At 39.4% G+C, this 115343-nt stretch carries 89 protein-coding genes, 2 tRNA genes and 3 rRNA genes (2 of these 94 only partly in view); 60 read left to right on the forward strand and 34 right to left on the reverse strand.

All coding sequences use genetic code 11. The features are described 5' to 3' along the window. Positions 1-649 carry the 3' portion of a methionyl-tRNA formyltransferase gene (locus tag CA265_14405; protein ARS42999.1) on the forward strand. The gene continues 260 nt to the left of window position 1, outside the view, so the window shows 649 of its 909 coding nt (coding positions 261-909); the start codon falls outside the window, past its left edge; the stop codon is at positions 647-649. 826 nt (positions 650-1475) lie between these two features. On the opposite strand, the gene CA265_14410 is transcribed toward CA265_14405, so the two are convergent. Continuing rightward, the gene (locus CA265_14410; GenBank protein ID ARS40784.1) at positions 1476-2315 is read right to left on the reverse strand and encodes a 4-amino-4-deoxychorismate lyase; all 840 of its coding nucleotides are present in this window, start codon (positions 2313-2315) and stop codon (positions 1476-1478) included. 3 nt (positions 2316-2318) lie between these two features. After that, complete coding sequence (locus CA265_14415; GenBank protein ARS43000.1) at positions 2319-3347, reverse strand: RNA pseudouridine synthase; 1029 nt, start codon at positions 3345-3347, stop codon at positions 2319-2321. Between the two features lie 103 nt (positions 3348-3450). On the opposite strand from CA265_14415, the gene CA265_14420 reads away from it, so the two are divergent. Together CA265_14420 and CA265_14425 are read left to right on the forward strand one after the other, a co-directional pair. Then, positions 3451-4479, forward strand: coding sequence for a hypothetical protein (locus CA265_14420; GenBank protein ID ARS40785.1), 1029 nt, complete (start codon positions 3451-3453; stop codon positions 4477-4479). A 142-nt stretch (positions 4480-4621) separates the two neighbouring features. After that, on the forward strand, positions 4622-5491 hold the full coding sequence (locus CA265_14425; protein ARS40786.1) for a 1-aminocyclopropane-1-carboxylate deaminase: 870 nt from the start codon (positions 4622-4624) through the stop codon (positions 5489-5491). Between the two features lie 242 nt (positions 5492-5733). On the opposite strand, the gene CA265_14430 is transcribed toward CA265_14425, so the two are convergent. The 3 genes from CA265_14430 to CA265_14440 form a co-directional block, all read right to left on the reverse strand. Beyond that, entirely contained in the window at positions 5734-7149 is a 1416-nt protein-coding gene (locus tag CA265_14430) for a carbohydrate-binding protein (protein ARS40787.1), read from the reverse strand. 190 nt (positions 7150-7339) lie between these two features. Next, complete coding sequence (locus CA265_14435; protein ARS40788.1) at positions 7340-7645, reverse strand: GNAT family N-acetyltransferase; 306 nt, start codon at positions 7643-7645, stop codon at positions 7340-7342. 125 nt (positions 7646-7770) lie between these two features. After that, entirely contained in the window at positions 7771-8136 is a 366-nt protein-coding gene (locus CA265_14440) for a transcriptional regulator (protein ARS40789.1), read from the reverse strand. A 98-nt stretch (positions 8137-8234) separates the two neighbouring features. On the opposite strand from CA265_14440, the gene CA265_14445 reads away from it, so the two are divergent. Beyond that, positions 8235-8987: a 3-oxoacyl-ACP reductase gene (locus tag CA265_14445; GenBank protein ARS40790.1), complete on the forward strand. Its 753-nt coding sequence runs from the start codon at positions 8235-8237 to the stop codon at positions 8985-8987. A 126-nt stretch (positions 8988-9113) separates the two neighbouring features. Here the strand turns inward: CA265_14445 and CA265_14450 are convergent, their stop codons facing one another. Then, entirely contained in the window at positions 9114-12515 is a 3402-nt protein-coding gene (locus CA265_14450) for a hypothetical protein (protein ID ARS40791.1), read from the reverse strand. 293 nt (positions 12516-12808) lie between these two features. Here CA265_14450 and CA265_14455 point away from each other — a divergent pair, with 293 nt between their 5' ends. Next, a complete protein-coding gene (locus tag CA265_14455) occupies positions 12809-14140 on the forward strand; it encodes an L-lysine 6-transaminase (GenBank protein ARS40792.1) in 1332 nt (443 codons plus the stop codon). A gap of 2 nt (positions 14141-14142) precedes the next feature. Beyond that, positions 14143-14544: a hypothetical protein gene (locus tag CA265_14460; GenBank protein ARS40793.1), complete on the forward strand. Its 402-nt coding sequence runs from the start codon at positions 14143-14145 to the stop codon at positions 14542-14544. Between the two features lie 407 nt (positions 14545-14951). Here CA265_14460 and CA265_14465 read toward each other — a convergent pair whose 3' ends face one another. The 4 genes from CA265_14465 to CA265_14480 all read right to left on the reverse strand — a co-directional run bounded on the left by CA265_14465 (position 14952) and on the right by CA265_14480 (position 18315). Continuing rightward, positions 14952-16313 (reverse strand): acyl-CoA dehydrogenase, encoded by a 1362-nt coding sequence (locus tag CA265_14465; protein ID ARS40794.1) that lies wholly within the window; start codon positions 16311-16313, stop codon positions 14952-14954. A 144-nt stretch (positions 16314-16457) separates the two neighbouring features. Beyond that, positions 16458-17174: a bacillithiol biosynthesis deacetylase BshB1 gene (locus CA265_14470; protein ID ARS43001.1), complete on the reverse strand. Its 717-nt coding sequence runs from the start codon at positions 17172-17174 to the stop codon at positions 16458-16460. Positions 17175-17181: 7 nt separating this feature from the next. Further along, positions 17182-17694, reverse strand: coding sequence for a glutathione peroxidase (locus CA265_14475; GenBank protein ARS40795.1), 513 nt, complete (start codon positions 17692-17694; stop codon positions 17182-17184). A gap of 6 nt (positions 17695-17700) precedes the next feature. Further along, positions 17701-18315, reverse strand: coding sequence for a hypothetical protein (locus CA265_14480; GenBank protein ID ARS40796.1), 615 nt, complete (start codon positions 18313-18315; stop codon positions 17701-17703). A gap of 109 nt (positions 18316-18424) precedes the next feature. Here CA265_14480 and CA265_14485 point away from each other — a divergent pair, with 109 nt between their 5' ends. The 5 genes from CA265_14485 (at position 18425) to CA265_14505 (ending at position 23395) form a co-directional block, all read left to right on the forward strand. Next, the gene (locus CA265_14485; GenBank protein ARS40797.1) at positions 18425-20632 is read left to right on the forward strand and encodes a RelA/SpoT family protein; all 2208 of its coding nucleotides are present in this window, start codon (positions 18425-18427) and stop codon (positions 20630-20632) included. A gap of 173 nt (positions 20633-20805) precedes the next feature. Beyond that, a complete protein-coding gene (locus CA265_14490) occupies positions 20806-21303 on the forward strand; it encodes a transcriptional repressor (protein ARS40798.1) in 498 nt (165 codons plus the stop codon). Positions 21304-21341: 38 nt separating this feature from the next. Then, a complete protein-coding gene (locus CA265_14495; protein ARS40799.1) occupies positions 21342-22622 on the forward strand; it encodes an adenylosuccinate synthase in 1281 nt (426 codons plus the stop codon). Positions 22623-22877: 255 nt separating this feature from the next. After that, positions 22878-23105 (forward strand): hypothetical protein, encoded by a 228-nt coding sequence (locus tag CA265_14500; protein ARS40800.1) that lies wholly within the window; start codon positions 22878-22880, stop codon positions 23103-23105. Continuing rightward, positions 23099-23395, forward strand: a complete 297-nt coding sequence (locus CA265_14505) for a hypothetical protein (protein ID ARS40801.1) — start codon at positions 23099-23101, stop codon at positions 23393-23395. The genes CA265_14500 and CA265_14505 overlap by 7 nt, the downstream gene beginning before the upstream one ends. 78 nt (positions 23396-23473) lie before the next feature. Here CA265_14505 and CA265_14510 read toward each other — a convergent pair whose 3' ends face one another. After that, positions 23474-23917, reverse strand: coding sequence for a hypothetical protein (locus CA265_14510; protein ID ARS40802.1), 444 nt, complete (start codon positions 23915-23917; stop codon positions 23474-23476). Between the two features lie 140 nt (positions 23918-24057). On the opposite strand from CA265_14510, the gene CA265_14515 reads away from it, so the two are divergent. Beyond that, the gene (locus tag CA265_14515; GenBank protein ARS40803.1) at positions 24058-25314 is read left to right on the forward strand and encodes an aminodeoxychorismate synthase component I; all 1257 of its coding nucleotides are present in this window, start codon (positions 24058-24060) and stop codon (positions 25312-25314) included. Between the two features lie 615 nt (positions 25315-25929). Here CA265_14515 and CA265_14520 read toward each other — a convergent pair. The 4 genes from CA265_14520 to CA265_14535 all read right to left on the reverse strand — a co-directional run bounded on the left by CA265_14520 (position 25930) and on the right by CA265_14535 (position 28912). Beyond that, the gene (locus CA265_14520) at positions 25930-26736 is read right to left on the reverse strand and encodes a peptidase M48 (protein ID ARS40804.1); all 807 of its coding nucleotides are present in this window, start codon (positions 26734-26736) and stop codon (positions 25930-25932) included. Positions 26737-26835: 99 nt separating this feature from the next. Further along, positions 26836-27483: an acyl-phosphate glycerol 3-phosphate acyltransferase gene (locus CA265_14525; GenBank protein ID ARS40805.1), complete on the reverse strand. Its 648-nt coding sequence runs from the start codon at positions 27481-27483 to the stop codon at positions 26836-26838. Positions 27484-27532: 49 nt separating this feature from the next. After that, entirely contained in the window at positions 27533-28375 is an 843-nt protein-coding gene (locus tag CA265_14530; GenBank protein ID ARS40806.1) for a nicotinate-nucleotide diphosphorylase (carboxylating), read from the reverse strand. Positions 28376-28513: 138 nt separating this feature from the next. Next, positions 28514-28912, reverse strand: coding sequence for a DUF4783 domain-containing protein (locus CA265_14535; GenBank protein ARS40807.1), 399 nt, complete (start codon positions 28910-28912; stop codon positions 28514-28516). 173 nt (positions 28913-29085) lie between these two features. Here CA265_14535 and CA265_14540 point away from each other — a divergent pair, with 173 nt between their 5' ends. Both CA265_14540 and CA265_14545 read left to right on the forward strand, forming a co-directional pair. After that, on the forward strand, positions 29086-30609 hold the full coding sequence (locus tag CA265_14540) for a phosphoglycerate mutase (2,3-diphosphoglycerate-independent) (protein ARS40808.1): 1524 nt from the start codon (positions 29086-29088) through the stop codon (positions 30607-30609). Continuing rightward, a complete protein-coding gene (locus CA265_14545) occupies positions 30609-31139 on the forward strand; it encodes a hypothetical protein (GenBank protein ARS40809.1) in 531 nt (176 codons plus the stop codon). Before CA265_14540 ends, CA265_14545 begins: the two co-directional genes overlap by 1 nt. Positions 31140-31192: 53 nt before the next feature. Here the strand turns inward: CA265_14545 and CA265_14550 are convergent, their stop codons facing one another. After that, positions 31193-31813 (reverse strand): hypothetical protein, encoded by a 621-nt coding sequence (locus CA265_14550; protein ARS40810.1) that lies wholly within the window; start codon positions 31811-31813, stop codon positions 31193-31195. A 317-nt stretch (positions 31814-32130) separates the two neighbouring features. Between CA265_14550 and CA265_14555 the strand changes: the two genes are divergently transcribed. Both CA265_14555 and CA265_14560 read left to right on the forward strand, forming a co-directional pair. Next, complete coding sequence (locus CA265_14555) at positions 32131-34602, forward strand: endopeptidase La (GenBank protein ID ARS40811.1); 2472 nt, start codon at positions 32131-32133, stop codon at positions 34600-34602. Between the two features lie 83 nt (positions 34603-34685). After that, a complete protein-coding gene (locus CA265_14560) occupies positions 34686-35636 on the forward strand; it encodes a hypothetical protein (protein ID ARS40812.1) in 951 nt (316 codons plus the stop codon). A gap of 118 nt (positions 35637-35754) precedes the next feature. On the opposite strand, the gene CA265_14565 is transcribed toward CA265_14560, so the two are convergent. The 3 genes from CA265_14565 to CA265_14575 all read right to left on the reverse strand — a co-directional run bounded on the left by CA265_14565 (position 35755) and on the right by CA265_14575 (position 37899). Beyond that, complete coding sequence (locus tag CA265_14565; protein ARS40813.1) at positions 35755-36789, reverse strand: hypothetical protein; 1035 nt, start codon at positions 36787-36789, stop codon at positions 35755-35757. A 138-nt stretch (positions 36790-36927) separates the two neighbouring features. Next, a complete protein-coding gene (locus CA265_14570) occupies positions 36928-37335 on the reverse strand; it encodes an aminoacyl-tRNA hydrolase (protein ID ARS40814.1) in 408 nt (135 codons plus the stop codon). Between the two features lie 39 nt (positions 37336-37374). Next, complete coding sequence (locus CA265_14575; GenBank protein ARS40815.1) at positions 37375-37899, reverse strand: ferritin; 525 nt, start codon at positions 37897-37899, stop codon at positions 37375-37377. A 130-nt stretch (positions 37900-38029) separates the two neighbouring features. On the opposite strand from CA265_14575, the gene CA265_14580 reads away from it, so the two are divergent. The 10 genes from CA265_14580 to CA265_14625 all read left to right on the forward strand — a co-directional run bounded on the left by CA265_14580 (position 38030) and on the right by CA265_14625 (position 48798). Then, a complete protein-coding gene (locus CA265_14580) occupies positions 38030-38710 on the forward strand; it encodes a cytidylate kinase (protein ID ARS40816.1) in 681 nt (226 codons plus the stop codon). A gap of 180 nt (positions 38711-38890) precedes the next feature. After that, positions 38891-39721 carry a hypothetical protein gene (locus CA265_14585; protein ARS40817.1) on the forward strand — a complete coding sequence of 277 codons (831 nt, stop codon included), beginning with the start codon at positions 38891-38893 and terminating at the stop codon, positions 39719-39721. A 60-nt stretch (positions 39722-39781) separates the two neighbouring features. Then, positions 39782-41284 (forward strand): hypothetical protein, encoded by a 1503-nt coding sequence (locus tag CA265_14590; protein ARS40818.1) that lies wholly within the window; start codon positions 39782-39784, stop codon positions 41282-41284. A gap of 19 nt (positions 41285-41303) precedes the next feature. Beyond that, complete coding sequence (locus tag CA265_14595; GenBank protein ARS40819.1) at positions 41304-41960, forward strand: signal peptidase I; 657 nt, start codon at positions 41304-41306, stop codon at positions 41958-41960. A gap of 133 nt (positions 41961-42093) precedes the next feature. Next, positions 42094-43074, forward strand: coding sequence for a hypothetical protein (locus CA265_14600; protein ARS40820.1), 981 nt, complete (start codon positions 42094-42096; stop codon positions 43072-43074). Between the two features lie 474 nt (positions 43075-43548). After that, a complete protein-coding gene (locus CA265_14605; GenBank protein ARS40821.1) occupies positions 43549-45483 on the forward strand; it encodes a 30S ribosomal protein S1 in 1935 nt (644 codons plus the stop codon). 309 nt (positions 45484-45792) lie between these two features. Next, a complete protein-coding gene (locus CA265_14610) occupies positions 45793-47466 on the forward strand; it encodes a beta-N-acetylhexosaminidase (protein ID ARS40822.1) in 1674 nt (557 codons plus the stop codon). Between the two features lie 64 nt (positions 47467-47530). Beyond that, positions 47531-47710 carry a hypothetical protein gene (locus CA265_14615; protein ID ARS40823.1) on the forward strand — a complete coding sequence of 60 codons (180 nt, stop codon included), beginning with the start codon at positions 47531-47533 and terminating at the stop codon, positions 47708-47710. Between the two features lie 10 nt (positions 47711-47720). Further along, positions 47721-48197, forward strand: coding sequence for a hypothetical protein (locus tag CA265_14620; GenBank protein ARS40824.1), 477 nt, complete (start codon positions 47721-47723; stop codon positions 48195-48197). A 1-nt stretch (position 48198) separates the two neighbouring features. Next, positions 48199-48798, forward strand: a complete 600-nt coding sequence (locus CA265_14625) for a hypothetical protein (GenBank protein ARS40825.1) — start codon at positions 48199-48201, stop codon at positions 48796-48798. Here CA265_14625 and CA265_14630 read toward each other — a convergent pair. Continuing rightward, positions 48787-49713 carry an AraC family transcriptional regulator gene (locus CA265_14630; GenBank protein ARS40826.1) on the reverse strand — a complete coding sequence of 309 codons (927 nt, stop codon included), beginning with the start codon at positions 49711-49713 and terminating at the stop codon, positions 48787-48789. The two genes, CA265_14625 and CA265_14630, sit on opposite strands and share 12 nt — an antisense overlap. 334 nt (positions 49714-50047) lie before the next feature. Here CA265_14630 and CA265_14635 point away from each other — a divergent pair, with 334 nt between their 5' ends. The 3 genes from CA265_14635 (at position 50048) to CA265_14645 (ending at position 52492) form a co-directional block, all read left to right on the forward strand. Further along, positions 50048-51553, forward strand: a complete 1506-nt coding sequence (locus CA265_14635; GenBank protein ID ARS40827.1) for an aldehyde dehydrogenase — start codon at positions 50048-50050, stop codon at positions 51551-51553. Positions 51554-51662: 109 nt separating this feature from the next. Continuing rightward, on the forward strand, positions 51663-52037 hold the full coding sequence (locus CA265_14640; GenBank protein ARS43002.1) for a UDP-glucose 4-epimerase: 375 nt from the start codon (positions 51663-51665) through the stop codon (positions 52035-52037). 248 nt (positions 52038-52285) lie between these two features. Further along, a complete protein-coding gene (locus tag CA265_14645; GenBank protein ID ARS40828.1) occupies positions 52286-52492 on the forward strand; it encodes a hypothetical protein in 207 nt (68 codons plus the stop codon). Here the strand turns inward: CA265_14645 and CA265_14650 are convergent. Further along, a complete protein-coding gene (locus CA265_14650) occupies positions 52489-52890 on the reverse strand; it encodes a thiol-disulfide oxidoreductase (GenBank protein ARS40829.1) in 402 nt (133 codons plus the stop codon). The genes CA265_14645 and CA265_14650 overlap by 4 nt on opposite strands. Positions 52891-53404: 514 nt before the next feature. Here CA265_14650 and CA265_14655 point away from each other — a divergent pair. The 8 genes from CA265_14655 to CA265_14690 all read left to right on the forward strand — a co-directional run bounded on the left by CA265_14655 (position 53405) and on the right by CA265_14690 (position 63684). Continuing rightward, a complete protein-coding gene (locus tag CA265_14655; GenBank protein ID ARS40830.1) occupies positions 53405-53959 on the forward strand; it encodes a bifunctional pyr operon transcriptional regulator/uracil phosphoribosyltransferase in 555 nt (184 codons plus the stop codon). Positions 53960-54051: 92 nt separating this feature from the next. Then, the gene (locus tag CA265_14660; GenBank protein ID ARS40831.1) at positions 54052-54981 is read left to right on the forward strand and encodes an aspartate carbamoyltransferase; all 930 of its coding nucleotides are present in this window, start codon (positions 54052-54054) and stop codon (positions 54979-54981) included. 397 nt (positions 54982-55378) lie between these two features. Further along, complete coding sequence (locus tag CA265_14665) at positions 55379-58402, forward strand: hypothetical protein (protein ARS40832.1); 3024 nt, start codon at positions 55379-55381, stop codon at positions 58400-58402. Positions 58403-58406: 4 nt separating this feature from the next. Next, complete coding sequence (locus CA265_14670) at positions 58407-60104, forward strand: hypothetical protein (protein ID ARS40833.1); 1698 nt, start codon at positions 58407-58409, stop codon at positions 60102-60104. A gap of 105 nt (positions 60105-60209) precedes the next feature. Further along, positions 60210-60767 carry a hypothetical protein gene (locus tag CA265_14675; protein ID ARS40834.1) on the forward strand — a complete coding sequence of 186 codons (558 nt, stop codon included), beginning with the start codon at positions 60210-60212 and terminating at the stop codon, positions 60765-60767. 222 nt (positions 60768-60989) lie between these two features. After that, entirely contained in the window at positions 60990-61700 is a 711-nt protein-coding gene (locus CA265_14680) for a hypothetical protein (GenBank protein ARS40835.1), read from the forward strand. Positions 61701-61845: 145 nt separating this feature from the next. After that, positions 61846-63111 carry a hypothetical protein gene (locus CA265_14685; protein ARS40836.1) on the forward strand — a complete coding sequence of 422 codons (1266 nt, stop codon included), beginning with the start codon at positions 61846-61848 and terminating at the stop codon, positions 63109-63111. Between the two features lie 72 nt (positions 63112-63183). After that, complete coding sequence (locus CA265_14690; protein ID ARS40837.1) at positions 63184-63684, forward strand: hypothetical protein; 501 nt, start codon at positions 63184-63186, stop codon at positions 63682-63684. Between the two features lie 243 nt (positions 63685-63927). On the opposite strand, the gene CA265_14695 is transcribed toward CA265_14690, so the two are convergent. The 4 genes from CA265_14695 to CA265_14710 are packed head-to-tail and all read right to left on the reverse strand — an operon-like array spanning position 63928 to position 70391. Next, positions 63928-65529, reverse strand: a complete 1602-nt coding sequence (locus tag CA265_14695) for a SusD/RagB family nutrient-binding outer membrane lipoprotein (protein ID ARS40838.1) — start codon at positions 65527-65529, stop codon at positions 63928-63930. Positions 65530-65532: 3 nt separating this feature from the next. Further along, positions 65533-68634, reverse strand: coding sequence for a hypothetical protein (locus CA265_14700; protein ARS40839.1), 3102 nt, complete (start codon positions 68632-68634; stop codon positions 65533-65535). A gap of 32 nt (positions 68635-68666) precedes the next feature. Continuing rightward, entirely contained in the window at positions 68667-69680 is a 1014-nt protein-coding gene (locus tag CA265_14705; GenBank protein ARS40840.1) for a hypothetical protein, read from the reverse strand. 45 nt (positions 69681-69725) lie between these two features. Then, positions 69726-70391 carry a hypothetical protein gene (locus tag CA265_14710; protein ARS40841.1) on the reverse strand — a complete coding sequence of 222 codons (666 nt, stop codon included), beginning with the start codon at positions 70389-70391 and terminating at the stop codon, positions 69726-69728. Between the two features lie 118 nt (positions 70392-70509). Here CA265_14710 and CA265_14715 point away from each other — a divergent pair, with 118 nt between their 5' ends. The 9 genes from CA265_14715 to CA265_14755 all read left to right on the forward strand — a co-directional run bounded on the left by CA265_14715 (position 70510) and on the right by CA265_14755 (position 84039). Further along, a complete protein-coding gene (locus CA265_14715; protein ID ARS40842.1) occupies positions 70510-71418 on the forward strand; it encodes a hypothetical protein in 909 nt (302 codons plus the stop codon). A gap of 278 nt (positions 71419-71696) precedes the next feature. Next, entirely contained in the window at positions 71697-74810 is a 3114-nt protein-coding gene (locus CA265_14720) for a SusC/RagA family TonB-linked outer membrane protein (GenBank protein ARS40843.1), read from the forward strand. A gap of 17 nt (positions 74811-74827) precedes the next feature. Next, positions 74828-76465 carry a SusD/RagB family nutrient-binding outer membrane lipoprotein gene (locus CA265_14725; protein ID ARS40844.1) on the forward strand — a complete coding sequence of 546 codons (1638 nt, stop codon included), beginning with the start codon at positions 74828-74830 and terminating at the stop codon, positions 76463-76465. Between the two features lie 85 nt (positions 76466-76550). Further along, positions 76551-78176 carry a hypothetical protein gene (locus tag CA265_14730; protein ID ARS40845.1) on the forward strand — a complete coding sequence of 542 codons (1626 nt, stop codon included), beginning with the start codon at positions 76551-76553 and terminating at the stop codon, positions 78174-78176. A gap of 564 nt (positions 78177-78740) precedes the next feature. Continuing rightward, complete coding sequence (locus CA265_14735; GenBank protein ID ARS40846.1) at positions 78741-80429, forward strand: hypothetical protein; 1689 nt, start codon at positions 78741-78743, stop codon at positions 80427-80429. Beyond that, a complete protein-coding gene (locus CA265_14740) occupies positions 80429-81133 on the forward strand; it encodes a biopolymer transporter ExbB (GenBank protein ARS40847.1) in 705 nt (234 codons plus the stop codon). The genes CA265_14735 and CA265_14740 overlap by 1 nt, the downstream gene beginning before the upstream one ends. Beyond that, entirely contained in the window at positions 81133-81534 is a 402-nt protein-coding gene (locus CA265_14745) for a biopolymer transporter ExbD (protein ARS40848.1), read from the forward strand. Before CA265_14740 ends, CA265_14745 begins: the two co-directional genes overlap by 1 nt. Beyond that, the gene (locus CA265_14750; protein ARS40849.1) at positions 81534-82373 is read left to right on the forward strand and encodes an energy transducer TonB; all 840 of its coding nucleotides are present in this window, start codon (positions 81534-81536) and stop codon (positions 82371-82373) included. The genes CA265_14745 and CA265_14750 overlap by 1 nt, the downstream gene beginning before the upstream one ends. 376 nt (positions 82374-82749) lie before the next feature. Next, on the forward strand, positions 82750-84039 hold the full coding sequence (locus tag CA265_14755; protein ARS40850.1) for a dihydrofolate synthase: 1290 nt from the start codon (positions 82750-82752) through the stop codon (positions 84037-84039). A 43-nt stretch (positions 84040-84082) separates the two neighbouring features. Here CA265_14755 and CA265_14760 read toward each other — a convergent pair whose 3' ends face one another. Further along, positions 84083-85741: a hypothetical protein gene (locus CA265_14760; GenBank protein ID ARS40851.1), complete on the reverse strand. Its 1659-nt coding sequence runs from the start codon at positions 85739-85741 to the stop codon at positions 84083-84085. 356 nt (positions 85742-86097) lie between these two features. Between CA265_14760 and CA265_14765 the strand changes: the two genes are divergently transcribed. Continuing rightward, a complete protein-coding gene (locus CA265_14765) occupies positions 86098-87756 on the forward strand; it encodes an alkaline phosphatase family protein (protein ARS40852.1) in 1659 nt (552 codons plus the stop codon). A 57-nt stretch (positions 87757-87813) separates the two neighbouring features. Here CA265_14765 and CA265_14770 read toward each other — a convergent pair whose 3' ends face one another. Next, positions 87814-88005 (reverse strand): hypothetical protein, encoded by a 192-nt coding sequence (locus CA265_14770; protein ID ARS40853.1) that lies wholly within the window; start codon positions 88003-88005, stop codon positions 87814-87816. Positions 88006-88056: 51 nt separating this feature from the next. Here CA265_14770 and CA265_14775 point away from each other — a divergent pair, with 51 nt between their 5' ends. From CA265_14775 to CA265_14785, 3 genes are all read left to right on the forward strand, one after another. After that, the gene (locus CA265_14775; GenBank protein ARS40854.1) at positions 88057-88425 is read left to right on the forward strand and encodes a hypothetical protein; all 369 of its coding nucleotides are present in this window, start codon (positions 88057-88059) and stop codon (positions 88423-88425) included. Between the two features lie 130 nt (positions 88426-88555). After that, positions 88556-91945: a methylmalonyl-CoA mutase gene (locus CA265_14780; protein ID ARS43003.1), complete on the forward strand. Its 3390-nt coding sequence runs from the start codon at positions 88556-88558 to the stop codon at positions 91943-91945. Further along, positions 91946-92866 (forward strand): pyrroloquinoline quinone biosynthesis protein PqqB, encoded by a 921-nt coding sequence (locus tag CA265_14785; GenBank protein ARS40855.1) that lies wholly within the window; start codon positions 91946-91948, stop codon positions 92864-92866. 204 nt (positions 92867-93070) lie between these two features. Here CA265_14785 and CA265_14790 read toward each other — a convergent pair whose 3' ends face one another. From CA265_14790 to CA265_14820, 7 genes are all read right to left on the reverse strand, one after another. Continuing rightward, positions 93071-94051 (reverse strand): acyl-ACP desaturase, encoded by a 981-nt coding sequence (locus CA265_14790; GenBank protein ARS40856.1) that lies wholly within the window; start codon positions 94049-94051, stop codon positions 93071-93073. An 893-nt stretch (positions 94052-94944) separates the two neighbouring features. Continuing rightward, positions 94945-95056: ribosomal RNA gene (gene rrf / locus CA265_14795) — 5S ribosomal RNA — on the reverse strand. Positions 95057-95187: 131 nt separating this feature from the next. Beyond that, positions 95188-98067 (reverse strand): 23S ribosomal RNA (locus CA265_14800). 421 nt (positions 98068-98488) lie between these two features. Further along, positions 98489-98565 (reverse strand) — tRNA-Ala (locus CA265_14805). Positions 98566-98582: 17 nt separating this feature from the next. After that, positions 98583-98657, reverse strand: a tRNA-Ile gene (locus tag CA265_14810). Between the two features lie 255 nt (positions 98658-98912). Continuing rightward, positions 98913-100433: ribosomal RNA gene (locus tag CA265_14815) — 16S ribosomal RNA — on the reverse strand. The 16S, 23S and 5S rRNA genes sit together here with 2 tRNA genes alongside, the layout of an rRNA operon. An 839-nt stretch (positions 100434-101272) precedes the next feature. Further along, a complete protein-coding gene (locus CA265_14820; protein ARS40857.1) occupies positions 101273-102271 on the reverse strand; it encodes a hypothetical protein in 999 nt (332 codons plus the stop codon). A 534-nt stretch (positions 102272-102805) separates the two neighbouring features. Here CA265_14820 and CA265_14825 point away from each other — a divergent pair. The 10 genes from CA265_14825 to CA265_14870 form a co-directional block, all read left to right on the forward strand. Beyond that, a complete protein-coding gene (locus tag CA265_14825) occupies positions 102806-103741 on the forward strand; it encodes an outer membrane protein assembly factor BamD (GenBank protein ID ARS40858.1) in 936 nt (311 codons plus the stop codon). Positions 103742-103744: 3 nt separating this feature from the next. Beyond that, positions 103745-104071 (forward strand): RNA polymerase Rpb6, encoded by a 327-nt coding sequence (locus CA265_14830; GenBank protein ID ARS40859.1) that lies wholly within the window; start codon positions 103745-103747, stop codon positions 104069-104071. 75 nt (positions 104072-104146) lie between these two features. Then, complete coding sequence (locus tag CA265_14835; protein ID ARS43004.1) at positions 104147-105346, forward strand: phosphopantothenoylcysteine decarboxylase; 1200 nt, start codon at positions 104147-104149, stop codon at positions 105344-105346. Beyond that, entirely contained in the window at positions 105343-106236 is an 894-nt protein-coding gene (locus CA265_14840) for a DUF4835 domain-containing protein (protein ID ARS40860.1), read from the forward strand. Before CA265_14835 ends, CA265_14840 begins: the two co-directional genes overlap by 4 nt. Before the next feature lie 601 nt (positions 106237-106837). Beyond that, positions 106838-107209 (forward strand): transcriptional regulator, encoded by a 372-nt coding sequence (locus tag CA265_14845; protein ID ARS40861.1) that lies wholly within the window; start codon positions 106838-106840, stop codon positions 107207-107209. 95 nt (positions 107210-107304) lie between these two features. Further along, the gene (locus tag CA265_14850) at positions 107305-109401 is read left to right on the forward strand and encodes a hypothetical protein (GenBank protein ID ARS40862.1); all 2097 of its coding nucleotides are present in this window, start codon (positions 107305-107307) and stop codon (positions 109399-109401) included. Between the two features lie 101 nt (positions 109402-109502). Beyond that, positions 109503-111155, forward strand: a complete 1653-nt coding sequence (locus tag CA265_14855; GenBank protein ID ARS40863.1) for a DNA repair protein RecN — start codon at positions 109503-109505, stop codon at positions 111153-111155. A 313-nt stretch (positions 111156-111468) separates the two neighbouring features. Next, positions 111469-112713, forward strand: a complete 1245-nt coding sequence (locus CA265_14860; GenBank protein ARS40864.1) for a hypothetical protein — start codon at positions 111469-111471, stop codon at positions 112711-112713. A 373-nt stretch (positions 112714-113086) separates the two neighbouring features. Then, positions 113087-114085 (forward strand): hypothetical protein, encoded by a 999-nt coding sequence (locus CA265_14865; protein ARS40865.1) that lies wholly within the window; start codon positions 113087-113089, stop codon positions 114083-114085. 785 nt (positions 114086-114870) lie between these two features. After that, positions 114871-115343: the 5' portion of a hypothetical protein gene (locus tag CA265_14870; protein ARS40866.1), read on the forward strand. Its footprint extends 766 nt past the window's final position; the window shows 473 of its 1239 coding nt (coding positions 1-473); the start codon lies at positions 114871-114873; its stop codon lies off the right edge, out of view.

Raw genomic sequence — 115343 nt, forward strand, 5'->3', positions numbered from 1 at the left:
TAGGATGTTACCGGAAATAGTTTGGAATATGCCAGCTAAAGGAACCATCAATTTACATGGTTCGCTGTTGCCGCAATACCGCGGTGCTGCCCCGATTAATCATGCCATTATAAACGGCGAAAAAGAAAGTGGTGTTACTACATTTTTCCTTAAACAGGAAATTGATACAGGCGATATTATCCTCAGCGACAGTGTTCCCATCGCCGACGATGAAACTGCGGGTGACTTGCACGATAAACTGATGGTTGTTGGTGCAAATCTTTTGGTAAAAACACTTCATGCTGTTGAAGCCAATAATATAACCGAACAGCCCCAGCCACAAAATGATGATTTAAAACATGCACCAAAGATTTTTAAAGAAGATTGCAAAATCGACTGGAACAATCCAGCGCAAACCATTCATAATTTAATCCGCGGTTTAAGCCCTTATCCAACAGCTTTTACCATACTTAATGACAAAAACTTAAAGGTATTTAAGGCCGAAATAGAAGATAAAGAACCAGGTATTGTTGCCGGAGGCTTTTTAACTGATGGTAAAACTTATTTAAAATTTGCCGCAAAAGATGGCTTTATCAAACTTTTAGATATCCAGTACGAAGGCAAAAAGCGAATGCTGATTGAAGATTTTTTAAGGGGAATGCGATTGTAATTAAGAATTTGAGTTGTCAACTTTAATAGCCGTTTTGCTAAAAAGTTGACAACTCTTCTAATAGATTTTACAACAGCATGAAAGATGCTGAAATAAATTTAGCATGACGATAGAGATATTAGCGGAACCGAAGCACCACAGGTTTTGCTTTCCAAACAAATAATTAATTTAGGTTAAAGATCTCAGCATTCTATTGGCGATTTGAAAGAATCTCTACGTAGCATGAAAGATGCTGAAATAAATTCAGCATGACGGCAGAGGTACTAGCTGAACCGAAGCACCGCAGGTATTGCTTTCCAAAAAATAATGAATTTAGGTTATCTGTTGGCGACTTGAAAGGATCTCTACGTAGCATGAAAGATGCTGAAATAAATTCAGCATGACGGCAGAGATATTAGCGGAATCGAAGCACCACAGGTATTGCTTTCCAAAAAAATAATTAATTTAGGTTATCTGTTGGCGATTTGAAAGGATCTATTTAGCAAGAAAGATGCTGAAATAAATTCAGCATGACGACAGAGGTGCTAGCGGAACCGAAGCACCACAGGTATTGCTTTCCAAAAAAATAATGAAATTAGTTTATCTGTTGGCGATTTGAAAGGATCTCTACGTAGCATGAAAGATGCTGAAATAATTCAGCATGACGAAAGAGATACTAGCGGAATCGAAGCACCACAGGTATTGCTTTCCAAAAAAATAATGAATTTAGGCTAAAGATCTCAGCATTCTGTTGTCAATTTGAAAGGATCTATACAGCATGAAAGATGCTGAAATAAATTCAGCATGACGGCAGCGGTAGTCTTTACGCCAAGACCATGGAATAGCATTATAAATGATTCAATTTCTCAATCAAAAATTTCGATATCTCGTTAAAATAACGTTTCCTGCCATACCCCATCACCCATTGAATACCCTGGGTGGCATTGGTGATAAAAACTTCTTCGGCTTCCTTTAATATTTCGGGGTTAATCTGTGCTTCGATTAACGGCATGTCGTGCATTTTACACAACTGCATAATGGCGGTACGCATTACACCACTAATGCAACCCTCAGCAAGTGAAGGGGTATAAATCTGTTTGTTATACACCACAAAAACATTGGCACTGATGCTTTCGCAAAGAAAACCATATTGGTTCAGAATCATGGCCTCATCTAAACGGTTCTGACTTTTAAAAAGTCCGGCCATTACATAAAGCAGTGCATTGGCTGTTTTAAAATTCGAGAGTTTATTAACGGGTTTCGTCATTTCGTCAAAAACATCAATGATTAAACCTTTGCTGTTCAACTCATATGTAGATGCTTTTAAAGGAATGCCTTCCAAAATGTAACCTGCTTTATTTATTTCGGGGGTGTAAACGCCTGCTCCTCCCCTGTAAACCGAAAGGCGGAAACGAACATTACCATTCCATTTATTGCGTTTGGCCAAATCGGCGGTTTTCTGACGCAGAAAATAATCATCCATCAAAGCGTGACCGTCAATTTTAAGCGCTTTCATGCCAGCCGTTAATCTATCGGCATGTAAGTCGGCAAATTGCAGCTTATTATTGATCATCCGCATACTTTCGAACAATCCATCGCCAAATTTGAAACTTCTGTTTGAAGCTGTTAAAATCGGGGCATCTACCGCCTGGAATTCATCATTAAATAAAAGGTACTCCTGAAGCATATTTTATGATGTAGCGATATAATTTTCCCACTTGGTTAAGCCAGCTTTAAAATCGGGCGGCAACGGCGATTCAAAATACATATACTCTTTAGTGCTGGGGTGAATAAAACCCAAACTCTGTGCATGTAAAGCCTGACGGGGCAACAATTCAAAACAATTATCTACAAACTGTTTGTACTTGTTAAACGTAGTTCCTTTTAAAATCTTATCACCACCATACATGGCATCATTAAAAAGCGGATGCCCGATGTGCTGCATGTGCGCCCTGATCTGGTGCGTACGACCAGTTTCAAGCTCACAGCTGATCAAGGTAACATAACCCAAACGTTTTAATACCTTATAGTGCGTTACAGACCATTTCCCTTTTTCTTCATCATCGTAAATATCCATCACACGGCGGTCTTTCGCACTTCTGCCAATGTAACCGGTTACGGTTCCATCGTTTTCGATATCGCCCCAAACCAGTGCAATATATTTACGGGTAATGCTGTGATCGAAAAACTGGCGGGCCAAATGTGTAATCGATTTTTCATTTTTACTGATCAGCAATAAACCCGAGGTATCCTTATCAATGCGGTGAACCAACCCTGGCCTGCCATCATTACCCGGCAGCTGAGGGAGTTGCTCAAAATGGAATGCCAAAGCATTAACCAAAGTTCCGGTATAATTATTAAAACCAGGGTGTACAACCATTCCGGCAGCTTTATTTACGACCAAAAGATCGCTATCCTCGTAAATGATATCAAGTGGTAAATCTTCAGGATAAACTTCGGTGTCGCGTGGTGGATGCGGTAAAACAATCGATATTTCATCATAAGGCTTAACCTTATAACTCGCTTTTATCTGTTTTTGATTAACCAGCACATTCCCCGCATCAATTGCATTTTGAATACGGTTTCGGGAGGCATTTTCTACGCGAACCATCAAAAATTTATCAATGCGCAGCAAAGACTGCCCCTTATCGACAATTATTTTTAAATGTTCATATAATTCCTGCTCTTCTGATTCCTGCAATTCGACCACATTTTCCATGGCGCAAAAATAAACTTTTAACTTCAAGAATTTTTCAATGATTGCAGTTTTCGGAAAAACAGCCCTATCTTTACTGTCAATCAAAACATTCTAAATTTTTTATATGAAAAAATGCTACTCTTTAAAGGCGTTATGCGCCTTATTTTTATTGGTAACGGCTCAAAAAGCAAGTGCCCAACAAGATGTTGGAGACCTGTTTGTGGGCGGACCGGCTGATGCAACTAAATTGGTAAATGCCTATTTTGACCCTTTGTACAAAGGTTTGGGTTTGGGATTGACTGATGGATGGTCGAACACGGCGAAATCGAAAGGATTTTTAAAGTTTGATGTAAGGGTTTCCGGATCGGCAGCTTTTGTCCCTCAATCGGGCAGAAGTTATGATGTAAATGCATTAGGACTAAGCAACATTAAACCCGCACCCGGTGCATCTTCCATAGGCCCGACGGCATTTGGTGATGACCATGAAGGTGGCAAAATGCAAATTTACACAAGCAGTGGTATCCCTACAGGTAAGTTTTTTAACCTTCCTCAAGGTGTAGGTTTCCATGTGGTTCCATCATTGCAGATACAGGCTACTTTGGGCTTACCTAAAAACATTGATGTTACTTTAAGAGCGATGCCAAAAATTAAATTAGGCAGCGACTTAGGCAGCTTATCAATGATCGGCTTCGGTGCTAAAGTTGAACTTTTACCGCTTTTTATGGGTTCAACTACAGAGAAATTAGTTCCTGTTGATATTGCAATAGCAGGAGGTTTTACCCAGTACAAATATAATTTGCCTTTGAATATCAATAATACGACAAATTCAGATCAGCATATTGATGCCAAATTCAATGGTGTAAATTTTGACGCCATCGTTTCTAAAAAGATCCTGTTCTTCACCCCTTTTGCCAGCATCGGTTACCAAACCTCGAACACCAATTTAAAGGCACTTGGTACTTATAAATTTGAAGATGGTGGTAGCAATGCCACTTATGTTGATCCCATTTCGGTGAAACAAACGGATATTGACGGCGTAAGGGGAAGTTTAGGCTTCCAGTTGAAATTCGGTTTCTTTAAATTTTATGGTTCATATACTGCTGCAAAATACAGTATGGTTAATGCTGGTTTCGGTTTCGGTATTGGCAAGTAATTAATATAACGTGGTATTATTAAGGTAGTATGGTCATTCTGAGCTTGTCGAAGGAGGTTTTATATATTTAAACCGTTTCGACAGGCTCAACCTGACATATTCTAATTCAAATTAATGATACCGCTTTTATTTATTTTTACACGTGTTCGAAGAAATATATAGTCCTGTACAAAAAATAACATTTGCACCTTTCAACAACCTGTTTGTTAAAAGGGATGATCTTATTGACCCTTATATTTCAGGCAATAAATGGCGGAAGCTAAAATATATTTTAGCCAGGGCCAAAGCAGCACACAAATCGCATCTGGTTACCTTCGGGGGCGCCTATTCTAATCACCTTGTAGCCACCGCAGCCGCAGCATCTAGATCAGGCTTAACCGCTACCGCTTTTGTACGTGGCGAAGAGGTAAAGAATGAGCTATTATTGCTGTGCCGTTTATTTGGAATGAAACTCATTTTCACCGACCGCGAAAGTTACCGGGATAAGCAAAAACTGTTTCAACAGCATTTTGGAAATGACCAGCAGGCTTATTTTATTGATGAAGGCGGGGCCTCGGCTGAAGCCACTACAGGCTGCGCAGAGGTAATCAGCGAATTGACAGAAACATACGACCACATTTTTTGTGCTGCCGGAACAGGAACCACTGCTGCAGGCTTATTGAACGGTATCCAGCAACAGGGTTTAAGCACAAAACTCCATATCATACCCGTACTAAAAGGGGGCTTGTTTATTAAAGATGAAATAGCTAAATATACTCCCCTATCCAATCATCTTGAGCTTCACCTCGATTATCATTTTGGCGGATATGCAAAAACCACTCCTGAATTGATCAGTTTTATCAAAACCTTTACTTCAAAAACCGGACTGCTTTTAGATCCGGTTTATACGGGGAAAATGTTTTATGCCATCCAGGACCTGGTAAAACAAGGCATTATTGGTAAAGATGAAAAAGTACTGGCCATTCATACGGGCGGGCTAATGGGGATATTTGGCATGAAGGATAAGTTTTAACAAACAGCCTTCATTATTTATAGACTCCAAAAACAAACTGAATAAAAAAAGGGTCCTCATTGCTGAGGAACCCCAATAAGATCTCTAAAATCGTCCCGTGATTTGATTCTTGTTATAAAAGTATCGCTCCTTTCTTTGGAATGAAATAAAAATAGAGCAAGGCTACAATATAATAGATGAAGATGCACTATCTATATACATTGAATAATAAATCAGCTCACATCATCGGCATTTAGTTCTTTTTATGATCTTCTTTCATTAAAAACCTGAAATTCGGCAATGGATGGTGTCTCTTTGGCATGTGTAATACGGATGCGAACTTTACTGGTCCAAATGCGATCGAAGCGGTGAATTTTAATGCGGTCTTCATTTTTTCCCTCAAAAGCTTTTTTCCATTCCGCACCGTTCCAATATTCAAGTACATAAGTATCTATATTTTCTTTTTGCTCTGCTACAACAATCATATTTATAGCTTTTTCATTCTTAAAATCAACTTCGTACCAAGGATTTGTGACCGCACTATTCGATTCCCATGATGACCTGTAGCTATCGTCATTTGCAAAGTCCATAATATTCATATCGTTGCTCCAGCTCGAGTTGCTTGCCTGACTTTTGGCGAGGTTACTGGATATGATCGGCAAAGCCAATGGCGGGAGTGTTTTGGTTGGCCCTTCATTCTTCCATAATTGGCCAACTTCTTTTAAGGCAGCCAGTGCATTATCATCAATTAAACCATCTTTGTTTGGCGCTACATTGAGAATAAAGTTACAGCTTGCAGCATTTAAAGGTTTAATTAACCCATCTACAATTTCCTGAGGTTTTCTTACCGGAACCGTTGGAAAATCGGTTTTCCAAAACCATGAAGTATTAATAGGTAAACAAGCTAAAGTTGGCATCACTTTGCTTTCTTTGGGCATCCGCTGACCTGCGCCCATTTCGTAAGTTTTAATGTCAGTATAATAAAGTCCTTCAGATGGATATTTTGCGCCGTTTAAATCCATCACTAAGCAATCAGGCTGCAGCGTTTTAATCAAAGTATAAATATCTTCGAAAGGCACATCATCATAAGAGATTCTCGACCAGGGTGCATCCCAACCATCAATAATTAAAGCTTCAATTTTGCCGTATTTGGTTAACAGCTCGGTTAATTGTTGTTTAATCATATCGATATGTTTTGGCGTAATCTGATTGGGTCTCAATTTATGGTGTGTATCCAAAATGGAATAGTACAGCATCACTTTTAATCCATTTGCCCGGAAAGCGTCGGTAAACTGCTTTACCACATCTTTTCCATAAGGACTGTTCATTACATTATAATCGGTGCTTTTGGTGTCCCAGATACAAAATCCGCTGTGGTGTTTGGTGGTTAAACAGCCATAACTCATGTTAGCCGATTTAGCCGCTTTGGCCCACTGGTTTGCATCGAGCTTTTTAGGATTGAACAATTTTGGAGAAGCTTCAGGATCAGGCCAATCTGCATTTGCATAAGTTGGAATGTTATAATGGATGAACATGCCAAAACGCAGGTCAACAAATTGCTGCTGAAGTGTATTTAATTTCTTCGAGGCATCAGTAGGAGTCTCTTGCGCTGAGGCGCCGAAGGAAAGCAGCATGAAAACAATTACTAAAACGTTTTTCTGAATGGTTACGAGTTTCATTTTTGTGCGTAGTATAGTTTAAGAATGTGGAATGGTTTTTCGGTAAAGTTAATTTTCTTAAACGATATTGCACAATATATCTGGTGTTATGTTCAACATAAAAAGGGGCATATCACCTCCTGCAAATTGCGCAGAAAAGCGCTGATTTGTAATTTTATGCTGCATAATCTGTGTGGTTATTGTTTACCGATCAATCGTTTTCACGCACTTTGTTCCAGATATCAGCGTAAAGTTCTTCGTTGCGTTTAAATTGCAGGTGTACATAAGGGCAGAGTGGAATTACCTTCAGCTTATTTGTACGCACATAATTGACCATTGCATCAAGCAATAGCTTTGCGTAACCTTTGCCTTCTTTTTCGGGATCAATTTCGGTATGATAAACGGTTAGGTCTCCTCCCTGAATATCAAAAACCATTTCTCCATATTTTTCACCTTCATCATAAAGTTCGAAGGCGCTCGGCTCTTCCTTTTGGATATTTAATTTAACTTCTGCCATAATTTACTTAATATAATTTTTAAAATTTGATGCTCCACTGATGCAGTATTAAATAGCTGCCAAATCGATTAAAGGTAACCAATATCTGTTGATTTATGTATATCGATCATCATACCTTAACTGTTTTATGACCTGGCATTCTTTAGCGCCTTATTCTTCTTACCCCAGGCACTTAATTGACAAAAAATGGGGAGAAAATCCAAGGCTATCGGCGTTAGCTCATATTCTACCCTAGGCGGAACCTCTGCATAAACGGTTCTTTTAACCAGCTCGTCCTGCTCTAATGCACGCAATTGCAAGGTCAACATCCGTTCTGTTATATATGGGAATTCTCTTTTCAGTTCGCTAAACCTCAATTTTCGGTTTCCAAGTTTATCCAATATTACAATTTTCCATCTCCCGCCTATTTTGTTGGCGGCGTAAGTCAAATCGCAATCTGTTATAAATTTTTCGTTGAGGGTATAGGTCGAATTTTCTTTTCTTGCCGTCATTACTTACAAATTTGTTTGTACCATACAAATGGTGGTGTATCCTATAAAAATACGTGGTATGGCTTATTATTGCAAGGTCATTTTAATCACAAGAAAATTTGGACTTATATTTAACCGGAAAAACGGCATTGGTAACCGGAGCCTCTAAAGGAATTGGCCGAGCAATAGCAAAAGAACTGGCAAAAGAAGGGGTAAAAGTTTTTGCCACAGGCCGCAACCAACAATCATTAGATAACCTTTTCACTGAGATTGTTGCCGAAGGCAGCCCCGCTCCCATTGTTTTTGCACAAGACCTATTGGCGTCTGACGCACCTTACAAAATTGCCACCGCAGCCTTAGCTTCACTTGGCCATATCGACATCCTCATCAATAATGCAGGGCAAAGTCAGCCTGTAGATGTTGCAGGTCCGGAAGAACCCTGGACCAGATCGATGGCTTTAGATTTTGAGCGGCCCAGGCTACTCACGCAAGCGTTATTACCACATTTCATAGACCGGAAACAAGGCACAATACTTAATCTGACCAGTACTTACGAATTACGCTCCCTAAATGTTTCTGCGGTGGCCAAGGCGGCAGTGGCCATGTGGTCGAAACAACTTGCCGGTGAGTTGGGCAAATATGGAATCAGGGTAAACTGTTTGAAACCGGGACTTATCGACACTGAAAACATCAAGCCTTATTTCCCTGGCGATGAACGCCGGAAATATGCAGAAAGTGAAATCCCTTTGCAAGATTTTGGTGAAGTGCAGGATATGGCAAATATGGCTGTTTTCCTGGTTTCGCCACGGGCTAAATATGTAACAGGAACGGTTTCGGTGGTGGATGGCGGAGCAAGGCGTTCGGCATTCTGATACTTACTATTAAACAGGAAATAAGAGAATCAATCAGTTTATCGAATTTACGATGAAGCAGTTTATAAACGATCAAAGCCCATAGAAAAAATGAGTCTATATAACTTTCGCTGTTTTAAAACATAATTACAGTAGAACTGTAAGACTACCACTAAATTGCTTACAGTCTGGAGCTAAATTGATTACATAAAAATAAACACCTGCAGGTAGTGCTGTACCATTCATCTTTCCATCAAAAGATTTTTGATAACCTTCAGAGGTAAAAACCACATTGCCATTTCTGTTAAAAACTTTCACACTTGCCTTAGGATATTGATTAATATTTTTGATTTGCCATATATCATTAATCCCGTCATCGTTAGGACTAATTGAACTGGGAATCTCTATTGTCTTTTCAGAAAATATAACAGGTACAGCAGCCCTTTCACTTTCACATGTTCCATTTGCCAAACTAATGAAGAAAGTAGAAGACCTTGATATTTTCAATTTAAAAATACCCGTTTCATTACTGGCCAATAAATTTCCATTTGTAGCTTTATCATACAGATTAAAGACTCCTGAAGTGGCGGCACTAGCCCTGATCATACCATCACCTTCTGCGCAAAGCAAAGATGGGCTTACAATAGGCGGACTGATGACTTCTCCTAAATTGGAAATTGTAAAACTGAGGCTTTGTTCAGAACAAACGGAGTTACTATTATCTGTTATGGTTAAAGTGTAAATACCTTTCTTAACATTGTTTAATTCAGCTTTTGTAGATATAATTTCATGATCAGCATTTCTCCAAACATATTGATAGGGAACAATACCACCCTGAATAGAAATATTTGTAATAGACCCTACCCCCATTCCACAACGATCATCCATAATATTTGCACTTTCAGCATCAATTAAAAGCGGAATAATCTTTTTAATTACATAGGAATTATAAAAACTCTCGCATCCGTTTTCATCTTGTAGATAAAGCTGATAATTTCCTTCACTTAAATTTAAAATTTCATTATTATCACCTATTTGTGCTCCTGCCTCATTTAACCACTTAAATCTGACCGCCCCCTGGTAACTTGAGACATTTACTTTAATTGCACCATTGTTCAAATTACAGGTTGCAGGCGTAACCGCAAATGGAAAATCGGGATAAGCTTCGGGACTTTGTCGGATGATGTTAAAAGTACGATTAGCTGTACAGTACCCATTACTAACGATTAAGGTATATTTTCCCGCAGCCAAATTTTCGAGTTCAGGCTTATCCCCTACCAATGCACCAGATCCGTTAATCCATTTAAAGTTAAAATTGGCATCTGAAGATGTAATAACAAGTTTTTTAATATAACCGTCATCTGCCATACAGCTCGCATTTTGTATGTCTGCTGTTTGATCGCTTATGGTTATTGCATTTAATATCGGAATATCAAAATCGTAGAACGCCGCTCCACAAGTACCTTCATCACTTACCTCAAGATAATACTTTCCCCCAGGTACATTAGTTAGTTCACTATCTCGGCTGATTATTTTTCCTTCTCCATCCTTCCAAACCAGTTTAATTTTACCCACACCTGAAACAATAATATTTGTAATGCTGCCATTTGCGCTGCCACAGCCAGCTTTAGTAACATTAACCTTATCATTGTCTATTGAAGGCACACCCTTAGCCAGAATTTCGAAAGGACCAAAAATTGCGGAGCAGTCATCAGAAGTCAGTACCTGTAATGTGTATTTCCCACTTTTCACGTTGCTCAGGGTCAAACTGTTTCCTTTTACTTCTCCCTTTTCATTTATCCATTTCAATGATTTTGTGGTAAAATCACTTTGGTTAGATATAAAAAGATTTTTAATTCCGCCATCTGATTGATTACAGTTTTCAGGACTAATAGACATAATGCCCGTAAAAAGCTGAGGCTGCCCGTCTTTTACCTGATAGGATAAAGTTTGTGTTTTACAGGTGGTACCTAAAAATGCCTGAAAGGTGTATATATCAGGTTTAACATTTATTAGTTCTTCTGTATTTCCTACAAAATTACCCTTACTATCTTTCCACTGTATGCGTGTTGCCCCCTGAACTTTTAAACCTTTAATGGATCCATTGGCCAGGCCGCAACTGGTATTTTTAACAATAACATTTCCAGCCAGAAAGCTGAGGCCAAGGAATTTAGATGTCCGGTTATTTATGCTAGCTGATGCGGTAAAACCGATATCAGAAGGAATAGTGATACTCCAGTTACCTGATGCATCGGCCGTAGTAGTTGCGGCATAAGCTTTAGCTTCACATTGCATACATTCGCCATCGGTATATACTTCAATTTCAGCATTAGGAGTAGCTGTACCAATCAGCGTTCCATTACTATAACTTGTAATGCTTATCACCGGAAGCTCTACCTTGCTATTTTCAGGTTTATAAACAATGCTCTGTGCAGTACAATAAATCGAATTTCTCTGCAAAAGGATATCACCACAATTATTTGCATAAACACCTGGTCCAAATCCTCCATATTTGTTGTTGGCCAATGTATTTGCCTGTGCTCCATCCTTTCCACCGATCAATACGTTATTGCAAGCATCGAAATTAAGCAAAGAATGCGCATAAGAACCTTGGGCATTTAGCGCACCTACACCGAAGCTATTCCCCTGTATAAGCATTGTAACCGATATATCCTTAAAACTGAAACCGGCACTCATCGAAGTAAAATTATTAAGTAGTTCTACTCTTTTGAAATTTTGAATGTTATGCGGTTCTGATAAACCACCTTTAAGCAGCTCATCGCCAAAAACATTATTTTTAATCACGCAGATTTCACCTCTTTGCTGCGCACTTTGTGTAGATGGATCAATACCGGTAATCAGCATGCCATTGTAAATATATCCACACTGATTGCCTTCTGCCTTGGTATCACCCCCGATTACAATATTATCACATTGATAAAACCTTAACATAGAACCAAATGCAGTTCCCAATAATTCGGTACGTTCCGGATTGAAGGCAAACCAATTGTTTGAAACTTTGATTTTATTGCACTTGAACATATTAATATTCACATCGATGTTACCATATACATTTCCTTTATTTGGCGCCCCTATAATAATATTTTCGCAATTATTGAGAGAGATTGGAGTAGACGATCTTGAGGCTCCATTGGCAAAAAAAGAAAAGTAAAAGCCGTAGATTTCCAGATTCTTTAAATTCGTGCCTGAAAAACCAATCGGAGTTATATTAGAAATGTAGGATATACTGGTTTTCATGGTTACTTTTGCGCTAGATAAGCCTAGTCCAGGTCCAGATAAAGTTGTGGCATCGATTATTAAGTTTGACGAAAGTATTAATGGGCTCTCTATACTAATCAGAGCCGGCAGATTGGTGATATTGAAATAAATATAGTCTGTTTCGGCAATACCATTAGCTGCCGCCATTTGCAGCGCTTCCCTTAATGAACCTATCCCATTGTCTGCATTACTGCTAACAGTGAAAACAGCAGCTCTTAAAGCATACGAACACAAAACAAAAAGTAACAGAAGAGCGATAATCTTTCGCATGTTTAATAAGAAAATTTAGACGTGCAAATATATAAAACCTGTAGAGTTTAATATAACTGTCTATGCAATGAGTTTGCAAAGCATTCAATAAGGTAATTATTTGAACAACGAGCTCTTAAATGGAACTTTCCTGTAAAAAAGTTTTCCACATCTGTGAAGTCCAAAATCCGATTTTGTCTATAATCATACTTTAAACAGTTTAAACCTATTTTTTATGCTACGGGTACAAAAAGTGCTTAAATTTTGATTTTAGGCACATTTAACTAAATTTGGAATATACCAAATCCAAGTTTATGTATCAATTAACAGTACCTGCAGATCGCGTTAACGAATCGTTAAGTAAGCACATTTTGGCCGATGGTTTCGACCTGACTTATGATATGGAAAAGAGTCATGGTGCTTACATTTACGATGCTAAACACAACAGAACTTTACTCGATTTTTTTACCTGTTTCGCATCAGTTCCTTTGGGTTATAACCACCCTAAAATGATCAATGATGAAGCGTTTAAAAAGAATCTTTTCCTCGCGGCTTTGGCCAATCCATCTAACTCCGATGTGTACACGCAGCAATATGCACAGTTTGTTGAAACATTCTCTAAAGTTGGTATTCCTGATTATCTGCCCCATGCTTTTTTTATTGCAGGCGGCGGTTTGGCCGTAGAAAATGCAATTAAGGTAGCCATGGACTGGAAAGTTCAGAAAAACTTTGCAAAAGGATACACAGAAGAAAAAGGTTTTAAAGTTTTACACTTCGAAAGGGCTTTTCATGGCAGAACGGGTTATACTTTAAGCTTAACTAATACGCTACCCGATAAAACCAAATGGTTTGCGAAGTTCGATTGGCCAAGGGTTGCTGTTCCGGAAGTGAAATTTCCGCTTTCCGGAAATAATTTAAGTCATGCCATTCAAACCGAAGAAACATCTTTAGCTCAGATCAAAAAAGCAATCGCCGATAATAAAGATGATATCTGCGCCATCATTGTAGAACCCATACAATCTGAAGGTGGCGATAACCACCTGCGGGAAGAGTTTTTAATTCAAATCAAGGCTCTGGCGGATGAAAATGATGCTTTCCTGATTTATGATGAAGTGCAAACCGGCGTTGGTTTAACCGGTAAATTTTGGTGCCACCAGCATTTTAGCGAAAAAGCGAGGCCCGATATTTTGGCTTTTGGTAAAAAAATGCAGGTTTGCGGCATCCTCGTTGGCCATAAAGTAGATCAAGTTGAAACCAATGTATTTAAAGTGCCGAGCCGGATTAACTCTACCTGGGGCGGTAATCTGGTGGATATGGTGCGCTCGACACAGATTTTACAAATTGTAGAGGAAGATCAGCTTTGTGAGAATGCTACAAAAGTAGGTTTGTATTTAAAAGATCAACTCGAAAATCTATCGCACAGGTTCGATCAAATGACCAATGTGCGCGGAAGAGGTTTGTTGTGTTCTTTTGATTTCCCTACCAAAGAAATGCGCAATACATTTATTGCTAAAGGATTGGAAAACAATGTGATGTTTTTGGGCTGTGGAGAGAAAACCATTCGCTTTCGCCCGGCACTTTGCATTGAGCAAAAACATATTGACGAAGGCTTGACGGTTATGGATAAAATATTGCCTTTATTGTAGGCATGAATAGAAAATTGTTAGTTTATTTTGTAGTTGCAGGGGTTTTAATACTGATCTTTTTCATGGTTAAAGATGTTTTTGATCAGCCTGGAATTGAAGATATGAAAGCTGGTTTTAAAGAAATTGCAAAGTATAGAAACGCAAATAACACTGGTCCTGTACAACGGATTTACATTGTAACGGTTAAAGATTCGGTATGGAAAGAAATGGAAGATTATGGCAATTTAATGCCCCATACCAAATACGGTAATACAAAAGTTTACTTCTTCATGCAAAGCGAAAATGTTCCAAAAACATTGCAACCCGGAGAAGTAAATTTTGATCCACAATTTAACAAGGCCTGCATTGCCTTATATGAAAAAAGTGCAATGAGTCAGGTAGCATTTAATAAACATCCTTATTAAACAGAATGTAAAATCTGGAAAGTTAATTACCTAGAGGTTAATGCTTATTGATTTGGAAATGAAGGGTATGGTACATTTGGCATCTTCAGTCCCGCTTTTGTTTCTGCCGATGCTAAGCTAGTGCCGATTTATCGGTAAAGAATCGTCATTCACGACAATCGGGTTTATAAACAAAGTTAGTTCCCGGAGAACCAGCCCTTCTTCAATAAACCTGACAGCAGCGAAATCCTTTTTGCTTGCAGCAACCCTTAGTATGTTAGCACTACAAAACCGCAAAAGGATTGTAGCGAATGGCAGGACTACAGTACCTATGAAATACTGACAATCATTTCCAAATCCTAAAATTTCATTATTAATTGCACAGCATGGGTCTTCGACTATGCTTAGACGGACAAACTATTTTAAAATTAAACAAAAGCAGAAAAACCTGTTATGGCCCGACCTACAATCAGCGTATTAATTTCTTTTGTGCCCTCATACGAATAAATTGCTTCCGCATCCGCCACGAACCGCGCTACGTTATATTCGAGCAAAATACCATTCCCACCCATCACTTCTCTTGCCCTGCTTACCACATCGCGTGTTCTTAACGAACAGAATACTTTAGCTAAAGAGGCATGTTCATCTTTCAACAAACCCTGATCCTGTAATTGCGACAAGCGAAAACAGAGCGTTTGCATCGCCGTTAAGTTCGACAGCATTTCGACCAGGTGGTTTTGGATTAATTGAAAAGAAGCTATAGGTTTACCAAACTGTTTTCGCGTACGGGTATAATCCAAAGCATTTTCGTAGGCTCCACGGGCACAGCCAACCGCCTGCCAGGCCACACCTGCCCTTGTCATTTGTAATACCTTAGCCGTATCTTTAAATGAATTTGCATTTTGCAGGCGATCAGCTTCTTCAACTTCGCAATTGGTTAATGTAATAATGCCATTCTGCACAATCCGCAAGGCCATTTTATCCTGCATTTTTTCTACGGCAAAACCAGGATTATCTTTTTTTACAATAAAGCCTTTCACTTCGCCACTTTCTTCGTCTCGTGCCCAAATAATTAAAATATCGGCGAAAGTAGCGTTACCGATCCATTTTTTCTGTCCGTTCAATACCCATTTGCCATCAACTTTTTTACAGGTGGTGGTTAAGCCTCCAGCTGCTGCCGAACCCACTTCAGGTTCAGTTAGGCCAAACGCCCCGATAATTTTAAATTGCTGCATTAGCGGCAGCCATTGCTGTTTTTGTTCCTCTGAGCCGCATAAATAGATTGATCCCATGGCGAGGCCACTCTGTACGCCAAAAAAAGTAGAAATGGAGGTATCAATCCGCGCCATTTCCATTGCTAAAATCCCTTCCATTAAATTCGATTTCCCCGGACAGCCATAACCTTTGTAGGTTAAACCACAGATATTGAGTTCGGCAAGTTTTGGAATGATTTCGAAGGGGAATTCTGCCTTGTTCCAGTAATGGTTAACAATGGGTTTTACTTCCTTCTCTAAAAAGGCACGTACCTTTAACTGAAGCTCACGATCTTCATCTTTTAACGCCTCATCGCCCAAATGGTAAAAATCGCCTTCAATTGGCGGTAATTCTTTCTTTTTACCCGATCCACCCATCATTTTCATCATCCCCTGGATTTGTTTATCATCCAGGTTGGATATGGTTTCGACCATTTTGGGCAAGTCGACTTTTTTCGATAAAGCCTCTAATTTATCGAAGTCAATATGTTTGAAAAGATTGTACGCGTTTTTGAGAGAAGAGAATATATTCGCCATTATTATTCGTTTTGAGAATAACAAACGAAGTGTAGTTTTGTTGGGCTGTTTTTTCCCCACCACCTAAAGCACCTGAGATCATCTGAGCAATTTAAAATAGTGCACCGCCTAAGGTGTTCTCAGGTGTCTTAGGTGGTTAATCCTTTACCTCAAATCAAATAAATTATCAACGCCTAATAGCTTCCGCGAAGTAAAGCCTTCGCCAAAAGTGGCACCAATGCTTTTACCGAATTCCCTGGCACGGCCAATCACACTTTCGAAAAACTCCGGCGACGAAATATAAGTTTGCAATCCATCCACCTCAGGGTTATAAAACTGTGTTTTAAAAGCCTTAATAGATTCAATTTTCTTATCTATATGATCAGATATATCCACAATAATATCAGGTTTTAAGTATCTATCCTGAATGTATTGCAATAATAATCGTGGGCGATGTGCTTCCTGCTGAACACCATCAATTGAAGTTTCTATTTTTGGTAAGCCTGATAAAAAAACAGAATCGTAAACCAGATCGCCTGCTCTTCCATGATCAGGGTGACGGTCTTCTAAAGCATTGCTTAAAATAATTTCGGGTTGATATTTCCTGATGGCTTTAATCACTTCCAAACGGTGAAACTCATCATTCTGAAAAAAGCCATCCCTCAATCTTAAATTTTCACGGGCATGTAAACCTAAAATTTCCGCCGAGGCTGCTGCTTCTTCATCTCTTGTTTCTGCTGTACCTCGTGTACCCAGTTCGCCTCTGGTTAAATCTACAATTCCAACTTTTTTACCAAGGGCAATATGTTTTAAAATAGTACCTGAACAGCAAAGTTCTGCGTCATCAGGATGCACGGCTATAACTAAAATATCTAACTTCATGATGTAATTATTGGGCATTTTGGTTCAGCAGTTGCTGAATTTTCTTTTTAATTTTCGAACTTAATGGCTTGGTGAAGGGTAAAAAATAATCTTCCAGCTCGCCATTTCTGTTCACGATATATTTATGAAAGTTCCAACGGGGTTTCGAACTTAATTTTGTGTTTTGCTTTTTCTCACTCAGGAATTGATAAAGCGGATGGGCATGTGCGCCCCGAACCATAATCTTATCAAAAACAGGAAATTTTACACCATGGTTAACCTCGCAAAAAGAGGAGATATCAGCACCGTTTAGTGGTTCCTGTTTTCCAAAATCGTTCGTAGGGAAACCCAGGATTTCAAAATCAGGACTATTAATTTCGTCTTTAAGCTGCTGTAATTCCTTTAATTGCGGCGTAAAACCACATTCTGATGCGGTATTTACAATTAAAATAACCTTGTTCCGGTAGGCTGATAACGGCTGTTCTTCGCCATTAATTTTCTTAACCTTAAATGAATAAATATTCGGAATGCGTTCCTGCATTATATGTTATTGATAAAATCCTGAAGTGCGGATAATGGATTCGATATCCCTATCCTCATTCGGATCGTAAGTGCTTTTTAAATTATGTCCTACCACGCGGGCCACAATCTGATACGAAAATGCAGCAAAACCACCTTTGGTTTGCTTCACAATATCGTATGTTGTTCTACCCACTTCTCTGTCGATCAGTTTCGTTAAAATCTGACCTTGTGTAATCGTTAATTCTTTGATTTCGCGGTTAAACATGTCTTTAATTTCTTTATCACATTGCTTAACCAGTTGTTTTTGTTCCTTTTTCTCTGGGGTCCGGGCTAAATCCTGCTCCAGTTGCTCGTACCTGCGCTTAGCAAACAATGCATATGGCATTACTTTTAATACGTTATACCTTAGGCGATTATATGCAGCTTGTTCTGCCGGCGATTTCCAGATTCTGGCGGCATAAATAGATACATCGTTAAGCTGCATCCACGGAATCATTACACCATTATCGTTTGTTGAGGCTACTCTTATTGTATCGCTTTTACCCAATTTAGGAAATATTGGTGCCGCAGGATCCTGAGCTCGTAGCGAAATGCTACAAATCATTACAATACAAAGAAAAAAGAGCCCTTTAATTTTCATAAATTTATACTTTTACAAAGTTAGGTGTTATTTCATATATTAGTTGTTTCACAAAACTAATATAAGTTTTATTCATAAATAAGACGCAATTTTTACGCAAAAAATACAAATGAAAACAGAGTTAGTGATTGATTTAGAGGCGGAAAAGCAAGAAATTCTAAAAAGATATAGGGCATTATTACGGGCAAGCAAATCTACTTTACAGAAGGGCGATAAAAAAGAAATCAGGAAAGCTTTTGATATGGCATTGGAAAGCCATAAAGATATGCGCCGAAAATCTGGCGAACCCTATATTTACCATCCTATTGCGGTGGCGCAGATTGCTGCTGAAGAAATCGGACTTGGAACAACTTCTATTGTATGTGCCTTATTGCACGATGTGGTAGAAGACACCGATATCACTTTAGAAGATATTGAACGTGAATTTGGCAAAAAAACCGCCAAAATTATCGACGGGTTGACCAAGATTTCTGGCGTTTTCGACACCAATAGCTCTTTGCAGGCCGAGAATTTCCGTAAAATGCTGCTTACCCTGGCTGATGATGTAAGGGTTATCCTCATCAAACTTGCCGATCGTTTGCATAATATGCGTACCATGGATTTTATGCCCCGCCACAAGCAGCTTAAAATCGCTTCAGAAACCATTTACCTGTATGCACCACTGGCCCATCGCCTGGGCTTATATGCCATAAAATCAGAGCTGGAAGATCTTTCGATGAAATATCTCGACCCGGACACTTACAAATTCATCGCAAAAAAATTAAATGAGAAAAAAGCAGAACGTGCGCTTTTCATCAAAAAATTCGTAGAACCAATTGATGAAATTGTTCACGAACAGGGTTTAGTGGCTGATGTTTATGGCAGACCAAAATCAATCCACTCCATCTGGAATAAGATGAAAAAGAAAAATATTCCTTTCGAAGAGGTTTATGATCTTTTTGCCATCCGGATTATTTTGGATTCGGCACCAGAAAATGAAAAGGCTGATTGCTGGAAAGCATATTCCATTGTAACCGATTTATACCGCCCAAATCCAGATCGTTTACGCGATTGGGTTTCCTCACCAAAAGGAAATGGTTACGAAAGTTTACATACCACGGTAATGGGACCCCGCGGGCAATGGGTTGAGGTACAGATCCGTACACAACGTATGAACGAAATTGCAGAGAAAGGTTTTGCGGCACACTGGAAATATAAAGAATCGAGTAACGATAATGGATTAGATCAATGGATCCAGAAAGTTCGTGAAATGCTGAGTAATCCTGAAGCCAATGCTTTAGATTTCCTGGATGATTTCAAAATGAACCTTTTCTCGGATGAGATTTTTATTTTCACGCCAAAAGGTGCTTTAATCCAATTGCCTTTAGGTGCTACCGCATTAGATTTTGCTTTCGAAATCCATACCGATGTAGGTGCCACCTGTATCGGCGCAAAAGTGAACCACAAGCTGGTTCCTATTTCGTACAAGCTTCAAAATGGTGATCAGGTAGAAATTATCACCTCGAGCAAACAAACCCCTAAAGAAGACTGGCTGAATGTAGTGGTTACTGCTAAAGCTAAATCAAAAATTAAGTCATCTTTAAAGGAAGAAAAGCGGAAAATTGCCGAAAATGGCAAGGAAATCTTAGAAAGGAAGCTGAAATCATTAAAAATCACCTATAATACCGATAATTTACAAAAGCTTAGTTATTTCTTTAAACTGCCTTCTACCCAAGAACTTTTTGTCAATGTTGCTTTAGGAAAAATCGAGCTAAAAGATATAAAAGAGTATCTATCGAGTGAGAAAGAAGTTGAAAACCGCGGACCAGAACGTCCTGAAAACCTTTCAGTTGACGGAATCAAGAGTAAAATTAAAGGTGGAGAATCTGATATTTTACTGATCGGCGAAGACATGCAGCGCATTGATTATACCTTGGCCGCCTGTTGCAACCCCATACCAGGCGATGATGTTTTTGGATTTATCACTGTGAGTGAAGGCATAAAGATACACCGCACCAATTGCCCGAATGCGGCGCAGTTAATGGCCAATTATGGTTATCGCGTAGTCAAAGCAAAATGGAACAAACAACAGGAATTAACTTTCTTAACTGGTTTACGCATTGTAGGTATTGACGATGTTGGCTTAATCAACAACATTACCCGGGTAATTTCTACCGACTTTAAAGTAAATATGAGATCGATTACGGTTGATACCAATGAAGGGATTTTTGATGGTTCGATTATGATTTTTGTAAACGATACCGAACACCTGGAAAACCTGATTAAAAATTTATTAAAAGTGAGAGGTGTTACAGGCGTAACGCGGTTTGATGCATAGTTAGTCCGAAAGTCAGAAGTCCGGAGTCAGAAGTCTAGATGCTAAGTTACACGCTATTTGCAAATTGAACTTCGGACAGCCGTCTTCCGACCTCCGACTTATTACAACATTTCAACAATCAAACGCTATAACAATCAAACAATTTACCTACCTTTGAATGGAGTTTAAAAACTATGTCAGAACAAAAAACAAATGAGCTCGTTCGCAAGATTTTTGAGGCTTATTTAGAAAACAAAAATCTACGTAAAACACCAGAGCGTTTCGCTATACTGGAAGAGATCTATTCAAGAAACGATCACTTTGATGTAGAAACCCTTTATATCCACATGAAAAACCAAAAGTACCGCGTAAGTCGTGCTACGGTTTACAACACATTGGAGTTATTGGTTTCATGCGATTTAGTTACCAAGCACCAGTTTGGTAAAAACATGGCACAATTCGAAAAATCCTATGGTTACCGCCAGCACGATCACGTAATTTGTATCGAATGTGGTAAAGTAGTAGAATTCTGCGATCCCCGAATCCACCAGATCCAAACCATGGTTGGTGATCTTTTAAAATTTGATGTTAAACACCATTCGTTAAACCTTTATGGCTTCTGCTCTGATTGCAGTATGGCCAGAAAAGTAAGCGAAAGTGCAGTAACAGCCGAAAAAATTGAACAAAATTAAATCATAATACAAATAAAACCAGCTTAATTTATTAAATAATGACGCAAGTAGATGTACTTCTCGGCCTGCAATGGGGTGATGAAGGAAAGGGAAAAATCGTTGATGTACTAAGTCCAAAATATGATCTTATTGCCCGTTTTCAGGGTGGCCCAAATGCCGGACATACTTTAGAGTTCGATGGCAAAAAATTCGTTTTAAACACTATCCCTTCAGGAATTTTTAACGAAAAAACCATGAACCTGATTGGTAATGGTGTAGTAATCGACCCTATTATCCTAAAAAGAGAGTTAGATAATTTAAAAAAAGCTGGTCATGATCCTGTTGCCGATGGCAAACTGGTAATTGCCCGTAAAGCACACTTAATTTTACCAACCCACCAATTATTGGATGCTGCTAACGAAGCACGCATGGGTAAAAATAAAATTGGATCAACTTTAAAAGGTATTGGTCCAACTTATATGGATAAAACCGGCCGTAACGGTTTACGTGTTGGCGATACTACCCTACCTGATTTCAAAGAGCGTTATGCTAAATTGGTAGAAAAACACACTGAAATTCTTTCGCATTACGAAGGTTTCGAATATGAACTGGCTGAGAAAGAAGCATCATTCTTCGAAGCAATCGAATTCTTAAAAACCATTCCCCACGTAGATAGCGAACATTATGTAAACGGCTTCTTAAAAGAAGGAAAAGCGGTTTTAGCAGAAGGTGCACAGGGAACATTACTGGATGTTGATTTCGGTTCATATCCTTTCGTAACCTCAAGTAACACGACCACTGCTGGTGCCTGTACTGGTTTAGGTATTGCACCTAATAAAGTTGGTGCTGTTTATGGTATCTTCAAAGCCTATTGCACACGCGTTGGTGGTGGTCCTTTCCCTACCGAATTAGATAATGAAGTTGGCGAAAATTTACGCGCTTTAGGTCACGAGTTTGGTGCAACTACAGGTCGCGCACGTCGTTGTGGCTGGATTGATCTTCCTGCTTTAAAATATGCCATCATGTTAAACGGTGTAACCGAGTTAATTATGATGAAAGCTGATGTGCTGGATACTTTCGATACCATTTATGCTTGTACCCACTATGAATATAATGGCGAAACGATTGATTATATGCCGTATGACATCATTTCTATCGAACCAAAACCAGTATTAAAAGCCATTGATGGTTGGGCTACCGATGTAACTAAAATAACTTCTGTGGATGAAATTCCAGCTAAATTGACTGATTATATTGCCTTCTTAGAAAAAGAATTAGAAGTGCCAATCAAATTCCTTTCTGTAGGACCAGATAGGGCACAAACTTTAGAGTTACGTTAATAATACTCAGTTCGTCATGCTGAATTTATTTCAGCATCTATATTGTTCGTTAACTAATAGTCCCTGAAATAAATTCAGGGTGAAGACCAAAAAAAAAGCAACCTGCAAGGGTTGCTTTTTTTTGTTTTCAGCGTGGTCAACTTTAATGGTAAAAGCGGAAAAGCTGACAACTCTTTACCATCAATAGAGCAAATTCACTTAACAACTTGTTTATCAGCATTGATTTAGTTATTTTTAAGTATAAACATTTTTATTATGGCAACTATCATAGAAAGCGAAATGCTTAATTATTTTACTCAGCTAGACGATGCCGAAAAAACTTCTGTAGTAAAAATGCTTAAAGCGTTTATAAAAGGAAAAAAAGAAAATCAAAACGTACCTATTGAGGAATATAACAATGAGCTTTTAGCCGCTGAAAATGAGTTTAAAAGTGGTAATTATATCTCTCATGATAAGTTATTAAATGAGATTAAAAGTTGGTAACCAATAATATTGAAATCGTCTGGACCAAACCTGCACAAAACCAACTAAGAGAAATATATAAGTATATTAGTAAAGAGTCTATTCAAAACGCAACCAGGGTTATTAATGATTTAACTCATGCTGTAGCCAATATTGCTAACCATCCGGAAAAACATAAAATTGATCAATATAAAACAGACAATGATGGTACATACCGTGCTTCTGAAAAGCATCATTTTAGAGTTTCATACCGGAACGAAAACCAAATTATAAGGATATTAAGGATTAGACACACCAAAATGAATCCTTAAAAAACATTAATTGCTCCTTCATTTTTCTATTACAATTGTTCCTCGCTTTAACAAGAACGATTAGGGTTGTTAAATGATTTAATCTACTAGCCAAAATAAATTGGAGAAAACATATTTAGCTCCTTTCGGAATTACAAGATCACGAAGTATAGAAACAACAACCTCTTTTGGAATGTTAGTTTTAATATCGCTTTTCATAATACAAACATTATAGTCAAAAGGAATACTTTTCTCGGAATCACAATCAGCGAAGACATAAAGCGTATCTCCTGTCGATTGTTGCCTGCATAAATACAAGTTTGCTAATTGTTTATTTGTCCCACATTTTTCTCTATTTGGAAAGTATGTTATAATATCGACTATAGCACAAGAATCATCCGTCATGTCCATATCCATTTTTACTTTTGCCTTTTGGAGTTGGTACAAGTCAATTTTTCTTTGCTCAATCCTTGAACATCCTAATATTAATAAACCGATACAGAGATAAAACAGATGCTTTACTTTCATAAACATAATTATCATTCAAGATAAAAATTAATTTTCAACTTACACTCGTTCCAACGAGCGTATCAAATCGCTTCTAAACGATTTTAAACTATATTCAAATATTCTATCGTAAGTACCTTTCCACTTATGCCGGGTTTAGTTACCTTTGCCGCAGCTTGAAAACCACACAAAACATATCCCATTTTAAACAAAAAGCTTTGCATTGGGCCAACCAGTTCGAGGTTTGCTGCTTTTTAGATTCAAATAACTACAAAGATGCTTACTCAGCTTACGATTTCATTATTGCTGTCGACGCAGATCATGAACTGAAATGCGCCACCGGGAATGCATTTGATCAACTAAAAAGTTTTTACGCATTGCATAAACAGTGGATTTTTGGCTTTTTCGGCTACGATTTAAAAAACGAAATAGAAGATCTGCATTCTAATAATTCAGATCATTTAAATTTTCCAGATTTATACTTTTTTGTCCCAAAATACCTGATTGCCTTTAAAAAAGGCAATGCCGAGGTGCTGATTGGCCCTGAATCGATTTTAGCAGAGATTGATTCCTTTCAGCTTAAAACAGAAATCCAATCTAAAAAAGCAAAAGTAGCACAACGGTTATCGAAAGATCAATATGTTCAAAAAGTAGAAGCCTTAAGAGACCATATTATTCGTGGTGATATCTATGAAGTTAATTTCTGCCAGGAGTTTTTTGCCGAAAATGCAGAAATAGATCCTGTTCAAACTTTCGAAGCGTTAAACAGCGTCTCACCCACTCCATTTGCTGGTTATTTTAAAGTTCAGGGCAACTATATTTTATCTGCAACACCAGAAAGATTTTTGTGCAAACGCGGATCGAAACTCACCTCGCAACCCATTAAAGGAACCGCGAAAAGAAGTTTAGACCCAATGGAAGATGAGGCTATAAAACTGCAGCTCAGGAACGACATTAAAGAACAGGCCGAAAATGTAATGATAGTTGATCTGGTACGCCACGACCTCACCAAATCGGCTGTTAAAGGTTCTGTTACCGTCGACGAATTATTCGGCATCTACAGCTTCCCGCAGGTGCATCAAATGATTTCTACCATTAGTTGCGAATTAAATCCAGCGATCCATTTTATCGACGCCATCAAAAATGCATTCCCAATGGGCTCTATGACGGGCGCTCCAAAGGTTAAAGCCATGAAATTAATCGAAGAATATGAAGTGACTAAAAGAGGCATTTATTCGGGCTCCTTTGGCTGCATCAGTGCAGCTGGTGATTTCGATTTTAATGTAGTCATCCGAAGCATCTTATACAATGCAGCATCCAACTATTTATCTTTTCAGGTTGGAGGAGCCATCACCTACCAAAGCAATGCTGTTTTAGAATACGAAGAGTGTTTACTGAAAGCCAGTGCGATTTTGAAAGTACTTGAAGGTTAATTGGTTCAATAGTCATTAATCATTGGTTCAATGGGGCACTGCTCAAGCGATTCGACTATATAAATCGTCGTCATCTCGACTGGAACGCAGTGGAATGGAGAGATCTATCCAGTATATCTCGCTTGTTAGATTTCTCGACTGCGCTGCACTCCGCTCGAAATGACGGTACTTTAAAGCGGGATCACTAGTCATTAATCATTGGTTCAATGAGGCACTCCCCAAGCGATTCGACTATATAAGTCGTCGCCATCTCGACTGGAACGCTGTGGAATGGAGAGATCTATCCAGTATATCTCGCTTGTTAGATTTCTCGACTGCGTTACACTCCGCTCGAAATGACGGTACTTTAAAGCGGGGTTCACTAGTCATTAATCATTGGTTCAATGAGGCACTTCCCAAGCGATTCGACTATATAAGTCGTCGTCATCTCGACTGGAACGCAGTGGAATGGAGAGATCTATCTATCCAGATTTAGCTTCGCTGAGCACTTCGTGGTTCTCGACTGCATTACACTCCGCTCGAAATGACGGTAATTTAAAACGGGACGAAAACAAAAAAAGGTGGAATTTTCTGCATCATGCGAAACCTTCCACCTTAAACCTTAAGCCCTAAACCTTATTTCTTATAATACTGCTGTGCTTCTGGTAAATATTTTTGGATCTGAGCAATACGGGTAGCATCACTTGGGTGAGTACTTAAAAACTCAGCTGGTTTTTGAGCTCCTGCAGATGCAGCAGACATCCTGTTCCAGAAACTGGTCGCATTTTGAGGATTGTAGCCAGCCATTGCCATAAAAATCAAGCCTAAACGGTCGGCCTCTAATTCCTGATTACGACTGAATTTTAACATTGCCACTTGCCCCCCAACGCCATAACCTGCATTGAAAATAGACTGTGCTTTAGGATTTTTGGATAGTGCTAACCCTGCTGCTGCACCCAAACCCTGTGCAACCATTTCGTTCGACATCCGTTCTGCAGAGTGACCTGCAATGGCATGGGCAATCTCGTGTCCCATTACCGTAGCTAAACCCGCATCATCCTGGGTAACAGGCAAAATACCGGTATAAACCACAATCTTACCTCCTGGCATACACCAGGCATTTTTCTCATTATTCTGTACAACGTTCACTTCCCACTGGTAATCTGCAATGAGGTTACCATAGTTATTGCTGTTCATATACGATTTCACAGCTGTGATTAATCTACTGCCAATGGTTTTAACTTTCAAAGCCTGCGCATTCGAAGCGGGTAAAACCGTCGTTTTATTTTCAGTTAAAAAGGTGCTGTACGCCTGGAATGCCATTGGCAAAACCTGGTCGTTACTCACTAAATCAAATCGGCTACGACCTGTTAAAGGAACAGTGGAACAGGAGTTAAATAATAAAATCCCAGCAACACTTGCTGTTAAAAATAACTTTTTCATAAATTCGATTTTAAATGATTTGTAAATAAGGTGATAAGCAAAACCGATGATTAAACAGTAAGCCTATCAATAAGTTTTAATGAAATGTGTTTTGTTTAATTAATTAGTTTTCTTTCTAAACAAATACACTTTAGATTCTTTGCCTTTCAGCAATCTTTCGAGATTTTTTTGGTGTGTAACCAGGATTAGAATACAAACCACCATGCCGTAAAGCACTTCAGATTTAATCGAAACCTGAAACAAAAAGACCACGCTCAGTGGAAAAGTAAATCCCGCGCAAATGGAGCTTAATGAAACATATTTGGTTAACAACAATACCACCACAAAAACCAGAACACAAAGCATAGATGCTTCGAAGTTAACTGCCAAAATCATTCCAAAAAGTGTGGCCACACCTTTTCCACCTCTAAAGCCGGCAAAAACAGGAAACAAATGTCCCATTACTGCGGTTACACCGAGTGCAAGTTGATAATTAACAAAAATAACTGAATTTTGTGGCCCGGTAACCGACATGCCAATCAGATAGGCCAGATTGGTTGCGGTATAACCTTTTGCAATATCGATGATCATTACTGCAATTCCGGCTTTTTTACCCAGCACCCTGAAGGTATTGGTTGCGCCAGCATTACCACTTCCGTACTCCCTTACGTCAACGCCATAAAAAGCCTGACCAAGCCATACAGCTGTTGGTATAGATCCAAAAAGGTAGGCAACTAATAACGCGCTGAGAGAATAAACCGTAACCATAGCCTACAATGATACAAAAAATAAGCTTTTAATTTTATAGCAAATCACTTTAGTATGCTTTTAAACTCATATCCAGGCTTTTCACTGAGTGTGTAAGTGCCCCCATAGAAATAAAATCTACTCCACAAGCTGCATATGCTGCAACATTCTCTTCTGTAATGCCGCCGGAAGCCTCTGTGATAAATTTACCATCGATTAATTTAACCGCTGCCCTTAAGTTTTCGAAACTGAAATTATCAAGCATAATACGGTCTACACCACCAATAGCCAAAACCTGAGATAATTCATCTAAATTCCTCACTTCAATTTCGATCTGAAGGACTTTATTTTGATCAATCAGATATTTTTTAGCAGCTGTAATGGCATTTGAAATCCCTCCTGCATAATCTACATGATTGTCTTTAATCAAGATCATATCATACAGGCCAATCCGGTGATTTACACCTCCACCAATCCGAACAGCCCACTTTTCTAAATAGCGAAGCCCTGGGGTAGTTTTACGGGTATCTAAAATTTTGGTTTTGGTTGTTTTTAACAAAGAAACAATCCGATGAGTTTTAGTAGCAATGCCACTCATGCGCTGCATACAGTTTAAAACCAACCGTTCGGCAATTAAAATGGCATGTGTACTTCCGGAAACGGTTAAGGCAATATCGCCCACTTTTACCTCGGCACCATCCTGTAACAATACATCAACTTTCAATTCGGCATCAACCTCCTTAAAAATCTCAATAGCCAGTTCAATCCCGGCCAAAACACCATTTTCTTTGATAATCAGTTTTGCTTTTCCCTGCGTTCCGGCTGGAATTGTTGAAAGTGAGGTATGATCACCATCGCCAACATCTTCGGTAAGGGCATTTTTTATGAATTGATGTATAAGTTGAGTATCCAAAATGTAGATTTTATGCCGCAAAAATAAGAATTATTTGTTAGCAGACAATTTACTGACGGGTTAAAGTGAATTGTAACTTATAAAACGCAGTTGGATATGCAGATGGAAACTTCGAAAGTCGAGCTGATTCTATTTACCTTAATCTTTAGCAGGCTCTATCCTTAATTCGGTAATCGAAAAGCTGGTGTTGAATTTTTTCATCGTGATGGAAACCCTGAAAGTCTCTTTTGCAGTACCTAAAATAATTACGCCAAAACGATAATTTGGATTGGTATTAATTTTATGAAAAATACTTGTTTTTACCGGCGGATGTTTGACAAAAAAATCTCTTAAAATCTGTTCACCCTGTGCTTTTGAGTATACATCTTCCTCGTCAACAATAATAAGTTCGATAGTTGAGGCGAAACTTTTGGCAATTTCTTTCGAGTTACCAGCCTTAAAATACGAGGATAAATCATCAATAATATCTGCCTGAAGAGCTGTAGGGTGATATAATGATGACAAACTAATAATGAGTAAAAATAAGCTCCGGATCATTTCTGTATTTTATACAGAACCCTATAGCTAAAATTATGCCATTAGCGTATCAAAAAAAGGATTTCTTCATTTGTATAAGCTTCAATAAAGTTATATTTGCCATATAAACAAAACACTAAAACATGTTATACATGAAAATGTTTTAATGTGGATCAATAAATTTTACAATAAAAATGGTAAACGATAAAAAACTCGCGCTTATAATTCTAGATGGTTGGGGCTACGGAAAACAAGATAATTCTGATGCTGCATATGCCGCCAACACTCCTTTTTTCGATTCTTTACTTCAGCATTACCCAAATTCTAAACTTGAAGCATCTGGTGAAGCAGTAGGTCTGCCAGCGGGACAAATGGGAAACTCGGAAGTTGGGCACATGAACTTAGGTGCAGGCCGGGTAGTTTACCAGGAGCTTGGCCGGATCAACAAATCAATTACCGATAGAGAATTGCATAGCAATCCGGTTTTAATAAGTGCGTTCGATTATGCGAAACAGCATAACAAAGCAGTTCACTTTATCGGTCTGGTTTCAAACGGTGGTGTGCATGCCCATATCGAACATTTAAAAGCTTTATGCGATGCTGCTAATGAAGCTAATGTGCCAAATACTTTTGTTCATGCTTTTTTAGATGGTCGTGATACCGATCCAAACTCTGGCCTGGGCTTTATTACTGATCTGGAAAACCATATTCAAAACAGCAATGCTAAATTGGCGACCATGGTTGGCCGTTATTACGCAATGGACCGCGATAACCGTTGGGAGCGCGTTAAACAAGCTTACGATGTAATGGTAAATGGCATTGGTGAAAGAACACAAGATGCTTTGGCGGCGATCAAAAAATCCTATGCTGATGGCGTAACTGATGAGTTTTTAAAACCAATTGTATTAACACAGGATAATGGTGCACCAGTAGCTACCATTCAAAACGATGATGTGGTAATCTGTTTTAATTTCCGTACCGATAGAGGTCGTGAAATTACCACTGCGTTAACGCAAAAGGATTTCCCGGAACAGCAAATGCATAAACTGCCGTTGTATTATGTTACCATGACTACTTACGATGAGAGTTTTGAAAAGGTAAACGTAATTTTCACCAAAGATGATTTAACCCAAACCATTGGCGAAGTATTGGCTGATAACAATAAAAATCAGATCCGTATTGCTGAAACCGAAAAATATCCTCACGTAACTTTCTTCTTTTCAGGAGGACGGGAAGCCGAATTTAAAAACGAAAAACGCCTTTTAATTCCTTCTCCAAAAGTAGCTACCTACGATCTTCAGCCTGAAATGAGTGCCGCAGGAATTACCGATGCCATTACCAAAGAAATGGAAACAGGATGGGCCGATTTTATTTGTTTAAACTTTGCCAATCCAGATATGGTTGGCCACACAGGCGTTTTTGAGGCTGTGGTAAAAGCAGTAGAAACTGCAGATAAATGTGCAGAAACTGTGGTAAAAAAAGGTTTGGAAAATGGTTACTCGTTTATTCTTTTGGCCGATCACGGAAACTCTGAATTTATGGTGAATGGTGATGGATCTGCCAATACTGCACATACCACCAACCTGGTTCCTTGTATTTTAATCGATAAGGATTATAAAAGCATTGCAGATGGCAAGTTAGGCGACATTGCCCCTACTATTTTAAAAATATTAGGCGTAGCTATTCCAGCAGAAATGACAGGAAATGTTTTAGTATAATGATTAAAAAACTTGTTATCCTGGTATTTGCTTTGGCAATGTTTTCCTGCAATCAGCGAAAAGAAGCTGAAGCAAATACCGATTTATTGTATTTTGATGTAAAGGGATATTTTGGAAAGGAAATTTCGCGCTTACAAAAGCTAAACCCGGTTGTAAATAAAACCGTTAACGTAAATGGAACAGCCGAAAACAAAACCGCTAAAATTACTGACTGGACGAAAGAATTAGCCATTTTCGTTAACGCTGATATCAATAAAACCTCGTGGAAAGGAAGTTTTAAAGTAACAGCACAAAATGGCGTAGATATTTATACTTCTGATAATAGAAAAATCCCTGTTAAGAAGGTTTCTATCACCTGGAACGGTCAGAAAGCAGGTAAAATAGAGATTATTATCGATAACAAGAATATCTTATACCAATCTCAGGATACCTTAACCTACTGCCCGGATAGCTTGTACGCGATCAGAAAACAGCAGAAAATTAGATTGCTAAAGCAAAAGAAGTATTCAGTAATTGGAAAGCTGAAATAAAAAAAATGGGACCCGAAAATATTCGGGTCCCATTTTTCTTTAAAGGCTATATTTTATTTTAGGCTTGCAATCTGCGCCTTATCGTAGGTTACCCAATCGACAATATCTTTTCTTAATGGCTGCAAGGTTAATACTTTCTGAAAATCGGCGATAGAGTTATTGAACAGCGCTACACAAGCTGCTTTTTCTTCTTTTTTCTTTGCTTTAAAAGACCTGAAAATCGCATAATCTTTGTAAGCTAAACCACGGTTCTGAAACATCTGGGCATCTTCATCTCCATTAATTTCAATGGCTTTTGTAAAATCTTTGAGAGATGCCAAATAAAAGTTTTCACGCATGCTATTTAACGATTCTTTAGGATCGTTAGCGATTTTTAACCTGGCTATACCACGATAATAATAAGCAGAAACCTCAGTAGGTTTAATGGTTAATAACCGGCTGTAAGTGGCAATACATTTCTCGTATTCGCGATTTTGGAAATAAGAATATCCAAGCATCTGGAGCACATTTGCATTATCAGGCGTTTTAGTATCAGCTTTTTCTAATTGTATAGCGGCAGTTTTATAATCACCTTTCATCATCGCCTGCATGCTTCTTTCGTAATTGCCTTGCGCGAAACTACTGGTTGATGTAAAAATAATTAATCCTAAAATCGCCTTTTTAAAATAGTTCATGTATGAGTAATAAGTTTAACAAATCTAACGCCTAACCAAATTTATAGGAGAAATTTTTTGCAATATAATCCTATTCTGATAATTTAAAAGTTTTTAATTTTCTTTCATTCAAAACCAATTGTCCTAAACATTAGCTTAAACGCTAAAATATGCTTTATATGATATTGGCGGAAATATTTATATTACTCTGCCTTTTTAACATAAGATTAATATTATTTTCACTTTGGCACAAGAGTTGAATTTATTAACTTAATACCAAAATTAAACAAAGTGAATACGATTAAACTGCCAGTTTGTCGTTAGCGGAAAATGTGATAATGAGTAAACAAGATATATTTGATTTCCATACAGCAATGCCAATCATAAACGAGGATACCGAATTTTTTCCCTTAATGTCTCAACAAGACGAAGAGGAAATGAACAATGAGGAAACGCCCGAAACGTTGGCCATATTGCCTTTGCGAAACACAGTTTTATTTCCAGGAGTAGTTATCCCTATTACAGTTGGAAGAGATAAATCAATTAAGTTAATTAAGGAAGCTTACAAAGGAAATAAGATTATTGGGGTTGTTTCTCAAAAAGACGTTTCCATTGAAGACCCTACTTTTGAGCAGCTTAACACGGTTGGTACTGTTGCAAACATCATTAAGCTATTGCAGATGCCTGATGGAAATACCACGGTAATTATTCAGGGTAAACAACGTTTCAGCTTAATTGAAGAGGTACAGAACGAGCCTTACATTAAAGCGGTTGTTAAAAAATTCGAAGAACAAAAGCACAAGGCAGATAAAGAGTTTAAAACGTTAATCGCTTCTATACGCGAGATGTCTGCTCAGATTATCCAGCTTTCGCCAAATATTCCAAGTGAAGCCAGTATTGCACTTAAAAACATTGAGAGCAATTCATTTTTGATCAATTTCATTTCATCAAATATGAATGCCGAAATGGCCGATAAGCAAAAAATCCTTGAAATGGATAAACTGCAGGAAAGGGCACAAAAGGTAATGGAACTGCTAATGGTCGAATTGCAGATGCTGGAGCTGAGAAATCAGATCCAATCGAAAGTACGTACCGATTTAGACAAACAACAACGCGATTATTTCTTAAATCAACAGCTAAAAACCATTCAGGAAGAATTGGGTGGTAACTCTGCCGATTTAGAATTTGATGCTTTACAGGAAAAGGCTAAAAAGAAAAAATGGGCCAAAGCAGTTGCCGAACATTTTGATAAGGAGCTAGATAAGCTGGGTAGAATGAATCCTGCTGCTCCCGATTACTCTGTTCAGTTAAACTATTTAGAACTCCTTTTAGATTTACCCTGGAGCGAGTTTACAAAAGATAATTTCGACCTAAAAAGAGCACAACGTATCTTAGATAAAGATCACTTTGGTTTAGAAAAAGTGAAGCAGCGTATTATCGAATACTTAGCCGTTCTAAAACTAAAGCGCAATATGAAAGCGCCAATTTTATGTTTGGTTGGCCCTCCGGGAGTTGGTAAAACATCTTTAGGAAAGTCGATAGCCAAAGCATTAGGGCGTAAGTATGTACGTATGGCTTTAGGCGGTATCCGCGATGAAGCAGAAATCAGAGGTCACCGTAAAACTTATATCGGCGCAATGCCAGGCCGTATTATTTCGTCTATTAAAAAAGCGGGGGCAGATAATCCTGTTTTTGTTTTGGATGAGATTGATAAAGTAGGCACCGACCACCGTGGCGATCCATCATCAGCTTTGCTTGAGGTATTAGATCCCGAGCAAAACAGCGCCTTCTACGATCATTATGTAGAAATGGATTACGATTTATCGAACATCCTGTTTATTGCAACAGCAAACTCATTAAGCACCATACAACCTGCATTATTAGATCGTATGGAGATTATTGAAGTAAACGGATATACGATTGAAGAAAAAATAGAAATCGCTAAAAAATACCTGTTGCCAAAACAGAAAGAAAACCATGGTTTACAAACCAAGGATATTAACCTGAAAACGCCACTGATCGAAAAAGTGATTGAAGATTATACCAGAGAATCGGGTGTGCGTGGTTTGGAGAAAAAAATAGGTTCTTTAGTGCGTGGTGTGGCTACAAAAATTGCGATGGAAGAAACCTACGATTCAAATTTAAATAATGAAGATGTAGAGCGTATTTTAGGTGCACCAATTTATGATAAAGACTTGTACGAAGGCAATGAAGTGGCTGGAGTAGTAACAGGTTTGGCCTGGACAAGTGTTGGAGGAGATATTTTATTTATCGAATCGAGCTTAAGTCCCGGAAAAGGTAAACTTACTTTAACAGGTAATCTGGGTGATGTAATGAAAGAATCGGCAGTTATTGCACTAGCCTATTTACGTGCACACGCAGCCGAATTTGATATAGACTACACTTTATTTGATAACTGGGATGTTCACGTACACGTGCCGGCAGGTGCTACACCAAAAGACGGACCTTCGGCCGGGGTAACGATGCTTACCGCCTTAACGTCGGCATTTACACAACGTAAAGTAAAACAGCATTTAGCCATGACTGGTGAGATTACCCTACGTGGAAAAGTACTTCCAGTTGGTGGAATTAAAGAAAAAATTCTAGCAGCAAAAAGGGCAAACATTAAAGAAATTATCCTTTGCAAAAGCAACCGTAAAGATATTTTAGAAATTAAAGAAAGTTACATTAAGGATTTAAAATTCCATTATGTAACCGAAATGAGCGAAGTAATTGAATTGGCTTTAACTAAGAATAAGGTAAAGAAACCTTTAGATTTAAGCGTTAAAATTGCGCCGATTGTAAACTAATTGACAATTCTTTTGGATTAACAATCAAAAATCCAATTACAATAAATACTTTTATAGCCCAGGTAAATTGCCTGGGCTTTTTTATGAGATCATTTTTATTCACTATAGTTTTTTGTTTGGTTGTTTCAACCAGTTTCGCTCAATCTTTTAAAAACGAATTCGGTTTTAAAACCGAAAACGATGCTTATTTGGCTACATTAAATGACCGGTATTATACCAACGGATTATTTATCTACTTCCGCCACGCCATTAATACCGAAAAACTATCGGATAAAATAGAGAAAAAGACCTATGAAATTTCTGCCGGACAGAAAATGTATACGCCTTATTGGGGGCAGGTACCGAACAAAGAAGATCAGGACAGGCCTTTTGCAGGTTATCTTTATGCTGGTGGGGCTTATTCTGTTTTCTATAAAAATGAAAGTGTTTTAAAAACCAGTGTAGAACTGGGAACCGTAGGTCCTAACTCGCTTGCCCAAACAGCACAACGTTTCCTGCATAAAACCGTAGGATTTTATACGCCTGCAGGCTGGGATTACCAGATTAAAAATGAACTGGCTGTAAACCTTGCTGCAAATTATAGCAAATTGCTGTTCAGACCTGAAGACCCGATTGTGGATATCAGTGCGCAAGGTTATGCCAATTTAGGCACAACTTTTTCGGGTTTGGGTGCATCGGTACTTTTTAGGGCCGGTAAACTGAATCAATTGTTCAACAGTGCTTATCACAACGCAGTGATCGGAAATTCGAAAACAAAAAGCTTAAACAATTCGGAATTTTTCTTTTATGTAAAACCGCAGCTAAACTTTGTTGCTTACGATGCCACCATACAGGGCAGTCTATTTAATGATAACAGCCCGTTAACCTTTGGGGTAAAACCTATTGTTTTTGAACAACAGTTTGGTGTAAATTATAGTTCAAAAAGATTTACAGCCGATTTTAACATCATCTTTAAAACCAAAGAAGTTAAAAGTGTGGCGAAGCCACAGAATTACGGCGGTTTAAGTTTGTATTATCGGTTTGGGAAAAGTTAGGTTAATCGGTTAAATGTTTAAATTGGTTTCTGAGTGATGTCAGATATTTCTATCTGACATTTAATTAGATATAATGAAGAAACAATAAAGGGCGATTAAATCGCCCTTTATTGTTTAACTAATTTGTCAGCTTAACTGTTTTTGCCGAATAATACTGATCGAGGTAAGCTTTTACTTCAGCCTTTTTAGCTGCATCATCAATAAAGTTATATATTGGAGCCAAACCATCGTCTGAAGCGCCTATAAATGTTGCTTTATCTTCTGTAGTGGAAGCAACCCAATTGTTAAGGTTTACAATAACGCTGTTATTTACGGTTTCGCGTTTTAATTTGGTAATATCACCCCCGGTTGAGCTATAATAGATCTGGGCAGAAGTATTATCATTTAAATTGCGCAGGATAGGCTCATCCAGGTAGCCAGTAGGCAAACCAAATGTCCTTTTTAATGTATAACGTAATCCTTCCATAATAATCGCCCCCCTTCTCTCGTTCTGAGGTGCTTCCGCCTGGTAAACAACATCGAATTTAGAACCTATTTTTATGTTTGTTAATACATGTGTGCCATATTTATTAATAAGGTCCTGAGCAGTTAACAAAGTAATATCTCTCTTAAAATCTGCTGTTAAAAATTTATTTACCGACTGGTCGTAATAAAACTTATATAACTTCCAGATCATGTAATAAGAATAATGTCCGTAGACATATTTTTTATCAGTAGCATCCGTTTCTGGAAATGCCTGATTTATAGTGTTACCAAAGAGCTTTAAGCCCTTTGTTGCTTTATATGAATCAGACAATTTTGTTGATAAATCAACCGCACTTTGAGCCTGGGTAGTCCTCCACGAAGATTGTGTGCCTCTAATAAAAACAACATTATATGCTCCATCGGCATCATAAGCAGGAATATCGACTACACTGGCCCTTACAGAAGCTTGATCATTAAACTTATCCGTAACATCATATCCGAACCCTAAAAAATTAAAAGTTTCAGATGATGGATATAATGGTTGAGTATCTTGGGTTGCTCCCTTAACTGTAAAGGCAATATCAGGGGATAATTTTTCTTCAGGAACTGGATTTGGAATTTCTTTAGGATTTTTCTTGCAGGCAGCAAGTGTAGCCATAATGGCCAGCGCTAAAATAGTTTTTTTCATTTGATTTAATTATTTGTGTGTGCTTAGCACTGTCAATTTTAATGCCATTTACGTCCACAAAAATTAAAAATGGATGCCGCTTTCACAACAGATGAACGAAACCAACTAAATAATTAGTAAAGATAAAAACTTAAGCACCTAGAAATCAATTATTTTCCTGTTTTTCTTCTTTTCGGCATTCACAGCCTTATTCTTCAATCTTTTTTGAACAACTGCTTTAGGGATTTTGGTTGCTTTTCTTTTCTTCTGAACCTGAAGCGATCGTTTTAACAATTCAATCAACTTGGCTACAGTTTTTTCTTTATTCAGTAACTGGCTCCGGTCTTCCTGAGAAACAATATGTAATAATCCCTCAGTATCCAGGCGGTGCGCCAACCTGGATTTTAGGAGCGCTTTTTCATCTTCGTCGAAATAAGCCGCAGTGTCGAGGTCGAAAATCAATTCTACCTTACTCGAAACTTTATTTACATTTTGCCCACCTTTGCCCCCACTTCTGGAAGTTTTAAAACTAACTGATCGTAAAATTTCTTCTCTTGTAGGCAACATGCCGCAAAAGTAAGAATTTGTAAACAGGAAAAAAACAGGTTATTCACCTTCTTTGGTTTCGCTAACCTTACTGCGTAAACCCACAATATCTTTATCCAACTGATAAATTCCTCCCCGATCACTACCCACTAACTGAAGTTTCTCTAACATCGTTTTCGCCATTTTTTCTTCTTCAAGCTGTTCATCTAAATACCATTGTAAAAATTTAAAGGTGAGATAATCTTTCTCATTCAATGAAAGTTCTACCAAATCGTTTATACTTTTCGACACCAGCAGCTCATTATCCAGAAAATCCTGAAATACCTCTATCACCTGCCCGAAAGAATTTTTGGGCATTTCAAGAGCAGTGATGATCGCATGTCCATCACGATCATTGATATAATGGATCAGTTTAAGCATGTGATGACGTTCTTCGTCACTCTGGCGGTAAAAAAACTCAGTATACCCCTCTAAACCCGGCTGCGTTTCTAGCCATGAGGCAATGCCCAGATAAACTTGTGATGATTCGGCTTCCAATTTAACCTGGTTATTCAGCGCCGTCAACATTTTTTCAGATAGTAACATAAACTTGTATTTATTTTATAGGTAAACACATTACAATAAATCAATGTTTTAGCATGAGCTTGTTTAGAATCTATCTTTATATTTTTAAAAAATTCAGCATTCTGTTTCTATTTTTTACCTTTGCGCTACGATGAAGAAAAACCTGGTAATAGCAATAGATGGCTATTCATCTTGCGGAAAAAGTACATTAGCAAAAGCATTGGCTAAAAAATTAGGTTTCATTTATGTAGATAGCGGAGCGATGTATCGTGCCGTTACGCTCTATTTCTTAAGAAATAACATCGATATTACTGATGATACTAAAGTTGTTGATGCACTACAACATATCGAATTAAATTTCCATTCCCGCGATTACGAATCCCATATCACGCTTAATGGTGAAGAAGTTTCTGACGAAATCCGTTTGATGCCGGTTTCTGAAAATGTAAGTGAGGTTTCTGCCCATAAAATCGTTCGTCATGAAATGGTGAAACAACAGCAACGCATGGGTAAATCGAAAAACATTGTGATGGATGGCCGTGATATCGGTACTACCGTTTTCCCTGATGCCCCAGTGAAATTCTTTATGACAGCCGATCCGAAAATCAGGGCCGAACGCAGATTTAAGGAACTGGAGAGCAAAGGCAATAACGAAACCACTTTGGAAGAGGTTTTTGAAAACCTGGCGCACCGCGACTACGCTGATACGACCAGAAAGGAAAGCCCATTGGTTCGGGCTGATGATGCCATTATTTTAGATAACACCGATCTTACCCAGGAAGAGCAACTGGCTTTTGCAATGGAAAAAGTAGAACCGTTTTTGGTTCATTAGAACATTTGTTCACTGGTCATTAGTTCATTAGTTCCAAGCTATGAGCTACAAGACTATCAACCATGAACTATCCGACTATTATCCATAGACTTCGGACTCCCGACTGAAGATTCCCGACTTCCCTCCGTTTCCTGAGATAGAAAAAATTTCATATTTTTAGCACTTAACCCAAATGTTACTATGAAATTAAAATCAATTTATCTGGCGGTATTATTTTTATCGCTTAGTATTCTGAATGCAAATGCTCAAAAAGGCTGGATCAATCTCTTTAATGGAAAAGATTTAAAAGATTGGAACATCAAAATTGCCAAACACGAATACAAAGAAAATTTTGCCAATACTTTCCGCGTAAAAAATGGTGTAATGAAAGTAAGTTATGATGGATACAATGAATTTGACAAACAATACGGGCATATTTTCTACAAAAAACCGTTTTCGGCCTATCTTTTAAAAGTTACTTATCGTTTTGTTGGCGATCAGGCTAAAGGCGGTGAAGGTTGGGCAACCAGAAATAGCGGTGCCATGTTACATTGCCAGGACCCGGCAACGATGTTAAAAGACCAGGATTTTCCGATTTCAATTGAGGCCCAAATTCTGGGTGGAGACGGTGAACATGAACGTCACACCAGTAACGTTTGCACACCGGGAACATTAATAAATTATAATGGAAAACTATTTACCGGACACTGTTTAGATTCTAAATCGAAAACTTATGCTGGCGACCAATGGGTAACTGCAGAATTTTTAGTGTTAGGTGATTCGGTTGTAAAACACATTATAGCAGGCGAAGTGGTTTTAGAATACACCAAACCTCAAATTGGGGGTGGTAGCGTTTCTAATTTCGACCCGAAAGTTAAAATAGACGGCAAAGCATTAACTTCAGGTTACATTTCTTTACAAAGTGAAAGCCATCCGATAGAATTTAAAACGGTGCAACTTTACGATTTGGAAGCGTACATGAAAGATAAAGCAAAACTGGATAAGGTATTGGCTAAAATATTAAAAGAGTAAACCATATTAATACTCAGTTGTTAAATGATGATGTAAAAACCTTACACCTAAATTTACACGATGCTCAACCGTCATTTATTTAAACCCGCTACCCTACTATTCTTTCTTTTACTTGCCAATATTACTTTTGGGCAAACTGCTTACCAAGTAAAAGACATTCCAGATCCCAAAAAAAATGGTGAAGGTTATGTAAGTGATCCTGACGATATTTTGGGAAGTAGTGCGGTTTCGGGTTTAAATAATACCATTGCCCGGTTTGAACGTGAAACCAATGTTCAGGTGGCAGTGGTGATTGTTAACGATTTCGATCACGATAAAGAAGATTTCGATTTTGCCTACGAGCTTTTTAATACCTGGGGAATCGGGCAAAAAAAGAGCAATAACGGATTGTTGTTGTTTATTGCGAAAGATCGCCGCAAATACCGCTTTATTACAGGCACAGGAACGGAAGGTGTATTACCAGATGTAAAGCTTAAACATATTGCCGAGCAGAACCTCTTGCCTGCTTTCAGACAAAATGATTTCAATACAGGAATTACCAATACCCTAAATGCCATTGGGGTAATTATTTTAAACCCTGAACATCAATCAGAACTCAACCAGTTTTTCACCCAACGCGAAAGCAACACTTCGCTCGAAAATTTCTGGCTCCCTACGGGAATTATCCTGCTGGCCTTTTTCGGGGTGTTCAAAATCGTAAACAGGCAGGCTAAAAATGGTCTAAATTTAAAAGGTTTTGACAAGAATAAAAATAGTTATGATACGACCATAGCAAAAGGCTGTGGCGTGGTTTTCTTTATTGTATTCGTTTCTATTTTCATCTTTGTTTTTACCGGTGCTTTTGACCTATTTAAAAAAATAAAATTAACGCACATTCCCTACATCCTTTTTGCTATACTGGCCATCGCGCTTTTCTTTCGGTACCTCTTCTATTTGTCGGCATTGAGAAAAGCACACCAGGACGATAAAAATTTCTTTGATGCCGTTGTGGCTTTCCACAAAAAGAACTGGTGGTTGATACTCTTCTCTCCTATCATTTTAATTGCAATGATACTCCACCTCATCAGGCGTGTTAAAACAATTGATCGTTTCAAACCAGTTTTGGATAGTAAAAACAAGCCGATGATCCGGGTTGATCGCGATATCAATACCGAAGGAAAACCATTTTTAACGGCAGGCCAGCGTAAGGAAGAAGTTGTTTTAGCATACGATTACGATATCTGGGAAAGTGCTGACCATCAAGAACATATTATTAAGGCATGGCCTGCAGAAGAATACAATAGTTATACCGAATGCCCTGAGTGCGCTTTTAGAACTTACAAACTGAATAAACGGGTAACCGTTAAACAGGCCACATACAGTCATGAAGGCCAGGCGAAGCTGATAAACGAATGTAGTTTTTGTAAAAAAACAGAATTTATAAAATGGATAACATTGGCCATGCTGGTCGAATCGAGTTCATCATCAAGTTCCTCTTCTTCCGGCAGCTCATCGTCTTCATCATCAGGCAGTAGCTGGGGTGGTGGCAGCAGCAGCGGTGGTGGTACCGGCGGAAGCTGGTAATTGATTCAAAAAATAAACTATGAAAAAGATTATCTTCATTACTGCAGTTTTTTTTGTCATTCTTGTCTGCTTTTGGATTAGCATCAGGTTTTTCGGAATTTTTAACACCTACAAGAATGTTTCCGCTGCAAACGAACCCAATGTTGCCGTTGATCAAATTGTGACGGCATCTAACTTAAAAGAAGCCAAAAGAGGTGATTTCGTAGTGGTAAAAACGAGTGGTGAGCGTTGCATATACCGACTTTGTGCCCTGGCCGGAGATAAAATTGAACTAAAAATGGGCGAAGTTTATTTAAACGGCAAGTTGATGGTCCAAAATTACGACACTAAGCATAGCTATAATTTCAGCAATAAAATATACAATGACTTAGTTAGTTCAGGTAAAATAAAGGCTGAAGAAACCATGTATGCCATTGGAGACGAAATTCATATGGAGCTTATTGATGCTCAGGCTAAAAAAGCTGGTATTTATCAGTACAAAGAAGTAAAAACGCCTGCATACCGTGATGAGCAAATCGAGCAGCAATGGTCAAGGAAGTGGAATGTAGATAATTTTGGTCCTGCCCTGGTTCCAAAAGACAGCTTTTTTGTGCTCGGAGATAACAGAAACAACGCCCGAGACTCCAGATATATTGGTTTTGTCAAAAAAAGTGATCTGCAAGGTGTAGTTTTATAACCATATCGTTTTTACTTTTTTCAATCTTATCCCCTCCTATTAAATTATTTTCTAATTTTGAAACACTTAGCACGGTGTTTGCTTATAGCGTGTGCAATTACCTATTAAAACTGTTTCGCAGAATCCAATACTTATGACCAGAATTTTTTTCCTCCTCATCGCTCTTTCTATTTTTGCTAACCGATTAAATGCGCAGGAATTGTATCGCGTTAAGGCCGACAAATTGCGCGTAAGGGAAAGCAGCGATCAAAAAAGTAAGGTTATTGGAAATATTGCCCAAAATGAAAACATTACGGTTTTAGATGCCAGCAATGCCAAGTTCTACAAAGTAAAGTTTAAAAACCGTGAAGGCTGGGTAAGCAAAGATTTCATCGAAAAAATTGCTCCGGCAGCCAAACCAGTAACTCCTCAGGCAAATACCGCACCGCCCGCAGCTACTACTCAAACGGCAACCAGCACTGACATGTACCGCTCGACTGCAGATGATTTGAGGGTTAGGGAAAAAGCTGATCCGAAAAGTAAGATTATCGGATACCTGCCCAAAGACGAAAATGTTGCTGTTATTGATTCTTCAAACACAAGTTTCTACAAAATCAAGGTTACCAATGGCGAAGGATGGGTGAGTAAAGAATTTTTGGTGAGAATCTCTCCGGTGAAAACCACAGCCGAAAAAACAAGCATTGCCGCATCGGTACCCCAAGAAAACAAAGATTATACGAATATTATCTTTTTTGTTGTTGTGGCCTTAATCCTGATCACCATATTGTACTTTTCGATTAAATATGCCAGCGGCAATAAATTTTTAATCGGTTTTTCAGTAATTGTAATCCTGGTAACCGGTTATTTCTGCTACATTACTTTTATACAGGCAAAAGTGGTAACAGGTACTTTTGCAAGCAATGAAGATATACAATACAAAACTTTCAACTTTAAATCGAAAGATTCGGTAACCGTTACCGATGCCTATACTGATTCTATTTTCACTTCTAAATATGTGATCGAAGGTGACATGATCAAACTTTACGATCAGCAGAACACGATTATGTTATTAATCAGGGATGATGAAACATTAATTGGCGAAGGTTTTACCAGAGGGACGTTTACCAAGAAATAAATCCAGGATCATCAAACGTTCTACCGATGCTTCCTCCCGTTGGGACGAATCATAAACCAAAGCAACCAATTTTTAAATACGGTTCGTCCCATCGGGACGGTTTATGGGTAGCAAATAACATTTTGTTATTTGTGTAACGTTCTGTAGGAACGTTTGGTGGGAAGTTGTGCACAATTCTTTGTTTTTAAACCTGATAGAGCGGAATAGCCCGGAGCGTAGCGAGGACTATAAACGATAGCAGGGCTGCTGTTTTCCGATGAAATGCAGGGCGCTCATTTTCAAATATTTAACAAACAAAACCTACAATATTTCTGAATTTAGCCTGATAGATGCTGAAATAAATTCAGCATGACGCAAAAGCTGATTCTTAATCCGCTAAAAATCAGCAACATTTATTAAAAAAATCTTTTCTATTAATTAAAAAATTTTTACCTTTGCAGTCCCTAAATAGGGAAAAAAGGAGATAATTAATTAATGGCTAAAAAACAAGTAGCAGAAAAAGAATTAGCAGCTAAAACAGCTGAACTTCAGGGAGAAGGCGGACGCCTGACTGAAAAAGAAACGATTGAATCAGAAGCTGATTCAGTTTCGATCGAATCGATCAAATCATCATTGGCTACACCATCGGAAGATTTCGATTGGGATGCAGATGAAAAAGTTTTCGGTAATTACAATGACGCAGACCGTAAAAAGTTTGAAGATATGTATGCCGGAACATTCAATCAGATCACTAAAGGTGAAATCATTAGCGGTATCGTTGTTTCAATTAACAACAAAGACGTAGTATTAAACGTTGGTTTTAAATCAGACGGTTTAGTTTCTACTTCAGAATTCCGTGATACACCAGATCTAAAAATCGGCGATTCAGTTGACGTTTTCGTTGAAGCACCAGAAGATGCTAACGGTCAATTGATCCTTTCTCGCAAAAGAGCTAAAACCCAAAGATCATGGGAAGCAATTAACGAGGCACTTGAAAATGATAGAATCATCAATGGTTTCGTTAAGAGCCGTACTAAAGGTGGTTTAATTGTTGATATCATGGGCGTTGAAGCTTTCTTACCAGGATCTCAAATTGATATTAAACCTATCCGCGATTACGATGTATACGTGGGTAAAACAATGGAATTTAAAGTTGTTAAAATTAACCATGAGTTTAAAAACGTAGTTGTTTCTCATAAAGTGTTAATTGAAGACGATTTAGAAAGCCAAAAAGTAGAGATCGTTTCTAAATTAGAAAAAGGTCAGGTACTAGAAGGTACTGTTAAAAACATTACTGATTTCGGTGTGTTCATCGATTTAGGTGGTGTTGATGGTTTACTTCACATTACTGATATTTCTTGGGGCCGCATAGAGCATCCAAAAGAAGTATTATCATTAGATGAAAAAATCAACGTGGTTGTTTTAGATTTCGATGATGAGAAAAAACGTATCGCTTTAGGCTTAAAACAATTAACTCCACACCCTTGGGAGAACTTAAGCACCGACATTCAGGTTGGTTCTAAAGTAAAAGGAAAAATCGTAACTGTTGCAGATTACGGTGCTTTCTTAGAAATTATCCCAGGTGTTGAAGGTTTAATCCACGTTTCTGAGATGAGCTGGTCACAAAACTTAAGAAATCCACAAGAATTCTTAAAAGTTGGTGACGAGATCGAAGCTGAAGTTTTAACTTTAGACAGAGACGAGCGCAAAATGAGCTTAGGTATTAAACAATTATCTAACGATCCATGGCAAGAAGTTGCTGCTAAATTCCCAGTTGGAAGCAAGCACAAAGCAACTGTTAAAAACATGACTAACTTCGGTGTTTTTGTTGAAATCGAAGAAGGTATTGATGGTTTAATCCACATCTCTGATTTATCTTGGTCTAAAAAAGTAAACCACCCTAACGAATTCACTAAAGTTGGTGATGTATTAGACGTAGTTGTTTTAGAACTTGATGTTGATAACCGTAAATTAAGCTTAGGTCACAAACAATTAGAAGAAAACCCTTGGGATACTTTCGAAACGATCTTCACTTTAGATTCGGTTCACCAGGGTACTGTTGTTAAAGTAACTGATAAAGGTGCTGTTATTGCTTTACCATATGGTGTAGAAGGTTTCGTACCAACTAAACACATGGTTAAAGAAGATGGTACTTCAGTTAAAGCTGAAGAAACCAATGACTTCAAAATCATTGAATTCAACAAAGAAGCAAAACGCATTGTAGTATCTCACGCCCGTATCTGGGAAGAGGTTAAAGCTGAAGCTGTTGCTGAAGAAAGAGCAACTAAGAAAAAAGAAGCTAAAGCTGCTGTAACTGCGGTTAAAAAAGTTAAAGATTCTGTAGAGAAATCTACTTTAGGAGATTTAGACGTATTGGCTCAATTGAAATCGCAATTAGAAGGCGAAGAAAGCAAAGCTAAAAAAGGCTAGTTCTTTTTAACTGATCATATTAATCCCGATAGCGAAAGTTATCGGGATTTTTTTTGTGAGTTTTTTTACCGCAGAGAACATGGCTTTATTCATTACCTCGATTGATCGTCATTTCGAGCGGAGTGCAACGAAGTCGGGAAATCTAATTAGCAGATCTCTCCATTTCGCTGCGCTTCAGTCGAGATGACGATTTGCCTGTTAATTAACACCTCAAGCTAAGTTTTATGTAACATAAGTAGTTCGTTCCACCAAACCTTTTCCTTTCATATAGCTATAATTATTACTTTTGAAGCGGAAAATCACCCTATTATGAAGAAATTTATCTTTTTGTTTCTAACCTTAATTACTTTTAAGCTTTCTGCACAGGAAGTGAATATAATTCCCCAACCTGTAGAACTAAGGCCCGGAGCTTTTCCGTCAGATAAATTCAAACTTAAAAATAGTACCACGATCAGAATATTGGATTCTACAGCGGTAAACGCTGCTATTTTTCTTAAAAATTATATTGCCAATCATTATAATCTTAACTTAGAGATAAGCAATAATCTAGTGGAAACTAAGGGAAATGTCATTAATCTCGTTATTTCAGATCAATTGTATAAAAACCCTGATAAATACTTTGTATCTGTATTGTCTTCCACAATTAATGCAGGTGCTTCTTCACCACAGGGTTTGTTTTATGCAGTTCAAACCATTGTACAGTTATTACCAACAAATGCTGATAAAGAAATCAGTATTCCTTCAGTAGATATTATAGATTACCCCCGCTTCGATTATCGTGGTATGCACCTCGATGTGAGCCGCCATTTTTTTGATGTGGCTTTTGTAAAACAGTACATCGATTATTTAGCACTTCATAAAATGAATTATTTCCACTGGCATTTAACTGATGACCATGGCTGGCGAATTGAGATCAAAAAATATCCTAAGCTTACGGAAATTGGGGCCTGGCGTAACGGAAGCATCATTGGCTTATGGCCTGGACAAGGAAACGAGCATATAAAATATCAGGTATTGCCGGCAGACGTAAAAATTACACCAAAAGATGCCGTTATTAAAACCGATGGTACTCGTCACGGCGGTTACTACACCCAGGAACAAATTAAAGATGTGGTTGATTATGCTGCTAAACGTTACATCACCATCATCCCGGAAATAGAAATGCCAGCACACAGCATGGCTTTATTAGCGGCTTACCCCGAGTTAGGAACGACGCCGGACAAAAAATACCAGGTTGCCGAAACCTGGGGAATGATGAATAAATACAACAATGTACTTCAGGCTTCTGATACCACTTTCAAATTTCTGGAGAATGTACTAAGTGAGGTAATGGCCTTGTTTCCGTCGCAATACATTCACATTGGTGGCGATGAAGCTTCTAAAGTGTGGTGGAAACAATCTGCTGTTTCGCAGCAGATCATGAAAGACAATGGTTTAAAAAATGAAAGTGAACTACAAAGCTATTTCATCCGCAGGATGGAGAAATTTGTAAACAGCAGAGGCAAAACCATTATCGGCTGGAACGAAATTTTACAGGGCGGTTTGGCACCAAATGCAGTGGTGATGAGCTGGCAGGGAGAAAAAGGCGGCATTGAAGCGGCTAAACAAAACCACATGGCCATTATGACACCTGAAGACAAGATGTATTTCAATCATGGTCAATTTGTAAAAGAAGACAGTTTAACCGCAAACAAATTTTCGCCTTTAATTGATGTGTACAATTATGAACCCATACCGGCAGAATTAAATGCCGAACAGGTAAAATACATTTGGGGCGCACAGGGCTGTTTGTGGAGTGAATACATTACCAATCCGGCAAAAGTGCAATATTTGCTTTTTCCAAGGTTAGATGCCTTAAGCGAAATTTTATGGAGTCCGAAAGAAAAACGGAATTATCCGGATTTTCAAAAAAGGCTAAAAACGCAGTTTAAACGTTACGATTTAATGGGAATTACCTACTCCAAAAGGTATTTAGAAAATTAATTTCCGATTGCTGTAATTTTCCCATGCTGTTGCTTACTAACTGCTTAAATCAATTAAAATAGCAATGGAAAACAACAATTCAAAATTAGGTATCGCTGCATTTTTAAGCATTGTAGCCAATACAACGGGCGTTCAAGGTTATACCAAATATTTCTTATTAACGGTGGCCCTGATCTCTTTAGTCATTGGAATTTATCAATACCAGAAGATATTTAAAGCGAATCAATTATCGAAAGGCAGATAAGCTATAACATATGGTTGAAAAATCTTATCTCGACAAACTGGAAGCACATAAAGGCATTATCTATAAAATGGTAAACCTTTATGCCGATGATGAAGAGGACCGCAAAGATTTGTATCAGGAAATTGTTTTTCAAAGCTGGAGTGCTTATGGCAGGTTTAAGGGTGATGCTAAATTTTCTACCTGGCTTTACAAGCTTAGTTTAAATGTATCGCTTTCATTTCTGAGCAAACAGAAAAAGCATAGCCAGGTTAAAGAACGGGGGCAATTTGATCATTACTTCGAGCCGCCCGAATTATCAGAACGGGCCGATTGGCTGTATCGCTGTATCAAACAATTAACCGAAATCGACCGAAGCATCATCATGCTCCATCTTGATGGTTTCGATAATACCGAAATAAGCGAAATGACTGGAATATCACGAAACAACGCCAATGTGAAGTTACATCGGATTAAACAACAATTAAGTACACTGCTAACCCGTAAATAAAATGAATTTAGAACAAGAATGGCAAAATTTGAGTGGAGAATTTAACTCAGGGGTAAACAAAATAGATATCTCGAATATCACTATTGATGAAAAATCGCACAGTCTTCTGCAAGATTTACTATTTAAGCTAAAATGGAAATTAAGGTGGATCAGAATTATCGATTTACCCATTTTGGCTATGGCCTTTTTGATAAAAGGAGATTTAAAGTTCCTCCTGCTTTTTGTATTTATTACTTATGAAATTTCGAGGGCTTTAGGAGTTAACAGCTTCAGGAAAATAAAAACCGGTATAGATTACAACGCCAACACTAAACAAGTACTTACTGACAATTTGAAGGCTATTAAAAGAATTTTAAGAGGTGAAACCATTTATGGATATATTTTCTTGCCGCTTGCGGGACCAACTGGCTGGCTAGCATATCAGCTATATGTACATCAAACTTTTGAAAAAGTATTCAGTTTACCCCATTTTTTTATTCAAATGGTATTACTTATCCTCATTAGCATACCGTTTATTTACATCGCAAAAAAAATGAACGATAGCATATTTGCTAAACCCTTAAAAGAACTTAACGAAAAAATAAATGATTTAATGGATTAACTGATTTGCTACCTGCATTTGATATGCGCCCGGCGTAATCCCAACGATCTTTTTAAATGCCCTGATAAAGTAATTGGCATCACTAAAACCAAGCTCGTAACTGATTGACGCTACCTTAGCACCAGGTTGAGCCAGTAAAAGTTTGGCTTTATTAATCTTTTCGGTTAAAATAAAATCATTTGGGCTGATGCCGAGCTCGCGTTTAAACAACCGGTAAAATGTGGCTTTGCTCATGCAGGCCTTATCGCTCAGGCTATTGATACTGATTTTTTCGTTTAGGTTGGTTTTAATATAGTTCAATACAAAAGCCAGTGGGTTTTGGTTTAGGTTATAACCATCATCGCTAATGGTTTTAAGATTTTGGGTCTGCATAATGCGGACCAACAGTTCTTTTAAGGTTAAATCAGCTAAAACATCTTTTTCTTTCGTCCGCTCCGAGCAAATCCTGATCACCTTATTAATCAGGTAGGCAATTTCTTCATTGTTATAAAAATGGTATTCATCATAATTTAGCAGCCATTTCTCATTACTCCCCTCTTTCGGAAAAAACTCGTTTAAATAAGCAATTGTTTTTTGAATCTGCTCCTGATCGATAGCCAGGGCAATACATTGGGTTGGATTAAGGTTAGTCGCCTCCGGAAAATCAATTTCCATGGTAACGGCAGGCGGAACAATAACAGTTTGGCCAGGGAAATAATCAAAGCCTTTCTTATCAAATAAATGCATCACTTTTTTCCCCCTCAACATACTCGTAATTACGAAGTCGTTAAAAGTAAGCGGAACTCTATACGATTCGGTATAGGTTTCGAAAACATTTAATTCACATCGCTCTAAGGTATAAGAAGTTCTGTTCTCTACCAGAGTTTGCAACGTTTCCGAAGCACTGAGCTTTACCTGATCTAATGTATGCTGCATAAACCGAAATAATTTGGTTAGAAATATTTGCTATAAATCAAATATAATTATTTCATCTGTTTATACCTCACGTCCAAAACACCTATTACAGCTACACAAGCCTCAATCTTCGCTGGCTGGGTCTAAGATCGTTTAGCGTTTCAATATGGTTACATAAGCTGAAACAATAGTGCTATCAATTGATTCGATTATACTATCTGCTCCATCTGCTTTGCCATTAGGTTTGTATTAACCAAATCTTATAACCGCAAAAATCATGATGAGCAATCGCTTTAAAATCCTATACCTAAACCGCTCATGATGGTTTTTAAGCATTCAATAATCAATAATAATTATGGAAAATTTAATTGAGAAACCATCATTCAAACCGCAGTACGATAACTATATCGGGGGGAAATTTGTAGCACCTGTTAAAGGGGCTTACTTCGATAATATTTCACCGATTGATGGCAAAGTTTTTACCAAAGCAGCACACTCTACCAAAGAAGATTTAGAGTTAGCCGTTGATGCTGCCCACGAAGCATTTAAAACCTGGAGCAAAACCTCTTCTACCGAAAGAAGCATCATTTTAAACAAGATTGCACAACGGATGGAAGATAACCTCGAATATCTGGCAGCAGTTGAAACCATAGATAACGGAAAAGCGGTTAGAGAAACCTTAGCAGCAGATTTACCGCTGGGTGTAGACCACTTCAGGTACTTTGCAGGGGTCATCCGTGCAGAAGAAGGTTCATTATCAGAACTCGATCAGAATACCGTTTCTTTAATTGTACACGAACCAATTGGTGTAGTGGCCCAGATTATTCCCTGGAATTTTCCATTATTAATGGGCATCTGGAAACTGGCTCCTGCCCTGGCTGCCGGCAACTGCGTGGTTTTAAAACCAGCAGAAAGTACCCCAGTTTCGATTATGGTTTTAATGGAATTAATCGGCGATTTATTGCCCCCGGGCGTGGTAAATGTGGTAAACGGATTTGGTTCAGAACTTGGCCGTGCATTGGTTACGAATCCAAAAGTTTCGAAAGCTGCCTTTACGGGCTCTACCCCTACGGGCAGATTGGTCATGCAATATGCAACCGAAAATATAATACCCGTTACACTGGAACTTGGTGGAAAATCGCCTAACATTTTCTTCAGCTCGGTAATGGCCGAAGATGATGCCTTTTTAGATAAAGCGGTAGAAGGAGCGGTAATGTTTGCCTTAAACCAGGGCGAAATCTGTACCTGCCCATCTCGTTTATTGATCCAGGAAGATATTTACGAAAAATTTATTGCAAAGGTAATTGAGCGAACCAAAGCAATAAAAATAGGCAGTCCGCTGGATAGAACGGTGATGATGGGTGCCCAGGCCTCCAAAATCCAGTTCGAAAAAATTGCCGCTTACATTAAGTTAGGTAAAGAAGAAGGTGCTGAAGTTTTAACCGGGGGAGAAATTAATGAACTACCTGGCGAATTGGGTGGTGGCTATTACATTAAACCAACCATCTTTAAAGGTCACAACAAAATGAGGATTTTCCAGGAAGAAATTTTCGGTCCGGTATTGGCCGTTACAACCTTTAAAACAGTTGAAGAAGCCATTGAAATTGCAAACGACACTTTGTATGGTTTAGGTGCTGGTGTATGGACCCGCGATGCACATGAGCTTTACCAGGTGCCAAGAGCCATTCAGGCTGGCCGTGTTTGGGTTAACCAATACCACGCTTACCCTGCTGGTGCGCCTTTTGGTGGCTACAAACAATCGGGTGTGGGTAGAGAAAACCATAAAATGATGTTGGGACACTACCGCCAGACTAAAAACATGCTCATTTCTTACGATAAAAATAAATTAGGTTTCTTTTAACAGGAAATAAAGATTTACAAATCTAGTTCCGCTGATTTTGTCGATTACCGCAGGTCTTAAAGATCTGCGGTTTTCAAAAAAAAATCCATTTCAACCTAAAAAACAGATCATGATCAAGCGTATAGACAGTACAGAAAAAGCAAAAGAGCTGATTGCCGTACTTAAAGAAAAACACGGAGAACTGATGTTTTACCAGGCTGGTGGATGTTGCGAGGGTACACAGCCACAATGTTTCGAAAAAGGAGGCTATTACCTGCGGATGCGCGATGTTTGTTTGGGTGAAATAGAAGGCTGTGAGTTTTGGGTAGACCGGGATCTTTTCGAATACTGGAAATTCTCGCACTTTACTTTAGATGTGCTGGATGGATTTGGCGTGGGTGGTTTTTCTTTAGAAACCCCGCTTCAAAAAACATTTAAAATTCACTACAGACTGTTCTCCGGAGAAGAACTAAAAGACCTTGAGCCCGTTAAAACGGCAGAATAAATATTGTTAGTTGGTAAACACAGGTCAGTTTGGAGAAATCCGGCTGACCTTTTTTGATTACTGTTTCGTCATGCTGAATTTATTTCAGCATCTACCATGCTAAAAAACCCCTGACCACGAACCAGACATTAGGCTTTAAACGATCTGTCTTGTAGTTATTCACTAATCAAATCTGGCTAAAAATAACTTCCATTGAAGACTTACGTAATTTTGAAAATTAATGCAATCTTTGCATTAAAAATTAAACCATGCGTAAACTATTTGCCGTCCTTTCTACCATCATTACCTTATTTGCCATCAAAGAAACGGTATACGTATTTACTTCCACTGAGGCAGACATGGTTAAGCAAAAAGCGATCATGATTGTAATTGCCTTAAGTATCACTATTCCGTTAATTATTTTAACACTTTGGCTTTGGTCGCCGGGCAGAAAGAAAAATGATCAGCAACACTAAGCGATAAACTTACTTTTCAATTCGGGTGTTGGCACCCAACAACTTTCCTGCCTGCCCCACCATTGGTAACGGTTTTTGGCAATAATGTCGTAAAACCAATCACGGATAAATTTAGGAACCAGGAGAAATACATAAAGAAGCGGAATCAATCCATTAAGTTTTCCGGCTACCCGTAATGCGGCTGATGATTTGGTGTAAAGCCTCCCTTCTTGCAGTAACAAAATGGTATTTAACTGCTGAGGATCATCGTTAAATTTTGACAAAACTTCTTTGGCGTAATCGCCCTGTAATGCAGTAAATTTGAATTGGTCTTTTTTATCGTGTGCAATAACAAACTGAACCGATGCATTGCACAGATTACAAACGCCATCGAAAAAGATTATTGGTTGCTGGATCATATGCTATAAAAATAAAGCTTTTTAATAAGATAAATATCTGAGGAATGTCTAATAAAGATGAATTGATTAGCAGAACAATCCACATGCAAAAAATTGGATCTTTGATCAATACAGCGTTTTGGTTTTTGCCCTCAATAACTGCAAAAAAAAGGCCATCTAAACCGGATGGAAACGGCAGCTCGCGGTTGAAAACCGGGACTATAGTGTACAGCCGGACGCACATTAGAATAAAAAACAGTCTTTGCTTTTCAAATTTAAGCTGAAAATAGAAAGTCTGAATGAGCTAGAAGCGGAAAGACTAAAGCTTAAAGGCATAAATGATAACGCCAAAACTATGATCAAACAAATTGACCTTTGGTCTTTCTGCTTTGGTCTTTAATCTCTCTGCCTATAAAAATTTATTTTATGCATTTACATTTTGATAAAGAACAATTTAACTATAAAACGTTAAAACAATCTCCATTCAACTTTCTTACCTTAAAACATTTTTATATATTTGCCCAATCCTTCTTCAATGCAAAAGAAAACACTTCTTGACGGACAAAAAATTCAGATTACAATTAAGAGGCTCTGCCATCAATTAATTGAAAACCACGACGATTTCGCGAATACCGTTTTAATTGGCATCCAGCCACGGGGTATTTTTCTGGCAGATCGCATACATCAGGATCTTCAGCTTATCCTTAAAAACAAGAAAATTTTAAAGGGAAACCTTGATATTACTTTCTTTAGGGATGATTTCCGCCGTAAAGACGGACTGGTTACTGCGAGCAGCAACTCGATCGATTTTATCATCGAAGGCAAAAAAGTAATCTTAATTGACGACGTACTTTGGACTGGCAGAACCATTAGGGCCGCACTTGATGCCCTGCTTGCTTATGGCCGCCCGGAGAAAGTGGAACTTTTGGTTTTAATAGACCGCAGGTTTAGCAGACATTTACCTATTGAACCCGATTACATTGGGCATCAGGTAGATAGCTTAAACTCACAACAGGTAAAAGTAACCTGGGCGAGTGAAGGAAGTGAAGACAAAGTGATTTTAATATCGGAACCGCCCTTGCCAAAATGAGCGTAGACACCTTCCAGAATAATTATTTTGGCATGGAAGCTCTATCTGACAATTTAAACGATATAATAAACAGATAAAAATAATAAATAAAAATGGCAGCAGAAAAACTATCAACCCGACATCTTTTAGGCATTAAAGATATTAACCGGAATGATATCGAATTGATTTTCGAAACTGCAGATAATTTCAAGGAAGTGATTAACAGACCGATAAAAAAGGTTCCTTCACTTCGTGATATTACGATTGCCAATATCTTTTTCGAAAACTCTACCCGTACCAAACTTTCATTCGAACTTGCCGAAAAAAGGCTTTCGGCCGATGTGGTTAATTTTGCGGCCTCATCTTCATCAGTAAGCAAGGGCGAAACCCTGATCGATACCGTAAACAACATCTTATCGATGAAAGTGGATATGGTGGTAATGCGTCATCCTTATGCTGGTGCTGGTCAGTTTTTAAGTAAACATGTAAAGGCCCAGATTGTAAATGCCGGAGATGGTGCCCACGAGCACCCGACACAGGCCTTACTTGATGCCTTCTCTATCCGCCAGAAACTGGGCGATGTAGCGGGCAAAAAAGTAGTCATTGTAGGCGACATCCTGCACTCGCGTGTAGCCATTTCAAACATCCTTTGCCTGCAGCGTTTAGGCGCAGAGGTAATGGTTTGCGGGCCTACCACTTTAATCCCAAAACACATCCACCAACTTGGAGTAAAGGTTGAGCATAACCTAATTAAAGCCCTGAACTGGTGCGATGTAGCCAACATGCTACGCATCCAGCTGGAGCGTCAGGACATTAAATATTTCCCATCTTTAAGGGAATATGCCATGATGTACGGCTTAAACAAACAGATCTTAGATAACCTCGATAAAGAAATCATTGTCATGCACCCAGGCCCCATAAACAGAGGCGTGGAGATTACCAGTGATGTAGCCGACAGCAAACAATCAATCATTCTTGAACAGGTAGAAAACGGAGTGGCCGTGAGGATGGCGGTGCTGTATCTATTGGCAAGTCAGGGGTAGGTTAGTTTGGAGTTCTTAGTCTTGAGTCCGAAGTCATTAGTCTGGAGTCGGAAGTCCTAAGTTCAGAGTAATCAGCTGCATTGGTTGATGGTTTGATATAGTTCAAGATTTCATAGTGAAATATGGCAATTTAACAATCCCCAACAATTTAACAATTACTACAATACAGTTAACCAATTTAAACAATTAACCAGTTAACCAAGAAGAGCAATCTCACACTAGGCGGTCAATCTACCAATTACTAATGACCAATGAACCTAACTTTTCCACATTCGTTCAGCCCTTAATACCAAACCAAAAATCCTGTCGTTAATTTGTGTTATTAACAGATGTTAATTACTTCTGTTGATAAGCTTTGATACTATTTCTAATTTAGTACCAACCATATTTGAAACCAATGCAGAAAAAATACCTACTAATTCCGCTAATTTTAGCAGGAAGTTTTAGCACCTACGCTCAGGTTAGCGCTGTGCAAAACCTCAACAAAAACTATCAAACGGGCTTAGAATTATTAGACAAAGAAAAATACACTGCAGCTGCGCAACAGTTTAAACTTGTTGAGCTGCAACGTTATAAACCTTCTACCCAAACGGAGAGCAACGCTGAATTATCTTTACTGAAAGAGAATGCCAAATTTTATGCCGCCGTTTGTGCGCTGGAGTTAACCAACAGCGATGCCGAAAGTTTGTTTCAGGCATTTATACGCGATTATCCGTTAAACCCGAACACCAAACTGGCTTATTTCTACGTTGGAAAAACTTATTTCAACCAGAAAAACTATAAAAAAGCTTTAGAATGGTTCGAAAAAACAGATCCTTCTACCCTTTCGGGCAAACAAAGAAACGAATACCAGTTTAAACAAGGTTACGCTTATTTCGAACTTAAAGATTACGACAAGGCAGAACCTTTATTCGAAAAAGTTAAAAAAGAAGAAGGCGATTTTCAGGAAAGTGCCACCTACTACTTTGCTTATATCAATTACTTAAATAAAGAGTATAAAACGGCATTGGCCAACTTCGAAAAGTTAAAAGGCTCTCCTACTTACGAGGCCAGTTATCCATACTACATCACTTCGATGTACTATCTTGACGAGCGTTACGATGATGTAATCAGCTATGCTTTGGCAGCTATTCAAAAAACCAAGCAGCAGTTCGAACCAGAAATGCTGAGTTTGGTTGCCGCATCTTATTTTGCAAAATCGGAATTTAAAAATGCTGAAAAGTATTTCGCCGAATATTACGCAAAAGATAAAAGCGAAACCAAGAATAACCTCTTCATTTACCAATACGGATATTCTTTGTTCCAGAATAAAAAGTACAAAGAATCGGTTGCCGTTTTAGAAAAACTAAATACCGATGATGTTTACCTTCAAAATGGTATGCATACTTTGGGTAAAGCCTTTATTCAATTGGGCGATAAACCAAAAGCGCAGAGTGCTTTTTTCAGGGCATCGCGTTTAAGTTTTGACAAAGGGATACAGGAAGAAGCCTGGTTAAATTATGCCAAATTAAGTTACGAATTAGAATTCCACCAACAGGCTTTAGAGGCCACGCAGGGTTTCTTAAAAACTTTCCCAAAATCGCGTAAAATAAACGAAGCGAAAACTTTATTAGGCGAGGTTTTATTAACCACCAAAAACTATCAGGCAGCTGTAGATATTTTAGAACCCATTCCGGATAAAAACCTTGAAGCGAAAGAAGCTTACCAGAAGGTAACCTATTTCCGCGGATTAGAGTTTTATAACGAAAGGGCTTTCCCTAATGCATTATCAATGTTTTTACGTTCTGAGAAGTTCCCAGAAGACAATGAAATTAATGCTTTAAACACCTACTGGAAAGCTGAATCGATGTACGAGCTGCGTAAGTTTGGCGAAGCGGTTACCACCTTCGAGAAATTCCTGAAGATGCCCGATGCCGATAAAACCGGTGTTTATAATTTCGCGAATTATGCCCTGGCATATGCGGCTTTCGAAGATGAGAAATACAGCAAGGCTGCCAATTATTTCGAAAAATTCCTGACTGGTAATGATAAAGACCAAAAAACCATTGATGATGCCACCATTCGTTTAGCCGATTCTTATTTCGTAAACAAAAACTATGGCGATGCAATGGCTAATTATAACAAAATCATCAGCCGCAACACCACATCAGAAGATTATGCCACTTTCCAGAAAGGAATGATCCAGGGGCTGGAAAACCAGTACGATGCAAAAATTGCAACCATGCAGAGTTTATTAAAGGCTTTTCCAAACTCAAACTATGCAGATGATGCCGGCTTCGAAACGGCTTATACCTATTTCAACAAAGGCGATTTTGATAAATCTAAATCAGATCTGGTAGAATTGGTTGCTAAATATCCGCGCAGTAGTTATGTAGCAAAAGCTTTGGTTACCATTGGTTTGGTACAATATAACCAGGATCAGGATGATGCTGCTTTAGAATCGTTCAAAAAGGTAATCCGTGATTATCCAACTGCCGACGAAGCTAAACAGGCCATGGAATCGATCAAGAACATCTATGTAGACCGTGGCGATGCGAATGGTTTTATTGCTTATGCCGCTACCACCCCACTTGGAAATTACTCCGGTTCAGAACAGGATAACATCGTTTTTGCCGCAGCCAATAATACTTATTTAAAGGGCGATGCCAACGGTGCATTCCAGGCTGTAAATGCTTATTTTGATAAATTCCCTAAAGCCAACCACGAAAAAGAAGCCAAATTTATCAGGGCAGAATCGCTGGTTAAATTAGGTCGTCCGGATGAAGCCATTCCAGATTACGAGTTTATCTTAAACGACTGGACAAGCGATTATACCGAGCGTTCTTTGGTGAGCATCTCTCAGCTTTTCTTAAACCAAAAGAAATATAACGAGGCGATTGTTTACCTGAAAAGATTAGAAACTACAACCGATTACAAATCGCACTATAGTTTTGCCATCAACAATTTGTTAAAGGCTTACACGGCCTTAAACATGCCTGATGACATGCTTAAATATGCACAATTGACCAAAGAATCGGAAAAAGCTTCAGAAGAAGAAAAAAACAGTTCGAGTTTATACTCTGGTAAAGCTTACTTGTTAAAAGGTGATACCACCACAGCCATTAAAGAATTTAAAAATGTAGTGGCCAAAACAAAAACCATTGCTGCAGCAGAAGCCAAATACAATCTGGCTTTATTGGAATACAACAAAGGTGATTTCAAAACCTCATCTAAAACCTGTTTCGATCTGGTTAACAACATGGCTGCTTACGATTACTGGGTAGCGAAGGCATTTATCCTTTTATCTGATAATTATGTAGCCCTGAAAGACAATTTACAGGCAAAAAGTACACTTCTCAGTATAATTGATAATTACGAAGGCAAGGATGATATCATCCCTACGGCCAAAGAAAAACTAGAAAAACTAAACCAGAAGAAGTAGCATTATGAAATCGATTAAATATATATATAGTTCACTGTTTTTTTTAGCTGCTGGATTAATGACTGCTCAGGCGCAGGATAAAAAAACTGAGGAAAAAGGGGTGGTAAACGAAGAGATTGAAGTAGTGCGCCCGTACAAACCAATTTTGGCCGAGGCTGTAAAGCTAAGAAGAAGTCCGAATCTGGATGATGTTAAAACTTACAAAGCAAAATTGAACTACAGCATTTTGGATAGAAAGCTGGAGTTGAACAGTGATATCCAGAAGTTACAGGCACAGGCCTTAGCCGAAGAAAAAGAAAGCATTTTAGTAAATAATTATGTAAAAGGTGCGTTCGGATCGCTGGCTACACTTTTAGGCGAAGCTTATTTTAATACCGGTAAAGATGAAGGTTTACAGGTTGGCGGATACTTTAAACATTTTAGTCAGGAAGGAAAGCTGAATAAACAAAACAGCAGCAATCAACAGTTAAGCATTTTTGGCCGTAGTATCTTAGAACAAAATACCGTGAGTGGCCGCATCAATTTTGAGCGCAATGGTACTTACTTTTATGGCATAGATGATACCAGGCCTACGCTAAATCCTAACCCTGATAAACAAGCTTTAACCACCATTGAACTGGAAGGCGAACTGGTAAAAAACTTTACCGAAGATGAAGATGCCTTTAGTTATGCATTAAAAGCCAATGCTTATATCTGGAATGATAAATTCAGCGCTAAAGAAAACTACCTGAGCTTAAACGGTTATGTAAATAAACGCATTAATTCGTTAAACTTAGGCTTAGCCGCCTCAACCGAATTTGGTAACAGCAAAGATGCTTTAACCAGTGTTGGTAATAACCTCCTGCGTTTAAATCCATACATCCGTTTACAGGTTAAAGGTGCTAAAATTACTGCAGGGATTAATTTCGTACAGGAATTTGGTGCATTCAGCAGCTCTAAAATCTTCCCTGCCGTTACGGCCGATTTCACTTTAATTCCTGATTATCTACAGGTTTTTGGAGAAGTTAAAGGTGATGTCAACAGAAACTCCCTAAAAGGCTTTACGGATGAAAACCCCTGGTTAAACAGCAATATCGTGGTGAGAAACACGGTTGAAAAGTTAAGTTTCAGTGCTGGTATTAAAGGTACCGGTGGACCGGGTTTTGGTTACAAAGCACGGGTATATGTAAAACAGTTTGATGATATGCCTTTGTTCATCAACAACTTTACTGATTTTAACAAATTTGATGTAATATATGATTTCGGCAAAACGAAATTAACAGGTTTAGAAGGTGAAATTTCTGTTCAGGTAAGCGATGCCTTAAAATGGACAGGTAAATTAAACATCGACGATTGGAAGCCTGCTGCCGAGACTTATTCGTGGTTTAAACCAGGTTTAAAAGTAAGTTCGAACTTTGTTTATACCTACAATAAAAAACTAAGCTTTAACGCAGGTGTGGTTATCCAGGACGATATTAAAGCAAAAGTAAACATTTCTAATCCGGTTAATCCTGCACAATATGTGGTGCCAAATCCATTAATAGAGGAAATTAAAACAGTGAAGGGTTATGTTGATTTAGGCCTTGGTGCTGATTACCGCATCAACAAAAAATTCTCTGTTTTTGCCAAAGCAAACAATATCTTAAATACCAACTACAGCAGATATTTGTATTATCAGGCAAACGGATTTAATATTTTTGGTGGTTTGACTTACTCCTTTTAAGAAATAAAATTTATTTTTAATGCGTTATACGCCTTTAAGTTAAACTTAAAGGCGTATTTTGTTTATCATTAAATAGAAACATAGCGAACCTCAAAAAAACCTGGCATGAAACAAATATTCACAACCATCTTAACTATTTTGGCCTTGACTTCTTACGGTCAGGATAAAAACAACTATACTCATTTTAATAAATTAACAGAAGTTGAAGGGACAGATTATGTGATTGCAAGCGTTGAAAATTGGGGAAAAGTAGCTGATGCCAAAAACAAATACCTGTTGTTCATTAATACTAAAAACGGACAAAGCAAACAGGTAGATTTCCCGGCTGATGGTTATTTCGAAAAAATTGAACAGGTGAAGATTGATAACCTAGGGATTAACCACATTATTATTTCTGCTCAAACGATCGACCTTGACGAAAAAAAGGGAATTGACTGGAACGACCCGAAACAGATTATCATCTTATCTCCCGACGGACAAAAAAGAACACAGTTAACAGATAATAAACTCTTCGTAAGAACCTGGGTTGTGAATAAACAAACAGGAACGATGGTTGTAACAGGACACACTGACACCAACAACAATAACAAGTACGACAAAACTGATAAAAGCGAAATTTTAATTTACGACTTAAAAACGCTGAAACTGGTCAGTAAAATTTGAGAAAAATTGACGTATAATTAAAGCTTTTCGATTAACCACATCTTTAATATCTACCCCCTATCAAATCGTTTTTTTTGTTAGGGGCTTCCTCATAATTTTTATAGAAACGCTGAAAGAGATCATATTTCTATTCAGAATATTTCGTATTATTACATACGGCTTTAAATCAAAAGCCTAATCATCCCCAGAATTATTTCATGTTTAACTAAATTAAAAAAGCTTATGTTGAGCTCAGAAACCGGCTATGCAAAAAATTCGGCCAATTTGAAAGATTTAATTATTAGGTTAAAAACCTTGGGAACTGATTACCAACCACCAAAAGCCATGTATGAAATAAAGGCATTAGAACTGTTATCAAAAAATGCCGACGATGCCATGCGGGTGGTGAACCAACTGCTGCCAGTTTACAGCAAAGCCGTTGATGAGCAGGAACTCATTTTTAAACCCTTAAATAAGCTAATTACCAGAAGCTATAATTATTTAAAGGCGGCGATAGCTAATCCTGCAGCACTACAAACCGCCAAAACGATTGCTGATCATTTGAGGGGTCAGGTAAGAAAAAAAGTTTTGAGTACAGGTGATTCTTCTACTCCCACCCGAACACGCCTCTCTTACGACAGTAAAGTCGAAAATTTAAAACAATATATTGAGGTTTTAATTACCAGCCACGTTTATGAGCCAAAAGAAACAGTTATCAGTATTAAATCTTTACAGACATTGCTTAGCGCAATGGAAAGTAGCATTACATCGGTAGCTGTAGCTAAAACTCCTTTAGACGATGCCCGAAAAAAACGACACACCATTTTTTATGCAGCCCAGATTGGTTTGGTAGAAACGGTATTTGGGGTTAAAAATTATATTAAGGCATCATTAAGTACTGATCATCCGGAACGTAAACATATTTTAGCATTAACATTTAGAAAAATGCCTTAGTCAATATAGCTGTCCAAAATGATTATCTCTTTTAATTTTTTTAATAGGTTATCTGAATAAAGATGGCCTATTTTTTTTGAACTGGTAATTAATTATACAGTGATAAGCATAAAAATTATATCTTTCAATTTTCAACTGATCAAATATGTTAAACCGATTATTAGTATTTGCATTTATCTCAATTGTTTTTTCAGCTTGCGTGCAGAAAGACATAAAACAGTTTGTAACAGAAAACCGGGTGGATATCAAAACCATATCGCCAGATTCGACTAATTTTTCTGAATTGGAAGCTATTGGCCAGGCAATTGGTGATTCGAGAGTAGTCATGATGGGCGAACAAGATCATGGCGACTCACCAGCTTTTTTAGCGAAAACAAGATTGATTAAATATCTTCACGAAAAGAAAGGATTCAATGTTTTGGCCTTTGAGAGTGACTTTTTTGCATTGAATGAGGGCTGGGATCGGCTGGAAAAACAAAAGTCTAAAATTGATCCTTTCCTCTTAAATAATATTTTTAGTGTATGGACTAAGTGTAATTCCTGCGATGACCTTTTGTATCAATATGTACCAAAAACATTCAGAGATAAAAATCCACTTATCATATCTGGTTTCGATAATCAGGTACATGGGCTTTATAGCAAAGAAAAGCTGAAAACATTTCTTGATAATTATCTGAAAAGTAAAAAGATAAATTACACGAACACTGAAAAATATAAAGTAGATTTTCTTTCCTTTATCGACTCAATAACGTATAATAAAAATCTTCAAAAACAGCGAAATTTTAAGGAAGCATTACTCCAAATTAACCGCGAACTTTCGGTAACTGATACTACGACTTTTGAAACCATGTTACTTAAAAGCTTAAATGCTTTAACCAAAAGTGAGATTTCTTTTTTGAACAAGGGTGGTGATTATAACCAAATTAGAGATAAACAAATGGCTGAGAATTTAAAATGGCTCTTAAAATACAAGTTTCCAAAAGAAAAAATAATTGTCTGGGCGCATAATGCGCATATCCTCAAACATCCCGAACTCATAAAAAAATCGAAACGGCATACTGGAGATGAGATGAAAACGATGGGCAATTTTTTCACAGCAGATCCACAGCTTAATGAACAAACTTATATCTTAGGTTTTAACTCCAGAGTTGGAACCTCAGGTTTAGTTACCATCGAAAAAAAATATGCTGCAGAGCCACCAGCGAAAGACAGTTTCGAAACCTGGATTCCTGAAACTGTACCCTATTCTTTTGTAAACTTTAAGCAGTTTCGTGAAGAAAATCCAGGCAATAAAAAACATTTTCTGATGAAAGGTGTGTATCATTTTACTGATTCTGCATCGTGGACGGATATTTACGATGGCATTTTTTATATTCGGGAGATGTATCCTTGTGCCTTGGTGGTTAAATAAATTCTAAAAAACCGCTTTTTACGCCAATAGTTTCACAAAACAACATCATCAATTCCTTTAGAATACACCCCTATGAAAATATTTAATGTACAGCCCATCACAATAAATGAATACATCTACAATGATCAATATATAAAGGAAAGCAAAACATCTTACGATTATCAATCTGGCTTTGAAATTACCGGAGAAAAAATTGGAGAAACAAATACAATGTTCATCTCCTTTGAGATCCTTTACTGTGTAGAAACGGTTACAGATGATAAAGAAATTGTTAGCCCAACTGGCCCAAACACGTGGGATGTTAACGTTTCATTTTCAATTGGAGACGAGGTATTTATCTCTTACAAAAGTTCGTGTCAGTTTAACTTTGAAAGTGAAGGTTTTGATGCAGATGTAACCTCATTAACTCATTTTTTAACCGATTATCAGGCGCATACCAGCTTATTTTTTAGTCAGTATGGATATAAGCCTTTGTTAGCAATTGAAGAAGAAACGCGTTTGCGCCACACCTTAACAGCCGACGCTAAACTTGCAATTGAAAACTTGCGCGAAAACAATATGTATGAGTTTTAAATCTGCTCGCTCCAACGCTAGAAATCGCTGGTAATTTACAATAACGCTTCTTTAATTTGCAACAAAGCACCTGAAGTTCACAACAACACTCCTGCAATTAGAAACAAAGCATATGCAGTTTACAATAAGGCTCCAGCATCGTAAAACAAGACTACTGCAATTGGCAACAAGACAACTTCAGTCTACAACAAGCCACATGCAGTATGCAACAAGGCTATGGCTTCAAGCCATTCCAACAATTAATTACTTATCCCACCATACCCTAGCTGTAAGTACATCGCCCCCCGCTATCCTGGCTATTGCATCTTTATAGTTTTGAGGATTGTTCAGTACCTCCGTCGATAGGTAAATCATCCGGCGTGGTATGGTACCATTGGTAACGTTGCCTTTGTAGCTAATCGGGGTAAGTTTAGGATAATCGCTCCTTTTCCAGTTTAACCAGGCTTCTATAAAATTAAAATTGGTGCCCGTAGCTACCCAGTATTGGGTGTTTATGGCGTTTAATGCACTTTGTGTACTGCTTTCATCAAGCGGATTCTGGTTAACAAATGTGGTAATTTTATTGGCATCAACCGCAGCGAGAGGATCTAACTGCGCAAGCGACTGTATAGCTCCCGTTAATCCGTTGGTATAATGTAGTTTAGCCGTGCCATTAATATTCCAACCCCTCACCTTAGCCTCGGCCAGTAAAAATTCAGTTTCTGCATAACTCAAAATAAAAATCGGTCCTCCCAGTTTAAGGTAAATGGTAGTCCGTGGTCTGGAGTATTTTCCGAGCGGGGCAAAATCGCTTCCGGTACCCGTGCCCCCCGGGTAGTTTGGCGAACGACTGATATCAGTTGTCCCACCCTGCAGATCATATCCATTAGGCATACCCACCTGAACTGCTGCGTCGGTATTTCCACTCAAATTCTGATCGGCATTTCTGGTCAGTCCGTCTTTTGGTACCTCACCAACGACTGCCAGCCTGGGGTCGTTGGTATTTTTTAACTGATCGATTAAGGTTTTACTCCAACGTACTTCCAGGTAATCAGAAAAGGTCCTCAAGGCCAGCGATGTTCCGTTCTGGCTGTTAAACGAGGAAGCGTCGGTTAAGAGGATTGCATTGTCATTTATACTGGTAAAGGTTTTATCAGCAGCTTTCTCTGCCCAAAGTTTTGCTTTCTCCGGATCTGCCTTGGTTAAACGCATCGCAATCCTGAGCATTAGCGAGTAGCCAAACTTTTTCCACTTGCTTATATCGCCTTTGTAAAAAAGATCGGCAGTAGGTCCGGGTTTTTCAGTATCCAGTTGTGCTGTAGCGGCCTCAAGATCATTCAGCATTTGGTTGTAAATATCTTCCTGGCGGTCGTAAACAGGATATTTAATCCCCTGCATCGCCTTAACGGCCTGCGTGTAGGGCACATCGCCATAGGTATCGGTAATCCGTTGCAAAATCAACACAAACATAATATCACCTATCGCAATCAGGTTTTGATAAGCTACCGGATCTTTCAATCTGGCCAGTCGCTGCATCTCCCTGATGTAGGAAGCATCAGTATAACCCTCGTCGAAAATGCGGCCCTGATAATCTGTGAAGCTACCTACATTAATATATTTATCGCCATTGTTGTAATAGTAATAAGTAGAAGACAATAACTGCATCATGGTGCTCTGGTAGAGCAGCTGATAATAACCCAGGTTGGCATATTTTAGCTGCGCCTGTGCCAGCAAACTGTTCGGATCGTAATTGTTTTCGGTAAGTTTGGTGGGGTCGGTATTAATCTCATCCAGCTTTGCTTTAGAACAACTGCCCATTAAAACCAGGAAGAACACACCAATGATATATAACTTGTTCTGGCTCATCCTTTATTTGAATTTAAAGTTAAAATTGATTCCAAAGCTACGTGTAGCCGGTAGCGAGGCGCCTTCTATCCCCGCGTAACCTAATGTTGGCGAAAACTGCGATTCAGGATCGATGTTTTTGGTGTATTTAAGCAGCGTAAACAGATTCCGGGCCACCAGATCGATCCCCACACTGCTAAATGGTGTTCTTTTCAAAAAACGCGGATCAAAAGCATAACCTAAAGTCGCTTGCCTCAGTTTGATAAAACTCCCGTTAAGCACCGATAAGGTAGAAATGTTGGTGGCCAGCTCGGGGTAATAAGCATAAGCCGGAACATTAATCGTGTTCTTTTGACCGTTTTCTAACACGCCTTCGGCAACAATACCGGTCGCCCTGCCCACTAAGGTCGCCTTGTTTAAACCCAGCACATAGCTATAATATTCAGTTGCCGAAAGAATTTTATTGCCGAAACGGTAATCAATCAGGAAGGAAAAGCTAAACCGTTTATAGTTAAAACTATTGGTTATGCCACCATATAAAGTAGGCATGGTACCGCCCATGGGGATAAAATTGCCTCGTTTAGGTATGCCATCCGATCCGATAATGATGTTTCCGCTGGGATCGCGCAGGTAATCGTAAGCCATAATCTGGGTAATTGGTTTCCCTACCACTAAGGCTGTATTGGCGTTTAAAGGCCTGTAGGTGCCTGTAAGGGTATAATTGCTATTGCCATCGATAGAGAGTAGTGTATTTTTCACCTTGGTGAGATTAAAATTAACCTGCCATTTGCTTGTTGTGGTCAGAATTGGTGTATAGCCAAGTGCAAGTTCTATTCCCGCATTGCGGGTTTCGCCCAGATTAACGTAGGCCGAGGTAAAACCGGTAGTTACAGACTGTTTTGCATTGATGATTTCGTTGTGGGTAATGCGATTGAAATAGGTAAAATCAATATCCAGCCGGCTGTTGAAAAACTTCAGATCGAGGCCTGCTTCTATTTCATTCAGGGTAAAGGGTTTTAAATTGTAGTTGGGCAGATCGCCTGAAAAGCCACCTACAGGCGTACCATTCACCTGATTATCTACAGTATAATAAATCTGTGTGGTATAGGGAACAATGGGTTCGCCGCTGGTTTTGGCAAAATCCAGGCGTAGTTTACCGAAATCCAGGCCTTTCCACTTCAAGAGGTCTGAAAAAATAAAACTGCCTGATATCCCCGGCACAAAAATACCGCGATTGTTGGCAGGCAAAGTAGAATAGATATCGTACCGCCCGGTAACCGAGAAATTAAGAAAACGCTGATAGCTTAGATCGGCCGTGTAATAAGCAGATTCCGTTACGATCTTTGAAATGGCCAGTGTTTTGGTGCTGGTAATCAGATTTTCGGGAACATATAAATAAGGGACTTTAAACTGTGAGCCTATTATCTTTTCGCTGTTGCCTTTTCTTTCGCGGTAATTGGCGCCCATAGAAAGTTCAAGATTCAGTTTATCGCTCAGGTTACGGCTGGCACTCAGCAGGATATCGCTATTCAGTTCCGAAGTACGATTCTGGTTATAAGCATTTATGCCACCCTGCCGGTTGATAGAAAAAGCAGTTCCAGTGGGTAAAATACTCACCACCTCATCTTTACTCGAATCGTAACCTATTCTTCCCTGAATGGATGCCCAACTGGCCAATTGATATTTCAGTACTGCCGAAGAGATATAACGGTTCCGATTGGCATAATCGGCTTGTTTGTTCATCAGGAAATAAGGATTGGTTTTGTATTCATCGGCGTTCCAACGGCTTTCGAAACCTGTTGCGGCATCAAAACCGGGTGCCAGAATAGACTGATCTAAACTGGTGGCCAGGGCAGAAATCCCGTAATTAGGGTTTAAGGGGCCATCGCTCAGGTAACTCTTGTTTTTATTCCATTCGTAAATATAATTACCCGTTAAGCTGAGCGATATTTTGGGACTTAAGGCCACTGTACCATAAAAATTTAACGTTTTACGGTTTAAAGACCCGTTTGTTAAAACAGAATTATAATCCATATTGGAAACCGATACACGATAATTGTTCTTTATATTTCCCCCAACCAGCGAAAGTGTATTGATAAATGCCGGAGCTGTGCGGTAAAAAGTCTGAATGTTATTTTTCACAGGAGAATAAGGCCGCATAGAACCATCTACCTGAGGGGTTAATTTGCCATCCATGATTTCTCCCCAGCTTAATAAACCGGTTGAAATGGCATTGTACAAATCCGCAGGGCGCTTGTTTTGAGCGCCTTGTCCATACAAATATTGAAAATCAGTTGAATTAACAGGAACATCGAAAGACAGGTTCGTATTGTATTCGAACTTCGCTTTGGTATCCTCTCCTCCGCTTTTCAGGTTAATGAGGATTACGCCATTTGCAGCCCTTGCACCATATAAAGCCGAAGCGGCCGATCCTTTTAATATGGTTATCGTTTCGATATCGTCTGGGTTGATATTGCTGATACCGTCGCCATAATCGGCGCCACCATATTCATTAGCACTGCCCCTAATGCTGTTATCGATGGGTACACCATTTACGATGAATAACGGAGAAGCGGCAGTCATGCTCGAAACACCCCTGATGAGCACCCGTGCCGCTGAGCCAGGACCACCATTTACGCCGGTAATGTTTAGTCCGGCAACCCTGCCCTGCAGTGCCATAATCAGGTTGCTTTCTCTTGCTTTGGTAATAGATGAGCCTTTAATGGTGGTAAGGGCATAACCCACCTTATGATTATCTTTTTCGATACCCAATGCGGTAATCACGACCTCTTTTAAAAAACGAACACTATCCCTATCCATTTTTCCTTCGGCGTTTTTTCTGATCACAATTAAATTATTGGGAAGCACCGAATAAGTGTACCCACTGCCAAGCAGGAGTTGATCGATTACTTTTATGGCCTCTTCTTCTTCAACTTTGATTGATACCCGATGTTTAGGGATTTTAGATTCGCCGTATGCGAAGTGGTAAAGGGTTTGCGTTTGTATGGCTGCTATTACCTGTTCAAAACTGGCTTCGGTAAAATTTAGGCTAACCTTGGTTTGTGCGTATACACCTAGCGGAAAAATCAATCCAATTAATAATATGATTCTCTGCGCACAATTCATGGCTACAAATATACATGGCTTAACGGTATGTGCTAACGATAGATATATACATTTTCGCCCTTTATCGAATAATTGAAGTTTTCGATCAGTTTTAGCACCTCTAAAGCTTCGGGGAGTGTTTCTTTATCTACATGGCCCGTAAATCTTACTGACTTAAGTTCAGGTTCTTTAAAGGTTATTTTGATGCCATACCAACGTTCAAATAGTTTGGCTACTTCATCAAAACTGTTGTTTTTATAAATGAGCTCGTGGTTTGTCCATGCGGTTTCTAATATACGGTCAGCTCCTGTACCATTAAAGTGAGTGAGCTGGCTCATACTTGCTTTACCACCTGCCAAAGTAAATTTATCGTTTGGCTTCAAGATAAAAGTTTGTGCAGTATTGTTTTTAAGGGAGATGGATACCTTCCCTCTGATTAAGGTGGTTTCGGTAAAAGCATCGTTCTGGTAAGCTTTAACATCAAATGCGGTACCCAGTACTTTTACAGCCAGCTGTTCTGTATGCACAATAAAAGGATGTTTAGGATCTTTTTTAACATCAAAAAATGCCTCACCAGATAAGTAAACGTCCCTCGTATCTGCCGTAAAATGTTCGGGATATTTTAAGCTGCTTCCTGAATTGATTTTTACAGTAGAGCCATCAGCCAGTACAAGGGTTTTCACCTCTGCGGCTTTAGTTAATACCTGTGTTAGGGGCAACTGATCTGTTTTATTGAAGAAAATGGTTTCTCTATTGTAAACCAATACGCCTGCAATAAAAATAGCCAGCACCGCAGCAATTTTAAACCAGATGCTGTAAGGTTTATTTTTGGTAAACGTTAAACCCGATTCAGCAGAAACTTTAATCTGGGTTTTGATCCGGTCAAAAACCAGGTCGATATTTTCATCTTCAACAGCTTCGGCATCAAAATAAGTTTGTAACCGTTCATACTCCGCCCTAAGCGAACTATTACCAGCTAAAATAGATTTCAGTTCAACAGATTCATCCGGTGAAATTTCACCGGCCAATTGTTTTCCAAGCAATTCTGTAAATCTTTGATCTGTCATTTTTTTCCGTCCTTTATTATATGTTCCTTTTTCCGTTAAAATTGCCTACAAAAAATATAAAAAAGATAACGTACCTGCTAAGATAATCAGGGAGATCAGTTTTCCCAGTTTTTTTTCATCAGCTCCCCTATCTTTCAATGGTTGTAATACCAAACGAAGTTTAGCAATGGCCCTGAACAATTGAGTCTGTACCGTCCGGGGTGAGATATTCAATAGCTCAGCCACTTCTTTGTACTTCATTCCGCTTTCTTTTATCAGCCTGAAAACAGTAGCCGCCTGTGGTGCTAAACCTGCAATGGCCTGGTCGAGCTGCTGATGCAGTTCCTTAGTTTCGAGAATATATTCTGGTGTATGGGTTGATACCGAAATATTATCCTTTTCATCAACTAAATCGATAAACGTAATCGCCGAATTTTTTTTAAGGTATTTAAGCGATTGATTTTTAACGGCGATAAAAAAATAACTTTCGGGATTTAATACATGGGTACTGCTGCTACGGTTTTCCCAGCATTTCACAAATACCTCGGCTACAAGATCTTCTGCAACCTGTTTATCCACCACATAATAAACGGAAAACTTAATTAACCGGCTATACAGAAAGCGGTACAGCTGCTCAAAAGATTTGATATCACTTTCGAGGCAAATCTTATTCCATAAAACGACTAGATCTGGCTTAGCTGCTTTCAACTTGGTTAGTTTAGTAAATCGAATGTAAAGTAATTAAAAAAAAATCATAAAAAAATTTTAAGCCTGTAGGCAGTTTGTCAAAAAAAAGGATTCTTGTTAATGGTGTTCTACCTTATACACTAACCATTTTATAGAACTTTTGATGCAGAAAACAATAAATAACGAGCAATATGTGCTTGGAATCGATATCGGGGGCTCACATATTACTGCTGCCTTACTCGATATGCAACAGCGCAATATCCTTAAAAACACTTATACCCGCGAGCGGGTCGACTCGCATGCATCGGCAGAGCAGATCATCCAAACCTGGTGTAATGCCATTAGCACAGCCTACAAAAAAGCGGGAGTAGAAATTGGCCGCTTAGGCATTGCCATGCCCGGGCCTTTCGATTATGAAAACGGCATCTCCTATATCGCTGGCAACGATAAGTACGCCGCCTTTTATGGATTAAACGTAAAGGACCTGCTGGCTGGTGAATTGCAGATCAACCGCGATCAGATTTTGATGAGTAACGATGCCTCTTGTTTTTTAGCCGGAGAAGTATTTGCAGGCGAAGCCCGTGCCTACCAAAACCTGATTGGCATTACATTGGGTACCGGATTGGGGAGTGCCATATGTGTGGAAGGAAAAATTACAGATGCCAATCTGTGGTGCTCGCCTTTTTTGAATGGTGTAGCAGAAGATTACCTTTCTACCCGATGGTTTTTGAAACGTTATTACGAACTTACAGGATTAAACATCCTGAATGTTCGCGAGCTGACCTTGCTTTATGATGAGAACCCGACGGTACGGAAAATATTTACGGAATTTGGCCATCACCTTGGTCTTTTCCTCAAAAAATTTCAACAGGATTATGCTGCGGAAGCGATTGTAATTGGCGGTAACATTGCCAATGCTTCCGGCCGTTTTGTACCAAATGTGATTAAATACCTCGAATCGCAGGGCATCACCACACCTATCCACATCTCCAGGCTAAATGAAGATGCCGCGCTGGTTGGTGCCGCAGGTTGTTGGGCAGTTGGCCTTGCTAAGATAAACGAAAGAATCTGATTTTGGATGATTGAGCTTGAAGCATCGCCATTGCTAAACCAATTTTTCATCGGCTGAAGCCTGCCTGCTACAGGCAATCTTTATAGCACGAATGATAACCTATGTTCTAATCTATGTTTTCACTGTTTCCGTGGCTGCAAAAAAAAATAAAAATAATTCAATTTCCTTGTAGGCAATTTGTGTAAGCAAAATACTCTTATCTATAAAACCCTCAGGATGGAATCCTTAAGGTGAAAAACAATTAACCAAATACTTATTCAAAATTATTCGTAATGAATATGAAAAAATCTTTACAGCTCACGTGCTTATTGCTTTATGCATCCACAGGCCTGTATGCAGCTACACCAAACGATCATTTTAACCGTGCCGTTTCTTTCCATTCTGTTTACCAGGATGTGATTAAAGGAACAGTAAAAGACGAAACGGGTGCTACTCTTCCGGGAGTAACCATTACAATAAAGGGGGCCCAAGGCGGAACCCAAAGCAATACTTCAGGGCAATACAGTATTCCGGCTAAAGCGGGTGATGTTTTGGTATTTTCGTTTATCGGTTACCAGAGCAAAGAGGTTACCGTAGGCACCCAAAGCACCATTGATGTTACTTTAGGCAGTGATTCTAAAAACCTCGAAACGGTTGTGGTAACTGCTTTAGGGGTAAAAAGATCAGAGAAATCTTTAACCTACAATACACAACAGGTATCGGGCGATGAACTGTCAAAAGTAAAAAGTCCAAATTTAATGAACTCCTTAAATGGAAAGGTTGCAGGTTTAACCATTAGTCCAAGTGCATCGGGTGTTGGTGGTTCTGCAAAGGTAATTTTGAGGGGAAGCCGTTCGGTAAGTGGCAATAACCAACCTTTGTATGTGATTGATGGGGTTCCAATCAGCAACAATGGAAATGCAAATGGCCAGCAGAACAGCGTGTTCGGTGGTGGTCAGGATGGTGGTGATGGTATCTCTAACCTTAATCCTGATGATATTGCCAGCATCACTGTTTTAGAAGGTGCATCAGCCGCAGCCCTTTACGGTAGCCAGGCACAGAATGGTGTAATTTTAATTACCACCAAACAAGGTAAGGCAGGAAAAGCCGAAATTGGTTTTTCATCAGGTGTGACCATTGATAATATTGCTTACGAGCCAAAGTTCCAAAACAGTTACGGACCTGCATCTACCACAACGAGAGATAGCTGGGGTGGTGGAATCAGCAATACGACTGATAATTTAAAAGATTTTTTCAAAACAGGAATTAACACCTCGAATGCGATAAATCTTTCGGGTGGATCGGAAATGGCGCAAACATATTTTTCTTACTCCAATACTTACGCCAGTGGCATTCAGCCAGGCAATAAGTTAAACCGGAACAATTTAAACCTTCGCGAAACAGCTAAGTTTTTCGATAACAAATTAACGGTAGATGGAAGTGTGAACTACATCAATCAACGCATCAACAACAGTCCTTCTTTAGGTTTGTATTTAAATCCGTTATTAGGTTTATATCTTTTCCCCAGAGGTGTTGATATTACCCCTTATAAAGATCAGTATTTATTGGCTGGCAATACAGGTGGCGCACGCCAGAACTGGCTGGGTGGCGCTGCTGATATTAACCAAAACCCATGGTGGTTAACCAATTTAAACCCGAATACATCAGTGCGTAACCGTTTCTTATTGAGCGGAAGCGTTAAATATGATGTTGCACCATGGTTAAATGTACAGGTAAGGGGAAATATGGATCGTACTACGGATGATTATGAAAACCGCAGATACTCGGGTATTGCAACCAATTTCAACTCTACCGGAACAGGTTATTTTGCACAGAGCAACCAAACCTATGTACAAAAATATGTAGATGCGATTGCCAACATTACCGTTCCAATGGGTGGTTCTGATTTTAAAGTGAATGGATTAATCGGTGGAAGCATTAATGACCAGAAAACTTCAGGTTTATCTTTAGCAGGTAACCTTTCGGCAGTCGATTTCTTCTCTCCTGCCAATACTATCGTTGCCCTTCCAGGTACTTTTACCGGAAATACCTTAACCAATGTAGTGCCAATTGTTCCAAATCACAGCCAGCTACAGGCCGTATTTGGTAACGCCAATATCTCGTATAAAGACTGGGCATTCTTAACGGTAACGGGCAGAAACGATTGGTCTTCTAACTTATCGTATACACCAAACGATTCTTATTTCTATCCATCAGTTGGTTTATCATTTATTGTTTCGCAGATGTTCAAACTTCCTGAGGCCATTACCTACGCCAAATTAAGGGGAACTTATGCAGAAGTTGGAAATACCGTTCCGCCATACCTTACGTTTATTCAAAATACCTTAAAATCAGACGGTGCATTAAATTTCAACACCAACGCTGCTTTCAGGGAGTTAAAACCTGAAAGAACGAAATCATTTGAGGTGGGTACCGATTTACGTTTCCTGTCAAACAGAATCAATTTCAGCTTTACCTATTATAAAACCAATACCAAAAACCAGTATATCCCTGTAGTGGCACCTCCTTCCTCGTTGGTATCAACAGGCTATCTGAATGCAGGTAATGTAGAGAACAAAGGTTTCCAGTTTATTTTGGGTGCTGATGTTGTTAAAGGCGACGGACTGAACTGGAATACCTCAATAAACGGTTCGTTAAACAGGAATAAAATCATCGATATCGCTTCTGCTGATAAAATTAACAGTGTAGATTTAACAGGCGCAGGCAATACCTCTTATATTTCGAGGCTAAAAGTGGGTGGTTCTTACGGTGATATTTATAGCTATACTTTACAAAGAGATGCACAAAACCGCATCATATTAGGTGGAGATGGAACAACTGCTTCGCCCTATACACCGCTAAAAAGTAAAGAATTTAACTACGTAGGCAATCCAAACCCAAAATTCCAACTGGGATGGAATAACAGTTTCAATTATAAAGATTTCAGCTTAAGTTTCTTAGTTGATGGTAAATTCGGCGGTCAGGTATTATCACTTACCGAAGCCTTAATGGACGAAGCAGGTGTATCTGAAGCAACTGGTAATGCCAGGGCTCAAGGCGGCGTTAAAATTGATGGTGTAGATACAAAAGGTAACGCAGTATCTACAACGGTTAATCCACAAGCTTACTATTCTTTTGTGGGTGGCAGATCAGGCGTATCAGGCGAATATATTTATAGCGCTACAGTGGTCCGTTTAAGAGAGGCTGCTTTGGGTTATACCCTCCCGTTAACTGGCAAAACGTTTAAAAGTGTTAAATTTTCGGTTACCGGCAGAAACCTGTTTTATTTCTATAAAAAGGCGCCTTTCGATCCTGAAATCACCATGTCTACCGGCAATGGTTTATCTGGTGTAGATGTTTTTAACCAGCCTGCAACACGCAGTTTAGGCTTCAATCTAAATTTATCATTTTAATTCTATTCAAAAACAACATGAAAACTATATATCATAAATCCTCCAATAACGGGATTAAAGGATTGTCTGCTGTTTTGCTGGCATCTTTGATGTCCTTAAATTTTGGATGTACAAAAAACTTTGAAGATTTTAACACCAACCCAACGGCACTTTCACCTGAGCAGACTACTGCGCTTTTAAAATCGGCAATTGGTCCAATAGAGCAGGAAATTTTTCACAACTATCAGATTGCACAAAACCTCAGTGCCGATGCTTTTAGTGGTTACATGATGGCACCTACACCTTTCGGTGGCGGGATCAACAACATGAATTATTCACTAAATGATGGCTGGAACAGTGCCGGTTTTAACGATCAGTATAACTATGTAATGGCTCCGATTTCTAAAATCGGCCAGAGCGAGGTAAAAACCAAATCGCCTGAAGCCTGGGGAATTGCCCTTTTGGTTCAGGTAATGGCCATGAGCAGGGTAACAGATAAATTTGGTCCGATTCCATATACTACCGCGGGTTCTTCTTTGGTATCTACACCTTATGAAGATCAGAAAACGGTTTATAATGCCTTTTTTAAACAGATCGATACAGCAGCCAATAACTTACAGGCCTATATTGCTGCCAATCCTGGTAAAACGTCCTTCTTTGATAAGGGCGATTTAATCTACGCTGGCGATCCGGTTAAATGGTTAAAATTAGCCAACTCTTTACGTTTACGCTTGGCTACACGTATTGTAAAGGCCGACGCGGCGACGGCTAAACTTCAGGCCGAAAAAGCCTTAAGTGCACCTGGCGGTTTATTAACTACTGCAGCAGATAATGCAGCGGTAGCTCAATCGGGTACAAGGGACAATGATTTATGGGTGGTTACCGTTGCTTACGATGGTGATAATGCCTTAGGTGCAGCTTTACAAACGTATCTGGTGGGTTATAACGATCCGCGCTTACCGGTTTATGCCAGACCTGCTACCGATCCTTTATTTACGGGTCAATATGTAGGAATCAGATCGGGTGCAAATACCTCATTTAACGGTTTGGGTAAAGCAGGTTATAAAACTTATTCTACTTTAAACTCAACCGATAATGCCAAATCACCTATCGGACAAAAAGCACCACAAATTTTAATGACCGCTGCTGAAGTTTGGTTTTTAAAGGCAGAGGCTGCTTTACGTGGCTGGACAGGTGCAGGAGATGCACAAACCAACTATGAAACCGGAATTACCACCTCTTTACAGCAATGGAGCGTAGCTGCAGGAAGTTATTTATCAGATGCAACCAGTAAACCTACAGCCTATGTAGATCCAAAAAATGCCGGAAACAATGCTGCAGCCGTAAGTACAATAACCGTAAAATGGGACCCTACATCTACCAATGAACAAAAATTAGAGCGCATTATTACACAAAAATGGCTGGCTATTTTCCCTGACGGACAGGAAGCCTGGAGTGAATACAGACGTACAGGTTATCCTAAATTATTTGCAGTAGCCAATAATAACAGTGCAGGAAGTATCAATACCCAAACCCAGATCAGAAGATTACCGTTTCCATCAACTGAATATGGAAATGGTAACAGCGCCGAGGTGGTTAAAGCAGTTGGCCTTTTAGGCGGACCAGACAATGGCGGTACCAGATTATGGTGGGATATCGATAAACCGAATTTCTAATCGCCCCAAGCATTACCCGGTAGGATGACGTAAGTTGTCCTACCGTTTTTATAAAAACCTATTTCTAACCAAAATTTTTAAACCTATGAGAAAACTAACCGTTTTCGGCGTATTGCTGTTAACAGCTTTCGCCTTGTTGTACGCTTGTAAAAAAGCCAATTCTGAAAGAGAAGACAACCAATTAAATTCCAAAAGTACAGCCCGGGCTGCAACCAATGCTTCTGCCCTGGCATTAACCGCTCCATTCATGACCGCCTACGTGGAGGTTAACAGTAACAATTTTGTAAATCCGGGTTGTTATACCTACGGAACTTCAGCAAGTCAGTTATTTGGTGTTTCTGTTATTTTTGCGGCGAATATCAATTCAGTAAATGGCACACCTACCCTATACTTCAATCCGCAGGTACAGGAAACTTTAAATTCGGGTAAGGTAGCTTATCTTAAATCACTAGGCATAAAAGTAGTGCTCGATGTACTTGGGAATCACCAAAATGCAGGCTGGGGCTGTTTTACCACCTATGCCCAGGCTGATGCCTTTGCCATTCAATGTGCCAATGCCGTACAGCAATATGGCTTAGATGGAATTGATATTGATGATGAGTATTCTGCCTGTACTGCAAATGATGGTTCGCTCGTGCTGGCAGCTACAGCGTTGAGGGCACGTATGGGTGCCGACAAACTGATTACCATGGCTGCATTCAATCAGGCCAATTATTTTACGTCTACTTATAACAACCAAAAACTGGGCGATATTTTAGATTATGTATTTGAGCAAACTTACTTTTCTACCAATTATGCGGGTCGTTTACAGCCTTACATTAATGCTGGTGTACCCAAAAGTAAATTGGGCTTAGGTACTGATTTGGGTAATAGCGATCAGGCAGCAGTAGCCACTTATGTAAAAAATAATGGTTTGACCAGTGCAATGGTTTATAATGTCGCGAACAACTCTCAAACCAAATTATCGGCCATGTCTAACGTCCTGTACGGTTCTGCAACTGCTGTAAAAGCAAACTGTATCGATGGAAATGGAGGTACACCACCAGCAGCTGGAAACCGTTCATTGATTTTCGACGGCACAAATGAATATTTAAATTCGAATACTTTTAATCTTGCAGGCACCAGCTTAACTTACGAAGCCTGGGTTAAACCAAGCGCTTTTAAAGCTACTGCTCCAAATATCTCAACCATTATGGGTATTGAAGTGAGCGACGCCAATGTGGCTTTGCTCCGTTTAGGTGATGCTTCCTTAGCCAATAATAAAGTACAGTTTGTATTGAATACAGGTGGTGCAACACCTAAAAAACTAAATTCTGCTACAGCCCTAAGTGCCAATACCTGGTATCATATAGCGGCTACATATGATGGCTCGACCATGAAAATCTACATCAATGGCACTTTAGATGCCAGCATGAGCGCAACTGGTACTATTGCTGCCAATGGTACGTTCCAGATTTCGAGAAGCTGGGATGCCAACAGAGGTTTCAATGGTCAGTTTGATGAAATGCGGGTTTGGAAATCGGCACTGGCACAGTCGGCAATTTCTGCCAACAAATGTAGTGTAAGTGCAAGCAGTACCAACTTAGAGGCCTATTGGAAATTTGATGAAGGTACCGGAACCACCATTGCTGATGCAACCGGGCACGGGCACACTGCAAGCTTACTTAATATGGAAAGTACCGATTGGTTTACTACCGTTCCTTGTTTATAGGCGCTTTTCATAATTGTTAATTACCAAAAAACCTAAGAAGAGGTCGTCATTGCGAAGCCAATTTTTCATTGGATGAAGCAATCTTCATAGCAGAGGCTCGCAAGCATAAAAGATTGCTTTGTTGCTCCTCCCCGCAATGACGACCTTTCTATTTAATCTATCAATAGTAGCCTGCACGAGGCAAGCCTACATACTTTATCAGCTCAACGAGACAGATCTACATTGTTTTTATTTCATGATACAGCCGCTTTTAAATTCCCCCTCTTCGTTTTCTACATACGCTTTTCTATCGTTAAGCGCTTCTATGGCTTAGGCTTTAGCTTCAAATTAGATATTATATCGATTTAGCCATTTGCTTACTAGCATACCATTTCTATCTTTGTAACCGTTATCTTTGCACGGATACAGCTATAGGTTTAAAAAACTGTGATTTTTTTCATGACTAAAATAACAAAACTGTACTCGTTTTTGTCTCTTTATTGGAATAGGATGTGTAATAGCACCCATAGACACTATTTGAAGGTAGAATATAATTTTTAATTTTAAACGCTTAATTTTACCCGAATGGATATCTTATCATACCTGTTAGAACTCTTGCAGCAACGCAAAGAAGTTGGTATTACCGGCTTGGGCACTTTTTATAAAAAGAAATACCCGGGAAGATACGATAAGGAAAAACAAACGTTTTTGCCTCCCGGATATACGCTGCAGTTTTCGGCCGAAGTAACCGAAGAAGATGCTTTAGCCAATTTTATTTCGACTAAAACGAATACTGCAATTGAAGATGCCCGTAATCAAATCGCTGGGTTTGTTGAAGAAGTCAATCAAAAATTAGAGCTAAACCATGAGGCCGAACTGCAAAATACCGGCCGCTTATTTTTTACCGAACAAGGATTAGGTTTCGAACCGGTTAAAAACATGAACTATGGTTCTGAATTTTACGGACTTCCGTCATTGGCAGAAACCGCAGTTGAAGAAACAAAAACCGATTCACCTCAACCAGAGGAAGAAGTTTATGATGAAATTGCGGAAGCACCGGCGGTAACTTCTCCATTTGAAAATAAGTCGTACCAGGCCCCGATAATCGAAAATATTGAACTGGATGAAGTTAAAGATGATCTTAAAAACACTTTAAAACACACAGAAAACGCTGCAGCAGAAATTACTGAGGCGCCTGATTTTATCAAAGAACAGCACGAAGAACATCCAAACCGTTTTGGTCATACGCCAGAATCGGAGGTAGAAAATATTGCTGCCGAACAACATGCGATTGAAACGCCTGAATCGGCTGAAACACCAACTGAGGAAGAAGAACTAGCAAATACTGTTGACGAAGTAGAAATACCTAAATCGGAAGTTGAAAATATCGCGACTGAACATCCTGCTATTGAAACACCAGAATCAGACGATGCACAAGATGAAACAAATGTTGCAGAAAATACTGCTGCATCTGAAGAAGGCAATACAGTAGAAGTCCCAGAAACGGTTATCCCGCAAAGTGAACACCCAGGTCGTTTCTCGCTAAGGTCGGAAACAGAGGAACCAAAAACATACATCAATTTAGAAGACGAAGCTAAAAAAGAAGAGCCAGTAATTGAGGCGCCGGCGTTTATCAAAGAGCAGCACGCTGAGCATCCAAACCGTTTTGGCCATGATCCAATTGAACATGGAGAAGATACGAGGCAAGGAATGTCTACCTGGCTGATGATTACCATTGCCGTTTTGGCCTTGGTGGTTATTGCAGCGATAACTTATCTGGTTAAGCCCGAATTATTCACCGGTGAAACAACAGCGCCTGTAAAACAGGAACAAGCAATTGTCGATTCGCCAAAGGTTGTTATCGATACCTTACAAGCTAAACAGGATTCAATAGCTAAAACAGATAGCATTTTAAAAGCCAATCAGGTTCAGAAAAAAGCAGATACCCTTAAAAAAGTAGCGGCAAAACCTGTGGTTAAACCTATTGTAGAAACACCAAAAGAAAATAAAATTGTACCAAACCCTGGTCCTTCTACGTTTTACGTTATTGCAGCGTCTTTTCAATCAGAGAAAAAAGCAATGGTATTTATTAAACAAATGGAGAAAATCGGTTTAAATGCTGAAATCGCAAAAGTACCCGGCCGTTTAAAAAAGGTAAGTATAGCGAGTTTTACAACTGAAAAAGAAGCTAAAGAACAGAAAGATATTTTACAGAAAAAACTAAAAGGAAAAGGATATTTCGTACAACAAAAATCTAACAACACACAACCATAATGATAACTTTATTAATTCAGGACACCACACAAGCACTACAAGACACCGCAAATGCGGTTAACCAGGCAGTAACACAACCACAACCAGAATTACATTTTATCGATCTGCTTTTTAAAGGCGGCTGGGTAATGATTCCATTGGCCTTTCTCGCTTTTTTAGCTTTGATTATTTTTGTTGAACGTTACTTAACCATTAAAAAAGCAACTAAAGACGAATCGAACCTGATGGGTCAGATCAGGTCTTATATTCAATCCGGAAATTTAGAGGGCGCAATGTCGCTTTTAAGAAATAATAACTCTCCGCTTTCGCGCATGTTGCAAAAAGGTTTAAAACGCATTGGTCGCCCGATTAAAGATATTGAAGGTGCAATTGAAAATGTGGGTAAATTAGAGGTTTCTAAATTAGAGAAGAACATTAGCATATTGGGTATTGTTGCAGGTATTGCGCCAATGCTTGGTTTCGTAGGTACCATTGTGGGGGTTATTACGATTTTCCACCAGGTATCCATAAAAGGTGCGATTGAAATCGGTACGATTTCTGGTGGTTTATATACCAAAATGATTACTTCTGCAACCGGATTAATTATCGGTATTATCGCTTACGTACTGTATCACATTTTAAACATTATGGTTGAAAAAATCATTCTTAAAATGGAAACCGATGCAATTGATTTTATTGATTTACTAGAAGAACCAGGCAAATAATGAATTTACGCAAAAGAACAAAAGGATCGGTAGAAGTACATACTTCAGCGTTGAACGATATTATGTTCTTCCTGATGTTGTTTTTCTTATTGGCCTCTGCCGTGGTAAATCCTACGGTGGTTAAATTATTATTGCCGCAATCATCAAGCGGGCAGCAATCTACCGCCAAGAAAGCAGTTACGGTTACGATAGACGAAAACCTTAAATATTTCGTTGAAAAAAAACCAGTGAGCATTGAAGAATTAGAGCCAACTTTGGCATCATACCAAAAACTAGCACCAGATATGACCATTCTTTTATATGTATCGCGCAATGTGACCTATCAGGATGGATTTGTGGTAAACGATATTGCCAATAAATTAAAATTAAAACTTGTTGTAGCCGTTGAGCCTAAAAAATAATGAACTACAAAGCACAAAACGTACCTAACGAGGAAAACAATTACCCTAAGGCCATTGCCATAGCAAGCGGAATTATGGGCTTTTTATTGTTGATCAGCTTTTTTATTGTGATTGGTTCTTTCCAGCCACCTGAAGAAGTAGGTATGGGTGGTATGGTTGTAAATTATGGAACTTCTGCTGAAGGAATGGGCGATGATTATACGAGTATTGAAGAACCATCAGCAGATCCAAATGCGAATGGCAAACCACCTGAAAAGGTAACGCCAGAAGAAAAAGTTACCCCAACCACCTCTACCCAAAGCAGCGACAAAGAAGTTCAAACGCAAAATACGGAAGATGCCATTGCGGTAAATACCAAACCTACAAAACCAACCACAGCGGCACCAACTCCGGTTACAGAAGACAAACCGGCCAAACCGGTAATTAACCAAAACGCACTTTACAAAGGCAAAAAGAATACTGGCCAGGGTCAGGGAGATGGAACCGGAAAAACACCAGGCAACCAGGGCGATAAAGATGGCGATCCGTTAGCATCAAATTATGGCGAAGGTGGTTCCGGAAATGGTAACGTGCAGTTATCATTGGCGAGCAGAAAATTCATCGACATCCCACGAATACAGGATGATGGACAAAGCGCAGGTAAAATTGCTGTTCAAATTCGTGTAGATAAAAACGGTAAAGTGGTCCAGGCCCGTGCAGGAGCAAAAGGCACTACCCTATCTGATTTAACCCTCTGGAGAAAATGTGAGCAGGCGGTATTAGGCGCAAGTTTAAACAAATTAGAATCAGCACCTGATGTACAAACCGGGATTGTGATATTCAACTTCAAAGTGAAATAAAAAATATAAATGGTCTGTGTCCTCACAGACCTTTTTTTTATTATTATCGTCACCCTGAATTTATTTCAGGGTGTTTATAACATGAAAGATGCTGACCACTTAGCAGCTACAAGGCAATTGAAAATACTATTTCTACTTGTAAAATAAATTACCTTCGGTGAACTCGCTTAAGGCTCGGTTTACTTCGTAGCTTTCCACTTCGTTACAGGTCAGCATGGTGATAACTCGCAATACTATATGGTCTATGTTCCAACAGACCTTCAAAATCATTTAAAGACTTCCGAAGTTTCCCCCAAAACAACCAGCCAAAACTTTGGAAGAAATCTCATCATTTCGTTTCATAATAACTCCAGTCAACTTATATTTGATCCATATTATGAACTACCAACAAACGCTTGATTTTTTATACAGTAAACTGCCCATGTTTACCCGCGTTGGCGCATCTGCTTTCAAAAAAGATTTAACCAATACCATTATTCTTTGTAAGGCTTTGGATAATCCACAGGATAAATTTAAAAGCATCCATGTGGCGGGTACCAATGGAAAAGGATCCACATCACATATGCTGGCTTCCGTATTGCAGGCACAGGGATACAAAACAGGTTTGTACACTTCTCCCCACTTAAAAGATTTCCGCGAGCGCATCCGCATCAACGGAAAAATGATGAGCAAAACTGAAGTCGTGTCGTTCGTAAAAGATCAGCAAAAACTGATCGAAAAAACGGAGCCTTCTTTTTTCGAAGTTACCGTGGCCATGGCATTCGATCATTTTGCTAAACACGAGGTAGATGTGGCGGTAATCGAAGTAGGTTTAGGCGGAAGGTTAGATTCGACGAACATCATTACCCCGCAAATTTCGGTCATTACCAATATCAGTCTCGACCACATGAACATGCTGGGCAATACCCTGGCAGAAATTGCCAGCGAAAAGGCAGGTATTATTAAAAAAAATATCCCAGTCGTTATTGGCGAAACACAGGAAGAATCTGCTCCTGTATTTATAAACAAAGCTAAATCGCTAGCTGCACCCATTGTTTTTGCCGATGCCGTATTAACCGCGAAAGATTTTAAAATCAGGAACAATAAACTTTCCTTATCCGTATATCAGAAAGGGGAAATTAAATACAAAAATCTTCAAAGTGATCTTACCGGGGTTTATCAGCACAAAAATATTTTAACGGTTTTAGAAACGCTGGCTGTGCTGAATGAAAAAACGGGTATTAAAACCGACCAAGAAGCAATCTACAAAGGAATAAGTCAGGTTAAAAAGCAAACTGGTTTACAGGGACGCTGGCAAACTTTGGCTAAAAATCCTTTAGTTATCTGCGATACCGGCCATAATGAAGCGGGCATTACCGAGGTGATTAAAAACATCACGCAAACCAATTATCAAAACCTGCACATTGTTTTTGGAATGGTAAAGGACAAAGATATTTCGAAAGTTTTATCCTTAATGCCTAAAAATGCGACTTACTATTTTTGCAAACCAGATTTAGAACGCGGTTTAGCAGCTGATGAACTTAAAGAACAGGCGGCAACATTTAATTTAATTGGAAACAGTTATACTTCGGTAGCCGAGGCCAAAGAAAAGGCCATTCAATCAGCCGATCCAAAAGATTTGGTTTTTGTTGGTGGAAGTACGTTTGTGGTAGCCGAAGCGATATAAGCAAAGGAGATCAATACCATCATCCCCTTTGCTTATAATTAAACTACTGTGCTTCCAGTAGCCATTGCTGGTTTGATGATCCCGTATTACCATTCATACTATACTGAACAATCTTAGTACCACTGCTTGTACCACTACCCGGATTGTCAAGAACATAGTGATTCGAAAGATTACTTTGAATTACATATTTATTGGCGCCAACAGGAATTAAATTCCATTTTTGATTTGCCCCATTGGTAACGGTATACTGAATGATATTCCCATTTAATGCCTGTACCCCTCCTGAAATATCCAATGCTTTAGTGCTGTTGGCATTAACAATAACATAACTTGTTCCCTGCGTATTAAATTGCCACTTCTGGCCATTTCCGGTAGCACTGGTACTTTGAACTAAAAAGGCACTATTAGCTGTGCTGTTATTTTCTATAGCGAGGTAAAGTCCGCTTGATGCATTTTTTATTTTATACCATGTACTGGCTGAAATGCCATTGGTAACCGGCACTGTTAGTGGTGTTGAATTCTGGTTAAAAATATCTGTAAGGGTAATTCTAACCGAATAACTACCTGTTCCTAGGGTACTGGAAATGGTTACAGATCTTTTTTGAGGCAATACCTCATTTACCGTACTAACTACTCCACCTGATGAATTTAGTAATTCTATTTTTGAAGAAAGTTGCGGACTTTTGAGCTGATTGTTTACCCAGTTTACGGTAACCGTATTACCACTGGCAACAGCCGTTGCAGATTGTACTTCTCCAATGGTTAATGTAGGTGCAGTGCCTTGGTTGCTTTGTGCCGGAAGGCTTAATGTGCGTCCTGTACCAAAAGCGGCACTAGGTTGTGTATTTCCTCCATGTTCCATAAAATAAGCATCTTCAGTAGTATCATAACCTGAATTAAAAGCCCTGTCGTAAATCCCGTTTCTACCTTCATCTCCAGCATTGGCACTAAAACTTCTGCTGGTATGTTTCACCCAGGTATTGCTTGTGCTTAAGTTCCAGCAATCTTTAAAAAATGCCTTTCTAACATATCTTCCATCATAATCAGGATTAGTTCCAACCCAGTTTTCTAAAAACGCATCGTTACCCGAACCCAGGAAGGTGGTGCGCTCAGGAATAGCCAATGTACTGGTATGAAACCAGACACCACTCGATTGATTTTGGATAAAAGTGCCTATATATAATTTCCCATCACGTTTCCATGCCCTTAAGGCTATATTGTACCAGGTGTTAAGCGCCCATTGGTATGGATTGATTGTTTTATATCCATCACCTTCTCCTCCAAATCTGCTGCTAATGGTTTGTGGGCCCGTATAAGCCACTTCAGAATAGATCCCGCCAGCAGTATTCGGATCCCATAATGAGGATATAAGGATGTTTGGTGTTCCAAAGGAATTATCAGGTGTTTGCTGTAAGCCTGCATAGCCACCCGAATAATTATGTACAGAAAAATATTCGGCATTGGCAGATTGTGTAATTTTTATTTTATGTATTTTGGCAATAGCATCAGACGGAAAAGAAAAATAAAGATGTTCTGATGGAGCAGCGTTTTCTCCGCTGACAAGAGCTGCATTCACCGAACTCATTTTGGGTATTGATAATTGGGGATTTTCAGCAATAATGTTCTTTTGACAAGACATCATGGAAAATAATAGTATCATCCAAGCCGTTAACGACCAGGAAAAAAAAGTAAATGGTTTCATAATTTTTTTAGATTAGGTTAGGAATGTATTTGGTTATTAAAACTACTCATAAAACTATGCTGATATTATTTTTTGTCTACACAAACGATTGACTGCGCTTTTAGACCTGAAATAATTATTTTAACAACCTAAAAATGAGACACCTAATCCGAATTACATGATTTTTACGCTTCAAATTCAAAGTATTGAACCAATTAACCGCTTTTTGACTTGTATCAATAAGGCAAACGTTTGCGCGTAATTAATACTACATACCCGATTAGCCTATCAATATTGCAATAGTTTCTAAATCTTTACATAAACTTCAAAATATCTTCACTTAAAAGTTATTACTTTAGCCCTTTAACTAAAACACAATGAAGAAAATATCCTGTCTAATCTTTACCATTTCTATTTTTTCGATTTCGCTTTCCTCAGCCCAAACTAAAAAACCTGCCACAGCAACTGCTAAAGCATTCCCTGCCGAAGTTGCCCGTCCTAAATTGGTGGTTGGCTTAGTGGTTGACCAAATGCGCTGGGATTATCTATACCGCTATTATAACCGCTACAGCAACGGTGGTTTTAAAAGATTAATAAATGAGGGTTTTTCTGTAGAAAATACATTTATCCCTTATACCCCAACTTATACTGCATGTGGCCATACCTGTATCTATACGGGTTCGGTTCCGGCGGTTCATGGTATTATCGGCAACGACTGGTATGACCCTGAAACTAAAAAGAATGTATATTGTACTGAAGATTCTTCAGTAACTACTGTTGGCAGTACACCTTCATCAGAAGGGAATATGTCGCCTAAAAATATGTTAACCACCACCATTACTGATGAATTGAGGTTAGCTACAAATTTTAGAGGTAAGGTAATCGGCATTTCATTAAAAGACAGGGGTTCGATCCTTCCGGCTGGCCACGCGGCAAATGCGGCATATTGGTATCAAGGCAGCACCGGAAACTGGATTACCAGTACTTATTATATGAAAGAAGTACCCACCTGGATTGCTGATTACAATAAGCTGAAATTAGCCAATAAGTTTTATGCAAAAAACTGGGAAACATTGTATCCAATGAATACTTATGTAAACAGCACTGCAGATGAGAAAGCTTACGAAGGAAAATCGAGTACCTTCCCTCACCAGCTTACCCAAAACATTGATAAAAACTTCGATGCCATCAGAAGTACACCTTACGGTAACACCATCACTTTAGACCTGGCCAAATTGGCCATTCTTTCTGAAGATTTAGGACAGGATAACATTACCGATTTCCTGGCAGTAAGCTGTTCATCTACCGATTATGTTGGTCATGCTTACGGTCCGAATTCAGTCGAAGCAGAAGATACCTATTTACGTTTAGATAAAGACTTCGAGGAGTTTTTCAATTACCTGGATAAAAAAGTAGGTAAAGGAAACTATACCGTATTTTTAACTGCCGATCACGGTGCTGCCCATGTTCCTGGATTTATGCAGGAGAATAAATTACCTTCAGGCGTAGTGAGCGATAGAGATATTGCAAACAAATTAAACGCTTATTTAAATGATAAATTTAAGGTCAACAATGTTGTTTTAAAATCGATGAATAACCAGATTATTTTCGATCATGACAAAACAGACAAGGGAAATGTGAGTTTTGATGTAATTAAATCGGCATCGGTAGAATTCTTAAAAAGATTAGACGGTTTCCAGAATGCAGTTGATATTGCTAAAATATCACAATCTACCATTCAGGAAATCCAGAAAAAAATGATTACAAACGGATACAACGCCCGTAGAAGCGGTGATATTTATTATGTATTAGCCCCAAACTGGTTTAACGGTGGCAGCACAGGTACTACGCACGGAAACTGGAACCCCTACGATTCGCATATCCCATTGGTTTTTATGGGCTGGGGAATCAAAGCCGGCGCATCTAACAAAACACATTACATGACTGATATTGCGCCTACCCTGGCGGCACTACTCCATATTCAAATGCCAAATGGTACTGTCGGAGAACCGATCACAGAGATTACCAATAAATAATTCGAAAAAACTATGCCCACCAGCATAGTTTTTTTTGTTTTACGGTATTTATTTAAACTAGAGTCGTCTAGCTTCCAAAGAAAAATTTTCAGCCAGCGTTTTTTGGTTCTTTTTGACGCTAAAAAGAAGGAGCCCATCGACGGCGGCGAGGCGAGGCAAGGAAGAGCTGTAGACAAAAAATAACGAATTATACATATCCTTCATATCAACTTTTACGAAATAAATTATTCCTTGAAATGAACTCCTCATAAAATATCCTATATGTTAAAAAAAATTGAACTGTTTGTTTTATTTTAGATCATGGCAACATACACCGCAACCAAACTTACCCCCATGCTTGAGTCGCATGATATGCCGGCAACATTAAAATTCTATACTGAAATTTTAAATTTCAGCTGTGCTGCAAAATTCGATGACCTGAGCTGGTTAAGTCTCCAGAAAGATGGTATAGAAATCATGTTCTGTATCCCTAATGTGCACCACAATATCCCCAAACCGATTATGAGCGGCTCACTTTATATCAAAACAAACGAAGTAGAAAGCCTCTGGGAAAGTTTAAAAGATACCTGCGAAGTTTGTTACCCGCTTGAAGATTTCGAATTTGGCATGAGAGAGTTTGCCATTTACGACAATAACGGTTATTTACTGCAATTCGGGCGAGATTTATAGCTGAACCAAAAGCCATAACGGTATAGGGTATTCGCTGTTTAAGCTGCTTATTTTAGTACATTTGCGTACCAAATATATTTGGAAACAAGGATCGGTAATGAGCGCATACCGACCCCTAAAATCCCATAGTATGCAACAAGTAGAAATCTATAAGCCTAAAAATAAAATCCGTTTTGTAACCGCTGCTTCTCTTTTCGATGGGCACGATGCAACCATTAATATCATGCGTCGTATCCTCCAGTCTTCAGGGGCTGAAGTGATCCACCTCGGCCATAACCGGTCAGTTGATGAAGTGGTAAATTGTGCCATTCAGGAAGATGTTCAGGGTATTGCAATGACTTCTTATCAGGGCGGACACATTGAGTATTTCAAATACATGTACGATCTCCTGCAGGAAAGAGGATCAGGCCACATCAAAATATTTGCAGGTGGCGGTGGTGTAATTTTACCTTCAGAAATTGAAGAACTCCAGGCCTACGGAATTTCTAAAATATATTCTCCAGATGACGGGCGCAAGATGGGTTTACAGGGCATGATCAATGATATGCTGGTACAAACCGATTTTATTACCAAAGCCAGCATCACCAATGAGCTCGAAACCATTCCTTCAAAAGATATCAAAGCCATTGCGGGAGCCATCACGGTTGCAGAAAATGATCCTGAAGGTGCCCAGAAATTTGTTGATGAATTAAAGAAACTTTCTAAAAATAATACCGCTCCTATTTTAGGTATCACCGGAACCGGTGGGGCAGGAAAATCGTCATTGGTAGATGAATTGGTACGTCGTTTTCTGGTAGAAGTGAAAGATAAAACCTTAGCCATTATCTCCGTCGATCCTTCAAAAAGGAAAACTGGGGGTGCATTATTGGGCGATCGGATCCGGATGAATGCCATCAATAACCCGAGGGTTTACATGCGTTCCTTAGCAACCCGGCAGGCAAACCTTGCGCTATCTAAAAACGTACAGGAAAGCATCGATATCTGCAAAGCGGCAGGTTACGATTTAATTATTGTAGAAACCTCAGGCATTGGCCAATCCGATACCGAAATTACCGAGCATTGTGATGTATCACTTTATGTAATGACGCCAGAATTTGGTGCAGCAACACAACTCGAAAAAATCGATATGCTTGATTTTGCCGATCTGGTGGCCATTAACAAATTTGATAAAAGAGGTGCTTTGGATGCCTTGCGTGATGTACGTAAACAATACAAGCGCAACCATAATATTTTCGACGCCAAGGATGATGAAATTCCGGTTTATGGCACCATGGCTTCGCAATTTAACGATCCGGGCATGAATAACCTGTTTGTGGCCTTAATGGAGCAGATCAAGGTAAAAACCGGAACTGATTTTAAGGCCAAAATGGAACTCACTTCAGATCAGTCAGAGAAGATTTATATCATTCCTCCCGATCGCATCCGCTATTTGGCAGAAATTGCAGAAGCAAGCCAGATGTATAACGAATGGGTAGATAAACAGGCTACCATTGCCCGCAAAATGTACCAACTGAAAGGTGTAATTGATCTGTTAAGTGAGGCAAATTTACCTGACAAATCAAAAGTCTCCCCAACAGGGGGAGATTTAGAGGGGGTTTATGCTTTCTTCGAAGAACAGTTAGATGGCGAATGCAAACGTTTATTGCGTCAATGGCCTGATACCAAAAGGGCATACAAGGAAGAATTTTTCATTTATAAAGTCCGCGATAAAGAGATTAAACAACCTTTATTTTACGAATCACTTTCAAAATTGAATATACCGAAAGTCTCTTTGCCGAGGTATGAAGATTGGGGTGATATATTAAGGTGGCTGTTAACCGAAAATCTTCCGGGCGAATTCCCTTATGCTGCAGGTGTATTCCCGCTAAAAAGAGAAGGAGAAGATCCTACACGGATGTTCGCAGGAGAAGGTGGTCCTGAAAGAACGAATAAACGTTTTCACTATGTTTCATTGGGTCAGCCTGCACATCGCTTATCGACCGCTTTTGATTCTGTTACGCTTTATGGAGAAGATCCGCATATTCGTCCCGATATTTATGGGAAAATCGGAAACTCAGGTGTATGTATTGCCACTTTGGATGATGCTAAAAAACTCTATTCGGGTTTTGATCTATGTGCGCCATCAACCTCTGTATCCATGACCATTAACGGTCCGGCCCCAATGTTATTAGGCTTTTTCATGAATGCCGCCATCGATCAGCAATGTGAAAAATACATTATCGAAAATGATTTAACCAAAGAAGTTGAGGCTAAAATTGATGCCATCTATCAGGCGAAAAATATACCAAGACCATCATACAATGGTACTTTACCCGAAGGAAACGATGGTTTAGGTTTGATGCTTTTAGGTGTTACCGGCGATCAGGTTTTACCAGCCGATATTTATGCGAAGATCAGGACCAAAGCCATCAGTTCAGTTAGAGGAACTGTTCAGGCCGATATTTTAAAAGAAGACCAGGCACAGAATACCTGTATCTTCTCTACCGAGTTTGCCTTAAGGATGATGGGCGATATCCAGAAATACTTTATTGATGAAAAAGTAAGGAACTTCTATTCGGTATCCATTTCGGGCTATCATATTGCCGAAGCAGGTGCTAACCCCATTTCGCAGCTGGCCTTTACCCTGAGCAATGGATTTACCTTTGTTGAATATTACTTAAGCAGGGGCATGCATATCGATGATTTCGCGCCTAATTTATCTTTCTTCTTCTCTAACGGTATCGACCCGGAATATGCCGTTATTGGTCGCGTAGCCAGAAGAATATGGGCTAAAGCCATTAAGAATAAATACAAAGGAAACGATCGATCACAGAAGCTTAAATACCATATCCAAACTTCTGGCCGTTCCTTACATGCACAGGAAATCGATTTTAATGATATCCGCACTACTTTACAGGCACTCTATGCGATATATGATAACTGTAATTCATTACATACCAATGCCTACGATGAGGCCATTACCACCCCTACAGAAGAATCTGTTAGAAGAGCGATGGCCATTCAATTGATCATTAACAGAGAATTGGGCCTTGCCAAAAACGAAAACCCATTACAGGGTGCCTTTATTATTGAAGAATTAACCGATCTGGTAGAAGATGCCGTGCTTGCCGAATTCAAACGCATCAACGATCGTGGCGGTGTTTTAGGTGCTATGGAAACGATGTATCAACGTGGAAAAATTCAGGAAGAAAGCTTGTATTACGAAACACTTAAACACACAGGCGAATATCCGATTGTTGGTGTGAATACTTTTTTAAACAAGAATGGCTCACCGACTATTGTTCCCGGAGAAGTAATCCGCGCTACAGAAGATGAAAAACAATACCAGATTTCGGCATTGCAAAAATTTCAGGATCGTAACGCAGACCGTGCAGTAGATCTTTTAAAACAACTTCAAAAATCGGCCATAGCAGGCGATAATATTTTCGAGCAGCTCATGGAAGTTTGTAAAATATGTTCGTTAGGACAAATTAGCAAAGCGCTTTACGAAGTTGGCGGTCAGTATAGAAGAAATATGTAGATGAGGGCATTATTATTAATTTTCATACTTGGCTTTGCGATCCAAGCCCCGGCTCAGAAAATGCCCGAGTCATCATTTATTATGGTATTAGGTGTGGCTCAGGATGGTGGCTACCCACACATGGGTTGTCAGAAAAACTGCTGTAAAATGGCCTGGAAAGATGAAAAGTTAAGAAGAAATGTGGTTTCACTTGCTTTGGTAGATCCTAAAACCAAAAAATGGTGGCTTTTTGAAGCGACACCTGATATTAAGGCACAACTTCAGGATTTTAGAAAAAAAACGAATGAAACTTATCCTTATTTACCAGAAGGCGTATTTCTTACACATGCTCACATTGGTCATTACACAGGCCTCATGGAATTCGGCAGAGAGGTAATGGCCACACGCAATCTAAATGTGTATGTACTCCCCAAATTCAAATCTTTTTTAACAGAAAACGGCCCATGGAGCCAATTGGTTTCCTTAAAAAATATCAACCTTATCGAACTGAAGGCAAATAATCCCCTTGCCATAGCAGAAAATAAGATCACTGCATTTACCGTACCTCACCGCGACGAATTTTCGGAAACAGCTGGTTTTAAGATAGAAACACTTGTAAAGAAGTATCTTTTCATCCCAGATATTGATAAATGGAGCAAATGGGACAAAAGTATTATTGAAGAAGTAAAAAAAGTGGATGTAGCCATGCTCGATGCTACATTTTATACCAATGCCGAACTTGGTAATCGACCTATTTCAGAAGTACCTCACCCACTGGTAACCGAAACAGAAGACTTATTTGATAAAGAAGATATTGCCATTAAACATAAAATTTTCTTCATCCACTTCAATCATACCAACCCTTTACTTTGGGATTTACCTACACAAAAACAGGTTTTAAAGAACGGATTTAATATTGCGAAACAGGGAGATGTTTATTGATAATTCAATATTTCAATTCTAAAGATTTTAGTTCTCCTATTTAATGCGATCGTCATGCTGAATTTATTTCAGCATCTTTCTTGCAAGATAGATCCTGATCCCGAAGGTTCGGTACAGGGTGACGACTCTTACTTATAGAGATATTTAATCAACAAAAAAAGCCCCGATTTTACATCGGGGCTTCCATATATCTATCAATTGCTCTTATCCGGCAATCCAGCTAAATTTATAATCTATAGTTGGGTTTTTCATACGTTCAGCAACACGTAATAAACGCGAAGGTAGAGCCATAATATAATCCCGGGCTTTTTCACCAGCTTCATTTAAATCACGCATCCCCTCAATTTTCCAATCTTCAATCAACTGTTGCATAATCTCAACATAATCAATCGCGGTATAAACACCTAAACGTTGTGCAGCATCTGTAAAGTGACCAAATGTTTGACCTATTTTCAAACCTACCTCGCGTAAGAAATGCGCTGGCATTACAATTTTCTGGCGCATCATATCTTCAAAAGCCAACATCGCTTCATTAGGGTCAACCTCAAAAATACGGTTCATGAAATCTTTATAAGCTTTTGCATGTCGGGCTTCATCCGATGCAATTACCCCACACATTCTAGACAATAAAGTATCGCCGTCTTTTTTTGCCAAAGAGGCTACCCTTCTGTGTGAAATGTTAGTGGCCATCTCCTGGAAAGAGGTGTAAATAAAGTTGCGGTAAGGATCATGACCGGTACCAATATCGAAACCATCAGCAATCAGGTATTGAGTAGAGATTTCCATCTGGCGCATATCTACACGGCCCGACAGGTATAAATATTTATTCAATAAATCACCATGACGGTTTTCTTCAGCAGTCCAGTGTCTGTTCCATTTCATCCAGCCGCCATCTTCCTTCATGCTTGGTCCCTGCACCATGGCTAACCACGATTCGTATGTAGGTAATGCTTCTTCAGTGATCGTATCACCTATTAATACAGCTACAAGATCGTAAGAAAGATCCTTTGCATTATCCCTTAAAATTCTAATATCTTGATAAAATGTTTCGCTAGTAGAATCAGGAAGAAAATCAGACGGTTGCCAGTTAGTATCAATTGGTTTTAGATAGGTATCCATCATCTCCAGCATATACTTTTCTATATGCACCATTACTTCCCTTCTTTTATCTGCAAAAAAACTCATTACTTTTGTTTATATATTGTTAACAACAAAGATAACCAAATATTACAGCAAACCTTGTGATATTAACATATTTAGCATTAAATGAGTTTTAAAAGAGGCCTAAATTATCAACATCGCGCTTTAAAAGGTTAAAAGCATAGTTTAACTTACATGGTAGCATCATCCAGATGATTAAATATCTGACGATTTAGAGCGTAACATTAAGGGCATCCAATCCCTTAATTACCTTAACGGCTTAATGGTTGAAATAAACCTGTTATAATTCTTTTTATCATTAAGGCATTTAGGACATTAAGAAACATGGTATCCAAATCCTTACCTGCTTAATGGTAGAAACAACTATTTGGACTTATGAGTATGCAGACGAGACTTAAAATCATAGCCCATACATTTCGAGGTTTTGGAGCGCAATTTCTGCACCATGTAGGCCGGGTCCTGTCCTGCTGTGCGCTGTAATCCTTTTGGAAAACCCTTATGATAAACAATCTACCGCTGCCCAAAAGGGATTTCCGCTGCCATCAGGGCTATTGAACCTGGACTGGAGATGTGTCAATAAAGATGGCAAACATTCAGCGTAATCTGCAGGAACAAATCTTAACTACCTTAACTCCTTAATGGTTGAAATAAAGCTTGCTACCAATCCTTTTACCATTAAGGCATTTAGGACATTAAGGGACATCCAGCATCCAGAAACTTAACTTTCTTAACTGCTTAATGGTGAATAAAACTTGCTGCCAATCCTTTTACCATTAAGGCATTTAGGACATTAAGGAACATCCAATCCCTTAACTTTCTTCACTCCTTAATGGTAATTGAAAGTAGAAGGTTTATTTTACAAAAGGTTATAAACCAAGAAAACCCTTCAACATTGCTGTTAAAGGGTTTCTTATAAGATTTGGCACCGACCTACTCTCCCACGTGTTACCGCAGTACCATCGGCTCTGGTGGGCTTAACTTCTCTGTTCGGAATGGGAAGAGGTGGACACCACCGATATAGGCACCTAAATATTTTATTGAGGTAGAAGGTGGAGGGTTGTAGGGTATAAGGTTAACCCTTATGCCTATCTGCCTTTCGCCTTAAACCTTAAACATGATTGAAAGAAGTTATTATGAAGAACAAACAACAGTCTGTTTGCTTTGAAAGCTTCGGATGATTAGTACTACTCGACTGTGCTGTCGCCAGCTTTACATCTGTAGCCTATCAACGTAGTAGTCTGCTACGGTCCTATATGGAATTCTCATCTCGTGGCTAGTTTCGCACTTAGATGCTTTCAGCGCTTATCTATTCCCAGCGTAGCTACTCTGCAATGCCCCTGGCGGAACAACAGATTCACTAGAGGCTAGTCCAACCCGGTCCTCTCGTACTAAGGTCAGCCCCACTCAAAATTCCTACGCCCACAACAGATAGGGACCGAACTGTCTCGCGACGTTCTGAACCCAGCTCGCGTGCCACTTTAATCGGCGAACAGCCGAACCCTTGGGACCTTCTCCAGCCCCAGGATGTGACGAGCCGACATCGAGGTGCCAAACCTCCCCGTCGATATGAGCTCTTGGGGGAGATCAGCCTGTTATCCCCAGCGTACCTTTTATCCTTTGAGCGATGGCCCTTCCATGCAGAACCACCGGATCACTATATCCGTCTTTCGACCCTGATCGACTTGTCTGTCTCACAGTCAAGCAAGCTTATGCTATTGCACTCCGCGTACGGTTACCAAGCGTACTGAGCTTACCTTTGAAAGCCTCCGTTACCTTTTTGGAGGCGACCACCCCAGTCAAACTACCCATCAAACAATGTCTCCCGTAAGTACGGGATTAGACACCGAATACAGAAAGGGTGGTATTTCAACGTTGGCTCCACGACGCCTAGCGACGCCGCTTCAAAGCCTCCCACCTATCCTACACATCCTGTATCCAATGTCAATGTTAAATTGTAGTGAAGGTGCATGGGGTCTTTCCGTCCCGTTGCGGGTACCCGGCGTCTTCACCGGGACCACAATTTCACCGAGCTCATGGCTGAGACAGCGCCCAGATCGTTACACCATTCGTGCAGGTCGGAACTTACCCGACAAGGAATTTCGCTACCTTAGGACCGTTATAGTTACGGCCGCCGTTTACTGGGGCTTCGATTCAATGCTTCTCCTTGCGGATGACATCCCCTCTTAACCTTCCAGCACCGGGCAGGTGTCAGGCCTTATACCTCATCTTTCGATTTTGCAAAGCCATGTGTTTTTGTTAAACAGTCGCCTGGGCCTTTTCACTGCGGCTGACATTGCTGCCAGCGCCCCTTCTCCCGAAGTTACAGGGCCATTTTGCCGAGTTCCTTAGCCATGATTCACTCGAGCACCTTAGAATCCTCTTCCCGGATACCTGTGTCGGTTTGCGGTACGGGTTTTTATAACCTGAAGCTTAGCGGTTTTTCTTGGAAGTCTGATTACCTGCGCTATCCACTCACCCGAAGGCTTGCGGTACTATCGACTTTCAGCTAGATCGGCGGATTTGCCTACCGTTCTAATACCTACTGTCTTTAACGATCTATTCCGTCAGATCGCGGCAGTGTCACTACTCCGTCCCCACATCGCAGTTATAAAAAGTACTGGAATATTAACCAGTTGTCCATCGAATTTCCCCTTCGGGTTCTCCTTAGGTCCCGACTGACCCTGATCCGATTAGCGTTGATCAGGAAACCTTATCCTTTCGGTGGGCGGGTTTCTCTCCCGCCTTATCGTTACTTATGCCTACATTTGCTTTTCTAGAAGCTCCAGCACCCATTACCAGGTACCTTCGCTGCCGCTAGAATGCTCCCCTACCGATATATTTCAATCCCATAGCTTCGGTGTACAGTTTAATGCCCGTTTATTATCCATGCCCGATCGCTCGACTAGTGAGCTGTTACGCACTCTTTAAATGAATGGCTGCTTCCAAGCCAACATCCTAGCTGTCTGTGCAATCGGACCTCGTTAGTTCAACTTAACTGTAACTTGGGGACCTTAGCTGATGGTCTGGGTTCTTTCCCTCTCGGCGCGTGACCTTAGCACCCCGCGCCTCACTGCAGATCATATTTCATAGCATTCGGAGTTTGTCTGGATTTGGTAGGATTTGACTCCCCCGCACCCAATCAGTAGCTCTACCTCTATGAAACTTAATATCCACGCTGTTCCTAAAAACATTTCGGGGAGTACGAGCTATTTCCCAGTTTGATTAGCCTTTCACCCCTACCCACAGATCATCCGGAAACTTTTCAACGTTTATCGGTTCGGTCCTCCAGTACGTGTTACCGCACCTTCAACCTGTCCATGGGTAGATCACAAGGTTTCGCGTCTACCCCCTCTGACTATACGCCCTATTCAGACTCGCTTTCGCTTCGGATCCGTGCCTGAAGCACTTAACCTTGCCAGAGAGGAGTAACTCGTAGGCTCATTATGCAAAAGGCACGCCGTCACGCAACTTGTACGCTCCGACCGCTTGTAAGTACACGGTTTCAGGTTCTATTTCACTCCCCTGTTCGGGGTTCTTTTCACCTTTCCCTCACGGTACTGGTTCACTATCGGTCTCTCAGGAGTATTTAGCCTTACCGGATGGTGCCGGCAGATTCCCACAAGGCGTCTCCGACCTCGCGGTACTCAGGATACTGCTAAGCTAGCATTCTATACGTGTACCGGGCTATCACCGTGTATCGCTGGGCTTCCCATCCCATTCCACTTCTGTTTGCTAATGCCACAACGCAGTCCTACAACCCCCACTTTGCCGTAACAAAGTAGGTTTGGGCTCTTTCCCTTTCGCTCGCCACTACTTAGGAAATCATTGTTATTTTCTCTTCCTCTGCTTACTTAGATGTTTCAGTTCGGCAGGTTTGCTCATTATATGTGACTAGTCTTCAACTAGCCGGGTTGCCCCATTCGGAAATCTTCGGATCAATTCCTATTTGCAAATACCCGAAGCTTATCGCAGCTTATCACGTCCTTCATCGCCTCTGAGAGCCAAGGCATCCCCCGTGTACTCTTTATTACTTTCTTCTACTCATACGCCTTTTGCGCCGTATGGTATGCTTTTTTGCTCTTGTTATGATGTCTCATACCGTTGTCTGGATTGCTCCTTCTTCCGGTGAGCACAAACACAACAGTCGCCTATTGTTGTTTGCTCTTCTTTTTTAACTTCTTCCAATATGTCAAAGAACTTTATTAAGGTTGAAGGTGGAGGGTATAAAGGTAGGGGGTTTCATTGTCCCCTAACTAAGCCTCGTTTCAGCCTTATTAGTAAAAACTGCGGTCTCGAACCGTTTCAGATGTTTTCTTTTATTACATCTGTGCCCCATGGCGTTTCTTCTTAATCTTTATGTCAATGTATATTACCGATCCCGGTAATCTTTGTACTATGTTGTGGTTTGTTTCAGCTATAGGCCTTACCCTATACCCTCTACCTTTTAACCCTCAACCTTAATGGTGGAGAATAACGGAGTCGAACCGTTGACCTCCTGCGTGCAAGGCAGGCGCTCTAGCCAGCTGAGCTAATCCCCCAAAAGGATGTAAACGTGTAGTCCCGTCCAGATTTGAACTGGAGACCCCTACATTATCAGTGTAGTGCTCTAACCAGGCTGAGCTACGGGACTGTTGATTTAAGGTCGGCTATCGTATGCAGTATATAGTATCTTACCGCTACTGCTTTCCTTTGGCTTTCCCCATCTTTAGGTTCCGTTATGCTTTGCACTTAAGCTATGGCACACCGTTGTCTTCTGGGTGTTTCTTTTTTTCTCTTGTGTTTTTTAAAGTATATGGTATGGCATGGTGGCCTTAAGCCTTCTACCTTATTACCTTCTACCTTATTTAGAAATATCATGTTGCGTGGCGAGTAGGCGGTGCTACTCCAGAAAGGAGGTATTCCAGCCGCACCTTCCGGTACGGCTACCTTGTTACGACTTAGCCCCAGTTATCGGTTTTACCCTAGGACGCTCCTTGCGGTTACATACTTTAGGTACCCCCAACTTCCATGGCTTGACGGGCGGTGTGTACAAGGCCCGGGAACGTATTCACCGCGTCATTGCTGATACGCGATTACTAGCGAATCCAACTTCATGGGGTCGAGTTGCAGACCCCAATCCGAACTGTGAATGGCTTTGTGAGATTCGCATACCGTTGCCGGCTAGCTGCCCTCTGTACCATCCATTGTAGCACGTGTGTAGCCCCGGACGTAAGGGCCATGATGACTTGACGTCGTCCCCTCCTTCCTCTCTGTTTGCACAGGCAGTCTGTTTAGAGTCCCCATCATTACATGCTGGCAACTAAACATAGGGGTTGCGCTCGTTGCGGGACTTAACCCAACACCTCACGGCACGAGCTGACGACAGCCATGCAGCACCTAGTTTCGTGTGATTGCTCACTGATCTATCTCTAGATCATTCACTAACTTTCAAGCCCGGGTAAGGTTCCTCGCGTATCATCGAATTAAACCACATGCTCCTCCGCTTGTGCGGGCCCCCGTCAATTCCTTTGAGTTTCACTCTTGCGAGCGTACTCCCCAGGTGGAACACTTAACGCTTTCGCTTAGCCGCTGACTGTGTATCGCCAACAGCGAGTGTTCATCGTTTAGGGCGTGGACTACCAGGGTATCTAATCCTGTTTGATCCCCACGCTTTCGTGCCTCAGCGTCAATAAGACCATAGTAAGCTGCCTTCGCAATCGGTGTTCTGAGACATATCTATGCATTTCACCGCTACTTGTCTCATTCCGCCTACCTCTAGTCCATTCAAGCCCATCAGTATCAAGGGCACTGCGATAGTTGAGCTACCGTCTTTCACCCCTGACTTAACAGGCCGCCTACGCACCCTTTAAACCCAATAAATCCGGATAACGCTTGGATCCTCCGTATTACCGCGGCTGCTGGCACGGAGTTAGCCGATCCTTATTCTTCCGGTACATTCAGCTATTTACACGTAAATAGGTTTATTCCCGGATAAAAGCAGTTTACAACCCATAGGGCAGTCTTCCTGCACGCGGCATGGCTGGTTCAGAGTTGCCTCCATTGACCAATATTCCTTACTGCTGCCTCCCGTAGGAGTCTGGTCCGTGTCTCAGTACCAGTGTGGGGGGCCATCCTCTCAGATCCCCTAGTCATCGTCGCCTTGGTGGGCCGTTACCCCGCCAACTAGCTAATGACACGCATGCCCATCTTCATCCCATAAATGTTTGATCATTGGATAATGCCATCCTGTGATTTTATGCGGTATTAATCCGGATTTCTCCGGGCTATCCCCCAGATAAAGGTAGGTTGCATACGCGTTACGCACCCGTGCGCCACTTTCATATCCAGCAAGCTGGATAATCTCGTTCGACTTGCATGTATTAGGCCTGCCGCTAGCGTTCATCCTGAGCCAGGATCAAACTCTCCATTGTAAAATGTGTTGTAAGATGCTGACCAGTTTTAACTATTGTTAAAAATAGTCTTCTTTTTGTTATGTTGTCTGTTAGACACCACCTTTAAAATAAAGCTACGTAATCATGTACTTTGATCGGTACTCCATTACCTCGCTACGCTACATTGACATCTCTTTTAAGAACTTGTTGATCTGGTAAACCTCGCGGCCGATCAGTTATATATCTTCGGTTTCAGTTCCGGCCGGTCTTATTCGTCCAACCTGTGTTTCAATCCGTTTCAATCTTTTTTTGTTACCTTCCCGACATCCGCCGTTCCGATTTTTTTACCCTTCCTTTTGGTTGGGAGTGCAAAGGTAAGGATCTTTTTTAAACTTCCAAATAAAATAAATTTTATTTTTTTCGTCTTCTTTTTTTCCTCTTCCCCTTATTTCAATATGCCGGTGTTAACCAGCTTTCCGTCCTTCCGAACCGGGCTGCGAAGGTAGCAATCTTTTCTTCTCCCGCAATATTTATTTTAAAATAAATACCGACCCAATCACTCTAATACCATCCTTTCAATAAAACCCTTCCTCCGAAGCGGGATGCAAAAGTAGGAAAAATTAATGCTTCTGCAAAGCTTTTCTGCCGATTAACCAAAGGCCTGAGGTAACTCCATGGTTTTCAACAGGAAAAAATGTTGCGACGGGCAAAACTTTTTAAGGAAACAAGTGTTTATTGGCGCGACATACCCAGCACTTCCGAAGTTTTCCCTGCACCCGGCCACTCAAAACTTCGGAAGTCAGTGCCATCTAAACCCGTATTCTATGGTTTATGCAAATAAAAAGTTTTTTTTCTGAGAAGCATTACTTTAGATTTATGCAGCAGGCTCCAGGAGGTATGGCGTACCTCTTTTAACAGCAGCAAAAGCTCTGCTCAGTAGCTTATTTTTTATCACATTCAGTACACACATAGCGTTTTTTCCCTCAGCTTTTTTTCGATCATAGTATCGTTTGAATTCGTTATCTTTTTTTATCGTGTTTAGCGCACACATGGTCAGTAACGCCTTTAGTTTTTTATTGGCGAGGTTGCTTACCCGGTTTCTCCCTCGTATACTCGTCCCCGAGCTATGTGGAAATGGGACTATTCCACAATAGCTCGCAAACTTTCTGTAGTCTGAAAATGCAGCGAAGGCTTCAGTATGGATCAGGATAAACATAGCCGTCTGCTTTCCGATCCCATGCACGCTCTGCACAAGGCTGAACTGTTCGTTTAGTTCCTGGTCCTCTGTTATTAAGGCTGCCAACTCGATATCTACCTTTTTTATCCGTTCGGCGTAAAGGGCAAGCATTTCCTGGCTATCGGCTATGCAATAGCCAGCGTTCTCCCTATCAAATCCTTTAAGCTCTGAGCAAGTGCATTTAAAAGAGGTCTGGTGTCTTACCAACTGTTCGCGGTGTGCCAGCAGGTGTTTGAGTTTTGAGCTTGTTGCCGAAGGAAGGAGGTAAGGACGGGCTTTGTGCTGATTTGAAAAAGCATAGCTTGCGATTGCCTGTGCGTCAGCCTTATCAGATTTCCCCCGTTTAAGTCCAATGGAACGCTTAATGTGCAGCCCGTTTTCAACCCATATAGATAAATCATTTGCATGCATAAAGTTGGTTATGGGGCAGATATAAATACCTGTATGCTCGCAACAGAAAAGAACCTTCTTAGGCGCGATACCATGTATGGAAAGCCATTCCAGCATTAGGCCAAAGCCATCATAGCTGTTCTTAAAAACATGGTGAAGGGGCTTGTCGAAACAGGCCTGTGTAACAACAGCAACATCGATGGTTGATTTGGAAATATCTATTCCAACAAATAGTTCATAATTCATAACTTTACGGTTAAGTGAAATGGAAATCCTAAAGTTGAATAAAACTGAATCCCTTAATAGTCCGCTAGACTAAAATTCTATATGGTTCTTGTTCAACTAAAAAGCAGAGGTCTGTTACAGGTTCTAGATCGTAAGTCTGGATCGCAGCATAGTTCACCTCTGCTTTTAAGGTTTCCTTTGTCAAATTTAATTCTTTGATAATCTTTCTCAAACCTAAGGGATTGACGCGGGCATCCCGACGTAAGGTCGGGATAAAGCGGATAGCGGGGACATACCTATATAGTAGCACTAAACCTGCTTTACTAAAAAAACATGAAACATATACTATTATACTATATAGTGTAAGAATAGAACAAGCCCGGCCTGAATAGACTTCCTATTCCTCTATATTTATAGTATAATACGCTACAAACAAATCCGAACAGTTATATATGTTAAAAATTGTTAACTGTTATATGGTACTGAATTGCTTTGCATAGCTTAGCGGCCAATTGTTTTTATTGATGTTATCGTATTATTAATTATCTTTGCAGAATGTTTAAAGTTAAACACTTAATTATTTTAGTATTTGTTGCCGCTTTGGGTATTGCGGGTTGTAAGAGTCGTTTCGAGAAATTGAGAGCGAGTAATGACGTTGCAAAAAAATATCAGGAGGCTCTTCGTTTGTACAATAAACGCGATTACAGCAAAGCATTGGTGCTTTTTGAAGACCTTTCTCAAAAATACCGCGGCCGTGCTGAAGCCGAAGGATTGAACTTTTATTATGCTTATACTTTATATAGATTAAGTGATTATACTACTGCAAGATACCAGTTTAAAAGTTTTGCAGAAACCTATCCAGCCAGTAAAGATGCGGAAGAAGCCCGCTACATGGCCGCTTATTGTTTCTATTTAGAATCTCCAAATTTCTCTTTGGATCAGGAAAATACTTATAAAGCTATTGATGCATTACAATTATTCATTAACTTATATCCTACCAGCGATCGTGCTGCAGCAGCCGGTAAATATATTGCCACGCTAAGGGGTAAGCTAGAGGATAAAGCTTTTGAAAACGCTAAAATGTACTTAACCACCGGACCAAGTAATGTAGATAATTACAGAGCGGCAGTTATTGCCTTAAAAAATGCGCAAAGAGATTACCCGGATATTAAATATGCCGAGGAAATGGATTTCTTAATGATTAAAGCGCAGTATTTATACGCTAAAAACAGTTATGTTGTTCGTCAGGAAGACCGTTATAATGAAGCGCTTGCTTTATATACTGAGTTTACTGAAAACCACCCTGACAGTAAATATACTAAAGACGCAAAGGTACTTAAGGAAGATGTTGAGGCTGGAATTGCGGCTACAAAACAAGAATTGGCATTATATGCTGCTGATCAGGAAAAATACAAGCAGATGCTGATCAGAACCGGAAAGTTAAAAGATACTTCTGCTACAATTAATAAAACGGATATTAAAAACAAGTAATACATGAATACTAACAAACCTGCTGTACCAAATACTACAGTAACCAGAAACGTACACGATTTAGATAAAACTACAGATAACTTATACGAATCTTTAGTGGTGATTGCTAAAAGAGCAAATCAGATTTCGAACAACGTTAAAGAGGAGTTACACGGTAAATTGGCAGAATTTGCTTCAAGCAACGATAATTTAGAAGAAATTTTCGAAAACCGCGAGCAGATTGAAATCAGCAAGCACTACGAGCGCATGCCGAAGCCTGTTTTGGTTGCTATTGATGAATTTTTGAACGAGAAAATTTATCACAGAAATCCTGCTAAAGAACAAAAGTAACTGGCATAGCGCATAGCGTTTAGGGCAAAGCGTTTAGCACTACGCTCTATGCTCCATGCCTTATGTACTCTGCGCATTATGCTAAAAAATAAAAATATAATCCTTGGCGTTTGCGGTAGCATCGCAGCATATAAGTCGGCTTTTTTGGTTCGGCTGCTTGTAAAAGCTGGTGCAAACGTAAAGGTTATTCTTACCCCTGATGGTGCTAATTTCATTACACCACTCACCCTTGCTACGCTTTCTAAAAACCCTGTTTATACCCAGTACTTCGAAGAAGAAACTGGTGTATGGAGCAACCATGTTGAGCTGGGCTTATGGGCCGATCTCATGATCATTGCACCGATCAGTGCCAACACATTGGCTAAACTGGCAACAGGTATCTGCGATAATTTATTAACGGCTGTTTATCTTTCGGCCAAGTGCCCGGTTTATGTAGCCCCGGCTATGGACCTGGACATGTGGAAACACGAAACTACCCAGGGCAATATCGAGCGTATTATTAGCTATGGCAATACCGTTATAGCGCCTGCCAATGGCGAACTTGCCAGCGGACTCTGGGGCGAAGGCCGAATGGCCGAACCGGAAGAAATTGTCTCCTTTCTGAACGATGCCATTAAAAAATCGATGCCGCTATTTGGCAAAAAAGTAATGGTTACTGCCGGGCCAACTTACGAGGCTATTGATCCGGTACGTTTTATAGGCAATCATTCATCCGGTAAAATGGGTTTTGCCCTTGCTGATGAACTTGCCAGGCTTGGAGCTGATGTTACATTAGTTGCAGGACCAACCGCACAAAAATCTATACAAACCTTAAAAAGGATTGATGTAATTAGTGCCCAGGATATGTTCAATGCGTGTTCATCGCTATTCCCCGAAACCGATATAACCGTGATGTGTGCCGCTGTAGCTGATTATCGCCCCAAACAAGTTGCCACTCAAAAAATTAAAAAGCAAGACAAGGGCCTGGTTTTGGAACTGGAAAAAACAACGGACATACTTGCATCTTTAGGTACAACAAAAAAAGCACACCAGGTTTTGGTGGGTTTTGCCTTAGAAACCAATGATGAGGAGAATTACGCCAAAGGCAAACTGGAGAAGAAAAACCTGGATCTGGTGGTTTTAAATTCTTTAAATGATAAGGGTGCCGGTTTTAAATCAGATACCAATAAAATTACTATTTTTAACAAAGCTTTAGAACGCACTGTATTTGAAATGAAATCGAAAACGGATGTGGCTAAAGATATTTGTGCAGCCATTTTAAAAATTGCGAAATGATAAAAAAGATTGTTTGGATATTGTTATTGCTTGGTTTCGGGAAACTGCAGGCGCAGGAGTTAAATGCAAGGGTAACTTTGCTGGCTCCCCAGGTTTCGAACATCAGTAAGCCCACTTTAGATGCTTTGCAAAAAACAATCCGCGATTTTTTAAACAATAACAAGTTTAGCAACGAAAGTTATAAACCCCAGGAACGGATTGAATGTAGTTTTGTCATTACCATCAACTCATGGGATGGTGGCTCTGGATATACCGCCGAAGCACAGATTCAAAGCAGTCGCCCGGTTTTTAACAGCTCTTACAACAGCACTTTGTTAAACATGAGCGATAAGAATTTCGATTTTAACTTTAACGATGGTTCTACAATCGATTTTTCTGATCAGAATTACATTTCCAATATCAGTGCCCTCCTCACCTATTATGCTTATACCATTATCGGAATGGATAAAGATAGCTTCAGCAAAATGGGTGGAACACCTTACTATAAAAAAGCACAGAACATCATTAACCTGGCGCAAGCTTCGGGCAATACCGGCTGGAAAGCAGCTGATGGTTTACGCAATCGTTTTTGGTTTAACGAAAACGTTTTGAACCCTATTTTTAGCGAACTGCGCAATTTCATCTACAGCTATCATTTAAGTGGCCTGGATCAGCTTACCGATAATGATAAAGGCCTTACACAAATTGTTGCTGCCCTGCCTGCCCTCCAGCAAATGGATAAGCAGAAACTGGGTTCAATTTTCCCTAATGTTTACTTTGCATCTAAGGCCGAAGAAGTAACCAATGTACTTTCTAAACTAAACGGTCAGGAACGCATGAAAGCTTACAATATGTTGGCAGAAATCGATCCGGCGAATATTGGCAAGTACGAGGGGCTGAAGAAAAATTAGTTTTTTGGGTTAACTGGTTAATGGTTTTGATCCGTTAATTGTATATCATGCCAATCAGTCAAGCAATTAATAAGTTTCTCTTATTTTGTTGTTTAATGGAATAAATTAATTTTTCTGAAAAGCAGTCTCAGCATTTCAATTAAAGCCAGTCCTGCTTTTGTTCATACCTGCCCGATGGTTCAGGCGGGCGCCTGCAGGCCTTACACACGGGCTGGTATCCACATCAATCAGGTTTAATAACGTAAATCAGTTTTTCATAGCTGGGGTTTTCCTTTCCAAAGCCTAGTCATGCAACATTTCCCCTTACCCTCCATCCTATATTGCAGTTAACCGATTAACCAGTTTTAACAATTAACCTTCATAGGCATGCCACATTTTCCCTTACCCTGCATCCTGTATCGCAGTTAATCGATTAATACGTTTTAAAAATTAACCTTCTTCGCAGATGCAACATTCTACCTGCTCATGCGTCTTATAGCACAGTTAACCGGTTAAGCAGTTCAATCAGTTAAGCCAAAAGTTAAAAATTTGTTAAAATATTTTGATCTTACGAATATCTTCGTACATTTGAATACGAAATAATTCGTACAACTTGTAACATATGACTAATCATAACATCAAACCAACAGAAGGTGAAATGGAAATCCTCCAGGTGCTTTGGCAAAAGGGGAATGCAACGGTAAGAGAAGTTCATGAGGCATTAAATAAAAAAGACTCCGGGTATACCACAACTTTAAAACTGATGCAGATTCTACACGAAAAAGGAATGGTAGAAAGAGATACCAATCAAAAAACGCATATATATAAAGCACTTGTAAGTCAGGATAAAACTGAAAAACAATTGGTAAATAAAATGATCGATAACGTATTTAACGGATCGGCAGCGAGATTGGTGATGCAGGCTTTGGGTAACCACAGTGCAAGTGCAGATGAGATTGACGAAATAAAAAAATATCTAGATAGCCTAAAGTAAGGTTAGTGTTGAAGGTTGAAAGGTGTAGGGTTTAGATCCCTAATTAACAGTAACATTTTCGGATTGTCCCCGTATAAAAAATTAAAACCACCGTTATGGAAACTTTATTACAACAGTTCATCAAAGCATTTGGCTGGAGCATTTTAAACTCACTCTGGCAAAGCGCCATTATTTATGGCGTCCTATTTATAGTAATGTTAAGCATTCCGAAGCTGGCGGCAAAACATAAGCACAACCTTGCTTTTGGTGCCATCATTTTAATGTTTATTGGCTTTGGCTATAATTTCATTCATCAGTTAACATTGAATATCAATAGCCAGGCGCCTGCCATCAATGCTCAAAATATTCAGATTTACCAATATTTTAACAACCTTCCGCCAAGTTTTAGCAGCAAGGCAGAGCAATATTTCCCTGTTGTAGTGATATTTTACGCGATTGGTATATTGCTTCAGCTATTCGTTATTGTTAAAGGTTATGGTCAGCTTTCAAAACTAAAAAAAGAAAGTTTAAGTGCTGTTCCAGATAGCTGGAAAGCTATTTTCGAGCAGGTAACCGCTCACCTTAAAATCAACAAAGTTACCCAGTTCCATTTGTCTTCAATTGTTAATGTGCCTTTGGTTATCGGTTATTTAAAACCAGTGGTATTATTTCCATTGGCGCTGGTAAACCAGTTAGACAACGATCAGGTAGAAGCCATATTAATCCATGAGTTATCGCATATCAGAAGAAACGATTTCTTGTTAAACCTGATTAAAACAGCCATAGAAACATTGTTATTCTATAACCCATTTGTGTGGATGGCCGGCAGATTTATACATATTGAGCGCGAGCATGCCTGTGATGACCTGGTATTAAAAATTACCGGAAAACCACTCAACTATGCCCATGCCCTACTTAAACTCGAACTGTTAAAAGACAAAAACAGTCCGGCTTATGCACTGGCAGCAACAGGCAAAACCCAGAATTTATATCAACGCATTAAAAGAATAACCAACATGAAAACAAATTATTTAAACGCCAAACAACAAATGGCAGCCTTAACTTTAGGGGTAGCCTGCTTGTTTTCTATTGCCTGGATCAACCCAACAGAAAAGAAAAAAGAAACTAAAAAAACGCCTAAAATTGAAGTTTTGAGTATCATCGATCACCACGACGTGAAAACCATGGTTTGCACTGATACCACCAAGAAACGTAAAATAAAAATTGTAACGATCGATGCAGATGGTAAAAAAACCGAATACAACTCAGTAAAAGATATGCCTGATAGCCTAAGAAAAGATTTTTACAGAGATGAACTTTTTGCAGGAAAAAACATCTACAGACTGCATGCCGATAGTAGCTTTAGATTTAAGTTCAACGATTCGTCATTGTTGTCGAAAATACATAAAGAATACAATTCACCGGAAGCACAGGCCAAATGGAAAAAATTTGGTGAAGAGATGGCCCAAAAATATAATTCGCCAGAAGCACAAGCCAAATGGAAAAAATTTGGTGAAGATATTGCCAAACAATACAATTCGCCGGAAGCACAAGCCAAATGGAAAAAATTTGGAGAGGAGATGCAAAAGAAAATGAACTCTCCTGAAGCCCAGGCAAAATGGAAAAAAATGGGTGAAGATATGGCTAAAGAATTCGGTTCGCCAGAGGCGCAAGCCAAATGGAAAAAAATGGGCGAAGATATGGCTGCTAAAGTGAATTCACCAGAGTTTAGAGCTCAAATAGAGAATATTAGGGCACATGCTTTAAAATCTGGGGAGATTGCAAGATTATCTGCATTGAGTAAGTTAAATTCAGATTCGCTATTTAAAGGAAACAGACATATGCTTACCGGTCCGGATGGTGCAGTATTCTATTTCGATAATAATAGTAAGGTAAAACAGACCGAAGAATATAAAAAACTGAAAGAAAAGTTCGATAACGAGGTGAAGGAACTGAAAGAGAAAATGGAGAAGAAAGAGAAAAAGGAGAAAGTAGAAGGTGGAAATAAAGGCGCACAAATAAGCCCTGCTGTTATGCTTTATAACAATCAGGACTTTACCAGTGCTGTTAAAGCCCTGAACACCCTAAACGCTGTAGTAACGTATAAAAAATCTGATTTTACCCATGCTGATCAATTGGCCCTAAAAAGTTATGTTCAGGCAGCCAACTTAAAAATTGTTGATGATCATACCATTAACATTTCGATAAAATAAATACCATATAAACCAAACAAGCGACGAACAGCGAAGATTATTCTTCGCTGTTTTTGTTTTGTATTCACCTGTTGAATAAATTTTGATATTTTTGCTTAGCTATGCTACAAAAACTTTCTATACGTAATTACGCATTAATTGATAGTCTCGATATCGAATTTGATAAAGGCTTAAATATTATAACAGGTGAAACTGGCGCTGGTAAATCCATCATTTTAGGGGCATTATCGCTAATTTTAGGCCAGCGCGCAGAAAGCAAATACTTTTTTAACCAGGATAAAAAATGTGTTATTGAAGGAAGTTTTGCATTGGCAGACGAAAACCTGAAAGAACTTTTTGAAGAAAATGATTTAGATTTCTCCAACGAAAGTATACTGCGCAGAGAGATATCCATTGATGGTAAAACCAGGTCGTTTATTAACGATACGCCCGTTAATTTATCCGTTCTTAAACAGATTGGCGAAAAACTGATCGACATCCACTCCCAACATGCCACGCAGGAGATTAACGATGCTGATTTTCAACTGCTCATTGTCGATTCACTGGCTAATCATCAGTCCCTCCTGTTTAATTACCGCAGCGGATTTAAAAAATTAAGACAAGATACCAACCTGTTGAAAAAATTGGTGAGTGAAGCAGACGAAGCGAGAAATAAGCAGGATTATGAGCAGTTTCTATTTAACGAGCTCGAGCAGGCAAAATTACAGGAAGGCGAACAACAGGAGCTGGAACAGGAATTAGAACGCTTAACACATGCCGAAACCATAAAAAGAGCTTTACTTACCGCATCAGGTTTAATTAACGAAAGTGAACCTTCTGCCCTGCAAATTTTAAAAGAAGCATCTTTACAGTTGCAGAGTATAGAAAAGTTCGACCCGGCAATTAATGTACTGTACGAACGTTTACGCTCATCGATTATCGAAATAAAAGACATTACCGATGAGGTTTCTGGCATTGAAGAAAATACCTTACACAGCGCCGATCGTTTAGAGCTGGTTAATCAACGACTGGATCTTTTTTATTCACTCCAGCAGAAACACCGCGTTGCTGATAATACTGAGTTGCTGGCCGTTCAAAAACAATTGGAAGAGAATCTGAATAAACTCCTATCTTCTGATGAGCATATCGGGAAACTACAGCAAGAAATAGAGCAATTGAAAAAAGAATTGCACAAACAAGCCGATCAATTAAGTGCCAACCGCAAAAAAGCAATTAAGGTAGTAGAAGAACAAACCAGTATTACCTTGAAAAAAGTGGGCATGTTAAATGCTAAATTGGTTTTAGATCAAAAAGTATTGGGCGAATTGAATAAAGATGGCTTAGATGAAATCAATCTTCTTTTTACGGCCAATGCTGGTCAGGCGCCTGCACCCGTAAATAAAGTAGCATCTGGTGGTGAGTTATCTCGATTAATGTTAGCCATAAAAGCTTTATTGGCCAAACACACTTCGTTACCGACCATTATTTTCGACGAGATTGATACCGGAATTTCTGGCGAAACCGCCTTAAAAGTTGGTGAAGTAATTGCCGATTTAGGACAAAACATGCAGGTAATTTCGATTACACACTTACCACAAATTGCAGCCAAAGGCATTTCGCATTACTTTGTTCATAAAAATGAAGACCGTGGAAAAACAACAACCGGAATTCGCAAACTTAAACAAGAAGAACGTATTGGTGTAATTGCCGAAATGTTAAGTGGCAAAAATCCAGGCGCATCTGCCATGGAAAATGCAAGGGAGTTGCTCGCCTAATTCTTATATTAAGTCATCTCGAGCGGACGGAGTGCAACGTAGTCGAGAGATTTATCTAGGCAGATCTCTCCGTTCCACTGCGTTTCAGTCTAGATGACGACTTTTCTTATGGACCTGTTAATGGTAGGGAAATGTTGTTGTGCTGTTGGATGTTCCCACCTGACTAAGCTTGTATCTGTAGAATTTATAAAAGATAAATAGTATATTGATTTGATTCAGTACCAGATCGCAATATCTGGCACCACGAAGAAAAGCGCCAATAATTTTACAGCTACAGCTTACTAAAACTAAATAATTAGTTTATATTTAATTAATGAAATCTTTTATACTTCTACTTTCATTATTAACCATAGGCAAATTTTGTTTCGCTCAGCAAAGTTATACCCTTTCGGGTATGGTTAAAGATAAACGTGGTGAGGCTTTACCTGGTGCAGGCGTATATGTAAGTGGTTATAAAATTGCAACCATTTCGAACAACGACGGAAGCTATACATTTTCCTTAAAACCCGGCAACTATGATATTTTAGTCCAGCTTGTTGGCTATAAGGCTTTAAATAAAAACATTGTGATTTCGGATAAGGCTATAAAAGTCGATTTGGTTTTAGAAGAAAATATAACGCAGTTAAAGGAAGTAACCATTAAACCAGATCCGAACAGGGCTTATTATATTGCCATGTTCAAAGATTTTTTCATTGGTACAACACCCAATGCCGCGCAATGTAAAATGATTAATCCAAATGTGCTGATTATCGATTACGATAATGAGGAGGGGAAACTTACCGTAAAAACAAATCAATTTTTAGTGATCGAGAACCAGGCACTGGGATACCGGATAAAATACCAGGTGAATAATTTTGAGTACAGCAGCCGATCGAAAATTATGTATTATGAGGGCTTCCCTTATTACGAAGACCTAAAAGGATCATCCAGAAAAAAGAAGGTGTGGGAAAAGAAACGTTTAACTGCCTACCTGGGTTCTCCACAGCACTTTTTTAAATCAATTTATCATGGCAAGGCCACTGAAGAGGGTTTTATCATTAATAAATTAATTACCCGGCCAAATCCGGATAAACCTTCAGATAGTACGATTAAGGCAAATATTAAACGTTTAGCAAAGGTGCAGAATGGCTTATTAGGCAAAACGATAACCATAAACAATAACGATTCGCTCAGTTACTGGTTCAGGAAGAAAAACCTCCCCGATGGCATTTCTATTTTAAGCCGTAGCCCGATTGCGCAAGATACCTTGGTGCACATTAAAAATGAGAGCATTAAAAGCATCAACTTTACCGATAAACTCTACATCGTTTACACCAAAGAAAAGGAAGATCCATTATTTGCAAATAAAATAGGCTTATCCATCAGCAGACCTTTAGACATGCCCGACTATCAGGTATCAACCATTACCTTACAGATAAAACCGGTATATTTTTATGAGAATGGTGGCATATACAATCCACGGTCGATGCTGTATACAGGCTACTGGGCCTGGGAGAAAATAGCCGATAGCGTTCCGATGGATTATTTACCTCCTGCTAATGTAGCGGAAGAAAAGTAGAAATATCGTTAATACCAAGAGAGATAAACCACCAGACTGCATTTTTTCATTTTTTTTTGAAAAGCAAATATACCGCTTTTCGGTTTCAGCAGCCCCGCCCTTCGTTACAAATCCTCGCCCTCATGCTTCGGGCTGTGGGTTTTACACTGCGGTCCCTTAGGTTTGAGAAAGATTATCAAAGAATTAAATTTGACAAAGGAAACCTTAAAAGCAGAGGTGAACTATGCTGCGATCCAGACTTACGATCTAGAACCTGTAACAGACCTCTGCTTTTTAGTTGAACAAGAACCATATAGAATTTTAGTCTAGCGGACTATTAAGGGATTCAGTTTTATTCAACTTTAGGATTTCCATTTCACTTAACCGTAAAGTTATGAATTATGAACTATTTGTTGGAATAGATATTTCCAAATCAACCATCGATGTTGCTGTTGTTACACAGGCCTGTTTCGACAAGCCCCTTCACCATGTTTTTAAGAACAGCTATGATGGCTTTGGCCTAATGCTGGAATGGCTTTCCATACATGGTATCGCGCCTAAGAAGGTTCTTTTCTGTTGCGAGCATACAGGTATTTATATCTGCCCCATAACCAACTTTATGCATGCAAATGATTTATCTATATGGGTTGAAAACGGGCTGCACATTAAGCGTTCCATTGGACTTAAACGGGGGAAATCTGATAAGGCTGACGCACAGGCAATCGCAAGCTATGCTTTTTCAAATCAGCACAAAGCCCGTCCTTACCTCCTTCCTTCGGCAACAAGCTCAAAACTCAAACACCTGCTGGCACACCGCGAACAGTTGGTAAGACACCAGACCTCTTTTAAATGCACTTGCTCAGAGCTTAAAGGATTTGATAGGGAGAACGCTGGCTATTGCATAGCCGATAGCCAGGAAATGCTTGCCCTTTACGCCGAACGGATAAAAAAGGTAGATATCGAGTTGGCAGCCTTAATAACAGAGGACCAGGAACTAAACGAACAGTTCAGCCTTGTGCAGAGCGTGCATGGGATCGGAAAGCAGACGGCTATGTTTATCCTGATCCATACTGAAGCCTTCGCTGCATTTTCAGACTACAGAAAGTTTGCGAGCTATTGTGGAATAGTCCCATTTCCACATAGCTCGGGGACGAGTATACGAGGGAGAAACCGGGTAAGCAACCTCGCCAATAAAAAACTAAAGGCGTTACTGACCATGTGTGCGCTAAACACGATAAAAAAAGATAACGAATTCAAACGATACTATGATCGAAAAAAAGCTGAGGGAAAAAACGCTATGTGTGTACTGAATGTGATAAAAAATAAGCTACTGAGCAGAGCTTTTGCTGCTGTTAAAAGAGGTACGCCATACCTCCTGGAGCCTGCTGCATAAATCTAAAGTAATGCTTCTCAGAAAAAAAACTTTTTATTTGCATAAACCATAGAATACGGGTTTAGCTGCCTAGGTTGGTAGTACTATTTAGTTTTTTTGGAACCGAGAAGCACCTGCCCATGTTAAATAAACCCGACAGAGCGGGTAGCCCGCAGCCCGATTTTTCATCGGGAGAGGACTACAAGCGATGGCGGGGCTACCGCTGCCATGGAAAATAGACCTATCATTTTCAAAGCAAAAAAAATTCACTATTCACCTGGCTTATTTTAATATCATTAATATGTAAGAGAGATAACCACCAGGCTGCATTTTTTCTTTTTTTTGAAAAGCAAATACAGCGCTTTTCGGTTTCAGCAGCCCCGGCCTTCGTTACAAATCCTCGCCCTCATGCTTCGGCCTGTGGGTTTTACACTGCCGTCGGGTTTAGCTGGCTAGGCTGGTATTACTATTTAGGTTTTTTGGAACCGCGAAGCACCTGCCCATGTGAAATAAACCCGACAGAGCGGGTTAGCCCGCATCCCGATTTTCATCGGGAGAGGACTACAAGCGATGGCGGGGCTACCGCTGCCATGGAAAACGAACCGCTCGTTTTCAAAGCGAAAAAATTTTCACTATTCACCTGGCCTATTTTGAATAATGCTCTTCTTAAAGATCATTGCGTAACAAGATAAGCAATTTTACTAAGTCGCCTGCAGCACGAAATAACGATATGATCAAATGTTAAATTTGTTAAAAATCTTTTCTGTTTTTAATAAATATTACGCCTTTTGGTTACATTCGTCTCCATGATTAAAAGCCTTTTAGTAGCCCTTATACTGATGATGTTGGGTACTAATGCCATTGCTCAAAACACCTTCTCGATTAGTGGTTTGGTTAGGGATCAAAAAGATGGATTACCTGGCGCAAGTATCTATTTAAGTGGCTATAAGATTGCAACAGTGGCCGATAACGACGGGCGGTTTAAACTATCCAATCTGAAACCTGGAAGTTACGATCTGCTGGTTCAGCTGGTTGGTTATCTCCCCTACTCTAAAAGCGTAATTATTTCCGATAAATCAGTGCAGGTAGAACTGGTTTTGAAAGAAAATGTTGCGCAGCTGGAAGAAGTTGTAATCAGGGCCGATCCTAACCGTCAGAAATATATTAATCAGTTTAAAGATTTTTTTATCGGGAAAACCCCAAATGCCTTACAGTGCAAAATATTAAATCCGCAGGTGTTAAATGTAGATTTCGATATTACTAAAAGTACCCTAACGGT

The sequence above is a fragment of the Sphingobacteriaceae bacterium GW460-11-11-14-LB5 genome, assembly GCA_002151545.1.
Classification (GTDB): domain Bacteria; phylum Bacteroidota; class Bacteroidia; order Sphingobacteriales; family Sphingobacteriaceae; genus Pedobacter.

Excerpts from the sequence above, each read along its gene's own strand:
- CA265_14410 (ARS40784.1), bottom strand. The coding sequence starts at position 2,315 with ATGCTTCAGGAGTACCTTTTATTTAATGATGAATTCCAGGCGGTAGAT.
- CA265_14415 (ARS43000.1), bottom strand. The coding sequence starts at position 3,347 with ATGGAAAATGTGGTCGAATTGCAGGAATCAGAAGAGCAGGAATTATAT.
- CA265_14420 (ARS40785.1), top strand. The coding sequence starts at position 3,451 with ATGAAAAAATGCTACTCTTTAAAGGCGTTATGCGCCTTATTTTTATTG.
- CA265_14430 (ARS40787.1), bottom strand. The coding sequence starts at position 7,149 with ATGAAACTCGTAACCATTCAGAAAAACGTTTTAGTAATTGTTTTCATG.
- CA265_14435 (ARS40788.1), bottom strand. The coding sequence starts at position 7,645 with ATGGCAGAAGTTAAATTAAATATCCAAAAGGAAGAGCCGAGCGCCTTC.
- CA265_14440 (ARS40789.1), bottom strand. The coding sequence starts at position 8,136 with ATGACGGCAAGAAAAGAAAATTCGACCTATACCCTCAACGAAAAATTT.
- CA265_14450 (ARS40791.1), bottom strand. The coding sequence starts at position 12,515 with ATGCGAAAGATTATCGCTCTTCTGTTACTTTTTGTTTTGTGTTCGTAT.
- CA265_14455 (ARS40792.1), top strand. The coding sequence starts at position 12,809 with ATGTATCAATTAACAGTACCTGCAGATCGCGTTAACGAATCGTTAAGT.
- CA265_14460 (ARS40793.1), top strand. The coding sequence starts at position 14,143 with ATGAATAGAAAATTGTTAGTTTATTTTGTAGTTGCAGGGGTTTTAATA.
- CA265_14465 (ARS40794.1), bottom strand. The coding sequence starts at position 16,313 with ATGGCGAATATATTCTCTTCTCTCAAAAACGCGTACAATCTTTTCAAA.
- CA265_14470 (ARS43001.1), bottom strand. The coding sequence starts at position 17,174 with ATGAAGTTAGATATTTTAGTTATAGCCGTGCATCCTGATGACGCAGAA.
- CA265_14475 (ARS40795.1), bottom strand. The coding sequence starts at position 17,694 with ATGCAGGAACGCATTCCGAATATTTATTCATTTAAGGTTAAGAAAATT.
- CA265_14480 (ARS40796.1), bottom strand. The coding sequence starts at position 18,315 with ATGAAAATTAAAGGGCTCTTTTTTCTTTGTATTGTAATGATTTGTAGC.
- CA265_14485 (ARS40797.1), top strand. The coding sequence starts at position 18,425 with ATGAAAACAGAGTTAGTGATTGATTTAGAGGCGGAAAAGCAAGAAATT.
- CA265_14490 (ARS40798.1), top strand. The coding sequence starts at position 20,806 with ATGTCAGAACAAAAAACAAATGAGCTCGTTCGCAAGATTTTTGAGGCT.
- CA265_14495 (ARS40799.1), top strand. The coding sequence starts at position 21,342 with ATGACGCAAGTAGATGTACTTCTCGGCCTGCAATGGGGTGATGAAGGA.
- CA265_14500 (ARS40800.1), top strand. The coding sequence starts at position 22,878 with ATGGCAACTATCATAGAAAGCGAAATGCTTAATTATTTTACTCAGCTA.
- CA265_14510 (ARS40802.1), bottom strand. The coding sequence starts at position 23,917 with ATGATAATTATGTTTATGAAAGTAAAGCATCTGTTTTATCTCTGTATC.
- CA265_14520 (ARS40804.1), bottom strand. The coding sequence starts at position 26,736 with ATGAAAAAGTTATTTTTAACAGCAAGTGTTGCTGGGATTTTATTATTT.
- CA265_14525 (ARS40805.1), bottom strand. The coding sequence starts at position 27,483 with ATGGTTACGGTTTATTCTCTCAGCGCGTTATTAGTTGCCTACCTTTTT.
- CA265_14535 (ARS40807.1), bottom strand. The coding sequence starts at position 28,912 with ATGATCCGGAGCTTATTTTTACTCATTATTAGTTTGTCATCATTATAT.
- CA265_14540 (ARS40808.1), top strand. The coding sequence starts at position 29,086 with ATGGTAAACGATAAAAAACTCGCGCTTATAATTCTAGATGGTTGGGGC.
- CA265_14545 (ARS40809.1), top strand. The coding sequence starts at position 30,609 with ATGATTAAAAAACTTGTTATCCTGGTATTTGCTTTGGCAATGTTTTCC.
- CA265_14550 (ARS40810.1), bottom strand. The coding sequence starts at position 31,813 with ATGAACTATTTTAAAAAGGCGATTTTAGGATTAATTATTTTTACATCA.
- CA265_14555 (ARS40811.1), top strand. The coding sequence starts at position 32,131 with ATGAGTAAACAAGATATATTTGATTTCCATACAGCAATGCCAATCATA.
- CA265_14560 (ARS40812.1), top strand. The coding sequence starts at position 34,686 with ATGAGATCATTTTTATTCACTATAGTTTTTTGTTTGGTTGTTTCAACC.
- CA265_14565 (ARS40813.1), bottom strand. The coding sequence starts at position 36,789 with ATGAAAAAAACTATTTTAGCGCTGGCCATTATGGCTACACTTGCTGCC.
- CA265_14570 (ARS40814.1), bottom strand. The coding sequence starts at position 37,335 with ATGTTGCCTACAAGAGAAGAAATTTTACGATCAGTTAGTTTTAAAACT.
- CA265_14575 (ARS40815.1), bottom strand. The coding sequence starts at position 37,899 with ATGTTACTATCTGAAAAAATGTTGACGGCGCTGAATAACCAGGTTAAA.
- CA265_14580 (ARS40816.1), top strand. The coding sequence starts at position 38,030 with ATGAAGAAAAACCTGGTAATAGCAATAGATGGCTATTCATCTTGCGGA.
- CA265_14585 (ARS40817.1), top strand. The coding sequence starts at position 38,891 with ATGAAATTAAAATCAATTTATCTGGCGGTATTATTTTTATCGCTTAGT.
- CA265_14590 (ARS40818.1), top strand. The coding sequence starts at position 39,782 with ATGCTCAACCGTCATTTATTTAAACCCGCTACCCTACTATTCTTTCTT.
- CA265_14595 (ARS40819.1), top strand. The coding sequence starts at position 41,304 with ATGAAAAAGATTATCTTCATTACTGCAGTTTTTTTTGTCATTCTTGTC.
- CA265_14600 (ARS40820.1), top strand. The coding sequence starts at position 42,094 with ATGACCAGAATTTTTTTCCTCCTCATCGCTCTTTCTATTTTTGCTAAC.
- CA265_14605 (ARS40821.1), top strand. The coding sequence starts at position 43,549 with ATGGCTAAAAAACAAGTAGCAGAAAAAGAATTAGCAGCTAAAACAGCT.
- CA265_14610 (ARS40822.1), top strand. The coding sequence starts at position 45,793 with ATGAAGAAATTTATCTTTTTGTTTCTAACCTTAATTACTTTTAAGCTT.
- CA265_14615 (ARS40823.1), top strand. The coding sequence starts at position 47,531 with ATGGAAAACAACAATTCAAAATTAGGTATCGCTGCATTTTTAAGCATT.
- CA265_14620 (ARS40824.1), top strand. The coding sequence starts at position 47,721 with ATGGTTGAAAAATCTTATCTCGACAAACTGGAAGCACATAAAGGCATT.
- CA265_14625 (ARS40825.1), top strand. The coding sequence starts at position 48,199 with ATGAATTTAGAACAAGAATGGCAAAATTTGAGTGGAGAATTTAACTCA.
- CA265_14630 (ARS40826.1), bottom strand. The coding sequence starts at position 49,713 with ATGCAGCATACATTAGATCAGGTAAAGCTCAGTGCTTCGGAAACGTTG.
- CA265_14635 (ARS40827.1), top strand. The coding sequence starts at position 50,048 with ATGGAAAATTTAATTGAGAAACCATCATTCAAACCGCAGTACGATAAC.
- CA265_14640 (ARS43002.1), top strand. The coding sequence starts at position 51,663 with ATGATCAAGCGTATAGACAGTACAGAAAAAGCAAAAGAGCTGATTGCC.
- CA265_14645 (ARS40828.1), top strand. The coding sequence starts at position 52,286 with ATGCGTAAACTATTTGCCGTCCTTTCTACCATCATTACCTTATTTGCC.
- CA265_14650 (ARS40829.1), bottom strand. The coding sequence starts at position 52,890 with ATGATCCAGCAACCAATAATCTTTTTCGATGGCGTTTGTAATCTGTGC.
- CA265_14655 (ARS40830.1), top strand. The coding sequence starts at position 53,405 with ATGCAAAAGAAAACACTTCTTGACGGACAAAAAATTCAGATTACAATT.
- CA265_14660 (ARS40831.1), top strand. The coding sequence starts at position 54,052 with ATGGCAGCAGAAAAACTATCAACCCGACATCTTTTAGGCATTAAAGAT.
- CA265_14665 (ARS40832.1), top strand. The coding sequence starts at position 55,379 with ATGCAGAAAAAATACCTACTAATTCCGCTAATTTTAGCAGGAAGTTTT.
- CA265_14670 (ARS40833.1), top strand. The coding sequence starts at position 58,407 with ATGAAATCGATTAAATATATATATAGTTCACTGTTTTTTTTAGCTGCT.
- CA265_14675 (ARS40834.1), top strand. The coding sequence starts at position 60,210 with ATGAAACAAATATTCACAACCATCTTAACTATTTTGGCCTTGACTTCT.
- CA265_14680 (ARS40835.1), top strand. The coding sequence starts at position 60,990 with ATGTTGAGCTCAGAAACCGGCTATGCAAAAAATTCGGCCAATTTGAAA.
- CA265_14685 (ARS40836.1), top strand. The coding sequence starts at position 61,846 with ATGTTAAACCGATTATTAGTATTTGCATTTATCTCAATTGTTTTTTCA.
- CA265_14690 (ARS40837.1), top strand. The coding sequence starts at position 63,184 with ATGAAAATATTTAATGTACAGCCCATCACAATAAATGAATACATCTAC.
- CA265_14695 (ARS40838.1), bottom strand. The coding sequence starts at position 65,529 with ATGAGCCAGAACAAGTTATATATCATTGGTGTGTTCTTCCTGGTTTTA.
- CA265_14700 (ARS40839.1), bottom strand. The coding sequence starts at position 68,634 with ATGAATTGTGCGCAGAGAATCATATTATTAATTGGATTGATTTTTCCG.
- CA265_14705 (ARS40840.1), bottom strand. The coding sequence starts at position 69,680 with ATGACAGATCAAAGATTTACAGAATTGCTTGGAAAACAATTGGCCGGT.
- CA265_14715 (ARS40842.1), top strand. The coding sequence starts at position 70,510 with ATGCAGAAAACAATAAATAACGAGCAATATGTGCTTGGAATCGATATC.
- CA265_14720 (ARS40843.1), top strand. The coding sequence starts at position 71,697 with ATGAAAAAATCTTTACAGCTCACGTGCTTATTGCTTTATGCATCCACA.
- CA265_14725 (ARS40844.1), top strand. The coding sequence starts at position 74,828 with ATGAAAACTATATATCATAAATCCTCCAATAACGGGATTAAAGGATTG.
- CA265_14730 (ARS40845.1), top strand. The coding sequence starts at position 76,551 with ATGAGAAAACTAACCGTTTTCGGCGTATTGCTGTTAACAGCTTTCGCC.
- CA265_14735 (ARS40846.1), top strand. The coding sequence starts at position 78,741 with ATGGATATCTTATCATACCTGTTAGAACTCTTGCAGCAACGCAAAGAA.
- CA265_14740 (ARS40847.1), top strand. The coding sequence starts at position 80,429 with ATGATAACTTTATTAATTCAGGACACCACACAAGCACTACAAGACACC.
- CA265_14745 (ARS40848.1), top strand. The coding sequence starts at position 81,133 with ATGAATTTACGCAAAAGAACAAAAGGATCGGTAGAAGTACATACTTCA.
- CA265_14750 (ARS40849.1), top strand. The coding sequence starts at position 81,534 with ATGAACTACAAAGCACAAAACGTACCTAACGAGGAAAACAATTACCCT.
- CA265_14755 (ARS40850.1), top strand. The coding sequence starts at position 82,750 with ATGAACTACCAACAAACGCTTGATTTTTTATACAGTAAACTGCCCATG.
- CA265_14760 (ARS40851.1), bottom strand. The coding sequence starts at position 85,741 with ATGAAACCATTTACTTTTTTTTCCTGGTCGTTAACGGCTTGGATGATA.
- CA265_14765 (ARS40852.1), top strand. The coding sequence starts at position 86,098 with ATGAAGAAAATATCCTGTCTAATCTTTACCATTTCTATTTTTTCGATT.
- CA265_14770 (ARS40853.1), bottom strand. The coding sequence starts at position 88,005 with ATGAGGAGTTCATTTCAAGGAATAATTTATTTCGTAAAAGTTGATATG.
- CA265_14775 (ARS40854.1), top strand. The coding sequence starts at position 88,057 with ATGGCAACATACACCGCAACCAAACTTACCCCCATGCTTGAGTCGCAT.
- CA265_14780 (ARS43003.1), top strand. The coding sequence starts at position 88,556 with ATGCAACAAGTAGAAATCTATAAGCCTAAAAATAAAATCCGTTTTGTA.
- CA265_14785 (ARS40855.1), top strand. The coding sequence starts at position 91,946 with ATGAGGGCATTATTATTAATTTTCATACTTGGCTTTGCGATCCAAGCC.
- CA265_14790 (ARS40856.1), bottom strand. The coding sequence starts at position 94,051 with ATGAGTTTTTTTGCAGATAAAAGAAGGGAAGTAATGGTGCATATAGAA.
- CA265_14820 (ARS40857.1), bottom strand. The coding sequence starts at position 102,271 with ATGAATTATGAACTATTTGTTGGAATAGATATTTCCAAATCAACCATC.
- CA265_14825 (ARS40858.1), top strand. The coding sequence starts at position 102,806 with ATGTTTAAAGTTAAACACTTAATTATTTTAGTATTTGTTGCCGCTTTG.
- CA265_14830 (ARS40859.1), top strand. The coding sequence starts at position 103,745 with ATGAATACTAACAAACCTGCTGTACCAAATACTACAGTAACCAGAAAC.
- CA265_14840 (ARS40860.1), top strand. The coding sequence starts at position 105,343 with ATGATAAAAAAGATTGTTTGGATATTGTTATTGCTTGGTTTCGGGAAA.
- CA265_14845 (ARS40861.1), top strand. The coding sequence starts at position 106,838 with ATGACTAATCATAACATCAAACCAACAGAAGGTGAAATGGAAATCCTC.
- CA265_14850 (ARS40862.1), top strand. The coding sequence starts at position 107,305 with ATGGAAACTTTATTACAACAGTTCATCAAAGCATTTGGCTGGAGCATT.
- CA265_14855 (ARS40863.1), top strand. The coding sequence starts at position 109,503 with ATGCTACAAAAACTTTCTATACGTAATTACGCATTAATTGATAGTCTC.
- CA265_14860 (ARS40864.1), top strand. The coding sequence starts at position 111,469 with ATGAAATCTTTTATACTTCTACTTTCATTATTAACCATAGGCAAATTT.
- CA265_14865 (ARS40865.1), top strand. The coding sequence starts at position 113,087 with ATGAATTATGAACTATTTGTTGGAATAGATATTTCCAAATCAACCATC.